Source organism: Borrelia turcica IST7, assembly GCF_003606285.1.
GTDB lineage: Bacteria > Spirochaetota > Spirochaetia > Borreliales > Borreliaceae > Borrelia > Borrelia turcica.
In genome coordinates this window covers 230,686-346,028 of record NZ_CP028884.1, presented here as the reverse complement: position 1 = coordinate 346,028, position 115,343 = coordinate 230,686, and the positions used below count along the sequence as shown (strand labels likewise).

At 29.9% G+C, this 115,343-nt stretch carries 109 protein-coding genes, 1 tRNA gene and 1 pseudogene (2 of these 111 only partly in view); 83 read left to right on the top strand and 28 right to left on the bottom strand.

Features of this window, described 5'->3' with window-relative positions; genetic code table 11:
• Window positions 1–93: the 5' end (the start) of a peptide ABC transporter substrate-binding protein gene (locus DB313_RS01680; protein ID WP_120104130.1), read on the bottom strand. It extends 1,488 nt beyond the left edge of the window; the window shows 93 of its 1,581 coding nt (coding positions 1–93); the start codon lies at window positions 91–93; the stop codon falls past the left edge of the window.
• Between the two features lie 173 nt (window positions 94–266).
• On the opposite strand from DB313_RS01680, the gene DB313_RS01675 reads away from it, so the two are divergent.
• From DB313_RS01675 to DB313_RS01665, 3 genes are all read left to right on the top strand, one after another.
• On the top strand, window positions 267–1,160 hold the full coding sequence (locus DB313_RS01675; RefSeq protein WP_120104129.1) for a 1-acyl-sn-glycerol-3-phosphate acyltransferase: 894 nt from the start codon (window positions 267–269) through the stop codon (window positions 1,158–1,160).
• 15 nt (window positions 1,161–1,175) lie between these two features.
• Window positions 1,176–4,001: a periplasmic flagellar collar protein FlcA gene (flcA, locus tag DB313_RS01670; RefSeq protein WP_120104128.1), complete on the top strand. Its 2,826-nt coding sequence runs from the start codon at window positions 1,176–1,178 to the stop codon at window positions 3,999–4,001.
• A 61-nt stretch (window positions 4,002–4,062) separates the two neighbouring features.
• Entirely contained in the window at window positions 4,063–5,181 is a 1,119-nt protein-coding gene (locus tag DB313_RS01665; RefSeq protein ID WP_120104127.1) for a vWA domain-containing protein, read from the top strand.
• 22 nt (window positions 5,182–5,203) lie between these two features.
• Here DB313_RS01665 and DB313_RS01660 read toward each other — a convergent pair whose 3' ends face one another.
• On the bottom strand, window positions 5,204–5,554 hold the full coding sequence (locus DB313_RS01660) for an outer membrane protein assembly factor BamD (protein WP_120104126.1): 351 nt from the start codon (window positions 5,552–5,554) through the stop codon (window positions 5,204–5,206).
• Between the two features lie 90 nt (window positions 5,555–5,644).
• Window positions 5,645–6,772: a LysM peptidoglycan-binding domain-containing protein gene (locus DB313_RS01655; RefSeq protein WP_120104125.1), complete on the bottom strand. Its 1,128-nt coding sequence runs from the start codon at window positions 6,770–6,772 to the stop codon at window positions 5,645–5,647.
• Between the two features lie 502 nt (window positions 6,773–7,274).
• On the opposite strand from DB313_RS01655, the gene DB313_RS01645 reads away from it, so the two are divergent.
• Genes DB313_RS01645 through DB313_RS01620 form a run of 6 tightly spaced genes read left to right on the top strand, consistent with a single transcriptional unit; the run spans window position 7,275 to window position 13,138 of the window.
• Window positions 7,275–8,330, top strand: a complete 1,056-nt coding sequence (locus tag DB313_RS01645) for a hypothetical protein (protein ID WP_120104650.1) — start codon at window positions 7,275–7,277, stop codon at window positions 8,328–8,330.
• Between the two features lie 4 nt (window positions 8,331–8,334).
• The gene (locus DB313_RS01640) at window positions 8,335–8,907 is read left to right on the top strand and encodes a 5-formyltetrahydrofolate cyclo-ligase (protein ID WP_120104124.1); all 573 of its coding nucleotides are present in this window, start codon (window positions 8,335–8,337) and stop codon (window positions 8,905–8,907) included.
• Window positions 8,900–9,940, top strand: a complete 1,041-nt coding sequence (locus DB313_RS01635; protein WP_120104123.1) for a BMP family ABC transporter substrate-binding protein — start codon at window positions 8,900–8,902, stop codon at window positions 9,938–9,940. Before DB313_RS01640 ends, DB313_RS01635 begins: the two co-directional genes overlap by 8 nt.
• 4 nt (window positions 9,941–9,944) lie before the next feature.
• Entirely contained in the window at window positions 9,945–11,402 is a 1,458-nt protein-coding gene (locus DB313_RS01630) for an ATP-binding cassette domain-containing protein (RefSeq protein ID WP_120104122.1), read from the top strand.
• The gene (locus DB313_RS01625; RefSeq protein WP_120104121.1) at window positions 11,399–12,331 is read left to right on the top strand and encodes an ABC transporter permease; all 933 of its coding nucleotides are present in this window, start codon (window positions 11,399–11,401) and stop codon (window positions 12,329–12,331) included. Before DB313_RS01630 ends, DB313_RS01625 begins: the two co-directional genes overlap by 4 nt.
• Entirely contained in the window at window positions 12,332–13,138 is an 807-nt protein-coding gene (locus tag DB313_RS01620; protein ID WP_120104120.1) for an ABC transporter permease, read from the top strand. It begins immediately after the preceding gene.
• Here the strand turns inward: DB313_RS01620 and DB313_RS01615 are convergent.
• Window positions 13,116–13,805, bottom strand: coding sequence for a tetratricopeptide repeat protein (locus DB313_RS01615; protein WP_120104119.1), 690 nt, complete (start codon window positions 13,803–13,805; stop codon window positions 13,116–13,118). The two genes, DB313_RS01620 and DB313_RS01615, sit on opposite strands and share 23 nt — an antisense overlap.
• An 8-nt stretch (window positions 13,806–13,813) precedes the next feature.
• The gene (locus DB313_RS01610; protein WP_120104118.1) at window positions 13,814–14,848 is read right to left on the bottom strand and encodes a polyprenyl synthetase family protein; all 1,035 of its coding nucleotides are present in this window, start codon (window positions 14,846–14,848) and stop codon (window positions 13,814–13,816) included.
• A gap of 51 nt (window positions 14,849–14,899) precedes the next feature.
• Between DB313_RS01610 and DB313_RS01605 the strand changes: the two genes are divergently transcribed.
• The 50 genes and pseudogenes from DB313_RS01605 to DB313_RS01360 all read left to right on the top strand — a co-directional run bounded on the left by DB313_RS01605 (window position 14,900) and on the right by DB313_RS01360 (window position 59,439).
• Entirely contained in the window at window positions 14,900–15,484 is a 585-nt protein-coding gene (locus tag DB313_RS01605) for an SAM-dependent methyltransferase (protein WP_120104117.1), read from the top strand.
• Between the two features lie 30 nt (window positions 15,485–15,514).
• The gene (locus tag DB313_RS01600; RefSeq protein ID WP_120104116.1) at window positions 15,515–16,045 is read left to right on the top strand and encodes a chemotaxis protein CheW; all 531 of its coding nucleotides are present in this window, start codon (window positions 15,515–15,517) and stop codon (window positions 16,043–16,045) included.
• Complete coding sequence (locus tag DB313_RS01595) at window positions 16,035–16,871, top strand: NAD(+)/NADH kinase (RefSeq protein ID WP_174220837.1); 837 nt, start codon at window positions 16,035–16,037, stop codon at window positions 16,869–16,871. The genes DB313_RS01600 and DB313_RS01595 overlap by 11 nt, the downstream gene beginning before the upstream one ends.
• Window positions 16,872–16,906: 35 nt before the next feature.
• Window positions 16,907–18,571, top strand: coding sequence for a DNA repair protein RecN (locus DB313_RS01590; protein ID WP_120104114.1), 1,665 nt, complete (start codon window positions 16,907–16,909; stop codon window positions 18,569–18,571).
• A gap of 15 nt (window positions 18,572–18,586) precedes the next feature.
• Entirely contained in the window at window positions 18,587–19,345 is a 759-nt protein-coding gene (locus DB313_RS01585; protein ID WP_120104113.1) for a hypothetical protein, read from the top strand.
• Window positions 19,346–19,517: 172 nt separating this feature from the next.
• Window positions 19,518–20,438: a hypothetical protein gene (locus tag DB313_RS01580; RefSeq protein ID WP_238614511.1), complete on the top strand. Its 921-nt coding sequence runs from the start codon at window positions 19,518–19,520 to the stop codon at window positions 20,436–20,438.
• 5 nt (window positions 20,439–20,443) lie between these two features.
• Window positions 20,444–21,274, top strand: a complete 831-nt coding sequence (locus tag DB313_RS01575; RefSeq protein ID WP_120104649.1) for a hypothetical protein — start codon at window positions 20,444–20,446, stop codon at window positions 21,272–21,274.
• Window positions 21,267–22,163, top strand: coding sequence for a 16S rRNA (cytosine(1402)-N(4))-methyltransferase RsmH (gene rsmH / locus DB313_RS01570; protein WP_120104111.1), 897 nt, complete (start codon window positions 21,267–21,269; stop codon window positions 22,161–22,163). The genes DB313_RS01575 and rsmH overlap by 8 nt, the downstream gene beginning before the upstream one ends.
• Window positions 22,156–22,434 (top strand): hypothetical protein, encoded by a 279-nt coding sequence (locus tag DB313_RS01565; RefSeq protein ID WP_120104110.1) that lies wholly within the window; start codon window positions 22,156–22,158, stop codon window positions 22,432–22,434. The genes rsmH and DB313_RS01565 overlap by 8 nt, the downstream gene beginning before the upstream one ends.
• Window positions 22,435–22,459: 25 nt before the next feature.
• Window positions 22,460–23,851, top strand: coding sequence for a UDP-N-acetylmuramoyl-tripeptide--D-alanyl-D-alanine ligase (gene murF, locus DB313_RS01560; RefSeq protein ID WP_174220836.1), 1,392 nt, complete (start codon window positions 22,460–22,462; stop codon window positions 23,849–23,851).
• Between the two features lie 16 nt (window positions 23,852–23,867).
• The gene (gene mraY / locus DB313_RS01555; protein ID WP_120104109.1) at window positions 23,868–24,923 is read left to right on the top strand and encodes a phospho-N-acetylmuramoyl-pentapeptide-transferase; all 1,056 of its coding nucleotides are present in this window, start codon (window positions 23,868–23,870) and stop codon (window positions 24,921–24,923) included.
• Between the two features lie 17 nt (window positions 24,924–24,940).
• Window positions 24,941–26,035 (top strand): putative lipid II flippase FtsW, encoded by a 1,095-nt coding sequence (gene ftsW / locus DB313_RS01550; RefSeq protein WP_120104647.1) that lies wholly within the window; start codon window positions 24,941–24,943, stop codon window positions 26,033–26,035.
• Between the two features lie 38 nt (window positions 26,036–26,073).
• Window positions 26,074–26,817, top strand: coding sequence for a cell division protein FtsQ/DivIB (locus DB313_RS01545; protein ID WP_120104108.1), 744 nt, complete (start codon window positions 26,074–26,076; stop codon window positions 26,815–26,817).
• Window positions 26,817–28,058 carry a cell division protein FtsA gene (gene ftsA / locus DB313_RS01540; protein WP_120104107.1) on the top strand — a complete coding sequence of 414 codons (1,242 nt, stop codon included), beginning with the start codon at window positions 26,817–26,819 and terminating at the stop codon, window positions 28,056–28,058. Before DB313_RS01545 ends, ftsA begins: the two co-directional genes overlap by 1 nt.
• 20 nt (window positions 28,059–28,078) lie before the next feature.
• Window positions 28,079–29,275 carry a cell division protein FtsZ gene (ftsZ, locus tag DB313_RS01535; RefSeq protein WP_120104106.1) on the top strand — a complete coding sequence of 399 codons (1,197 nt, stop codon included), beginning with the start codon at window positions 28,079–28,081 and terminating at the stop codon, window positions 29,273–29,275.
• Window positions 29,276–29,965: a hypothetical protein gene (locus DB313_RS01530; protein WP_120104105.1), complete on the top strand. Its 690-nt coding sequence runs from the start codon at window positions 29,276–29,278 to the stop codon at window positions 29,963–29,965. It begins immediately after the preceding gene.
• A gap of 7 nt (window positions 29,966–29,972) precedes the next feature.
• A complete protein-coding gene (gene dprA, locus DB313_RS01525) occupies window positions 29,973–30,917 on the top strand; it encodes a DNA-processing protein DprA (protein ID WP_174220860.1) in 945 nt (314 codons plus the stop codon).
• 9 nt (window positions 30,918–30,926) lie between these two features.
• Window positions 30,927–31,469 carry an ATP-dependent protease subunit HslV gene (gene hslV, locus DB313_RS01520; RefSeq protein ID WP_120104103.1) on the top strand — a complete coding sequence of 181 codons (543 nt, stop codon included), beginning with the start codon at window positions 30,927–30,929 and terminating at the stop codon, window positions 31,467–31,469.
• Window positions 31,469–32,809, top strand: a complete 1,341-nt coding sequence (gene hslU / locus DB313_RS01515; protein ID WP_120104102.1) for an HslU--HslV peptidase ATPase subunit — start codon at window positions 31,469–31,471, stop codon at window positions 32,807–32,809. The genes hslV and hslU overlap by 1 nt, the downstream gene beginning before the upstream one ends.
• A 31-nt stretch (window positions 32,810–32,840) precedes the next feature.
• Window positions 32,841–33,248: a flagellar basal body rod protein FlgB gene (gene flgB, locus DB313_RS01510; protein WP_120104101.1), complete on the top strand. Its 408-nt coding sequence runs from the start codon at window positions 32,841–32,843 to the stop codon at window positions 33,246–33,248.
• A gap of 25 nt (window positions 33,249–33,273) precedes the next feature.
• Window positions 33,274–33,732 (top strand): flagellar basal body rod protein FlgC, encoded by a 459-nt coding sequence (gene flgC / locus DB313_RS01505; RefSeq protein ID WP_120104100.1) that lies wholly within the window; start codon window positions 33,274–33,276, stop codon window positions 33,730–33,732.
• Between the two features lie 27 nt (window positions 33,733–33,759).
• Window positions 33,760–34,086 (top strand): flagellar hook-basal body complex protein FliE, encoded by a 327-nt coding sequence (gene fliE, locus DB313_RS01500; RefSeq protein WP_120104099.1) that lies wholly within the window; start codon window positions 33,760–33,762, stop codon window positions 34,084–34,086.
• A gap of 13 nt (window positions 34,087–34,099) precedes the next feature.
• Window positions 34,100–35,806: a flagellar basal-body MS-ring/collar protein FliF gene (fliF, locus tag DB313_RS01495; protein ID WP_120104098.1), complete on the top strand. Its 1,707-nt coding sequence runs from the start codon at window positions 34,100–34,102 to the stop codon at window positions 35,804–35,806.
• Between the two features lie 15 nt (window positions 35,807–35,821).
• Window positions 35,822–36,856, top strand: a complete 1,035-nt coding sequence (gene fliG / locus DB313_RS01490; protein ID WP_120104097.1) for a flagellar motor switch protein FliG — start codon at window positions 35,822–35,824, stop codon at window positions 36,854–36,856.
• 14 nt (window positions 36,857–36,870) lie between these two features.
• Complete coding sequence (fliH, locus tag DB313_RS01485; RefSeq protein ID WP_120104096.1) at window positions 36,871–37,782, top strand: flagellar assembly protein FliH; 912 nt, start codon at window positions 36,871–36,873, stop codon at window positions 37,780–37,782.
• A gap of 22 nt (window positions 37,783–37,804) precedes the next feature.
• Window positions 37,805–39,112, top strand: coding sequence for a FliI/YscN family ATPase (locus DB313_RS01480; RefSeq protein WP_120104095.1), 1,308 nt, complete (start codon window positions 37,805–37,807; stop codon window positions 39,110–39,112).
• Window positions 39,109–39,540 carry a flagellar protein FlbA gene (locus DB313_RS01475; protein WP_120104094.1) on the top strand — a complete coding sequence of 144 codons (432 nt, stop codon included), beginning with the start codon at window positions 39,109–39,111 and terminating at the stop codon, window positions 39,538–39,540. Before DB313_RS01480 ends, DB313_RS01475 begins: the two co-directional genes overlap by 4 nt.
• Window positions 39,533–40,147, top strand: a complete 615-nt coding sequence (locus tag DB313_RS01470) for a periplasmic-type flagellar collar protein FlbB (protein ID WP_120104093.1) — start codon at window positions 39,533–39,535, stop codon at window positions 40,145–40,147. The genes DB313_RS01475 and DB313_RS01470 overlap by 8 nt, the downstream gene beginning before the upstream one ends.
• Before the next feature lie 3 nt (window positions 40,148–40,150).
• Window positions 40,151–41,323, top strand: a complete 1,173-nt coding sequence (locus tag DB313_RS01465) for a flagellar hook-length control protein FliK (protein WP_120104092.1) — start codon at window positions 40,151–40,153, stop codon at window positions 41,321–41,323.
• A gap of 40 nt (window positions 41,324–41,363) precedes the next feature.
• Window positions 41,364–41,768 (top strand): flagellar hook assembly protein FlgD, encoded by a 405-nt coding sequence (gene flgD, locus DB313_RS01460; RefSeq protein ID WP_420808987.1) that lies wholly within the window; start codon window positions 41,364–41,366, stop codon window positions 41,766–41,768.
• Between the two features lie 4 nt (window positions 41,769–41,772).
• Window positions 41,773–43,101 carry a flagellar hook protein FlgE gene (gene flgE / locus DB313_RS01455; protein WP_120104090.1) on the top strand — a complete coding sequence of 443 codons (1,329 nt, stop codon included), beginning with the start codon at window positions 41,773–41,775 and terminating at the stop codon, window positions 43,099–43,101.
• An 11-nt stretch (window positions 43,102–43,112) separates the two neighbouring features.
• Window positions 43,113–43,334: a flagellar FlbD family protein gene (locus DB313_RS01450; protein WP_120104089.1), complete on the top strand. Its 222-nt coding sequence runs from the start codon at window positions 43,113–43,115 to the stop codon at window positions 43,332–43,334.
• Window positions 43,331–44,113 (top strand): motility protein A, encoded by a 783-nt coding sequence (locus DB313_RS01445; protein WP_120104088.1) that lies wholly within the window; start codon window positions 43,331–43,333, stop codon window positions 44,111–44,113. Before DB313_RS01450 ends, DB313_RS01445 begins: the two co-directional genes overlap by 4 nt.
• Window positions 44,113–44,895 carry a flagellar motor protein MotB gene (gene motB, locus DB313_RS01440; RefSeq protein WP_120104087.1) on the top strand — a complete coding sequence of 261 codons (783 nt, stop codon included), beginning with the start codon at window positions 44,113–44,115 and terminating at the stop codon, window positions 44,893–44,895. Before DB313_RS01445 ends, motB begins: the two co-directional genes overlap by 1 nt.
• A gap of 37 nt (window positions 44,896–44,932) precedes the next feature.
• Window positions 44,933–45,463, top strand: a complete 531-nt coding sequence (gene fliL, locus DB313_RS01435) for a flagellar basal body-associated protein FliL (protein WP_120104086.1) — start codon at window positions 44,933–44,935, stop codon at window positions 45,461–45,463.
• 17 nt (window positions 45,464–45,480) lie between these two features.
• Window positions 45,481–46,539, top strand: coding sequence for a flagellar motor switch protein FliM (gene fliM, locus DB313_RS01430; protein WP_120104085.1), 1,059 nt, complete (start codon window positions 45,481–45,483; stop codon window positions 46,537–46,539).
• Window positions 46,540–46,583: 44 nt separating this feature from the next.
• Complete coding sequence (gene fliN / locus DB313_RS01425) at window positions 46,584–46,925, top strand: flagellar motor switch protein FliN (RefSeq protein WP_120104084.1); 342 nt, start codon at window positions 46,584–46,586, stop codon at window positions 46,923–46,925.
• A gap of 76 nt (window positions 46,926–47,001) precedes the next feature.
• Window positions 47,002–47,559: a flagellar biosynthesis protein FliZ gene (locus DB313_RS01420; RefSeq protein WP_238614509.1), complete on the top strand. Its 558-nt coding sequence runs from the start codon at window positions 47,002–47,004 to the stop codon at window positions 47,557–47,559.
• A gap of 9 nt (window positions 47,560–47,568) precedes the next feature.
• Window positions 47,569–48,333, top strand: a complete 765-nt coding sequence (gene fliP, locus DB313_RS01415) for a flagellar type III secretion system pore protein FliP (RefSeq protein ID WP_120104082.1) — start codon at window positions 47,569–47,571, stop codon at window positions 48,331–48,333.
• A gap of 7 nt (window positions 48,334–48,340) precedes the next feature.
• A complete protein-coding gene (gene fliQ, locus DB313_RS01410; RefSeq protein ID WP_120104081.1) occupies window positions 48,341–48,604 on the top strand; it encodes a flagellar biosynthesis protein FliQ in 264 nt (87 codons plus the stop codon).
• Window positions 48,605–48,620: 16 nt separating this feature from the next.
• On the top strand, window positions 48,621–49,409 hold the full coding sequence (gene fliR, locus DB313_RS01405; protein WP_120104080.1) for a flagellar biosynthetic protein FliR: 789 nt from the start codon (window positions 48,621–48,623) through the stop codon (window positions 49,407–49,409).
• A complete protein-coding gene (flhB, locus tag DB313_RS01400) occupies window positions 49,406–50,533 on the top strand; it encodes a flagellar biosynthesis protein FlhB (RefSeq protein ID WP_120104079.1) in 1,128 nt (375 codons plus the stop codon). Before fliR ends, flhB begins: the two co-directional genes overlap by 4 nt.
• A gap of 4 nt (window positions 50,534–50,537) precedes the next feature.
• Window positions 50,538–52,628, top strand: a complete 2,091-nt coding sequence (flhA, locus tag DB313_RS01395; protein WP_420808986.1) for a flagellar biosynthesis protein FlhA — start codon at window positions 50,538–50,540, stop codon at window positions 52,626–52,628.
• Window positions 52,628–53,794, top strand: coding sequence for a flagellar biosynthesis GTPase FlhF (flhF, locus tag DB313_RS01390; protein ID WP_120104077.1), 1,167 nt, complete (start codon window positions 52,628–52,630; stop codon window positions 53,792–53,794). The genes flhA and flhF overlap by 1 nt, the downstream gene beginning before the upstream one ends.
• A 12-nt stretch (window positions 53,795–53,806) precedes the next feature.
• Window positions 53,807–54,697: a MinD/ParA family protein gene (locus tag DB313_RS01385; protein WP_120104076.1), complete on the top strand. Its 891-nt coding sequence runs from the start codon at window positions 53,807–53,809 to the stop codon at window positions 54,695–54,697.
• Window positions 54,681–55,199, top strand: coding sequence for a hypothetical protein (locus DB313_RS01380; RefSeq protein WP_161555011.1), 519 nt, complete (start codon window positions 54,681–54,683; stop codon window positions 55,197–55,199). Before DB313_RS01385 ends, DB313_RS01380 begins: the two co-directional genes overlap by 17 nt.
• A 2-nt stretch (window positions 55,200–55,201) precedes the next feature.
• Complete coding sequence (locus DB313_RS01375; protein WP_120104074.1) at window positions 55,202–57,097, top strand: FapA family protein; 1,896 nt, start codon at window positions 55,202–55,204, stop codon at window positions 57,095–57,097.
• Window positions 57,098–57,124: 27 nt separating this feature from the next.
• Window positions 57,125–57,436: a hypothetical protein gene (locus tag DB313_RS01370; RefSeq protein WP_120104073.1), complete on the top strand. Its 312-nt coding sequence runs from the start codon at window positions 57,125–57,127 to the stop codon at window positions 57,434–57,436.
• Between the two features lie 15 nt (window positions 57,437–57,451).
• Window positions 57,452–58,007, top strand: a pseudogene (locus DB313_RS01365) (DUF6115 domain-containing protein).
• Window positions 57,949–59,439, top strand: coding sequence for an Hsp70 family protein (locus DB313_RS01360; protein WP_174220835.1), 1,491 nt, complete (start codon window positions 57,949–57,951; stop codon window positions 59,437–59,439). The pseudogene DB313_RS01365 and the gene DB313_RS01360 overlap by 59 nt, the downstream one beginning before the upstream one ends.
• Before the next feature lie 19 nt (window positions 59,440–59,458).
• On the opposite strand, the gene lepB is transcribed toward DB313_RS01360, so the two are convergent.
• A complete protein-coding gene (gene lepB / locus DB313_RS01355; protein WP_174220834.1) occupies window positions 59,459–59,980 on the bottom strand; it encodes a signal peptidase I in 522 nt (173 codons plus the stop codon).
• 49 nt (window positions 59,981–60,029) lie between these two features.
• On the opposite strand from lepB, the gene DB313_RS01350 reads away from it, so the two are divergent.
• A complete protein-coding gene (locus DB313_RS01350; RefSeq protein WP_120104070.1) occupies window positions 60,030–61,280 on the top strand; it encodes a peptidoglycan DD-metalloendopeptidase family protein in 1,251 nt (416 codons plus the stop codon).
• 1 nt (window position 61,281) lies between these two features.
• Here the strand turns inward: DB313_RS01350 and DB313_RS01345 are convergent, their stop codons facing one another.
• A complete protein-coding gene (locus DB313_RS01345) occupies window positions 61,282–62,664 on the bottom strand; it encodes a tetratricopeptide repeat protein (RefSeq protein WP_120104069.1) in 1,383 nt (460 codons plus the stop codon).
• 175 nt (window positions 62,665–62,839) lie between these two features.
• Between DB313_RS01345 and DB313_RS01340 the strand changes: the two genes are divergently transcribed.
• The 4 genes from DB313_RS01340 to DB313_RS01325 are packed head-to-tail and all read left to right on the top strand — an operon-like array spanning window position 62,840 to window position 69,358.
• Window positions 62,840–64,027: a hypothetical protein gene (locus DB313_RS01340; RefSeq protein ID WP_238614508.1), complete on the top strand. Its 1,188-nt coding sequence runs from the start codon at window positions 62,840–62,842 to the stop codon at window positions 64,025–64,027.
• Entirely contained in the window at window positions 64,020–66,173 is a 2,154-nt protein-coding gene (locus DB313_RS01335) for a flagellar assembly lytic transglycosylase (RefSeq protein WP_238614507.1), read from the top strand. The genes DB313_RS01340 and DB313_RS01335 overlap by 8 nt, the downstream gene beginning before the upstream one ends.
• A gap of 14 nt (window positions 66,174–66,187) precedes the next feature.
• Window positions 66,188–66,982, top strand: coding sequence for an undecaprenyl-diphosphate phosphatase (locus DB313_RS01330; RefSeq protein WP_120104066.1), 795 nt, complete (start codon window positions 66,188–66,190; stop codon window positions 66,980–66,982).
• Between the two features lie 21 nt (window positions 66,983–67,003).
• The gene (locus tag DB313_RS01325) at window positions 67,004–69,358 is read left to right on the top strand and encodes a DNA translocase FtsK (RefSeq protein ID WP_120104065.1); all 2,355 of its coding nucleotides are present in this window, start codon (window positions 67,004–67,006) and stop codon (window positions 69,356–69,358) included.
• 42 nt (window positions 69,359–69,400) lie between these two features.
• On the opposite strand, the gene rpsU is transcribed toward DB313_RS01325, so the two are convergent.
• Genes rpsU through DB313_RS01305 form a run of 4 tightly spaced genes read right to left on the bottom strand, consistent with a single transcriptional unit; the run spans window position 69,401 to window position 73,392 of the window.
• Window positions 69,401–69,613: a 30S ribosomal protein S21 gene (gene rpsU, locus DB313_RS01320; protein WP_120104064.1), complete on the bottom strand. Its 213-nt coding sequence runs from the start codon at window positions 69,611–69,613 to the stop codon at window positions 69,401–69,403.
• Between the two features lie 16 nt (window positions 69,614–69,629).
• Window positions 69,630–70,541, bottom strand: coding sequence for a M23 family metallopeptidase (locus DB313_RS01315; protein WP_420808985.1), 912 nt, complete (start codon window positions 70,539–70,541; stop codon window positions 69,630–69,632).
• A 26-nt stretch (window positions 70,542–70,567) separates the two neighbouring features.
• Window positions 70,568–72,682, bottom strand: a complete 2,115-nt coding sequence (gene recJ, locus DB313_RS01310; protein ID WP_120104062.1) for a single-stranded-DNA-specific exonuclease RecJ — start codon at window positions 72,680–72,682, stop codon at window positions 70,568–70,570.
• Window positions 72,683–72,705: 23 nt separating this feature from the next.
• The gene (locus tag DB313_RS01305; protein ID WP_120104061.1) at window positions 72,706–73,392 is read right to left on the bottom strand and encodes a hypothetical protein; all 687 of its coding nucleotides are present in this window, start codon (window positions 73,390–73,392) and stop codon (window positions 72,706–72,708) included.
• Window positions 73,393–73,487: 95 nt separating this feature from the next.
• Here DB313_RS01305 and lon point away from each other — a divergent pair, with 95 nt between their 5' ends.
• Window positions 73,488–75,908 (top strand): endopeptidase La, encoded by a 2,421-nt coding sequence (gene lon / locus DB313_RS01300; protein WP_120104060.1) that lies wholly within the window; start codon window positions 73,488–73,490, stop codon window positions 75,906–75,908.
• Window positions 75,909–75,931: 23 nt separating this feature from the next.
• On the opposite strand, the gene DB313_RS01295 is transcribed toward lon, so the two are convergent.
• From DB313_RS01295 to rdgB, 7 genes are all read right to left on the bottom strand, one after another.
• Entirely contained in the window at window positions 75,932–78,220 is a 2,289-nt protein-coding gene (locus DB313_RS01295; RefSeq protein WP_120104059.1) for an efflux RND transporter permease subunit, read from the bottom strand.
• Window positions 78,221–78,230: 10 nt separating this feature from the next.
• Entirely contained in the window at window positions 78,231–80,759 is a 2,529-nt protein-coding gene (gene leuS / locus DB313_RS01290; protein ID WP_120104058.1) for a leucine--tRNA ligase, read from the bottom strand.
• Between the two features lie 140 nt (window positions 80,760–80,899).
• A tRNA-Leu gene (locus DB313_RS01285) sits at window positions 80,900–80,983 on the bottom strand.
• Between the two features lie 19 nt (window positions 80,984–81,002).
• Window positions 81,003–81,611 carry a DedA family protein gene (locus tag DB313_RS01280; RefSeq protein WP_120104057.1) on the bottom strand — a complete coding sequence of 203 codons (609 nt, stop codon included), beginning with the start codon at window positions 81,609–81,611 and terminating at the stop codon, window positions 81,003–81,005.
• Window positions 81,612–81,621: 10 nt separating this feature from the next.
• Window positions 81,622–82,326, bottom strand: a complete 705-nt coding sequence (gene pcsA, locus DB313_RS01275; RefSeq protein WP_120104056.1) for a phosphatidylcholine synthase — start codon at window positions 82,324–82,326, stop codon at window positions 81,622–81,624.
• Window positions 82,327–82,341: 15 nt separating this feature from the next.
• On the bottom strand, window positions 82,342–84,111 hold the full coding sequence (pepF, locus tag DB313_RS01270; RefSeq protein ID WP_120104055.1) for an oligoendopeptidase F: 1,770 nt from the start codon (window positions 84,109–84,111) through the stop codon (window positions 82,342–82,344).
• 125 nt (window positions 84,112–84,236) lie between these two features.
• Window positions 84,237–84,836 (bottom strand): RdgB/HAM1 family non-canonical purine NTP pyrophosphatase, encoded by a 600-nt coding sequence (rdgB, locus tag DB313_RS01265; RefSeq protein ID WP_120104054.1) that lies wholly within the window; start codon window positions 84,834–84,836, stop codon window positions 84,237–84,239.
• A gap of 231 nt (window positions 84,837–85,067) precedes the next feature.
• Here rdgB and DB313_RS01260 point away from each other — a divergent pair, with 231 nt between their 5' ends.
• Genes DB313_RS01260 through DB313_RS01250 form a run of 3 tightly spaced genes read left to right on the top strand, consistent with a single transcriptional unit; the run spans window position 85,068 to window position 87,129 of the window.
• Window positions 85,068–86,093, top strand: coding sequence for a M23 family metallopeptidase (locus DB313_RS01260; protein WP_120104053.1), 1,026 nt, complete (start codon window positions 85,068–85,070; stop codon window positions 86,091–86,093).
• Window positions 86,094–86,645, top strand: coding sequence for a bactofilin family protein (locus DB313_RS01255; RefSeq protein WP_120104052.1), 552 nt, complete (start codon window positions 86,094–86,096; stop codon window positions 86,643–86,645).
• Complete coding sequence (locus DB313_RS01250; protein WP_120104051.1) at window positions 86,635–87,129, top strand: YaaR family protein; 495 nt, start codon at window positions 86,635–86,637, stop codon at window positions 87,127–87,129. The genes DB313_RS01255 and DB313_RS01250 overlap by 11 nt, the downstream gene beginning before the upstream one ends.
• 339 nt (window positions 87,130–87,468) lie before the next feature.
• Here DB313_RS01250 and DB313_RS01245 read toward each other — a convergent pair whose 3' ends face one another.
• The 6 genes from DB313_RS01245 to DB313_RS01220 all read right to left on the bottom strand — a co-directional run bounded on the left by DB313_RS01245 (window position 87,469) and on the right by DB313_RS01220 (window position 94,822).
• Complete coding sequence (locus tag DB313_RS01245) at window positions 87,469–89,031, bottom strand: glycerol-3-phosphate dehydrogenase/oxidase (RefSeq protein WP_120104050.1); 1,563 nt, start codon at window positions 89,029–89,031, stop codon at window positions 87,469–87,471.
• Window positions 89,032–89,067: 36 nt separating this feature from the next.
• Window positions 89,068–90,081 carry a glycerophosphodiester phosphodiesterase gene (gene glpQ, locus DB313_RS01240; protein WP_174220833.1) on the bottom strand — a complete coding sequence of 338 codons (1,014 nt, stop codon included), beginning with the start codon at window positions 90,079–90,081 and terminating at the stop codon, window positions 89,068–89,070.
• Window positions 90,082–90,147: 66 nt separating this feature from the next.
• Window positions 90,148–91,515, bottom strand: coding sequence for a glycerol-3-phosphate transporter (gene glpT, locus DB313_RS01235; RefSeq protein ID WP_120104049.1), 1,368 nt, complete (start codon window positions 91,513–91,515; stop codon window positions 90,148–90,150).
• Window positions 91,516–91,619: 104 nt separating this feature from the next.
• A complete protein-coding gene (gene glpK / locus DB313_RS01230) occupies window positions 91,620–93,110 on the bottom strand; it encodes a glycerol kinase GlpK (protein WP_120104048.1) in 1,491 nt (496 codons plus the stop codon).
• Window positions 93,111–93,161: 51 nt separating this feature from the next.
• Window positions 93,162–93,929 (bottom strand): MIP/aquaporin family protein, encoded by a 768-nt coding sequence (locus DB313_RS01225; RefSeq protein ID WP_120104047.1) that lies wholly within the window; start codon window positions 93,927–93,929, stop codon window positions 93,162–93,164.
• A 41-nt stretch (window positions 93,930–93,970) separates the two neighbouring features.
• Window positions 93,971–94,822: an HAD family hydrolase gene (locus DB313_RS01220; protein WP_120104046.1), complete on the bottom strand. Its 852-nt coding sequence runs from the start codon at window positions 94,820–94,822 to the stop codon at window positions 93,971–93,973.
• Window positions 94,823–95,063: 241 nt separating this feature from the next.
• Between DB313_RS01220 and DB313_RS01215 the strand changes: the two genes are divergently transcribed.
• Both DB313_RS01215 and DB313_RS01210 read left to right on the top strand, forming a co-directional pair.
• Window positions 95,064–95,666, top strand: coding sequence for a deoxynucleoside kinase (locus DB313_RS01215; protein WP_174220859.1), 603 nt, complete (start codon window positions 95,064–95,066; stop codon window positions 95,664–95,666).
• Between the two features lie 59 nt (window positions 95,667–95,725).
• Window positions 95,726–96,496 (top strand): hypothetical protein, encoded by a 771-nt coding sequence (locus DB313_RS01210; protein ID WP_120104044.1) that lies wholly within the window; start codon window positions 95,726–95,728, stop codon window positions 96,494–96,496.
• On the opposite strand, the gene lnt is transcribed toward DB313_RS01210, so the two are convergent.
• Window positions 96,454–98,013 (bottom strand): apolipoprotein N-acyltransferase, encoded by a 1,560-nt coding sequence (gene lnt / locus DB313_RS01205; RefSeq protein ID WP_120104043.1) that lies wholly within the window; start codon window positions 98,011–98,013, stop codon window positions 96,454–96,456. The two genes, DB313_RS01210 and lnt, sit on opposite strands and share 43 nt — an antisense overlap.
• A 141-nt stretch (window positions 98,014–98,154) precedes the next feature.
• Here lnt and DB313_RS01200 point away from each other — a divergent pair, with 141 nt between their 5' ends.
• From DB313_RS01200 to DB313_RS01165, 8 genes are all read left to right on the top strand, one after another.
• On the top strand, window positions 98,155–100,161 hold the full coding sequence (locus DB313_RS01200; RefSeq protein WP_120104644.1) for a tetratricopeptide repeat protein: 2,007 nt from the start codon (window positions 98,155–98,157) through the stop codon (window positions 100,159–100,161).
• A gap of 18 nt (window positions 100,162–100,179) precedes the next feature.
• Window positions 100,180–101,286 carry a redox-regulated ATPase YchF gene (gene ychF / locus DB313_RS01195; RefSeq protein ID WP_120104042.1) on the top strand — a complete coding sequence of 369 codons (1,107 nt, stop codon included), beginning with the start codon at window positions 100,180–100,182 and terminating at the stop codon, window positions 101,284–101,286.
• Window positions 101,287–101,300: 14 nt separating this feature from the next.
• Entirely contained in the window at window positions 101,301–102,131 is an 831-nt protein-coding gene (locus tag DB313_RS01190; RefSeq protein ID WP_120104041.1) for a hypothetical protein, read from the top strand.
• A 70-nt stretch (window positions 102,132–102,201) separates the two neighbouring features.
• Window positions 102,202–102,459 carry a 30S ribosomal protein S20 gene (gene rpsT, locus DB313_RS01185; RefSeq protein WP_120104040.1) on the top strand — a complete coding sequence of 86 codons (258 nt, stop codon included), beginning with the start codon at window positions 102,202–102,204 and terminating at the stop codon, window positions 102,457–102,459.
• A gap of 11 nt (window positions 102,460–102,470) precedes the next feature.
• Entirely contained in the window at window positions 102,471–102,797 is a 327-nt protein-coding gene (locus DB313_RS01180) for an HU family DNA-binding protein (RefSeq protein ID WP_120104039.1), read from the top strand.
• A gap of 3 nt (window positions 102,798–102,800) precedes the next feature.
• Window positions 102,801–103,208: a bactofilin family protein gene (locus DB313_RS01175; RefSeq protein WP_120104038.1), complete on the top strand. Its 408-nt coding sequence runs from the start codon at window positions 102,801–102,803 to the stop codon at window positions 103,206–103,208.
• 89 nt (window positions 103,209–103,297) lie between these two features.
• Window positions 103,298–104,839, top strand: coding sequence for a transcription termination factor Rho (rho, locus tag DB313_RS01170; RefSeq protein WP_120104037.1), 1,542 nt, complete (start codon window positions 103,298–103,300; stop codon window positions 104,837–104,839).
• A 59-nt stretch (window positions 104,840–104,898) separates the two neighbouring features.
• The gene (locus DB313_RS01165; protein WP_120104036.1) at window positions 104,899–105,144 is read left to right on the top strand and encodes a type B 50S ribosomal protein L31; all 246 of its coding nucleotides are present in this window, start codon (window positions 104,899–104,901) and stop codon (window positions 105,142–105,144) included.
• A gap of 23 nt (window positions 105,145–105,167) precedes the next feature.
• Here DB313_RS01165 and DB313_RS01160 read toward each other — a convergent pair whose 3' ends face one another.
• Both DB313_RS01160 and DB313_RS01155 read right to left on the bottom strand, forming a co-directional pair.
• Window positions 105,168–108,089: an insulinase family protein gene (locus DB313_RS01160; RefSeq protein ID WP_120104035.1), complete on the bottom strand. Its 2,922-nt coding sequence runs from the start codon at window positions 108,087–108,089 to the stop codon at window positions 105,168–105,170.
• On the bottom strand, window positions 108,086–108,805 hold the full coding sequence (locus tag DB313_RS01155; RefSeq protein WP_120104034.1) for a hypothetical protein: 720 nt from the start codon (window positions 108,803–108,805) through the stop codon (window positions 108,086–108,088). Before DB313_RS01155 ends, DB313_RS01160 begins: the two co-directional genes overlap by 4 nt.
• A 149-nt stretch (window positions 108,806–108,954) precedes the next feature.
• Here DB313_RS01155 and serS point away from each other — a divergent pair, with 149 nt between their 5' ends.
• Window positions 108,955–110,229, top strand: a complete 1,275-nt coding sequence (serS, locus tag DB313_RS01150; RefSeq protein ID WP_120104033.1) for a serine--tRNA ligase — start codon at window positions 108,955–108,957, stop codon at window positions 110,227–110,229.
• Here the strand turns inward: serS and dusA are convergent.
• Window positions 110,219–111,226 (bottom strand): tRNA dihydrouridine(20/20a) synthase DusA, encoded by a 1,008-nt coding sequence (dusA, locus tag DB313_RS01145; protein ID WP_120104032.1) that lies wholly within the window; start codon window positions 111,224–111,226, stop codon window positions 110,219–110,221. The genes serS and dusA overlap by 11 nt on opposite strands.
• A gap of 75 nt (window positions 111,227–111,301) precedes the next feature.
• Between dusA and DB313_RS01140 the strand changes: the two genes are divergently transcribed.
• The 4 genes in view from DB313_RS01140 to DB313_RS01125 are tightly spaced (at most 20 nt apart) and all read left to right on the top strand, a layout consistent with a single transcriptional unit that may run on beyond the window.
• Window positions 111,302–111,988 carry an SIMPL domain-containing protein gene (locus DB313_RS01140; RefSeq protein ID WP_120104031.1) on the top strand — a complete coding sequence of 229 codons (687 nt, stop codon included), beginning with the start codon at window positions 111,302–111,304 and terminating at the stop codon, window positions 111,986–111,988.
• Between the two features lie 20 nt (window positions 111,989–112,008).
• Window positions 112,009–112,710, top strand: coding sequence for a 6-phosphogluconolactonase (locus DB313_RS01135; protein ID WP_174220832.1), 702 nt, complete (start codon window positions 112,009–112,011; stop codon window positions 112,708–112,710).
• Window positions 112,697–113,914, top strand: a complete 1,218-nt coding sequence (locus DB313_RS01130) for a flagellar motor switch protein FliG (protein ID WP_120104029.1) — start codon at window positions 112,697–112,699, stop codon at window positions 113,912–113,914. The genes DB313_RS01135 and DB313_RS01130 overlap by 14 nt, the downstream gene beginning before the upstream one ends.
• A protein-coding gene (locus DB313_RS01125) for an alanine--tRNA ligase (RefSeq protein ID WP_120104028.1) crosses the window boundary here: on the top strand, window positions 113,914–115,343 show its 5' portion. It continues 349 nt past the right edge of the window; only the first 1,430 of its 1,779 coding nucleotides appear in the window; its start codon is at window positions 113,914–113,916; its stop codon lies off the right edge, out of view. The genes DB313_RS01130 and DB313_RS01125 overlap by 1 nt, the downstream gene beginning before the upstream one ends.

The window sequence follows — 115,343 nt, the reverse complement described above, 5'->3', positions numbered from 1 at the left end:
TCTAAATGTTATTTTATCTTTGTGTTCATCACTAGTACATGAGGATAAGAATAAAACAAAAAAAGATAAAAGAATTATTACTTTGTGTTTCATAAAGTATTCTCCTTGAATTCTTTGTTATTTGTATTTTTTATTATAAATGATTTTTGCTAAAAGACTTAAATGGATTTCACTTTAATTTGATAAATAAATAAAGTATAATGATATAGATTATTGTTTAATTAGTTAGTGTATTGTTTTTCTGTAAATTTAAAGGATGATGTTTTATGTTTATAAAGAATGAGAGTTTTAATAAGTACTTTAAAGATATTGAAGATGAATTTCTTAGTCAATTTAAAGCTATTGAAAATGTAGATTGCTTAAGTAGTTCTTATCATGAAGCAAATTCTGTTAGCAGGAGTTTGGCTGATAAAATGATAGAAAGACTTTTGAGGGGTAGTTCTACTATTGTTGGTATGCAACATATTTTGGAACTTTATGAGAAGACTAAATCTGGCAAGTCATCAATTATATTGATGGAGCATTATAGCAATTTTGACTTTCCTTGTTTTCAGTTTTTGTTAAATAAGATGAATTATGGAGAAGTTGCGGACCATATTATTCCTGTGGCTGGTGTTAAGCTTTTTAAGGATGATTTATTTGTTAAAAGTTTATCTTTAGGTTATAGTGTTATATTTATTTATCCCCCGCATTCATTTATTGGGGTTGATACTGAGAGGATTAGAGAGAGAAGGATTTTTAATGCCAATTCTATGAAATTTATTTCTGATAAAAAGAGTAGTGGATATATTATCCTTATTTTTCCCACAGCTACAAGATATAGAAAAGGGAAGCCTGAGACTAAAAAAATAATTTCAGAAATTGGGAATTATTTTAAGATTTTTGATTATTTTGTGATGGTTGGTATTAATGGCAATATTCTTGAGGTTTCATCGGATGAGAATATGTCACATGACATTTTTAGAGAAGATACTCTTGTCTATAATTCAACAGAAGTGATAGATATGTTTGAGTATAAGAATTTAATCTTAAGGGAGTTAGATCAGGAAGGCTTAGAGCCTACAAAAGAAATTCTAAGTTCTAGGATTGCTGATGACTTAGAAAAACGTTTTGTGGTTCTTCATGAAGAAGGAACTAAAATGTATAATGATTTGATTTAGGATTTTTATTGTAATATGCCTGATATAGAGAAAGTAAAAGAGTTTAAGAGAGAAATATTAGATAATATTTCTGATGAGAGAGCTAAAAAAGAGCCTTTTGGGATAAACATGGATATTGAGCCTCCCAAGGATGAGAGAGAGAATATTTTACCTTGGGAGGAAAAGGAGTCTCTTCTTGATGCAGAAAAAGAACCGGAGGATAATCTTGATTTAGATTTTATTCTTGATGCTCTTGATAGTGAAGAGCAGGGTAAGTCGGACGAAGAAAATGGGTCAATCTTAGAAGATTCTAAAGAATTAGAGATTGACCCTGAGTTTAATGATTTAAATGATGATTTTGATGTTTTGGGTTCTGAGCTTGAAGAGAATCTTGAAAAAGTTCTTGATGATAATTCTATTAGTGTAGACGATGCAATTAATTTTGCTGCAGATGGTGAAGTGAATTCCGATTTATTAGATACCAATGAGTCTCTTGATGATGAAATGGATTCCAAGAATTTAAGTGAAGAGTCTTTAGATGATGGCAGTGATATTTTTGATGATGATTTTAATCTTGATGATATGGTTGATGATTTAAGTGGATCTAATAAGATAAGTGATAATGGAGACGGTACTAATAATGAGGATTTTGGTGTTGTTAGTGAAAATTCTGAAATTTATGAAGAGGGTGACTTTTCTAAGCTTTCAGATGACTTTAGCTTTTTAGAGGATGATAAAGAAGGAAATACCGAACGTAAATTTACAATTGATTATCCTTTATTTCTTGAGCATTTAAATTCTTATCCTAGAAATTTAAGAATTGCTGTGGCTGAGGCTTTAACGAAAGATAATATTTCTAGATATAAGCTTGAAGCATTGATTGATCTTGTTGAACAAAATAAGAAAGGACTTAAATTTATTGCCAAGTTTGTTGGGGATATTGTTGGTCGTTCTGTTAAGTTACCTGTTATTTATTATAAGGCAGAAGAGTTTAGTAGGCTTGAGCAGAAGCTTAGTTATAGAATTTCTAAAGCTTTAATGCCACTACTTAAGATATCATTATTTTTTGTTTTTTTAACTTTTGTGGCTTTTTATTTTTTAGTGGATGTTATGTTTTTTTATGTTGCATCTGATAAAAAATATAGAGAAGGCGTGGCTTATATCTATGAGAATAAAAGAGATCTTGCTAAGTCTACTTTTAGGGATGCATATTATATGCGACCTAATGATAAGTGGTTTTTGGTTTATGCGCAGGCTTTTGAAGACATAAGAGATTTTGATAGTGCGGAGGAGAAGTACGAGGAATTATTTACTATTGATCCTTTTTCTAGAGATGCTTCCAAGAGAAGACGAAAGAAGTTTGATAAAAATGGGTATATCTCTTATGCTACTATGAAAATGAGGCTTGGTGAATATTCTGAAGCCAATTCAATTCTTGATGAGGTCATATCTTATGATCTTTATGACCATGAAGCATTAATGACTAAGGGTGATAATTATTTTCAGTGGGCTCAAACAAATCCTAAGTATTACAAGGATAGTATAAATAGTTATACTATCTTGCTTACAAAATATGGCCATAGGAAGGAAATTTTATTTAAGCTTTTTAATACTTATATTGAGGCCGGTGCTGATAGAGAAATGGAGAATGTAAATTCTTTTATTAAGGCAAATGAAGGGTTAGATATTGATGAGGTAGTTTATACTAGGTATGCTAAGAAATTGATAGATAAATATATTGATTTTACTGTTTACAATAAGAGAATAAATAGTTTGTCTAGAAATTTGAAGTATTTCAGTGCTCAAATGAATTTATTGAATAAAGAGTTTGCTAATTTTAAATCCGGTGATGGAAAGTCTGTTTCCGATTCTTTAAATGATGTCAATTTGAATTCAGAGATTGAATATATTCTTAGAAGGATTTTAACTAAAAATCCTAATTATAATAAGGCTCTCTTTGAAAATGGTAGATATTCTTATTATATAGGTGATTTTAAAAAGGCAGAAGCATATTTGTTAACAGCATTAAATGGTTTTAGGAAAGAAAGTTTGATTGAAAATTCTGCTGACAAAATAATAGCTTATAGAATATTGGCAGATATTTATGAAAAACAAAACGATTCTCTTAAAGCAAGTAATATTATTGGACTAGCCTTAAATGATTATGATTTTTATAAAAGAAATAGTCTTATTAGAGGATCTAGGGAACTTTCCTTGATTTATGAAAAGCAAGGGGATATTCTTAGATCTTTAAAAGGGTATAAGGAAGCAATTTCTTCTTATAAGATGGCAATAAATGAAGGAGTGAACTCTCCGGATGTTTATTATAAGGTAGCATTGCTTAATTATAGGGAGAATAATTATAAGGAAGCATTAAGCTATTTGTTTAAAGTTGAAAATATGTCTGGATTTTCAAATAATAATGAAGTTTTAAGTTCAATAGCGTCTGTTCTTTATAAAATGGGTGATTTTGTAGCTTCTAGGAGTTACTATGTAAGAATATTAGAGAATTTAGAAGTAGAAAAGTCTAGTATTTTAGGGTTTAGACCTAAGGAGAACAATTATCACAAGGCTTTATTGATAAAAGAAATTGAGCATTATAATAACCTTGGAGTTGTTGAGATAAGAGCATCTCTTGGTAATAGAATTGGTGTTGGTATTGTTAAAGATAGTAAGCTTTTTGATTCAGGAATTGCTAATTTGACTAAATCTTCTAGGATATTTGATCTATTAAATCGAGATGTTGATATGGTGAGAAGTGTTAGGAAAGATCTTGCTAGTTTAAACATTAGAAGTGTTTTTAAAAATGAATTCGTTGGGTCTAATATTTTATTTTATGATAGTTTAGCTGATAATCTTTAAGTTTTGTTGAATTTTTGTGATTTTGGACATAAATTTGTCTAGTTTATTTGTAGGAATTTATATGAAAAAAACTTACCTTGTTATTTTCTTACTTATTGTGTTTAATTTATTTTCTTTAATGGATGATTATTTGGATGTTACTATTGATGATGTATATGTTGAAGCTCATGAAGATGGATTTCATCTTTTTATTAGAAAAAAGCCAAGAGTTAAATCTGTTATTTTAACGGAATCTTTTGAAATTCCAGACAAGAGTAAAGATGTGTCTACTTATTCGTTTAGAACATTGAGTTATAACAAGATTAATGGAGATGAAATTAGAATTTTAAATGGTAGAGTTATTAAGAATAGAGAACTTTTGTCACTAACATCTTCTACGCCGGTTCCAAATAAGAAATTTGGAGAGGCTTTTCATATATTAATACCTAAGCGATTAAAATATGGATTTCCAAATTTTTCAACAAGAAGTGGTGATATTGATTTAGAAACTCTTAAGAGAAAAAAAGAACCTTTTTGGTTTTCAATTAGGACTTTTGAAAAGAAATACAATGATTATTTAGGCCAATATAAAGACAATGCTTATGAGTTGTTCTTTAAAGATACTCAAACAGAAGGTAGGGTAGAAATTGATGGTTTAAAAGAGGCATTTTTGAGATTTTCAGATAATGTTATTGTTGCAAATAAGGGAATAGATACTATTGAAAAGATAAAGGATATTTTAGAAAGGACAGAAGATTCACTTGCTGAGTTAGATCTTGTTTTTGTTATTGATGCTACTGAGAGCATGAAGAGTCATATTGAAATTTTAAAGGAGCATCTTTTTGAAATAGTGGAGCCTCAACTTAAGAAATTTAAGTCTTATAGGGTAGGTATTGTTTTTTATAAGGATTATCTTGAAGATTTTCTAACAAGATCTTTTGATTTTAATACTAAGGAATATTTAAATAATATTCTTAAATATGTTAATGTAGGCGGTGGGGGAGATTATCCTGAGGCGGTATTTGAAGGAATTAATGCTGCTGTTACTCAGTTTGATTGGAAGGCAGAGAATAGGCTTATTATTGTATTAGGAGATGCTCCACCTCATGAGTATCCTAGAGGACCTATAGTTTATGAGGATGTAATTGACTCAGCCAAAAGAAAAGACATCACAATTTATGGAATACTACTTCAGCAGTAGGGTAGTTGAAAAGCGTTAAGCTTTAGTTTTTTATTTTTTCTAACATCTTTTTAGATAAAGGTAGAATCCATTTGGGATTTTTTATCCCAGATTTTATTAATTCTTCAAATAACTTTTTTGCTGTTTCTTTTTTATCTAATACATAATGTATGAATGCGATTTCATATTTTCCAGTGGCAACTATGCTTGTATTTTTTTTGTGATTTTCAATCATTTTTTCATATACTTTTAAAGCGGACTGATAGTCATTTACATTCATTGCTTTTTGGGCTTCTCTTAAATAAATACTATAGGGAGTTTCTTTTGTAAGTTCCTCTAAATTGGCCGTATAACAAGAAAAGAAAAAAACACCTAGTAACACTAATTTTTTCATCTTTATTCTCTTTTGTAGAAATTTATTAAACTAATTTTATTAGATCTGAAAAAAGAAAACAAGCATGAAACTTGTTTTCTTTTTTTTGTTTTACTTAGAAGGAATTATTATCTTCCAATCTTTATGTATTAAATCTGGATTTTGTATTTTTTGTCTGTTTGCAAACCAAATTTTTGGCCATAAATATGGGTCTTTGTATAATTTCTTAGAAATTCCCCACAAAGTATTTCCAATCTTAATTATGTAGAGTTCTTTACTTGCATGGCTTTGATAAGCTTCTAAGTATCTTGCAGAATCTAAGAATAGTTCATTTGCAAGTCTAAGATTATTTAGTCTTTTAGCTTCAAGACCTTGTTCCCATAGTTGTCTGGATTTTTCAATAAGTTGCAGTGTTTTAAATTTGGTTGAATCTGATTTCTTTATTTCCTGAGCTTCTTCTTCATAAGCAAGTACTAATGGGAAATCAACCTTACCAAGTAAATAAGCGCCACCTTCCAAGTGTAAAAGATTTGTATATTCTCCTTTATCTTTAATGAGTGATCTTCCATTCCATGGAGATGGTTTAATAAGCTTACTATTGCTATAAACAGGAAGATTAGAAGCAGCTTCAAGTGCTTTTAATTGTTTGTACATCCTCTCTTCTGTTTCCTTAAGGGCCCTTGATTCTTTTGCTCTTTTAGCTGTTTGTTGAGCCTTATTAAAGGCTTTACTATACATACCAAGAGAATTTTCAATATCATACACTTTATACTTTCTAGTTGCTTCGAAATATAAGTTATTTACTTCATCAATTTCTAATGGTATCCATATGTATGCTTCATTTGCCTCTGCATCATTTAAGTATTTTTCAATATTTTCTTTAAGGTAGTTTATTTTTTCTTTTTTTTCTATTGTATCTCTTGCAATATTTCTGTATCTTTCGAGTGTTTTTATAGCAATTTCATTGCCTTCCTGAATATTCCCTTTTTTAAATTTTTCTTTCATTTCTTTTTCAATCTTTTCAGCTTCGTTAAATTCTTTAGAATAAAAAAGATTTCCTCTCTCTTTTATAACCTCATTTTTAATATCTTCAATATCTCTTTGAACATCGCCAGTTTCTTTTCTTTTTGATATTTTAGCATTTTCACTATTAGCATCTTCTGGAGGGGTTTCACATGAAATGAGAGAAAGAGTAAATGTAGATAATATTAAAAATAATAATTTCCTTTTTTTCATCATAAATACATCCTTGTTATTATGTAATACTTATTACTTAAAAAGTTACCTTTAAGCAATAATATTTTTATCTCTTCATAATACCTTTATTACTTGAATATACACCATAAAACTATTCATTTTCACAGTATGAATACTTTACCCTTTCCCCACAGAGGTTTTTAAAATCTTGGAATTCCCGCATGTTCTTTCTTCTGGAGGGGTTTCACATGAAATGAGAGAAAGAGTAAATGTAGACAATATTAAAAATAATAATTTGCTTTTTTGCATCATAAACATATCCTTATTACATAATATTTACTACATTAACTGTAGTTTTTATTCCTTTTTGTGCTTTTTTATTTAAAAAATTTTAATGCAAAACATTATTTTTGCAATCTGCTAGAATTATAATGTATTTCTCATGTTTATTAAAGTTAAAAATCTTTTGAAAAAGGATATAATTAACTATAAGTGTAAAAAGGGGGAGAATTTTATTTTAAAATTATATGCTATCATCTTTTTATTGTTATCTAGAATAGCATTATTCTCTCAAGTGGCGTCTATTAAGGAAATGGAAGGTAGAGTTAATGTTTTAAGGAATGCTGTGCCTGTTAAATTAGATTTGGGAGATGAAATTTTTGAATATGATTTTATTGAAGTTGGAGATAATTCAAAAATTAAGATAGGCTTGTATGGAATAAATGGTGTCTCATCTGATTTAACTTTTTATTCTAATACACATAGTCTTATTTTTTATTCTTCTCTTAAAGATGTGCAGGATGCAAAAATATATTTATTTAAGGGAAGTTTAGAAGTTGTTATTTATGAAATTGTTAAAGGATCTTCGCTTTCTATTGATATTAATAATCATTTTTTTATGACAGATACACCAGCAAAATTTTATGCTAATTGTGAATATTATAATAGTTATTTTGTGAGTGTTTTTGAAGGCGTTCTTAAACATTATAATAAGAATGAATATTTCGTTTCAGAAGGTACTAGTGTTTTGCTTTGGGATGATAATTCTTTTTTGAGTAAAACTAGTGATCCTGTATTTAAAAATACAATACAAAATCTTAGAGAAAAATCTCGTAAGAATTTTATTTCTTTATGCAATAGGAGTTCAAACTACATATTTTCAAGATATATTGAAGATAGTTTTAGATTTGATTTTGTATATGAGAATCTAGTAAAAGATTCTAGATTTAATATCATATATTCAAAGTGGAGTTTAGAAGATGAAAATCGTACTTTAGGAAATAGGATTGATATGATTAATGATGTTAACTATCTGAGAGGAAGGATAGGTATTCTTTTTAATAATTTTGTTTATTTGGCAAATATGTTTTTTTTCATAGAAGATATTGTAAAGAATTCATCTAATATTTTTGAAAAATTAATTATTCATGGGTCTATTTCAAACTTTTTTGAAGATTATAAAAAAAATAGATTGTCTTTGTTAAAGAAATTTTTTAAAACAATTCATTCTTTTAAAATGTATTTAACCCGTACTAATGGTGATGTACCTAGTAATTTAAGAGTTGATGAATTTTACTTATTAAAACCTATAGAATTTTAATTTTATGAGCATGTCCTTATTAAAGCAAGAAATTAGAGATAAAATAACTGCGTTTTTTAAAACTTATGAAATAGACAAAATAGATAAGTCTAGTGTAGCTATTTCTCTAAATTTGCTAAAATTTATTGAAAATATAAATGTTTGTCAGATTTTATCGTATTATCCTATGCGCTTTGAGGTTCAAATCCAAGAATTGTTAAATTCTTTATTAAAGCTAAACTTTGAAGTTTTTTTACCAAAAATTTTAGATAGATATAACATGAATTTTTTTAAATATTTTGGAACCTCTTCTCTTAAGATTGGCAAGTTTAATTTGTTAGAACCTATTTCTTGTGTTGAGTTTAATAGTGATAAGTATTCTGTTGTATTAGTACCAGGTCTTGCATTTTCAAGTAAAACAGGACATAGAGTTGGACGTGGTGGAGGATTTTATGATATCTTTCTACAAAGAGGGCTCTTTTTAAAAGTTGGTGTTTGCTTTGATTTTCAAATTTTTAATTTTGTACCTTTTTGTTCTAATGATATTAAACTAGATGTTATGATTTCTGAGGAAAAGGTGTTTTATTTTTGTGAATAAATTTCTATTAATTAGAATTTTTTGGATTTTTATTTCATTAATTTGCTTATTTTTATTTGTGTATATTAATTTTTTTAAAATTAGAGAGCTTAAAACTTCACCAGGGGAAAAGATTGCATTATTTATTCCAGGGATCATTAGTGGTTCTCCTTCTTATAAGGGAATGTATGATTTTTTGATTGAATTCCAAAAGAAGAGAAAAGATATTGAAATTAAGTTATTTGAAGCTGGGTTTAACCAAAGTGAATGGATAGAATTGCTTGAAAAATTATTAAGTCATCACAAATATGATTTCTTAATAACAGCAAATAATGCAATGCAAGGAATTATTGATAAGATTTCAAAAAACTATCCTTATACTAAATTTTTAATTTTTGACTCTTTGGTTAAAAATACTAATCCTCAGGTGTATTCCTTGTCTTATAATGTTGCAGAAGAAGCTTATATTTTGGGTTATTATGTGGGCCTATTTTTAAAAAATTTTGATTTGTCAAATAAAAATGTAGCCTTGATTTCTGGACAAGAATATCCCGTTATGAATGATTATATTTTTCCTTATTTTAAAAATGGAGTTAGTGAAGTTTTAGATTCAGAAGTTTTCTTTAGAACTTTGGGGAACTGGTACGACAGTAATAAGGTAAAGGCTTTAACGGATTCTTTAATTTTAAATTCAAAAGTTTCTGTAGTCCTTCCTATTGTGGGATCGGCTGTTGAGGGAGTGCTTTCATCGGTGCGTGAACACAATGTTTTTGCAGTTCTATTTGATAGTGAAGATTATTTGAATAATAAAGACAATATAATTGGCTCAGGTATTACAAATCAAAGATTTTATTTAGAAAAGGTATTGAGTAAAGCTTTAAGGGCAGAGATTAAGTATGGTACTTATGAGGTGCTTGGTCTTGGAGAAATGGGAGTTTCATTTAATTTTTTAAATAAATTTTATGTAGAAAACATTAGTGATGAGATTAAGAAGGATCTTGAAGATAAGATAAAAGAGATAAGTGATATTGGGATAAAGATAAATTTAGAATGATTTTATGATAGAGTTTAAAAACATAGTCAAATCTTTTCCAGATATTGAGAGACCCATTCTAGATAGTGTTAATTTAAAGATTGAAGAAGCCAAAATTTTGACTGTAATTGGTAGAAATGGAGAAGGAAAGAGTACTTTATCTAAAATAATAGCTGGGGTTGTTCATTTTGATAGTGGAGATGTATTTGTAGATAATAAAATACAGAAAAATTGGAATGTGGACGAGGCAAAGCGTAATGGTATTTATCTTGTATCTCAGATACCAAAACTTAATATGAATTTGAGAGTATGGGAATATCTTAATATTTATTGGTTTGATTCTAAATTTTTTGCTCCAATGAATAAATCTAAGACCTATAGATATTATAGGTGGATAAGGCAATTTTATAATATTGATTTTAATTTAGACAAGAGAATACAAGATTTAAATATTAAAGAGATATATCTTTTGCTTATCATTTCTTCTCTTAAGAACAATGCAAAGATTATTATTTTTGATGAAAGCGTAGCTTACTTTTCTCAAAAAGAAGCTAAAGAATTTATTAAATTGCTTGAAAATCTTAAGAATGCAGGTGTTACTTCTCTTTTTATTACACATAGAGAAATTGGGAGTGCTATAAACTTTAGCGATGAGTTTATTATCTTAAAAGAAGGTAAATGCTTTAGAACAACAAACAAAGAGACAATACTTAGCAAGCTTGAAATACCAGATGATAAATTTATTTCTACAAATATTAATTATGATAAGTTAAATGAAGATTTTATAAAATTTAGTTTATTTTTTGAAGATTTTTGGAAGTATGATATTAGTTTTTCTTTAAAAGAAAGAGGGGTTTTTGGAATTATTGCAGAAGAGGCGGTAATAAAGACATGGGAAAAATTATTTTTGGGAGAAATTCCATTTGTGGGATGTATAAAAGTGAATGGAAAAAGATATGAATATATTAATATTTATGACCTAAAGGCAGGATTTTTACCCTTAGGTATTGGAAATTTGTTCTCTGATGATAGTACTATATTGGATAGCTTCTTAGCAAAAATAATGAGTTTTGAGGATGAGATTTTTATTAAGGAATCTATTATTAATAAGCTTAAAGAATTTTTTAAGAAAGATATGGAATATTGTGATGATAAGATAATGAAAACTTTTTATTCTAAGTCTTTTTCGTTTTCTGGGGGAACTTTAAAAAAACTTGCTCTTTTTAGAGAGCAGTATATTACAAAGAGTTTTTTGATTTGTTTTTCACCTCTTAGTAATCTAGACTATAGGGCGTATAATGAAGTAGCTATTTTTATTCGTAATTTTGCTAAGCAGAAGCCCGTATTATTAATCACTCCTAATTTAGATGAGCTACTGCTTCTATCTGATGATGTTTTAGCTATCAAGACAGGTGAAGTTGTACTTAGAATGAAGAGGGAACATATTAATAAAGCAAGCTTAAAGGAACTGTTATTTATATGAAATCATTTAAGAAAGAATATGTGTTCTTAGTTTTTTCATTTAGTGCATTGGTTATTAGTTATTTTTTTGATGGTTTTTTTAGTTTGTCTTATATTAAGGCAATGTTTTGGAATTTTATATTGCTTTTGTTGATCGCAACTGGAATTTCTACTTGTGCTAGAAGTAATAACTTGAATCTTGGACATGAGGGTCAAGTTTATTTTGGAGCGTATTTAGCTTATGTACTTTGTGAATTATTTGGACTTACATATTTTAATTTTGTATTAATAATGATTTTAAGTTCATTTTTAGTTAGTCTCATAGGAATTATTCCCTTTTTTTTAACATTCTTTTTTGGAGTAAATGAGATGCTTACGGGTCTTTTGATGTCTTATGGAAATCAAAGATTGGTAGATGGATTTATATCAAAGCTTATAGTTTCAAATGGATTTTTGAGTCAAACAAAAAGTATTGATAAAATATTTACTTTTGATACTTCTTTGCCATATTTACTTTTATTTGGTGTTTTGATTTGGGGATTTTGTGTATTTATACATAAGAGAACTATTTTAGGATTAAAGCTTGAAATATTGAGCGACAGAAAGATGCTGAGTAAATTTTTTTGCGTTAATGAGTTTAAGTATAAATTTTACACGGTATTTACTAGTGCTTTTCTTAATGGACTTGTAGGTTCAATATTTGTCATATTTTTTAAAAATTATTTATTTTTAGGATTAACCTCAGGACTTGGTTGGAGTGGATTTATTGTGGCTGTGATTTCAGGGTTTAATTACATGTATGTCTTGTGCTTTAGTTTATTTTTTGCAATGCTGAATGAATTTAATAATTATCTTAAGATAAATTATTCTTTTAATTATGAATTTATTAGTTTATATCAAGCTGTTTCTATTTTTTTCTCGTTATTTTTAATTAATTCAGGTAAAAAATAAATGTTTATTATTTTTATACATTCTCTAATATTTGCATATTTAGCACTTGGAGTACTTTATACGGAAAAAGTAGGCCTTTTAAATATATCTATTGAAGGGATTTCTTTTTTGGCTGTATTTTTAACATCTCTTTTTGTTTATTTGGGGTATGGAATTTTTATGTCAATTATTATGACACTTCTTGTTAGTTTGACTTTTGGTGTTTTTTTGTCTTTTCTTGTAATTAAAGGTTATGATATTTTCATAGCAGGCATAGGTATTAATATGTTGTGTTATTTTTTAGTCAGTTTTTTAATGAGAGCTAATTTTGGTTTTATGCCAGGGTTTAGTTTGGATGTAGCAAATAATTTAGCTATTTCTCTTTTTGTTATATGTTTTTTTGTCTTCTTAGGTCTTAGTATCTATATAATAAATTATACGAGAGTTAGAGTGGTTTTTGAGTTTATACGCTCGAATGATTATGAGAATGTATTAGGTGAGCGGACTAGTAATTACTTTAAGTCTTTTGCTATTTTTATATCTTTAGTCTCAGCAAGTATAGCAGGTTCATTTCTTGCTATAAATCTTAATATTTATTCTTACAATTTGGGGTTAACTAATGGTTGGCTTGCCATTTGTATATTATATATTTCATTTTCAAGTCCGTGGCTTATTTTGCCAATTTCATTCTTGATGGTGTTCGTTGAATACAACTTTTTCAATTTTCAAGACTATGTGAATTCTTATTTTGCTCTTTCTTTTCCCTTTTATATGGCTATATTAATTAATATATTGGTTTCACTTTTTAGGAAAAATAAGAAATTTTAGCCATATCATTTATTGAATTTTTAATTCTCTTTAAGGCTTGCATTTGTAATTCAAGCTCTTTTATTTTGATTTTATTAAATAGATAAAAAGGGAGCTGTTTTATAATGTCTAAGTTTTGTAAGAAAAGTGTGTATAACATATCATCATGTGTTTCTATTTGGAAAATAGCATTAATTATTAGATTAAATATTGAATCTTCGTCTTCAATGAAATGATAAAATCCTTTTTTTAAAATGGTGTCAATGAGTATGTATATATTGGTATTTAGTAAATTTTGATTCTCTTGAATAAATTTTATTATGTAATCCATTGAGTTGCTAGACTCTCCGATGAGAAAATATGCCCATGAAATATCAAGATAGTTTGTTGTGTCGTTAAAATCAACTATTCCTAGATAAATATTTGTTTGCTTGATTGCTTCTAACCAGTTTCCCATCAAATATTCTATTTCCGAGAGCAATAGGTATGCATCAACTTGGTTTGGATCCTTGGTTATAATTTTCATTAATAATGATTTAGATTTATCATATTTTTTTAGATTTTTTAATAACATTGATTCTTTGTAAAGTTCATCAATTTTATGTTTGCTTATATCTTTTTCAGGTACTGTTGCGTAAAGGGGAATAATGATATTCGTCAATGCTAGAATTATTATATATTTTTTCATAAGTTATCCTATTTTATTTTGTTTAAAATATCTAGTATCATATCTTGATACTCTCTGATAAGTTTATATGAGTTTAACTCTTCTATAAATTTATTAAAATACCACATGGCAAGATTTAAAGCCTGCTTCATGGCGTTTGATGAGTTAATCATATTACTAAATTTTAATATTTCTTCTCTTACTTCATTTATGGGAGTTTTTTTAATTTTATCTAGTGTTTTAATTATGTTTTTATCAAATTTTTTTTCTTTTAAAAAGTATATGAGAGGAAGACTTTTTTTCCCTTCAATTAAATCATCTCCAAAATCTTTACCTACAGTTCCATTCTTAATATTTTTAATGTCATCCATTATTTGAAAATAGGTTCCAAATTTTAAGAAGGTATTGTAAAGATTTTTAGATTTATTTTCGTTGTTTGTAAGTATTCCAGCTAAAAATCCGGCCATTCCAAAAAGAGATCCTGTCTTAAGTTCGACTAAAGATATGTATTCCTTAATATTTGGAATGCGTGTTCCATTGTGAAATTCAATGTCAATTCCTTGTCCTAAATGAAGATTTGTAAGAGTTGTGAAAAAATTTTCATAAATTAATAGTTTCTGACTTTCTTTTAAATTAGAATTTTTTATTAATCTCATAGGCAGAAAATAAATTAAATTTGCGGTATTAATGCTAGAATCTATTCCATAAATTAAGTGAATAGCAGGAGCTCCTCGTCTTTTTAGGGCACCGTCTTCAATGTCATCGATAATTAAACTTCCAGAATGAGGCAATTCAAGTAACATGCTTAATTTGTATAAATTTTCAGTGTTACTAATGCTATGCCCTAACGCATGTGCCAGGACAACCATGAGTGTTGGTCTTATTCTTTTTCCTCCTCTTTTGATTATTTCAAGGGCTGGAGCTTGAATTTTCTTTACTATGTCTTCTTTTATATTAAGTTTTAGCTCTAAATCTTTATCTTTAAAGAGATTTAGAAAATGTTCCTTTGAAAATACGATATTAATATTTTTTTCAATATTATCTAAAAATAATTTATTTTTCATAATAAGAATTATAATAAAAAGTATAATGATGAGTGTGTTGAAGAGCTTTGTATGTATGATGTTAATGATGAATATTCTCAAAAAGCTAGGAGAGAAGGATATCTTGCCAGATCTGTTTATAAGTTAATAGAAATAGATAAAAAATTTTCTTTATTTTCTTCTGGTAATATATTAGATATTGGCGCATCTCCTGGCAGTTTTTCTCAATATGCTTATGGTAAACTTAAAAATGGTATACTTGTTGCGGTTGACCTTAATGAAATGAATCTTAATTTTAATAGTAATTTTTATTTTATAAAGGGTGATATATATCTTGATAGTATTTTACAGAAAATCAAAGCTTATGCCCCTTATAGTTTGGTTTTAAGTGATGTAGCTCCTAGAACTACTGGCAATAGGTTGGTGGATACAAGTAATTCTTTTAATTTAAATATTAAAATAGTAGAACTGGCAACTGAGGTCTTAATGAGAGGTGGAAATTTATTAATTAAGGTTTTTCAGGGAGGAGAGGAAGAGCAAATTTTTGCTATGCTTAAGAATTATTTCAAACTTGTTAAAAAAATTAGACCTAAAGCTGTTAGGAAAAATTCATTTGAAATTTATTTTTTATCTAAAGATTTTATGCATTATAAGTAAGTATTTAGATAACTTTAAGGGTATTAGGGTATGTTTGGAAGAGAAAAAGTTAGAGAAAGAAAATCTCAGTTGCAGGTTGCATGTTTTAAAATAGGAAGGGAAAGCTATGGGGTTACAATAGATCATATTAGGGAAGTGATTAAAGTACCTCTAGAGAGCATATATGCAATACCTAATGTTCCTGAGTATATTACAGGTATTTATAATCTTAGAGGAAATATTATTCCTTTAATAAATTTAAATATTAGATTCAATATTCCTTCGGTTTGTGAGACAGAAGAAGATAAGATTTTAACAGGTTATTTAATCGTGAATATTAAGGGTAAGCTTTTAGGAATATTTGTGGATAAGGTTTTAAAAGTTATTAGTTTTGATGCTACTAGAGTGCAGGAACCTCCTGCGACTTTGCAAACTTTGGACAGAAAATACATATCTGGTGTTGTGAGGATTGATAGAGAGGAAAATTTTGAGAGTGAATACTTAATATTAATTGATATTGAACGAATATTTGACAAGGCTGAATTTGAAGAGATTCCATACAAGGAGAGTGATGAAAGGTAGGGTTTTGATTTATGTGAATTATTCAAATTTGGATGCGGAAGTACTTGGTAATGAAATACAAAAGTATTTAGAAGATGAGTATGGTGTTTCAAGTTTAATGACAGGGGTTGGTAAATCTTTAGATTTGGCAGCAGAAACGAATTTGATTTTTGCAGTAACCTTGGGGGGAGATGGCACAGTTTTACTGGCCAGTAGCTTACTGTTAAAAAATGATATTGATATTCCAATTATTTCAATAAATCTGGGCAAGGTAGGATTTTTGGCAGATATAAAGCCTAGGGATTTTAAAGAAGTAATAGATAAATTTTTTGATAATTCTTTAGCTATTCATAAAAAATATTTGCTTAATGTGAGTGCTTATGAGAATGGATGTAATATTTTCACGGAATATGCTTTAAATGATGTAATTGTTCGTTCAAGTATTCTAAATAAGTTAATTGGAGTAAGTCTTCGGGTTAATTCAGAAGATTTTCTTTCGTATAGAAGTGACGGAATAATATTTGCAACCCCTACCGGTTCGACTGGATATTCTTTCTCAGCAGGGGGTTCTATTTTAGAATCAGATCTTAAGGCTTTTATCTTAACTCCTATTTCTCCACATTCGGTTTATAATCGCTCTTTTGTTTTCTCAATTGAGAGCAAAGTTACACTTTCATTTCAAAAGCAATATACTCTAAAGCCAGCATCAGTTTTTGTTGATGGGGTTAATCTTGGTAAATTTGCAGTTGATATTGTTTTTGAAGTGAGTCTTGCAAATAAGAACTTGCGTTTTGCATCGTTTTGTACAGATACCTTTGTGAAAAGGCTTAAAAATAAGTTATTATAGTATAAAGAGTTTTATTATTTATTTTTGAGTTTAATATGTTAATTGAGCTTTTTATAAAAAATTTTGTTTTAATTAAAGAAGTTTCCATTAATCTCAATAAGGGTTTGGTAGCATTTACAGGTGAGTCTGGGAGTGGGAAGAGCTTATTGTTGTCATCAATTTATTATTTGTTTGGTGGAAAGCTTAAAGATAATATTATGATGGAGAGAGAGAGAGAATGTGTTTTACTTGCTAAGTTTAGGGCAAATAAAGAGGCTAAAGATTATTTACTTACTAAGGGAATATTGGTAGACGATTTTATTATTATAAAAAGAGTAATTACATCTAAATCTTCAGACACTTTTTTAAGTAATTATTATATTAATAATGAGCCTATTTCTAGTATAATCTTAAAGCCAGTTTTTGATATGTTGATTGAGATTCATTCTCAAAATCAGCAATATTTAATTTTGAAAAATCCATCAAATAATTTAAAGATTTTAGATAATTATGCTAATTTAAATGTTTTGTTAGAAGAGTATAGATTAGTTTATGAGAAGTACATTAAACTTTTAAATGAATATGATAATTTTATTTCGGAAGAAAAGTTACAGCAAGAAAGTAAAGAAGAGTGTGAGAGAATCATTAAGGATATAGATTCTTTAAATCCTAAGATAGGAGAAGAGGAAATTTTAAAGAGCAGGTTAGATGAACTTAGGAATCATGAAGCTTTATGTAATTCGCTTTTAAATTTAAAGAATGTCTTAACTTTAAGTGAAAATGTATCTGCCTTAAGTGAGATAAGAAAGATAATTGGTGACTCTGAATATCTGTCTAGGATGAATAGTAATTATCTTGAGCTTGAAAATCGTCTTAAGAGTGCTTACTATGAACTTGAGGACATTGGTCAAGCTTATAGCCGAAGTCTTCTTGATAAGACTTATGATGAGATGGAGGTTGAGGAAGTAGAGAGCAGGCTATATGATATTTCTCGTCTTAAGAAGAAGTATGGACCAAATGTTGAAGATATCATAGAATTGAGAAAAAGATGTAGTACTATTATTCATTCATCTCTTAATTTTGAAACTGAAAGGTTAGAAAGGGAACAAGAATTAAATAATTTGTTAAAGCGAGTAGAAAAATTAGCGACTGATATTTCAGGTGTTAGGAAGAGAGCTGCCTTAGACTTTTCTTCTGGAGTGACAGAAATATTACATAAACTTAATATGAGTAATGCAGAATTTTTTGCCTCGATAACAGAAAAGAAAATGAGCTTGACAGGTATTGATGAGGTAGATTTTTTAATTTCTAGTAATCTTGGCATAAAAGCACAGCCAATTTATAGAATTGCTTCTGGTGGTGAGCTTTCAAGAATAATGTTGGCTATTAAGAGTGTGCAAAATGTTAGTGAGGATAAGCTTGTAATATTTGATGAGATTGATTCTGGAATAGGGGGTGAGGCTGGTGTGAGTTTGGGTAGGTATTTAAAAAATTTAGCAGATAATGTGCAAATATTTGTTGTAACTCATCTTGCCAATATTGCAAGTCTTGCAGATTGCCATATTTTAATAAAAAAGGAATGCAGTAAGGATGAGACTTATGTTAATGCTTCTCTTTTGATGGAGAATGATCGAGTTTTAGAAGTTGCTAGGATGCTTAGTGGGAATATTAATGACAGTAGTATTAAACATGCAGAGCACCTTTTAAAAAACAATAATTAATATGAGTGGGTATTTATGGATTTAATTGATAACGAAGATTATCAAAAAATTTTATTTATTGATAATCTTATTTTGCAAACTTTCAATAATATAAGAGATATAAAGGATTCCGGAAAATTATCATTTGATTCTGAAGCGACAGTTAATTTTATTAATTTAAATTTAAATGTTTTAAGTTATATTGCCTCTTTGAATTATTTTTATACGAGGCCTAGGTTGAAGGTTAACTATAATTTTAAGCAAAATCTTTTTAATTTTATTACTGACTTTTCTTTGTTTGTAAGTCCTATTTTGCTAGCCTCTCCCAGTGAACTTATTGAGAGAGAGTCTGTGATTAATTTAGATCCTAGAGAGAGATTTCTAATTATTAAGAAGTTAGGATACCTTATTGATTTGGGGATGTATTTTAATAAAGGTGACTCTAAGTCAATTCTTTTCTTAGAAGATATATATCTTAGATTTATTGTTTTTGTAAAGAATTTTATTGATTTTAAGAATTTGGCAAAAAATCTAACTATTGATAGTCCTTTTTATAAGGTTCAAATGGAACATCTTATTAAATCTTTAGAGCTATTAGAAGAAGGGGCATTTCTTCTTAAAGTACGGTATGAATCAAACAAGGCTTACATATTTTCAAAACAAGCGCTGAATTATATTCAAGCCGGAAAAATTTTAGCTACTGTTACTTCTCAAAAGGAATTAGCAGAAAAGTTTTCAAAATTTTATGATGTTTGGTCTGCCAAATTTCAGTCGGATTTGAGTCATACAGAGTAAAAAAGGAAGGATATTAATAATTTTGAATTTTAATGAAGAAAATTTAATTAAGTATAGAAAAATAAAAATTTTTTTATTATTAATTTTTTTATTAATCTTGATATTAATAATTAATTTTTTACTAAAAACAATTATTAATATTTCTCCCTCTTATAAGTTTAAGCATTTTGAGATGAAATCTTATGGTTTGGTTGACATTTCTTCAAGTAAGAGTATCTTTATTGGAGGAAAAATTTTAAAGCTAGATTCTAATAAAGGACACTATAGTATTTTAAATAATCATTTAGTAAGCTCTTCAGATTATTGTTATGTGATTTCTAAGGTTAAAGATAATTATTCTGTGTTTCTTAAAGAAACTGATAAATTTTTATTTTCGTTTAAATTTAAAGGATATGTTTTTACAAAAGGCAATGCCATTTTTGCTTTAAATGATTTATATAAATCTTTAGTAGTTTATGGGTCTGATGGAAATAAAATTTTGTCTTTAAAGTTTATAGCATCAATATTAAGTATTGATTATAATAATGACATTTTGTCTCTAGGTCTGTCTGACGGTAAAGTTTATGTGTATAAACAAAGGAGCTTGGTTTATAGTGGAGATGCACCGGATATTGGAGTTCCAGTTTTATGTGTTAAGTTAAGTCTGGATAATAAATATTTGTGCATAATAAGAGAGAATGAGAAGCATTCTTTAGAAGTGATTAATTTAGCTGATAAATATAAACAGGTATTACGTTTAAGTAATTTGAAAATTAAAAATTTTAATCCTTTTCTAGAAGTTGATGATTTTTCTAATTTATTGATTGAAACTAAGAATTCATTTTTAATACTTAATATTGAAGACGGTAAAATTTTGAAAGTTGATAATAAAAATTCTGTTTTAAAGGCTTCATATGATTCTTTTTATGGGGTTTATAGAATATATTTTTATGATTTAGATGCTAAGATAATAAATGTAAGAACTTATTCTGCTGATTCTTTTAAGTTGTTTGATAATATATTTTTCAATGATACGATAACTTCATATATTGAACTTGACGATGGAATTTTATACCTTAATGATGATGGTAGTTTAAGATATTTGGGATTGTGATTGCCATGAGAATTATATTTCTTTTTCTTTTTAGTTTTTCTAATTTATATTCGTTTTTGGAATTTGTGGGAGATGAAAAATTTGATTTAGTTAGTGATTTTGGGGAATCCAGGGACAATGATTTGGGTATTGGTATAAGACTTAGGTCTCTAAATACAAGTGTTTCTATTTTTTCAAATAATTATAAAATTTTGTATTCTAAAAATAAGGAGAAAGAATACGAGAGAAGTATTTTAATTATTTTTGATAAGGATTTGGGGTTTAATTTGGAATTTTTTGGTAATTTTGTCTATAAAAATGAAAAAATCTGTTTTATAGATGATAGTAGAATCTTTGATGTTGTAGTTATTGATCAACACAAAGGAAATATAATTAATCCATTATTTGTAATAAAAAATAGAGGTAATTTAAATATAGATACTTCCTTTTCATTGGGTAATATCCTTTTAAAGGGTAAGGATGGCGCAATGTTTGAATTACAGAAGAATATAAATTTAGATGTAGAGTTTGGGAACTATGGTCTTGTTTTAAACTTCTCTAAGGAGAATGTTAATGGTTCAAATACTCTTAAGGGTATTTATTACTTTGAGGTATTTTTAAATAACACGAGCGTTTTTCGTGCGAAGTTTCAAAGCATACTTTTGAATAATAATTTATATGTTGTATCTGGAAACGAGAAATATAATTCATCTTTTTCTAGCATAAAAAGGGATAATGGTATTATTGAAATAAATAATCTTGAGTTTGCTAAGGAGAAGAATGAACTTACGATTAAGTATGGAGATGTTTATGATACGGAGAAAAAGTTAACTTATAGGTTTGTTATTAATGGGTGATGATATTCTTCATAGCCCTGTACTTCTGGATGAGGTGATTAATCTTTTAGAATCTTCATATGTAAGTGGTGATTATATTTTTGTAGATTGTACTCTAGGAGAAGGAGGTCATTCAGGTGCAGTTTTAAGGAAGTATGAAAATATAAATGTAGTTGGTATAGAAAGAGATGACATTATTTTAAATAGAGCGAAAAAATTTCTTGAAGAATTTAAAAATAGGATTACATGTTTTAATATTTGGTTTGATGATTTTTTTGCTGAATATCCTTTAACCGATAAGGTCAATTTTATTTTAGTTGATCTTGGAGTGTCTATGTTTCATTACAAGAAGAGTGGAAGGGGATTTTCTTTTCTTAATGAAGAGACATTGGATATGAGGCTGAATCCTAGTGATGAAGGCCTTAGTGCTTGTGATATTGTAAATACTTTTAGTAAAGAAAAACTTGAAAATTTAATTTATGAACTAGGCGGAGAGCATTATTCTAGAAGAATTGTAAAATCTATTTTAGAATATAGGAAAGTGAAAAAAATAAAAACTGCTTTAGAGCTACAGAATATAATTGAGAGAAATTATCCTAGGATAAATGTTAAAATAAACCCAGCAACTAAGACCTTCCAAGCATTAAGAATTTATGTCAATGATGAGCTTTTCAGATTGAAGAGAAGTTTGCCATTGTGGTTAGAGAAATTAGCAAAGGATGGAATTTTGGCTATTATTACATTTCATTCATTGGAAGATAAAATTGTAAAGGAATTTTTTAAGGGGTTAGATAAAAATTTATATTCTGTGTTAACTAAAAAACCTATAATTCCAAGCCTTAAAGAGAAGAAATGTAATAATGCATCAAGAAGCGCTAAGCTTAGAGCTGTAAAAAGAATAGATGGGTAGAATAGGAAAAATTGAAGCTGTATTATATTATTTATTGGTTTTGATATTAACAATAGTGGCATGTTTAAATATTTATCTTAATTTTAGATATGTTGTGAGATTGCGTGAGTTTGAAGATTTAAATAAAGAACAAAGTAGTATTGTTGATGAGAATCTTAGATTGTTAACTGTGATATATGAGCTGGAGAATATTGAAAGAATAGAAGAGCTTAGTCGAGATTATTTAAATTTAGAGAGACAGGAAAATAAAAATATCAATGTTATTGAATAATAGATTCCTTAAATGAGGGTATTTAGTGCATATAAAAATTAAAGACATTCTAGATTCTTTAAGGGATATTAAATTTATTGGTCATTTAAGCAGCATGCAAAGAGTTGTGTCATTTTATTCGATTGATAGTCGTGAAATAAATAGGGAGAATAGTGGCGCTAGTCTTTATTTTGCATATAAGGGAGATAGAGTAGATGGATTTTCTTTTGTTGAGTATTTGATTGATATTGGTGTTAAATGTTTTGTGTGTTCTAAGGAATATGAGCTTGCATGTATTAAATATTTAGAAAATAGAGATGATTTGGTTTTTTTGCTTACTAGTGATGTAATCATTTTTCTTCAGAAATTGGCATCTCATTTTATTAAAAAAACAAATTTTAAAAGGATAGCTGTTACTGGTAGTAATGGAAAAACTACAACAAAAGAAATGCTTTATAGTATATTGTCTGAAAAGTATAAAACTTGTAAGACTTGGGGCAATTTAAATTCGGATATTGGACTTCCCCTTAGCATCTTAAGAACTGTAGGTGATGAAGAATATGCTGTATTTGAGGTTGGAATTAGCTATATTGGGGAAATGAATCTTCTTTCTGAAATATTAAACCCTGAAATTGTTGTTATTACAAATATAAGTTATGCACATATGCAGGCTTTTGAGAACCTAGATATTGTTGCTTCTGAGAAGGGTAGAATAATTACTAAGAGTACTCAGATAGTCATCTTAAATGAGAGTTGTCCTTATCATCCTAATTTGAGAGAAATAGCTAATTCTAGAAGTCCAGAGAGTAAGATTTTTTATTTTGAATTTAATAAGCTACAGATAAAAACATTTTCAATGTTAAATGAGAAATTTTCTTACGATTTTACTTATAAAGGTTTTAATTATTCTATTTTGTTGCCAGGTAGACATAATATTTTTAATGCAATATCTTGTATTAACTTAGCTTTATTGCTTGGTCTTAAAGAAGATGAAATTAAAAAGGGCCTTATGAATACTGATTTTCAAAAGGGTAGAGTAGAGCTTATGAGAGTGAAGGACTATTTAGTATTAAATGATTCTTATAACGGTAATTTAGGTTCTTTTATGGCTTTAAAGAAGATGATTTTGGATCTTGATATTGAGGGTAAAAAATTCATTGTTCTTGGCGCTTTTAAAGAACTTGGAAAATTTTCGTATAAAGCGCATAAAAGAGTAGTTCAAGAGATTATTTTAATGGATTTTGAAAAAGTTTTTTTAATTGGAAAAGAATATCAAGAGGTGAAGAAGAGTGAAAATTTAAATTTAAGTAACTTATATTACTTTAATGATTTTGAAAATTTTATTGAATTTTTTGTTCAAAATTTAGAGTCTAATTGTTTTATTGTTATTAAAGGGTCAAGGTTAAATAGACTTGAAAGGATTTTTGACTATATTTAAGGATTAATGAGGTTTTATGTTTTATCTTTTAGGATTGAGATTGCTTAAGTATATTACTTTTAGGACAGCTTATGCCACTATTTTTGCGTTTTTGCTTGCTTTACTTGTTGGACCCTTTATTATCTTAAAACTTAAGAAATTGAAGGTAGATCAAATTTTAAGAGAAGAAGGCCCTAAACGCCATTTGAATGAAAAGATGGGAATTCCTACTATGGGAGGTATTCTTATTTTTTTTTGTGTTTTAGTCTCTTTGTTGTTTTGGTCTAATCCTTTAAATATTTACTTTTTAATTATGATTTTTGTAATGCTTAGTTTTGCATGTTTGGGATTTATGGATGATTTTTTGAAGATAAAGAGAAAAAATACAGATGGGCTTAATGCTAGGTTTAAAATTTATGGGCAAATATTGTTCTCTTTTATTTCGGTTAGTATTCTTTACTATTTTGGAAGTGAACATGTTAGTGTAATTTATTTCCCATTTATTAAGTCTTTCAAATTAGATTTAGGACTTTTGTATATTCCTTTTGGGATGTTTGTTTTGATATCTGCATCTAATTCATTTAATTTAACAGACGGACTTGATGGGCTTGCTATTGGGCTTAGTATAGTTATAACAGGAGCTTTAATAATAATTGCATATCTTACAAGTAGAGCAGATTTTGCATCTTATTTAAATATTCCAAATATTAAAGGTTCTGAAGAACTTGTAATATTTCTTGGGGCTTTGCTTGGTGGTAGTTTTGGGTTTTTATGGTTTAATGCTTATCCTGCTAAAATAATGATGGGAGATACTGGTAGTTTATCAATTGGGGCAATCCTTGGAATGACAGCTTTAATTTTAAAGAGTGAGATTCTTTTTGCAATTCTTGCGGGAGTTTTTGTGGTTGAGACTTTGTCTGTAATTATTCAGGTCGCTGTATATAAGAAAACAAAGAGAAGAATATTTAAGATGGCACCACTTCATCATCATTTTGAAGAACTTGGTTGGTCTGAGATGCAAGTTGTTATTAGATTTTGGATCATAGGTTTAATATTCGCTATACTTGCTTTAAGTACTCTAAAGATTAGATGAATTTACAATTTATTGCTATGTTTATAGATAGAAGTTCACTTAGAAAATATTATTTACTTGTTTTGTGGTCACTTGTTTCCTATGGACTTATTGTATTTTATACATCTTCATTCTTTTTAAGTTTGGAGCTTACAGGGGATCCTAATTTTTTATTTTTAATGCGACTTAAATATCTTTTTTTAAGTTTTATTATATTTTTTGTTTTTGAGAGAATTTCTCTAGATTTTTTAAGAAAAATAGTGTCTATTATATTACTTATAACCTTTACATTGGTTTTGGTGACCTTTTTATCTCCTAGTATTTCTGGGGCAAAAAGATGGATATTTTTCAAAGGTATTAGCATACAACCCTCAGAAATTTTTAAATTGTCCTTTACAATTTATCTTGCAAGCTATTTGAGTAAATTTAAATTAAAATCAGACAATCATATCTCTTATTGGATCAAGCCTATGTTAATTTTTTCTAGTTTTTGGTTGCTTATAATTTTGCAAAATGATTATTCAACGGCTATTTATTTTGCTATTCTTTTTTTTATTATATTATTTGTTTCTGAAATGTCATTTGGTTATATGTTTTCTATTTTATTTACATTTTTGCCAATCTCTGTTCTTTTTTTGATGTTTGAACCTTATAGAGTTGCTAGGGTTTTTGCGTTCTTGAATCCTTATGAGGATCCTTCGGGGAAGGGATATCAGATAATTGCATCACTTAATGCTTTAAAGAGTGGAGGTATTTGGGGGAAGGGTCTTGGAATGGGAGAGATAAAACTTGGAAAGCTTCCAGAGGCTAATTCTGATTTCATTTTTTCAGTTCTTGGAGAAGAATTGGGGTTTTTAGGGGTTTGCCTTGCAATTGTATTATTTTTTTTATTTTTCTATCTTGGATATTTTGTTGCTATTTATGCTAAGACTAGATTTAAATTTTTTATTGCCTTTATTTCAAGTCTTGCAATTTTTCTTCAAAGTATTATGAATATTTTAATTGCAGTTGGACTTTTGCCTCCTACAGGAATAAATTTGCCATTTTTTTCTTCAGGTGGTTCTTCTATTGTGGTTACAATGGCACTTGCTGGATTGATTGCAAATGTTGCTAAAGATATTGAGGGTGAATAAATTTTGGGATTTATAGAAGAGCCAATTTAATTTTAAATATGGTAGTTTATAAAAGATTTTTATTGAGATACATATATGTAATGGTTTCTCTTATATTGCTTGAGATTGTTTTTATTATTTTTGTATCACCTTATTTTTTAATTAGATATATTAGCTTTAATGATGGTATTCATATTTCTAAGGAAGATATAATAAAGATTTCAGGCATTAAGCCTAATACTTATTATTATGAAGCTGATATTAATGCTTATGAGACAAATATTAAGAAAGATTTAAGAGTGAAAAATGTAGACGTGAAACTTATATTCCCTAATAAAATTAGTATTCATATTGAAAAGAGAGTTCCAGTTGTTGCTACTTATGAGAATATTGATGGTAGTTTTATTTATTATTTTATTGATTCAGATGGTGTGATTCTAGAAAAATGTAAAGATTTAATTTATGATTTGCCCATAATTAGTGGGTTGCATTTAAATGATAATGAAGTGGGTGATTTTTTAGAAGACAGGATGGTTACTGTTATAAAGAAACTTAATTATATTAAAATAAATCAAAATACCTTGTATAATTTAATATCAGAGATCAATTTTTTAAAATTGAATTTCTATGATTACAAGATAACTTTGTATATGAAAAGTATATATAATAAGATATTAATAACAGCTGATATGAGCTTAATAGGTGCAGTGCATAAGGTATTAATGATAGCTGATTTACTTAAAGAAAGCTCCGATACTATTGATTTAAGAAGTGGTGATATCATTTTGTTGGGAGAAAATTAGTGTCTAGGAATTTGATAGTAGGGTTGGATGTTGGAACTTCAAAGATTTGCACTGTTGTTGCTGAGATAAATTTGAACAACCAATTGGAAATAGTTGGAATAGGCACTAGTGTATCAAGGGGTGTTAGGAAGGGAGTTCTTATAAATATTGAGGCAGCTCTTGATTCAATTTCTAATTCTATTGAAGCTGCTGAACTTATTTCTGGTTGTGATATTTCTACTCTTTCTGTTTCTATGTCAGGTAGTAGTATTGAAGGCACTAATTCTCGTGGAGTTGTTGCAATAAATTCAAAAACTAGGGAGATTGACGAGGAGGATGTTGAGCGTGTTATTGAGGCGGCTAAGGCAATTGTAATTCCTATGGATAGAGAGATTTTACATGTAGTTCCTCAGGAATTTATTGTGGATGGAATTCCTCATATAAAGAACCCAATAGATATGATGGGAATTCGTCTTGAGGGCGAGGTGCATATTATTACGGGGTCTAGCTCTTCAAGTCAGAATTTAGTTAGATGTGTAAATCGTGCTGGATTTTCTGTTGATGAGATTGTTCTTGGGAGTTTGGCATCGTCATATGCTACTTTATCTAAGGAAGAAAGAGAAATGGGAGTTTTATTTATTGATATGGGAAAGGGGACAACAGACATAATTCTTTATATTGATGGCTCTCCTTATTATACGGGTGTAGTTCCTATTGGTGCAAATAGAGTAACTCTTGATATTGCACAGGTTTGGAAAGTTCCTGAGGATGTTGCTGAGAATATTAAAATAACAGCAGGAGTTGCTCATATTTCTGTACTTGAGAGCCAGATGGAGAGTGTTATTATTCCTAATCTTGGAACTAGACCTCCTCAAGAGAAAAGTAGAAAAGAATTAGCTGTTATCATTAATTCAAGGTTAAGTGAAATTTTTGAAATGATTAAAGTTGAAATAATGAAAAGAGGACTTTATAACAAAATCAATGGAGGAATTGTTTTAACTGGTGGAGGAGCATTATTTCCTGGTATTTCTAATTTAATGGAAGAAGTATTTAAATATCCATCAAGAATAGGGTTTCCAATGAATATTAATGGAGTAGGTGAGGAGTATATTGATCCTAAATTTGCCTCAGCGCTTGGTCTTGTCCTTTATAAACATGAACAGCAAAAATTCAATAAATTAAAGAAAGGAAATAATAAATCTAAGAAGCAAAACAAAATATCTTCAAAGTTGAAAGGTTGGTTTTTGAAAGAGTGGTTTTGACCAGCCATGGAGGAAATTTAATGAAAGATTATAACATTATTGACAGTCATTCAAGGAGGTTTGATTCTGCTGCAAATCCTACGGTTCTTAAGGTAATTGGTGCAGGTGGGGGAGGTAGTAATGCTGTTAATCGTATGATTGAATATGGAGTAAGAGATGTTGAATTTATTGTGGCAAATACTGATCTTCAGGCTCTTCAAACTTCTATTGCTCCAATAAAAATTGCTCTTGGTGCCAAGGTTACTGCGGGTCTTGGAGCTGGTGGTAAACCTGAGATAGGGCAAGCAGCAGCAGAAGAAGATATTGATATTATTAAAAATCATTTAGCAGGTGCTGATATGGTTTTTATTACTGCTGGAATGGGTGGAGGTACTGGGACGGGTGCTGCCCCTGTTATTGCACAGGTAGCAAAAGAACTTGGAATTTTAACTGTTGGGGTTGTTACTAAACCTTTTAAATTTGAGGGACCTAAAAAAATGCGACTTGCTGAGCAGGGAATAAATAATTTGCGAAAATCTGTTGATACCTTAATAATTATTCCAAACCAAAAACTTTTAACTGTTGTTGATAAGAGAACTACTATAAAGGACGCCTTTAAAAGGGCAGATGATGTTTTAAGGATGGGTGTACAAGGTATTGCTGGCCTTATTATTGAACATGGGGAAGTTAATATTGACTTTGCTGATGTTAAGAGCATTATGCAAGGACAGGGTGATGCTTTAATGGGAATTGGTTATGGTAAGGGTGAGAATAGGGCAGTTGATGCAGCTACTTCTGCTATTAGTAATCCTTTACTTGAAGAGGTTAGAATTGAAGGGTCTAAGGGTCTTCTTGTTAATGTAACTGGAGGTGAAGACTTCTCATTACTTGAACTTGAAGAGATTATGGGAATAATCACTGCTAGCGTTGATGATGAGGCTACTGTTATTTATGGACATGCAATTAATTCAAATCTTGATGATGAAATTTATGTTACTGTTGTTGCTACTGGTTTTTCTTCTAAAAAACAAAAAGATTTATCTGGTGTGGCTGAGAACAATACTTTAAGTTCAAAAGAATTTGATAGTTTGATGTCAGGAAGTCAGGGTACTGTGGGGAATTCTTACGGCGTAAATGAAAACTTTATAGCAAAATCTAAAAATGTTAATTATTTTGAGGATGATATTGATGTGCCAACATTCTTGAGAAATTTAAATAAAAAAAGTAGCGATGATTGAATGAGAAGATTGATATCAGTCTTGTTATTTTTGATTATCTCTTGTGGAGATGGGGCTAAGGAGAAGGCAAATCTTGGTCTTAGAATAAGGGAGATAGAGGTAGCAGGAGGAGGCCCTTTAGAGAAGATTGAAGTTTATAAGGAGTTTATTGATAGAGAGGAAAAAAATGTTTTAAATATATTAAATTCTATTGATAAAAAGTCTAGATTTTTGAGTTTAATTGGGCTTGAGCTTATTAAACTTGGCCAATACGGACCTGCTATTGAGTATTTTAATAAAAATTTGGAATATGGTCCAAATAATTATTTATCTCATTTTTATGTAGGGGTATCTTCTTATAATTTGACTAAAGAAATAAAGAGTAAAGAAAAGATTGAGGAATATTTAAATCTTGCTGAAAATTCTTTTTTGAAATCGATTTCTATTAAACATGATTTTAAGGAAGCTCTTTTCGCTCTCTCTACTATGTATGTTTATGATTTTGATAAACAAGCAGAGGCCAAGGGGTATTTAAGTAAACTTGAGGCTATGGGCGAGAGTTACTTTGAATTTTTTATGTTAAGAGGGTCAAATTACTATTCTCTTGGTGATTTTAGTAATGCTTTGTTATATTATGAAAAGGCAAAAAATAAGGCTTTAACTGAAGAACAAAAAGAGGGTGTTAATAGAGTGATAAGTAATTTTAAGTAGTCTCATGATTAAATTACTTTATGTTGATAATTTAAAATTTTTAAAAGGTAAAGAAAAGTTTAAGATTTTTAATCATTTTGATTTAGATGATATTTTAAAATTAAGTTTAGGTGATATTTCTAATTATTTATGTAGAAGTTTTAAGAAAATACATAAACTTCCAGATTTGAAGTTAATAGAGTTACAGCAGAGGGTTATTAGTAGAACGGGTGCAAAAGTTACACTTCTTGGAGATGGAGATTATCCTGTAAAGCTTAAAAGGATTTATGACCCACCATTTGCTATTTATTATAAAGGAAATCTTCCAGACTCTACTTCTGTGTCTTGGGCTGTTGTTGGCTCAAGACGAATTAGTAAATTTTTGGCGAATCACATTAGAGAGCTAGCATCTCATCTTGCTAAAAATAATGTTGAGGTAATATCTGGATTTGCAATAGGTGCTGATATTGAAGCTCATCTTGGTGCAATATGCGAAAAGAAAAGAACATATGCTGTTATAGCAACAGATATTGATAATATTTACCCAAAACAAAATAGAAAATATGTCTCTAGGCTTTTAGAAAATGGAGGGGGTATTATTACTGAAACTTTACCCTATGAGAAAATACAAAATTATTTTTTTGCGAAAAGGAATAGAATAGTATCGGGTCTTGCAGATTCTATTTTTGTAACTTATGCACCGATGAAATCTGGAGCTTTAATTACTGCCGATATTGGACTTGATTTGGGTCTTGATATTTATGTATACAATGTTGATTATTCTGGAGATGGTTCTAAGGTTTTGTATGAAAGTGGAGCTCAGGAGATTAAAGGAGTGCCGGAACTTTATAAGATACTTAATGTTCAGTATAATGAGCCTGAAATTAATAACGATGATCCGAATAATTATTTTGAGTGTAGGGATGTATCTAATATGCTTATTAAGAAGTTATTGAATGAAATATCTAAATAGGGGGATTATATGAGCTTTAAAGGAACTACAGTAATTGCAATAAGGAGAGGAGGAAAGACTGTTGTAGCAGCAGATGGGCAGGTAACATTTGGACATACTGTTTTAAAATCCAATGCTATAAAAATAAGGAAGCTACTTAGTGGTAAAATTTTAGCAGGGTTTGCAGGTTCAACTTCTGATGCTATTACTCTTTTTGAAAAATTTGAAGAGAAGATTAAAGCTAGAGAAGATGGAGTTATTGATATTAAAAGAGCAGCTGTAGATCTTGCAAAGGATTGGAGATCTGACAGAATACTACATAAGCTTGAAGCAATGATGCTTGTTGCTACTGCTGATAGTATTTTATTAATTTCGGGTACAGGTGATGTTGTTGAACCTGAGGAAGATGTTATCTCAATAGGTAGTGGGGGGAATTATGCGTATTCGGCAGCCCTTGCTTATATGGAAAATAAAAAATTAAGTGCTGCTGATATTGCTTTTAAGTCTTTGAAAGTGGCAGCAAGAGTGTGTATATATACGAATTCAAATATTATTCTTGAGGAGATTGGTTAATGGATAAGCTTGAAAATCAAAATATAATTCCCAAAGAGATTGTTGCAGAATTAGATAAATATATAATAGGACAATCTGAAGCTAAGAAAGTGGTTTCAATTGCTCTTGTTAATAGGTATATAAGATCTAAACTTCCTAAAGAAATAAGAGATGATGTTATGCCTAAAAATATTATTATGATTGGCTCAACTGGAATTGGTAAAACTGAGATTGCAAGGAGGCTTTCAAAGCTCATTAAGGCTCCTTTTATTAAAGTTGAGGCTACAAAGTATACTGAGGTGGGTTATGTGGGGCGTGATGTTGAATCTATGATTCGTGACTTAATGAGTATTGCGGTTAGTATGGTAAAGGAAGAGATGTATGATTCTGTACGTGAAGAGGCAGGTAAGCGCACAGAGGAGAGGATAATTGATAAACTTTTTAAAACTCCTGAGAATTCTGAAAATGACGAGGAAAGGAAAGCTAGCGAAAAAGTAAGGGAAAAGCTTAGAAAGCAGTTAAGAAGTGGAGAACTTGATGAGAATCTTATTGATATTTATGTTTCAGGCAAAATGCCAGTTTCTACAATAGAAATATTTTCTGGTGGTAATTTTGAAGAAATTGATATGAGTCTTGGGGGATTGATTAATAATATATTTGATAGAAAGAAAAGGAGAGAAGTTAAGGTAAAAAAAGCTAGAGAGATCATTTTATCTGAAGAACTTGAAAAATTGGTTGATAATGAGAATATTGTAGAGACTGCAAAATTAAGAGTTGAGAATATGGGAATTATTTTTATAGATGAGATTGACAAGATAGCTACTAAGAATAGAAGTGGAAATGATGTTTCTAGGGAAGGGGTCCAAAGAGATATATTGCCAATTGTTGAGGGGTCTAAAGTTAATACAAGATATGGAATAATAGATACTTCTCATATTTTGTTCATTGCAGCAGGAGCTTTTAATTTATCAAAACCGTCTGATTTAATACCCGAATTGCAGGGTAGATTTCCGATCAAAGTTGAGCTTAAGAGTTTAAGTATAAATGATTTTAAAAATATTTTAAGAGAAACTAAGAATTCTTTAATAAGACAGTACGTTGAGATGTTTAAGATCTATAATTTAACCTTGAAGTTTAGCGAAGAGGCAATTGATAGAATAGCTGAGCTTACTTTTAATATGAATCTTGAGGGAGAAAATCTTGGTGCAAGAAGACTACATGGGGTTATGGAAAAAGTTCTTGCTGATCTTTTTTTTGAAGCACCTGGTAGCAAGTTGAAAAAAATTGAAATAGACTTGAACTATGTTAATGAAAAAATAGAAATTAAAGAACAAAAAGACTTAAATTATTATATAATATAGGTAAAGGTTGTTTTAAGTAGAGGGTATTAGTTTGATTAGTTTTGAAAGGTCAATTGATTTGACACATAGATACTTGGATGTTCTTGGTTTAAGGCAGAGTGTAATATCTGATAATGTTGCAAATGTAGATACTCCAAATTTTAAAAGAAGTAAAGTCACTTTTGAGGCCGAGCTTAAACGAGCTATTTTGAATAAAAATGTAAGTAGCTTGTCTTTGGAAAAGGGTAATGAAAAACATTTAGATAGTGTTAAAGAGTTGGGTTATTTGGATGTTAAGCCACATAGAATGCTTGATTATCTCTCTTCTTTTAATAATAATGGCAATAATGTGAATATTGATTCTGAGATTAAAGATCTTATTCAAAATCAAATGATGTATAACTTGTTTACAAATATTCAGACCCATTATTTTAAAAGTGTGAATATTGTAATAAAATAAATTATTATCTTAAGGAATATAATTTATGGGATTATTTTCAAGTATTAATACTGCTTCAACGGGTTTGACAGCGCAAAGATTAAGAATAGATGTTATTTCAAATAATATTGCAAATGTGGAGACTACTAGAACTTCTGATGGGGGGGCTTATAGGAGACAGAGAGTAATTTTTTCTCCAAGAGTTAGAAATCCATATTGGAAGGGCCCTTTTGTACCTGAGTATCTTGATAATGGGATTGGACAGGGGGTGAGAGTTGCTGGTATTGAGAAGGATAAGGCTCCTTTAAAGTTAAAATATGATCCAACACATCCTGATGCAATCAATTCTGGTGATCGGAAAGGTTATGTTGAACTTCCTAATGTTAATGTAGTCGAGGAGATGGTGGATATGATTTCTGCTTCTCGTGCTTATGAGGCAAATTCTACTGTTATTAATAGTAGCAAGGCAATGTTTAGGAATGCATTATCAATATTGCAAAATTAATATTACAAAATTAGGGAGGTTTAGGTAATGAGAGTTGATTCTTTTTTTATGGATAATAATGTTTATTTGTTGCGTAAGGATCCTTTACATTTTGAGTTAAATGCAAAGGGTTTTAAAGCTGACGATGGATTGCCTAAAACTTTTAAGGATGTATTTTTGGATTCAATCTCTAGGGTAAATGATAGCCAATTAAATGTGTCTAGGATGGTAGAGAGGGCTATTGTAGAGCCAGGTAAAGTTGATGTACATGATGTTGTTGTGGCTATGGCTAAGGCTAGTATGAATTTAAATATCACGAAAGCTGTTGTTGAAAGAAGTATTAGAGCTTATCAAGATATAATTAATATTCGTTAAGGAGCTATACAATTTGAGCAATTTTGTTACTAATTTTTTTGCATCAGTAAAAACAGTTTTTAAAAAGGCTAGTATGATTCAAAGGATTGCCTTTGGAGTTATTGCTTTATTTGTAATTTTTGCACTTATTTTTTTAGTAGGATTTTCTACTAAGGCTCAGAGTATTGCTCTTTTTGGTGTTGGGATTAAAGATCAATATTTATTAGATAGGATAGTTCAAAGACTTGACAGGGAAAATGTCACATATACTATTACTGCAGATGGGAAAATTTACTTAACAGATGAAAACATATCTAAGAGAATGAGAGCAATTCTTGTGAGAGAGGAACTTGTTCCTGTTCATATGGATCCTTGGTCTCTTTTTGATATTGATAGATGGACTATTACAGATTTTGAAAGGAATATTAATCTTAGAAGATCAATTACAAGAGCCGTTGAGCAGCATATTGTTGCTCTTGATGACGTTGATGCTGTTAGTATTAGTCTTGTAATGCCAGAGAAGGCTCTTTTTAAGGAGTCTCAAGAAGCTGTTAAGGCTTCTGTTAGAATTACGCCTAAGCCTGGTTCTGATATTGTTACTAATCGTAAGAAGGTAGAAGGACTTGTTAAGTTGATTCAGTACGCTGTTGAGGGTCTTGAATCGGATAATATTGCAATTGTTGATAATAAGGGAAATATATTAAATGATTTTTCTAATTTAGATGGAATTGATAGAATTGATTTGGCGGAAAAGGAAAGGAAGCTTAAATTAAAATATGAGTCTATGTTGAGAGATGAGATTGATTTTGCTTTAAGTAGGGTTTTGTCTGTTGATAGGTTTATGATTGCAAGAATTAATGTGAAACTAGACACTTCTCGGCAAACTACGGAGTCTAAGGAATATGCTCCTATTGAACTTCAACCTCAAGATCCAAAGGCTTCTTATAATACAAGGAAGATTAGTGATTCTACTGTTATTTCTTCTCAGGTGCATAAGAGGGAGTATCAGGGGCAGGGTTATAGCCCATGGGGACCACCGGGGCAGGAGGGGAATACTCCACCTGAGTATCAGGATTTAAGTGATATTATTGGTAAATCAAATGAATTTAAAGAGACTAAGAATGTTGCTCTTAACGAGAAGAAATCTTTAAGTGAGAAGGAACCTGCTAGGATTGCGGGCGTTTCTCTTGGTATTTTTGTGGATGGTGTTTGGGATTTTGTTTATGATGAATCTGGAAATTTTATAATAGAGAATGGTATTCGTAAAAGAGAATATAAGCCTATTTCTGATGAATCTTTGAAAAATATTACAGATGTTTTACAGAGTTCTTTTGAATATAAACCAGAGAGGGGCGATTCTATTACTGTTAGGAATATTGCTTTTGATAGATTAAATGAATTTAGGAAGATAGATGAAGATTATTTTGCTAGTGAGAAATTTAGATATTTTTTGTTTATAGCAAGCATAGTATTCGCATTGTTGATACTAGCTTTTACAATATTTTTTATTGCCTCCAGAGAACTTGAAAGAAGAAGACGCCTTCGGGAAGAAGAACTTGCAAAACAGGCTCATTTAAGACGTCAACAGGCATTAATGGATGGAGATGACATTGGAGTTGATGATGTTGTTGGTGGACTTAGGGAGGGGGATGAACTTCAAAGTAATGCTGAAATTTTAGCTCGAGAGAAGCCAGAGGATGTTGCCAAGCTAATTAGGACATGGATTTTTAAGAATGTATAAAGGATAATAGAGTTTATGGAAGATAGAAATGAAAAAGACACGCTTGATATATCTACTTTAACGGGGAAACAGAAAGCAGCTATTTTATTGGTTTCAGTAGGTTCAGAGATTTCATCTAAGGTTTTTAAGTATCTCTCTCAGGAGGAGATAGAGTCTTTAACCTTTGAGATAGCAAAACTTGATACTATTACTTCTGAACTTAAAGATAGTGTTCTTTTGGAATTTAAAGAATTGATGATGGCTCAAGAATTTATTCAAAAGGGTGGAATAGATTATGCTAGGGAGCTTCTTGAAAAATCTCTTGGTACTCAAAAGGCTGTCGATATTATTAATAATTTGGGGTCTGCTTTACAGTCAAGACCTTTTGAATTTATTAGAAGAGCAGATCCTGCTAATATTTTAAATTTTATACAACAGGAACATCCACAAACAATTGCTCTAATACTTTCATATCTTGATCCTCAAAAAGCTTCATTTATTTTATCAAGTCTTCCTACTGAAATACAGACTAATGTTGCAAGAAGGATTGCATTGATGGATAGAACTTCTCCGGAAGTGGTAAGGGAAGTTGAGAGGGTACTTGAGAAAAAGTTGGCCTCTTTATCTTCAGAAGATTATACTTCAGCTGGTGGTGTTGATAATGTTGTTGAGATAATTAATATGGCGGATAGAAAGACAGAGAAATTTATTATTGAGTCTCTTGAAGAGGAAGATCCTGAACTTGCCGAAGAAATAAAGAAAAAGATGTTTGTGTTTGAAGATATTGTTCTTCTTGATGATAGGTCAATACAAAGAGTTTTAAGAGAAATAGATGGGCAAGAATTGGCAAAGGCTTTAAAATCCGTTGATGTTCCTGTTCAGGAAAAGATTTTTAAAAATATGTCCAAAAGAGCTGCTGGAATGCTTAAAGAAGATATGGAATTTTTGGGGCCTACTAGACGTAAGGATGTTGAAGAATCTCAGCAAAAGATTGTTTCTTTGATTAGGAAATTGGAGGAGCAGGGTGAAATAGTGATTTCTAGAGGCGGTGAAGAAGATGTGCTTGTTTAGTAAAGGAGTTTTACTTGCCTAAGATTTTATATAAATCAAAAGAAATTACAAATGTAGTAAAGTTGGAATTTGTTGAGATTGCGAATCCTATTTTTGAATCTTTGGAAATTAGAAAAAAAGAAAATGAAGTTTTTGATATAGATAATCAGGTTGTTAGTCTTAGGAATGAACTTGAAATTTTAATGGACAAGAGAGTAAAACTTCAAGAAGAGCTTGATAATGGACGTGAGCTTGCTAGGAAGGAAATAGAAGAAGAATCTGCTAGGATTCTTAGAGAAGCTAGGGAGCAGGCTAGTAAAATAGTGGATTTAGCTAATGAGAGATCCGAAGTTTTGCAAAGAGAAGCTGAGGGTAAAAAAGAGGCAATAGAGAGAGAGTCTAATCTTGAAATTGAAAAAATAGTAAAAGAGTATGAAGATAGGTTGAAGAATGAACTTGAGGTTGCAACTACTATGGGAAGAAAAGAAGGATATGAAGCAGGCTTTAGTAAGGGTTGTGAAGATTTTGATAGGTTATTAGGCAAATTAAATAGTATGATAGCGTCTTTAGTTGCAAAGAGGAGAGAAATTCTTGAATCTTCAGGGGATCAGATAATGAAGCTTGTCATGCAGATTGCAGTTAAAGTGGTTAAAAAAATTGTAGACACTCAAAAGAATGTTGTCATAGAAAATGTGAATGAAGCTTTAAGAAAAATAAAAAATAAAACAAATATTATTATTCGAGTTAATCTTGATGATGTAGATATTGTTAGACATGAGAAGAATGAGTTCATTTCTAAGTTTAATTTTATAGAACATTTAGAAGTTATTGAGGATGTAAATATAGGAAAGGGTGGTTGTGTTATTGAAACGGATTTTGGAGAAATTGATGCACGTATTTCATCTCAGCTTGATAGGATAGAAGAAAGACTTAAGAATTTTTCTTAAGTCTTTCTTCTTGGGAATATTAATGGACGATTTCTTTGAGAGTTATTCAAAAGTATTAGATAATGTGGAGCCTATATCTCTTGTTGGGAAGATAAAGAAGATTAAGGGTCTTTTAGTTGAGAGTTTGGGTCCAAAATGTGGGATAGGGGATTTATGCCTGATTGAGCAGAGAAATGGGAAAAAAATATATGCTGAAGTATTGGGTTTTAATGGATCTTTGGTTAGTCTTATGGCTTATGAAGGTTTTGATGGTATTGAGGTTGGAGATAAGGTTTATTCTTTAAATAAAAGACCTCAGATTAATCTTAGTGATGAACTGCTTGGAAGGGTGATTGATTCGCTTGGTAGACCTATTGATAATAAGGGGCAGTTTTTTTGTAAGCATTATAAAGAAATAGGCTTTAGGAGAATTAATCCCCTAAGCAGAGGCGTTTTTTCTGAACAAATAAGTACTGGAGTAAGGGTTCTTGATGGATTTTTACCAATTGCAAAGGGGCAGCGTGTAGGTATTTTCTCTGGTGCTGGGGTGGGTAAATCTACTTTGCTTGGTATGATTGCTAAGCATTCAAAGGCGGATGTTAATGTTATTGCATTTATTGGAGAGAGGGGGCGTGAGCTTAATGAATTTATTAAGTATGAGCTAGGAGAAGAGCGTTTAAAAAAAAGTGTTTTGGTTGTATCAACTTCTGATGAATCTCCTATTTCAAGATATAAGGGTGCTTATACTGCGACATTAATAGCTGAGCATTTTAGAGATAAAGGTTTAGATGTTATTTTACTATTTGATTCAATTACAAGATTTGCAAGTGCAAAAAGAGAAATAGGTCTTTCTATGGGGGAACCACCTACAGCTAAGGGCTATCCTCCTTCTGTTTTTGTAGAAATCCCTATTTTGCTTGAGCGTTCAGGTCTTAATGGTAAGGGTAGTATCACAGGGTTTTATACTGTTCTTGTTGAGGGTGATGACTTTACAGAACCCATAGCTGATAGTATGAAGGCTATTTTGGACGGACATATCATTTTGGATAGGGATTTGTCTGATAGAGGAGTTTATCCTTCTATTAACATTTTAAGTTCTACTTCAAGGTCTCTTCATAGGATAGTAAATTTTGAAAAACAGAAATTAATATCTAAAATTAGAAATTTATTGTCAGTTTATAAAAATTATGAAGATTTGATTAAGACAGGAATTTATCTTAAGGGGTCTAATAAAGAGGTTGATTTAGCAATTTCAAAATACCCAAAGATTATTGATTTTGTGTCTCAGGGAATGCAAGAAGAATTTGATTTTGAAAATTTAGATAATGAGATAAGAGAAATATTAGCTTGAGTGATTTAATATTTAAAAAGAAGAAATTTGAAAAAATATTAGTTGTTAAAACTTATGATAAGAAATTTAGTGAAATTAATTTAATGAATATAAATGATAATATTTCAAAAATAGAAAAGTTTATTGATGAAGTTCCTAATTGTGTAAAGGAATTAAACAATGTAGATATTCTTTGTAAGGGGAATTATTTGGATTATTTAAATTTTAAAAAGAAAGAAGAATTAAAAAAGCTTGTAAAATTGAAGAATGAATATAATAAGCATTATGATACTTATTTAGAAAAGTATAAAGAAGAAAAGAAGGTCAAAATATTAATAAAAATTTTAAATGATACTATAATTAAGGGAAAAGAAAAAAAAGAAAGTTCATTTTTAGATGAATATGTTAACTATGAAATTTGTAGAAAATTAGGGAATAGTAATGAGTAGTGTTTTGTCATTCTTATCTAGACTATGTTTATGGCTTTTTTTGATTGTTTTTTTCATGGGACTTTCATTTTTTTTGATTGATTTATTTGGAATATATAGAACTAGAGATTATTTTCCACTGTATGTAAAGAATTTATTTTTTAGTGAAAATATGCAACCTTTTGAGGATACACATATTAGTCTTGATGAAATTAGAATGATAAAGGAAAGAGAAGCTATTGATATTAAGAGCCAACAAGTTGAAAAGTTAAGAGAGGAATTAAAGGAAAGAGAAGATAGTTTGAATAAGCTTGAAGCCGAACTGAATCAAAAGCAAAGAGATTTAGATTTAAAACAGAAGGTGATTGATGATATTGTTAACAAGTATAAAGATGAGGACGCAAATTTTGTACAGTCTGCTCTATATTTAATGAATATGCCACCAGAAGATGCGGTTAGAAGGCTTGAGGAACTTAATGATGAGATTGCAATATCTTATATACGTAAGGTAGAAGATGTTTCTAAAAAGGAGGGACGTGCATCTATTGTTCCTTATTGGTTATCTCTTATGGATGCTAAGAAAGCTGCTGTATTGATGAGAAAGATGTCTGTTGGTTCGTTGGAGTGATTTATGGATAATTTAAGTAAGGTTGTTTCAAATAATTTTAACTTATTGAGTAAAGACTTAGGTTTGGTAAATTTAGATGGTCTTTTGGATAAAGGACGTAAAGGTGGATTTTTGGATCTTATTTTTTCAGAAATGAAAGGTGTATCTAAAATTAGAGGTTCTGTTTTAGATTTTTTGAGATTTTTAAAAGGCAATGGCCTTATAGATAAGAAATTTAAAAAGATGTCTTTAGATAAGACTTTTGCTTTTGAAAAACTTAGTGATGCTGGTTTTATGTCTGATTTGAAATCTTTAGTAAAAAAGATGGGTAATTTATCGGGTTTTGAAAATTTTAGAGCTTTGGGTGAAAATTTGTCTGGTGATAGACTTATTAATCAGAAGGAAATAATAAAGGGTATTGAAAATTTTCTGTCTGAGATTAATGTTTTGTTTGGAAACATGAATTCTCTTTTGGGTTTTGATATCGTACGCGTAGATCTTGATTCTAGTTATAATGAATTGGATCTTGAAAAAAGAGATAAGGAAAAGAATATTATTAATATTGATGTTAAGAATTTTAAGAGAAATGATGGTGTACGGGAATTGTTTAATGTAGAGGCTAGGTTTAGAGTAGTTGATAATGAAAATTCTGTTAATAAATATAATATTAAAGAAGCATTTGATGGAATGGGAGAATTTGTTGGTGATCTTTATAGTTCTGACACAGTAAAATACAATAAAGAATCTTTTATTGGTAATATTAATGATAACTTAATGTCAGAGTGGAATTTAAAGGTTAATCACAATATTGTGGATAAGGCTAAGATTGTGTTAAAATCGAATGATACAGGAGAGATTAGATTGATTTTAAAGCCTAGAGAGCTTGGTAGCATACGAATTAATTTAAATCTTGATTCTAATAATAATTTATTTGGTAGGATAATAGTTGATAATCAAAATGTTAGAGCTCTTTTTGAGCAAAATATGTATTCAATCAGCAAAATGTTAGATGATAATGGGTTTAATACTAGTTTGAGTCTTTCTCTTGCGGGTAGTGATTCTGGATTTTTTTCTGGTTATTTTAAAGATCAAGGTGAGGGACGAGGGTTTTCTTTTGATGAGAGCAAAATATTTAAACTTGAAGATGATGTTGAAATTTCTGGTGATTTAGAAAAAAGTATTAATTTTATTGTTTGATGGAGGGTAAGTGAATACAATTGAAAATATTTCTAGCTTAATTAATGTAGGTAGGGTCAAAGAGGCTTCTAATGCTAGTGTAGAGAGAGGGTCTAAAGGCGCTAATCTTGGTAGGGATGATTTTTTAAAACTTCTTATTACTCAACTTAGATATCAGGATCCTACAGATCCGATGAAAGATAAAGAGTTTATTGCTCAGATGGCACAATTTTCTGCTCTTGAGCAAATGACAAATATGAGTAAATCTTTTGAAAAGCTATCCTCTTCGCTTTCTATAAATAGAGATTTAGATTTATTAGGTAAGATAGTTGAATTTGAACATGTTGATGGAGAGATTATTAAGGGCAAGGTAACAAATATTAAGGCAGGAGTAAATCCGAAAATTATGGTAGATGGAAAATATTATGCTTATGAAAATATTTTGTCAATAGGTTTGGAGGAGTAATTGTATGATGAGATCTTTATATTCTGGTGTTTCTGGTCTTCAGAATCATCAAACTAGGATGGATGTTGTTGGTAATAATATTGCAAATGTGAATACAATTGGCTTTAAAAAGGGAAGAGTTAATTTTCAAGATATGATATCTCAGAGTATTTCTGGGGCATCTCGTCCTACTGAGGGGCGGGGTGGTACTAATCCTAAGCAGGTTGGGCTTGGTATGAGTGTTGCTACAGTGGATACGATTCATACTCAAGGATCTTTTCAAAGTACTCAGAAGGCTTCTGACCTTGGAGTTAGTGGTAATGGATTCTTTATTTTAAGAGAAGGCAATAATTCTTTTTATACAAGAGCTGGTGCGTTTGATATTGATTCTGAACGCAATCTTGTAAATCCTGCAAATGGAATGAGGATTCAAGGATGGATGGCAAGGACTATTGGAGGACAACAGGTTATTAATACATCTTCTGATGTTGAAGATTTAGTTATTCCTATTGGAGACAAAGAAGGGGCTAAGGCTACTGAGTATATTACTTTTGCCTGCAATCTTGACAAGAGGTTACCTATAATTGAAGAAGGTTCTAGTGAATTGGATGTTGCTCGTGGAACTTGGGTTGTTAATAAGACGGTTTATGATGGATTTGGGAATACTAGTATTGTGGAGCTTAGAGTTGTAAAGGATCCAGCTACTCCTAATGCATGGAATGCTACAGTTTTAGTGAATGGAGAGGAGAATTCTAACTTTTCAATAGGCTTTAATAATGAGGGTGCATTACTTTCTTTAAATGGTCAAGTGGGGCAGGTAGGAGATTTGCTTGAATTTCCTATAACATTTGGTGTTCCTGGTGCTAATGTTGGCGAGGCTGGGGAAGTGCAAACTGTTAATTTTAGACTTGGAAATGTTGGTAGTTATACTAATTCAATTACTCAATTTGCTGATGCAAGCACAACAAAGGCTATTGTTCAGGATGGATATGGAATGGGCTATATGGAAAATTATGAAATAGATCAAAATGGAGTCATAACAGGAGTTTATTCAAATGGTATTAGAAGAGATATTGGAAAGATTGCTCTTGCGTCATTTATTAATCCTGGAGGACTTGCTAAAGCGGGTGATACTAATTTTATTGAGACAAGTAATTCAGGTCAGGTTAGAATAGGTGAAACTGGGTTTGCAGGTCTTGGTACTATTAGGGCGGGAGTCTTAGAGATGGCTAATGTTGATCTTGCGGAACAATTTACAGATATGATCGTTACACAGAGAGGGTTTCAAGCTAATGCTAAGACTATTACTACTTCAGATCAGTTATTACAGGAACTTGTAAGACTTAAGGCATAGTGTTTTGATGTATGATTTATGTAACTAAATTAAATGGAGATGGTTATTACTTAAATCCTTATCATATTGAGAGTATTGAGGCTAATCCCGATACTACGATTCTTCTGATGAATGGTAAGAAATTAGTTGTAAAAGAAAATATAGAAGAGGTGGTAGATAGAATTAAAATGTATAGAAGAGAGGTTGCTTTTTTAGGTAAAGTTACACAAGAGGATGAGGGAGTTGGGTTATGAATTTGGCTAGTATACTTGGGTGGGGAGTTGGATTTGGAGCTATTTTAATTTCTATGGCATTTACTCCAACAGGATTAGGGGTTTTTTGGGATTTAAGTTCTGTATTTATTACGGTTGTTGGTTCTTTTTCTGCACTTATGGCTTCTTCAGAAATTATTGCTGTTAAGAAAATACCTACTTATTTAGGCTTTTTCTTTAAAAAGAGTTCTTTTGCTAAGGCGTCTAACATAAAGACTTTAGTAGAGCTTTCAGAAAAAGCTAGGAAAGAGGGGCTTTTATCTCTTGATGATGAACTTGAACAAATTAATGATCCATTTTTTAAGTCTGGAATGAGACTTGTTGTTGATGGTGCTGACCCTGAAATAATTAGAACTATGCTTTATCTTGAACTAGATCAAATGCAGGAGAGACACAAGATGGGTGCTAATCTTTTTGGAACTTGGGCAAAGCTTGCTCCTGCTTTTGGAATGACAGGTACGCTTATTGGACTTATAGCTCTTCTTGGAAATTTAGAAGATAAGTCAGCTCTGGGTTCTTCTATGGCTGTTGCTCTTATTACAACTCTTTATGGTACAATAATGGCAAATTTGATGTTTATTCCTGTTCAAATTAAGTTAGAATCTATAGATAATGAAGAGACGGCAGTGAAAACGATGATAGTTGAAGGTATTTTATCAATTCAGGCAGGGGATAATCCTAGAATTTTGGAGCAAAAGTTAGTGACATTCTTGACGCCTAAGGATAGAAATCAGGTTGGAAGTGTTCTTGGAGGTGAATGATGGCATTGAGGACTAAGAAGCGTTCAAAATGTGAAGAGGGTGCTCCTGATTATATGTTAACATATGGGGATATGGTTACCTTGTTGCTTGTTTTTTTTGTTACTATGTTTTCATTAAATGATGTTATTTTTAAAGAAAACATATTAAAGATAATGTCAGCTTCATTTACAGGTTCCGGATTTTTTAAAGGTGGAAAGACTTTAGATATAGATAAACTTTCTTATTTGAGTAATAGTTTTATGTCTTTACCTTCTACTGCTAAAAATAAACAAGCTTCTCAGACAGCTAGAAATAAGTCTATGATTGAATTTATTGAAAAAATTCAGTCTAAGAGTGTTATTGTTAGGCGTCTTGAACGAGGGGTTATTGTATCTCTTTTAGCAGATACTTTTTTTGATACAGCTAGTGCTGAAGTTAAGCTTGATGGAAATAGAGAGACTATACAAAAAATAGCATCTTTTATTGGTTTCCTAGATGAGCAAGGATATAATTTTAAGATTGAAGGACATACGGATAATATTGATACTGGTATAAATGAAATTTGGAAGAGTAATTGGGAGCTTTCAGCGGCAAGGGCAGTAAATATGCTAGAGCAGATTTTGAACTACACTGATCAGTCTAGGATAGCAAATATTGAGAATAAATTTGAGGTATCTGGGTTGGCAGGTAGCAGACCAATTGCTACAGATGATACACCTGAGGGTAGAGCTTATAACAGAAGAATAGATATTTTAATTACTAGTGATTCTTCTTTAAGTACTACTAAGGGTATTAATCAATAATAAGTTAGAATGAAGGAAGAAATTTATAGGAGGGAATATGCCTGAGAATAATGATGAGAATATGGATGTTGGGAGTGATGGGAAAAAAAGTGCTTTATTACCAGATATTATAATAAAAATTTTGCAAATAATAGCAATAGGATTATTTACTGTTGTTATTATGATTATAGTTTCTTATTTTGTATCTAAGATGGTAGTAAGTCAAAGTGGAGCACCTAATGAATTTCCAATTTTTTCTAATGAATATTTAGGAAAACCTCCTATGCTTATATGGTATGAGAGCATAGATGAGATTAGGGGAACTACTCTTGATACTCCTCCTAAAACTTTTGTAATAAAACTTGCTTTGGGATATGCTGAGAATAATGTAAATATTTTAAATGAACTTGGAAGACAAAAAGTAAGGTTAAAAGATATTATTAGAGAATATTTTAGTCAAAGGACAGCACAAGAGATAAAAAATGAGAGTCAGATTAAAGCAGAAATTAAGGCTAGGATTAATAGTGTTCTTAGAAATGGTGAAATAAAAGAGATTGCATTAACACAAATTGATATATTTGATATGTAATTTTAAGAGGAATTTTAATGGCGAGTAATCCAGGAGCATTGTCTCAAGATGATATAGATAGTCTTTTAGAGTCTATTAATTCATCTGATAGTTTATCATCGGATGATACACTTTCTAATGTTATATCTAGCCCTATGGGCAAGAAACAGAAGGTTAAAATTTATGATTTTAAGAGACCGGATAAGTTTTCAAAAGAACAAGTTAGAACAGTATCAAGTTTTCATGAGGCATTTGCAAGGTATACTACAACTTCTTTGTCTGCTCTTTTAAGGAAAATGGTACATGTACATGTGGCTTCAGTTGATCAGTTGACTTATGAAGAATTTATTAGGTCTATTCCAAATCCTACTACTTTAGCGATAATCAATATGGATCCTTTAAAGGGTTCTGCTATATTTGAAGTTGATCCTACTATTGCATTTGCAATAGTTGACAGACTTTTTGGTGGTGATGGGGATACTATTAAGGATAAGAGTAGAGACTTGACGGAAATAGAGCAATCTGTAATGGAGAGTGTTATTATTCGTATACTTGCTAATATGAGAGAAGCTTGGTCTCAGGTCGTTGACCTTAGGCCTCGGTTTGGTCATATAGAGGTCAATCCTCAGTTTGCCCAAATAGTGCCTCCAACAGAGATGATTATTTTGGTAACTCTTGAGGTTAAGATAGGTAAAGTTGAGGGACTTATGAACTTTTGCTTGCCTTATATTACAATAGAGCCTATTGTTTCTAAGCTTTCAACAAGATATTGGCATTCTTTAATTGGAGTGGGTACTACTAGTGAGAATCTTGATGCATTAAGAGAAAGACTTGAAAATACAAATATGCCTTTAATAGCGGAAATGGGAGAGGTTAAACTAAAGGTAAGAGAAATATTGTCTTTGGAAAAGGGAGATGTTATTAATCTTGAAAATTCTCCAATAAATAAAGATTTGAGTTTAAAGGTAGGGACTAAACAGAAGTTTAAATGTAGAATGGGTCTGGTAGGAAATAAGATTTCTGTTCAGGTTACGGAGAAGGTTGGTGATATAAAAGATTTTGATTTATTAAAAGAACTTACAGAAGAGATTGAATAGTTTATAATAAATAGTATTATTAAGTTCGTGGAAAGAGGTAATTTATGGGTGTAGATGAGAATGATTTTAGAGAAGAAAAGCCTGAAATAAAGGGTGTTAAGCTTCCTGATTTGATTGATACCTTGCCAGAAGGTGTTGACCCTAGTAATTTTGGACTTTTAATGGATGTGTCTATGCAAGTTACTGTTGAACTTGGTAGAACGGAGAGAAAGATTAAGGACATACTTGGTATGTCTGAGGGTACGATTATTACGCTTGATAAGCTTGCGGGTGAACCTGTAGATATTTTGGTAAATGGAAAGGCGGTAGCTAAAGGAGAAGTTGTTGTAATTGATGAGAATTTTGGAGTTAGAATTACTGAAATAATTAAAATTAAAAATGACTAAGTGCTTATTTAAGTTTTTGTTTTTGATTTTTCTTTTGTTTTCTAAAAATTTATTTGCTCAGGGAGAGGAAGTTAATTTGGATATTGTTTCTTCTGGGCTGGAAAATGAGGCTGATTTACCTATATTTGGAGATGATGAGTCTAAGCTGAATAGTGACGATATACAAAATATATCTCTTTTCAATATGACGGATTTAGTTAAGATATTATTGTTTCTGTCTTTTTTTATCTTTTTTATCTTTTTATTTAAGAAAATGATTTTTAATCATAAGAGAGTAAAGAATGATAGAAAATTAGATTTTATAAGAGAGCTTGCTTTTTATGAAATAGATAATAAAAATTCCATAAGAATTATTAATATACTAGGCAATGTTTATGTATTTTTGGTGTCTGCTAATTCTTCTGTTTTATTAAGAGAAATAAGACAAGGTGAAGAATTAAACAATTTGGAATTTGAACTTGTTAAGGATAAAGATCTGAGTAGTGAAAATTCTTTTAAAACGATAATTAATAAGGTGTTGCATAAGAGTAGGGAAGAAGATGAAGAATCACTTGATAAGGATGATTATACTGACCTAGAAAAAGATATTGAGACTTCTTTAAAGAGTAAGCAAGATAGACTTAAAAAGTTTTAGAGGTTGTTTTTGAAAAATAAATTAATTCTTTTTTTGTTTTTTGGAGTTGCAAATTTTTTATTTGCACAGACTAAATCTTTGCAGACTACTACTGGCCTAAATTTTCCGTTTGTTGATTTTGGAAATTCTGCAGGTGGGGGTTTAGTATTTCCTTTACAGCTTTTATTGATATTGACTATAATAACTCTATCTCCAGCTTTCTTGGTCTTAATGACTTCATTTTTAAGAATAGCAATAGTATTGGATTTTATAAGAAGAGCGTTATCTCTTCAGCAATCTCCTCCAAATCAGGTAATAATGGGATTAGCTTTGTTCTTAACTCTTTTTACAATGTGGCCAACTTTTAACATAATATACAAGAATGCGTATGTACCCCTTAAGGATTCCAAAATAACTTTTCATGAATTTTATGATAAAGGAATTGCTCCACTTAGGAATTTTATGTATAAACAGATGTCTAATGGTAGACATGAAGAGATTAGATTATTTATGAGTATGAGTAATTATGCAAAGCCTAAAAATTTTAGTGAGGTTCCAACTCATGTTTTGATTGCGTCTTTTGTTTTGCACGAATTGAAAGTTGCTTTTAAAATGGGAATTTTAATATTTTTGCCATTCATAGTGATAGATATTATTGTAGCTTCGGTCTTAATGGCAATGGGGATGATAATGTTGCCTCCTGTAATGATCTCTTTGCCATTTAAACTTATTCTTTTTGTCATGGTAGACGGTTGGACTTTAATTACGGGGGGGCTTATTAAAAGCTTCATGTGAGGGTTAAATGACAACTGGTCAAATTATTTATCTAATTAGAATTTCTATTGAGAATATCATTATTCTCTCGGCTCCAATGTTGATTACAGCACTTGTGGTTGGTCTTTTAATTTCGATTTTTCAAGCAGTCACATCCATTCAAGATCAAACTCTTAGTTTTATTCCTAAAATTATTATAATACTTTTAACTCTTGTTATTTTTGGTCCTTGGATTTTAAAAAAGCTGATGCAGTTTACTTTTGCGGTATTTAATCAAATACAAAATATATAATTTGTGAATTTAGAATATGGATATAAATTTTTTAGTTTTAAAATCTTTTGTTGTTTTACCTGTGTTTGTTAGGATTTTTCTTTTTTTAAGATTTTCTCCTCTCTTTTCAACCATAAGAGTAGGTTATTTAAATTTTTTCTTTTCTCTAATTCTTTCTATTATCCTTGTAGATAAAATAAATGTTGTTTATCCTTTAGATAATTTGTTTTCATTTGTGTTGATATTGTTAGGAGAAGCCATTTTGGGGCTTATTCAAGCTTTTTTTGTGAGTATAATTTTTAATGTTTTTCATTTGTTAGGATTTTTTTTCTCAAATCAAATGGGACTTGCTTACGCAAATATTTTTGATGTATTTGCAGAGGAAGATAGTTTGGTAATATCTCAGATATTTACATATCTTTTTTTACTTGTATTTTTATCAAATGATATTTTGATGCGTTTCTTTTTTGTAGGAGTTCATGATTCTGTTTTAAATGTTAGAATTGAAAATTTGGTTAATGTAGGAAATTATGAATTTGTTACATTAATGCTTTATTCTTTTGCCGTTCTTTTTGAAAAAGCTTTAGTAATTTCTTTGCCTATATTAGGAGTACTGTTATTACTTTATTTGATTTTAGGCATACTTTCAAAAACTTCTCCTCAGATGAATTTATTAATGCTTAGTTTTTCGGTTTCTTTATGCTTAGGTCTGCTTATTTTGTATGTTAGTTTTCCAAGTTTGACAATATCTGTTAAGAGAGTAATTGAGCTTGCTTTAGAATCTCTGCAGAATGTTTTAAATTTATTTTCTGGGATTTTAAAATGAGTGCTAAGGAAGAATTCTTAGGTAAAAATTGGTATATTCCCCTTAATTTTTTTGCTTCAGAAGATGAAGGGAGAACCGAACTTCCTACTGAGCAGAAGAAACAAAAAGCAAGAGAAGAAGGGCAAGTATTAAAATCAAATGAAATTAATTCAGCCATTAGTCTTTGCATATTATTAACAGTATTTTTCTTTATGTTATCTTATTTTGCACAAGATTTAGTGAGTGTTTTTAGATGGCAAGCCAGTAAACTTCCAGAAATAATGTCTATTAGTATTTATTCATTAAATTTTGCATATTTTAAAGCAATGTTTGGATATATAATTGTATTTCTTTTAATATCATTTGTGGTCAATTTTTTTATTAATGTTGTTCAAGTTGGCTTTCTGGTTACTTTTAAACCTATAGCTCCTAAGTGGGATAGAATAAACCCGAATTTTTCAAAGTGGATAAAGAATTCATTTGGTTCATTTGATGCTTTTTTTAATTTGTTTAAAAGTTTATCAAAAGTTGTTATAATATTTTTGATATATTACATTATTCTAAAAAGCAATATAGGTAAAATCTCAAGAATATCTGAGTATAGTCTTGAAGAAGGCATTTCTATTATATTGGGACTTGCTTATAGAATGTGCTTTTTTTCGGTAATAGTGTTAATGGTTATTAGTATATTGGATTATGCTTTTCAAAGAACTCGTTATATCGAAAATTTGAAAATGACGAAAGAAGAGGTAAAACAAGAGAGAAAGGAAATGGAAGGTGATCCCCTACTTCGTTCTAGGATGAGAGAGAGGATGAGGGATATTTTAAATTCTAATTTAAAGATAACGGTTCCTCAGGCAGATGTAGTAATTGCTAATCCGGAGCATTTTGCTATTGCTATTAAGTGGGATAGTAAGACTATGTTAGCACCTAAGGTGCTTGCAAAGGGACAGGATGAGATTGCATTTATAATTAAGCAAATTGCTAGAGATAATAATATTCCTGTGGTAGAGAATAAAACACTTGCTAGAGCTCTTTATGCTAATGTTAAAGTTAATGAGGAGATTCCAAGAGAATATTGGGAGATTGTTTCAAAAATTCTTGTAAAAGTATATTCTATTACTAAAAATTTAAGTAGAGGTTGAGTTGTTGGATGCTAGAAGGAATACTGTATTAGGATATTTGGGGTTGGCTAATAAGTCGGACTTAATAGTTTCAATTGGTTTAATACTTATTGTTGCTGGTTTTATTTTACCACTTCCTGCATTTATTTTAGATGCTTTGATTGCGGTTAATTTGGTAGTGAGTCTTTTAATTATCCTTATTGTTCTTTATTCTAAGCGTTCACTTGATTTTTCTGTTTTTCCAACACTTTTGCTTGTTATGACTATTTTTGGCCTTGTTTTAAATATTTCTTCTACTAGATTAATTTTGACAAAGGGAGTGAGTTTCGATGGTCAGATGATAAGAGCTTTTGGAACATTTGTTGTTGGAAGTACTGGGACTCAGGGTCTTGTTGTTGGATTTATCATATTCCTTATTATAATTGCAGTTCAATTTATTGTTATCACTAAGGGTGCTACAAGGGTTGCTGAGGTAGCTGCTCGTTTTGCGCTTGATGCTCTTCCTGGAAAACAGATGGCTATTGATTCTGCATATAGTTCTGGAAATTTAACGGAAGAGGAAGCTACAAGACAGAAAAATGATTTACAGGCAGAAGTAAATTTTTATGGGGCTATGGACGGTGCTTCTAAGTTTGTTTCAGGGAATGTAAAGGTTGGGCTTTTAATAACTCTTATAAACATTATTGGAGGACTCTTAATAGGTGTTACTCTACAAGGTCTTAATTTTAACGATGCCATTAATAATTATGTGTCATTAACTGTTGGAGATGGACTTGTGTCACAGCTTCCGGCACTATTAATTTCAACAGCAACAGGACTTATTGTTACAAGGTCCATAGCTAAGAATAGTTTTGGAGGGGAAATTATTGAACAATTTACCTCTTATTCGGGAATTTATTGGATTGTATCTGGATTTTTATTGTTTTTGGCGTTTCTTCCAGGATTTCCTACATTAATACTAATTTTGTTAAGTTTAGTAATAGCATTTTTAGCTTATTCACTTTCTAATTTAATTAAGAATAAAGAATTTTATGAGAGACAAAAGGCAGAGGAAGATAAAATATCAAGTTATGCTGAAAGAGAAGTTGCTCCTGTTGTTCCACTAGATCCATTATCTTTAGAGATTGGATACAATCTTGTTCCAATTGTAGATGATACAAAAACTTCAGAATTACTTGACCGTATCGTAAAAATACGCCGTGAGATTGCACTTGAATTTGGAATAGTTGTACCTAAGATTAGAATAGTAGATAATATGCGCCTTAAGTCTAATGAATATTCATTTAAACTTAGAGGGGTTGAGATTGGACACGGGGAGATTAAGCTTGGTAAGTTTTTGGTTATCAATGTAGGTGCTGATTCTGGTATACAGGGAGATCTTACAAAAGATCCTTCATTTGGACTTCCATCTCTTTGGGTGAATGATGAGGGAAGAGAAATGGCTGAAAAGTTAGGTTATACTGTAGTTGATCCACCTTCTATTATTGCTACTCATATGACAGAACTTATTAAGAGGCATGCTTCTGAAATCTTAACTCGTCAAGATGTCCAAAATATTCTTGATGTATTTAAGAAAGACTATGGGGCAATTGTTGAAGAAGTTTTAAAGGATTTTTCAGTTGGAGAGATTCAAAGAGTACTTCAAGGACTTTTAAGGGAACAAGTTTCAATTCGTAATTTAGTTACAATTTTTGAAACAATAGCAGACTTTACAAGTATTACTAAAGATATATTCTTTTTAATTGAAAAATGCAGACAAGCAATTGGAAGACAAATAGTTAGTGGATATTTAGACTCTAACTTGGAACTTAATGTAATAACAATAAATCCAGAATTTGAGCAAAAAATAATTGAATCAAGGTTTGAGTCTAATAATGATCTTATAAGTTCTCTTGAGCCCAATTTGAAGGCAAAATTTGTTTATGAGCTTTTTAAACTTATAAATGAGGTACAAACTCAAGGTTATTATCCTGTTGTGTTGTCAAGTGAGTCTGCACGACCTGTAATAAGGGTGCTAATGAGTAGAGATCTTTCAGATATTGTTGTTATTTCTGTGCTAGAAGTGCCCAAAAATGTTAAAGTTAATGTGCTTAAGACAGTAGAGGTTGAAGAATAATGGTTCAATATTTTACAGAAAGAGGACCAACCTATAATGAGGTCATAGAAATAATTAAGAAGAAATATGGAAAAAATGCTAGAGTCATGACTTATAAGACCATATCTCATGGGGGTATCTTTGGCTTATTTAGTAAGGATTGGATTGAGGTTTCAGGTTATGTTAGATATGACATTGGACAACAGCAAATAAATGTTGAAGAGGAAAAACGTAAAATTCTTCAAAGTATAAAAAAACAAGAGAGTTCTTCAATTGAAGATGTACTTAAGGAGGTTAAATCTCTTAAGAATGAGCTTGCACATAAGAAAGAAGAAATTAATCATCCAACAATCTTGAAAATAGAAGACATTTTGCGTGATAATGATTTTTCTGAAAATTACATAAGAGATGTTAATGATTTTATTAAGAAAGAGTTTAGTTTGTCAGGTCTTGATGATTATGATAAAGTTAGGGATAGTGTTGTGGTATATATTGCTGAGACTATTAAATGCTCAGGTTCTATTATTGATAATCTTAAAAAGAGGATTTTTATTCTAGTAGGTCCAACGGGAGTAGGGAAGACAACCACAATTGCAAAGCTTGCGGCAATTTATGGAATCAATGGTGACAATAAGAACTTAAATATTAAGATTATTACTATTGATAATTATCGTATAGGGGCTAAGAAGCAAATTCAAACTTATGGTGATATTATGGGAATTCCCGTTAAGGCAATTGAGTCTTTTAAGGATTTAAAGGAAGAGATTACACAGTCAAAAGATTTTGATCTTGTTCTTATTGATACTATTGGCAAAAGTCCTAAGGATTTTATGAAACTTGCTGAGATGAAAGAACTTCTGAATGCTTGTGGTCGTGATGCTGAATTTCATTTGGCCGTAAGTTCTACTACAAAAACATCGGACATTAAGGAAATATTTCATCAGTTTTCTCCTTTTAATTATAAGACTGTGATTTTTACGAAACTAGATGAGACAACATGTGTTGGAAATTTAATAAGTTTGATTCATGAAATGAGAAAGGAAGTTTCTTATATCACTGATGGGCAAGTTGTACCTCATAACATTAGTGTGGCAGAACCACTTACTTTTATAAAGAAGATAAATGGATACAGAATAAGTGACGATGTTGAATTCATTCGAAGGATCAAGAGTAAATCTTATTATTGAGGATAATATAAAATGGAAGATCAGGCTCAAAGTTTACGAGATATTATGAGATTGAATAATAAGGCTAATTTTGTTATTGATGATAAAATTCAAAATAGTAGAACTAGATTTATTGCTATTACTAGTGGTAAGGGTGGGGTTGGTAAGAGTAATATTGCTGTGGGGCTTGCCCTTAAATATTCAAGTCTTGGGAAGAAGGTTTTAATATTTGATGCCGATATTGGGATGGCTAACATAAATATTTTGCTTGGTGTTATTCCAAAGTACAGTATTTATCATATGATTATGCAGGGTAGAGATATTAAAGAAGTTATAACAAAAACAGAATATAATATAGATCTTTTGGCAGGTGCTTCTGGAACAACAGAACTTTTAGATCTTTCAGACGCGGAGATGAACCAATTTATAAAGGAGCTATTAAAGGTTTATGAGTATGATATAGTGATCATAGATACTAGCGCAGGAATTTCAAGACAAGTTATTTCATTTTTATTTTCTAGTGATGATGTAGTTATTGTTACAACTCCAGAGCCTACTTCTATAACAGATGCTTATGGTATAATTAAGGTTTTAGCCCACAGAATGGAAAATTTAAAGAATTTGAGACTTATTGTTAATAGGGTTGCTAATGTAAGTGAAGGGAAGGTAGTTGCTAAGAAGGTTATTGATATATCAAGTCAGTTTTTAAATTTAAATATTGATTATTTAGGGTATGTTTATGAAGATCAGAATATTAGAAATTCTGTTTTTAAACAAAGGCCTTTTATTTTATTAAGTCCTAATAGTAAGGCTAGTTATTGCCTTGATTCTATTGTAGCTACCCTTGAAGAAGTTTCTTTGGATAATAAGAAAAGAAGGGGCGTAATAGGGTTTATATCTAAATTTTTTGGCATGGAAAGATAATATGTTGTTTGGTAAAGAAATTAGATATGTCTTATTGTTTAGTGCACTTGCATTTATTATTTCAGTTATTCTTGGGCTGGTCTCACATGTATATTTTTTTACAATATTGTTTAGAGCATTCGTTCAATTTATATTTTTTTTCTTTATTGGTCTTTTGATAGAATTTATATATAAAAAATATTTGTATGATCTTTTTAAAGAGATAAGATTTAGTAGTAAAAAAGAAAATAATAAATATAATAAGGGTGAAAAGTATGAAACTAGAGAGGTTGATATGAACTCTTTGGCTGACAACGCTACTATTGCTAAGAAGGGTGAGAGTAATAATGATTTTCAGTTTATGGAAGAATTTAAGAAACACAATATAGAGCATAAGGATAGTAAGCCTAGTAGTAATATTCAGTTTAGTGATAAACGATCGAGTCAACTTTCATATGTTGAAGCAAATGATCCAAAAATTGTTGCTGAAGCTATTAAAACCTTAATTAATAAGAAGGAGTAAATATGCCTAATAGTGTCAATTTTTCTGATTTTTGTAATAAGATGAAAGATTATTTAGAAAAAGAGAATAATATCAATCTAATAGAGATAGAAGCAGATACCCTTGAGGAGGCTTTAAATGATGCTTCTTTAGAGCTTTCAATTCCTTATAAAGATTTAGATTATGAGATTTTGACACGAGGATCTAATGGAATATTTGGATATGGTAAGAAAAAATGGAGAATAATTGCTTATAAAAATTCTTATACAAAGCTTGGTGTTTCTGATGTTTTGGGTACAGGGGAAAGAGAAGAAGAAATTTTATCAGTGGATGGCGCATTTTTTATCAGGAAAGCTGCAAAGGGCATATTTTTAAAAGTTGTGGCACCTAAGGGACAAGGTAATGCTGTTAATTTTGAAGATGTAATTAATAGTTTACATTTGGAGAGTAACATTGAAGATATGAATAAGGATTTTATTCGGTCTTTAGTTGAGAATGCTAATGGTAAGTATGAGCGAATAGGTGATTTTGAGGCTGATCCTTCTGAGAGTGTAACTATGATGGTTCAAATATCAGAGGATTCAATGTCAGTGACTATTGAATTTACTAGTCCTGGGGTTAATGGTTATGAGATATTAGACAAAGATATTTTTAATATTCTTAAAAAGTATGGGATATCAGAGAGAGCATTCCTTAAAGATAGAATAGAAGAGTTTGTAGATTTTCCTATTTACGGTGAACCAGTCGAGATGGCAAGAGGAGCAAATCCTATTAGGGGAAGAGATTCTTATGTTGAATTTATTGTTGATAATAAACATTCTGGTGAGTCTGGTACTTTAAGTGTTGGATTTAAGAATGTTAATGAAGGGGATGAATTGGCGGAAATTATTCCCTTTTCAAAGGGTATTGATGGATATACTGTTTTTGGAAAAATATTAGAAGCAGAAGATGGTAGTGAATTGGAATTTACTCTGGGAGAAAATACTAGACGAGAAGGAAACAAAATTATTGCAAAATGTGGTGGATATATGTCTGTTGTGGGTGGAGTGATTACTGTTCATGATGTTTATGTTGTTGAGGGTGATGTTGGTCCTGGTACTGGGAATATAATAAATAATGGTATGGTTCTTGTTAAGGGAAGTGTTTTGGATGGATATAACATTATGGCTAAGGGTGGAATAGAAATAAGTGGGCTTGTTGGTAGATGTAATTTAAGAACAGATGGACTTCTTATTTTAAGTAGTGGTGCTAATGGAAAAGGTGGTTCAGAGATTTATTCGAAGAGAGGAATTAAGGCTAAATTTTTAGAAAATGTTAATATAAGAAGTGAAGGTGATATTGAGGTTGTAAGAGGAATTGTTAATTCTTTTATATCTTGTAAAAAGAAAGTTTTATGTATTGGAAAGAAATCTAAGATAGTGGGCTCTGTTATTCATGCTAGAGAAGAGATTAGAGCTTATTCTATTGGGTCTGAGGGTAATGCGGAAACTTCTGTTGCTGTTGGGTATGATCCTGAGGTAAAAGATTTGCTATCTAAATTTACTAAATATCTTGTAAAAATTGAGAAGAGATTAGATGTTGTGATAAAGGATATTTCTGTTTTAAAGAAGAGTATTTTAGTTACTACTGATAAGGCGGAAAAATCTTTAAAAGTTGACAGTTGTAATGAGCTTATTAATGAGAAAAAGGTTTTGATTTTGGAAATAAAGATGGTAAAAAGCAAGCAAGAAAGCTTGCAAGAGGAGCTTGAAGAAAGTAAGGTAGATGGTAAAATTTTTGTTGAGCACATAGCTTATGCAGGAGTTAAAATTTATATTAAAGATGTTTATTATGAGCTATCAAGAGATTATAATAATGTAACTTTTGAAGAGGATGATAATGTTATTAAGATGGTAGCTTATGTTCCTTTTAAACCTTAGATAGGTTTAAAATTAAGGAGGTGCTTTATGGATATTAATGGTGCATCTGAAGTTGCAAAGGTAATTACACAGAGTGCTTTTAAGGTTAGTGAAATTTCAAATGAAGATTTAAGGAAAAAAAAGATAAGAGAAGATAAAGATTTAAGTTTAAATCCAAATAAGAGTTATCATGTTGATTCTGAAGTAAATAGTATATATCCTACTAATGAGATAAAGGATGACAATATAAATTTTACTGTATTATCAAAGAGCAAGAGTCATGAGAAAGATACAGATGGTGTATATGATGTTAAGTTTAACGACCCAAAAATAGGAAGAAAAGTTGATATTGAAAGATAGTTTAGAGTATTTTACATGTTGATGGTTTTTTGTTTTATATTGATTATATTTATTTTTATATATTTTCATGTTTATATTAGTTTAAAGATAAAGTCTAATAGCATACTTAGGAAATTTAGAAGTGAGGTAGATAAAACTATTATTGAGATTAATCAAGCCACGGATCGTAATATAAATATTATTGAGATAAAAATTGAGAGTTTAAATAGGATTATTAAAGAAGTTGATGAGAGGATCGAAATACTAGATCAGAGATTATTAGGATTTAATTCTAATTCGATGTCAATGGGAAATAATAATTTTGGCACTAAAGGTGACTCTAGTGTTTATAAAAATAATTTAGATTATTCAATACCTACTATTGAGAAAAATATAATAAAGGAAGGATATGATATTCGCCAACAAGTTATTTCACTTTATGAACAGGGGATGTCTTTGGAAATTATTTCTAAGAAGTTGAAATTAGATTTGGGAGAAATTGAGTTGATTATTTCAATTCATAGGGGTAGTTGATGAAAAAGTGGATAGGGATAGATTTTGGGACTACAAATACGGTAGTGTCTTATTTTGACACTACTTCTAGAGTGATATTAAATGATAGAGGGGAAAGAATGACGCCTTCTGTTGTATCTTTTACAGATTCTGGTATTATTGTTGGCAGTCCTGCTAAATATCAGATATTGGTGAATCCGGATAAAACTTTTTATAATTTTAAAGTTAATATAGGTACTGGAATTTCTTATAAGGTAGGCAGTGGTTTATATAGAGCTGAGGATATTGCTTCTTATTTGCTTTTACATATTAAAAAAAATGCTGAGAAATTTTTAGAAGAAGAAGTAAGTGATGCTGTAATAACGGTACCTGCTTATTTTTCTGAAGTGCAAAGAAGAGGCATAGTAGAAGCTGCAAGTCTTGCAGGTTTGCATTGTAGAGCAATACTTAATGAGCCAACAGCAGCTGCTATATCTTATGCTTTTGAAAAGCAAGTAGAAGGGTCGTTTCTTGTTTATGATCTTGGTGGTGGTACTTTTGATGTTACTCTTTTAGAAAAACAGGATGATACTTATACTGTTCTATCAATTAAGGGTGAAAATAGGCTTGGCGGAAATAATTTTAACGAAAAAATAGAAAGAGATGTTTTAAATAGTTTTAGAACAAAATATCCTGATATTAATTTGGATGATGTTGTTCTTCTCGAGCAAATAAGAGACAGAATTGAAGAAGCTAAAAAGAATTTATCTATTATGAATGAAGTTAGTATTGTATTGCCTTTTCTTAATGGTGAACATTTAGAATATAAACTTAAAAGAGATGATTTTGAGTCTATGATTAATGAATTCATAGACAAAACCATTAATCTTACTAATGATTGCATTTCTGATTCAGGGGTTAACCCTGAGAGTATTTCAAAAATAGTACTTTCAGGAGGTTCAACTAGGATTCCTTTGGTTAAGCAGAGATTAAGGGAAGCTTTTCCTAAAATTGAGGTTTTAGATTCTTTAAATCAAGATGAGGTTGTCTCAAGTGGGGCAAGTATTCAAGCTTTTAGTTTGTTAAATAATAATGCTCTTATTAATTTTAAAGATGTAACACCTTATTCTCTTGGAATTGAGACTTGCAACGATGGATTTTTTACTTTAATTAAGAGAAATACTCCGTTGCCAGCTTGTGAGAGAAGAATTTTTACAACAACTAATGATTGTCAAGAAGAGATTGAAATACATGTACTGCAGGGAGAACATAGAAAGTCTTCTTTAAATTATTCTATAGGTAGATTTTTCTTTAGCAATATACAAAAAGCTTCAAGGGGTATTCCAAAGATAGAGATACTTTTTAGTTTAAATGAGAGTGGTATCTTAAATGTTGCTGCAATGGATTTAGATACTAATATTTCTAAATCCATTGAAATAAGGATAACTAGTTCTTATAATAGTAGCGTACAGGGAAAGGAAGGTATTATTGCTTTTGAAGAGATTGATTCTGATACAATGCTAGATGATTAGTTTTATGGGTTACTACTTATTATAGTCTATATATTATTTTACCAATTATGCTATTTATATTTATAAATCCATACTCTCTGGAGTCAAGGGAAACTTGTTTATTTTCTCCTATAACTAGGTAATAATTTTTTGGAATTGATGTATTCTTTAACATGTCCAAATGTTTTTCTTTTATATTGAAATTTAAATTATCAATACTTATTATATTTTTTTGTACTCTTGTGAAGGGTTCTCCTGGTATAGCGAAAATTTTTTTAACTGACGCTTTCCTTGTTATGGGATCTTTAATAATTACCATATCGTTTTTTTTAGGTGTATTCCATAGAACCATGTATTTTCCTCTGTTGCCTAGTTTTATTCCATATGCTAAGTTGTTACTTATTATCCAATTTTTTTCTATAAGTATAGGCAACATTGAAGAACCTTTGACTAGGTAAAAGGATAGAGGCAATTTAATAATTATTAACAATAATAATAGAGCTAGCATAATAGAGGCTATCTGGTGTTTATATATTTTTATTATAGTTTTAAGAATTTCCATTAAATGCTTTTTAAGAAATAGATATTTCTAGTGTATAATAAGGCATATTATGATTATACCAAAAAAGGGACAGAATCTAGGGAAAAGAAATAAAAATTTTTTGTTTAGTAAAACCACTAAAGGTGATTTTGAATTAAAAGATTTTAGTAATATTGCCAATCTGAGTAGAAAGAAAAGTAATAAATCTTTTCGATTTATGAATTTTTTTAAAAAACCTTTTTATATAATTAAATTATTTTTCAATTTAGTTAAGTATAGAACAATAAATATTAAGCGTTATAAATATCAATATTCTTATAAACATGTTGGACTTAAGCTGGAAAATCCTTTTAGTGTTAGTCTTGGGTTTAATTTTATTTTTAGATTGAATGCCTTAATCTTTGTTTTAATTTTAGTCTTTTATTTAGATATTTTTTCGTATTACGGTTCCTATATTTTTCTAAATAGACTTAGTTTTCCCAAGGATTATTTTATTGATACTTTTTTATACTATAGCGATCAAGATTTCAATCAGATCAATAATGACATATTTGCAGCAAATGGAGATAACTATGAAGGATTAAAAAAGCCTTTGATTTTAAAAGTTGTTGAGCACAAAATTAAACCAGGAGAAACACTTTCTCATGTTGCCTCTAGGTATAACATAACAAGTGAAACTTTAATCTCTTACAATAATATTAAAGATGTAAGGAATATTAGGCCTAATTTAGTAATTAATGTGCCTAATATGAAAGGAATTCTTTATACTGTTGAGAGGAATGATTCTTTATCATCAATTGCAAAGAAATATAACACTAGCAAAGTAGATATTCTTGATGCTAACAATCTTGATAATGAGGTACTCTCTTTAGGTCAAAAGCTCTTTATTCCGGGAGGGAGAATGCCTAAGGAGACACTTAGAGATGCTTTGGGAGAAACTTTTCTTTTTCCAACTCAAGGAGTTATTACCTCTGGTTATGGATATCGTCCGGATCCCTTTACTAGGGTTATTAGTTTTCATAATGGGATTGATATTGCAAATGCGGCTAATACACCCATTGTGGCAGCAAAGGAGGGCATTGTAGTAACAACTGGGTTTAATGCGGGAGGGTATGGAAAATATATTGTTATCTCGCATAATCATGGCTTTCAGACTCTTTATGCTCATTTAGGTTCTTTTGCGGTTAAAGTTGGTCAAAGAGTTTCAAGGGGACAAGTGATAGGACATATGGGGAGCACAGGGTATAGCACGGGAAATCATTTACATTTCACTATTTTTAAAAATGGAAAAACAGAAAATCCTATGAAGTATCTTAGATAGATTAGTGATACTTTGATATATTCACTTTTTTTAATATTTGTATTAGTTTTTTCCCTTCTACTAGGTCAATTAATCTACCTTCAATTATTTGTTTAGCTTTAGCAGAAAATATGGCTGGTGCTATGCAGAGTCCTTTTAATTTATTTTCTTTAGTTTTTGAAATAAGATCTTTTAAAAATAATTCTCCTAGAATCTCTTGTTCTGTCCTAACAAATCGGACTATTAAATTTTCTTCCCATTGATTATTTGCAAGTTGAAAATTTATGTCTATAAATTGAGAAGTTACTTCATTTGTCTTTGCGTCTCTTATTTGGAACTTATTTTTATAAAGTTTAAGGATAATTTCACTAGCTAATTTTTCAAATTTTTCTTTTGAACTTTTAAGATATGTTCTAAGTGATAGATTTTCGCTTAGCCTTCTACTAAATTCTAGTTTTTCGTTGATTTTTTTATAGTTTGAGTCTACTCTTTCAACTTGAATAAAAACATCGGTTGCTTTTTGATAGTTTTCAGATTCTATGTAAAGCTCACCTAGTTTATAAAAGAGTTCAAGGAATATTTTTTTAGGCAAATCAGGTTTTACTTTAATTAGTTCTTTAACATTTTCTTCTAAGTTTTCCAGGTTATTATTTTTTGCATGAATTTCACACTCAATTAAAAGAGATTCGTATGTCATTCCGTCTCTGTGTTTTAGTTTATCTGCAATTTCAAGAGCAAGGCGATCTTGATTGAGTTGAGATAGGCATTTAGCATAAATTAAAAGAGCATTGACATCATTTTGTATGTAATTTTTTATGTTATTAAATATCCCAACGGCTTTATGATAATTTTCCATATGAAAAAGAACTATTCCTATGTATTTTAAAGCTTGATGATTATTTTTATCAAATTTGTATATTTTTGTGAGATAATGGAGAGCTTCTTTGTAATAGTCGTTTCTGAGGAAAGCTATTCCAAGATAATAGTTAACATCTGTATCATTCTTTTTTATTGCATAGGCCTTTTTAAGGAACTCTAATGCTTCTCTATTAAAATTTCTCTCAAGATTATAAAAACCGTAGCTTAAAAAAGCTTTAAGAGAGTCTATATCTTGGCTTATAGGATTTTTTTCTATAAGTTGACATAATTTTTTAGCATATTTAATTCCATTCTCAGAATCTTTATTGTCATAATAATAATTGTTTAAAGTTTGAAGAGCTCTTATTTCATTTGGATTTGTTTTGAGCATATTCATAGCTTTTTCTATTAATTTTTTTGTTCTATCTGACTTGTTATCATGTATACCTTTTTCTCTTATTTGTGTAGTTTTTATTGCAAGCTTGAAAAATAAAAATACCAAAAAAGATACTGTAAATGAGGAAACTATTATGAATAATGGTAACACCTAAATTTCTCCTAAACTTATATTTAGTAATATCATATGAAAAATATAAAACATAATCAAAGTGTTTTTATTTTGAATAAAAACTAGATATAAGTTGAATATAATTCAACTTATATTATATTATAATTATTATTCATAAATTTGTTTTTGTAAAAAAACAAAAAGGTTGGAATTCTTGAAAGGGTTTTTAGCAATAAGGCTTTCTAATAAAGAGTATTTTTCAGTTTTGGACTTGGAAGATAGTTCTGTAAAAAAAGTGGTATTGGGTAAGCTTGTAGATGAAACTAATGTGAAGTTGGATTTTTACATTAGTAAGGCTGAAGATTTTTCTAATCCTGTTCTTGTCGGGTCTTTTTTCTTAGATAATCTTAAAGAAGAAAGTTCGGATATAAATGTTTATTTTAGAATGGATTCTACGATGCTTTATGTTTATGGTGAGTGTGATGGGATTGAGAGTAAATCTAAGTTTGATTTGAGCTTGGTTAATCTTGATGTAGATTCGGTTGAGCTTAGTGATTCTGTTGAGGATAGTCAAGTTGAAGATGTACTTGTTTCTGGTTCTGGTGATTTAGAGTTTGAGGATATCTCTGCTGAAAATTTAAACAGTGATTTTGAGCAAGATAAAGATAATTCTTCCTTGGATATCTTAGATGATGTTGATGATTTGCCTAATACAGAGGACTTAAATTCTTTAAGTGAAGAGAGTTTTGTTAATGAGGGTAATTTAGATATATCTAATTCATTAGACAAAGGTGAGGACACATTTAGTGCTTTAGATTTTGATTCTAACCTTAATTTAGAAGAGGTGGATGATAATCTTAATAGAGACACCTTTGAGAATGGGAATGATGAGGTGGGTAGGGAGCTTCTTAATTTTGTTAATGATGGGGATAATGTAGAAAGAGATGGGTCTGGTTTAGATGATTTTCCCTCTGAAGCTAGTGATGTTAGTTTTGATTCTGATAATAATGTTATGAAATTCATTGAGGATGAAGATATTGATTTTAGTAGTGTTAATGTAGCCAGTTTTAAAGATTCTTATTCTGATGATTTGAGTGTTGATGATATTATTGCAGATATTGATAAAGGGTTGGGAGATAGACCGGCTGATGATGTTGTTTTAGATACTAGCAAAGGCTTGGGTATGGGTATTGAGGATGATCAGTTAGATTCAGATTCAAAGGAAGGTTTTATGCAAACCTTTATGCTTTATTTAAGTCTTATTTCTTTATTTCTGTTGATATTTTTTTCATTATTTTTGATTTTTTCTAAAGTTTTAAATCCTAGAAATTTGAAAATTTCTTATCATTATGTATGTGAGGAAGAAAAAGTTAAAAAGCATGAAAGAAGTGATTATGTTTAAGAAAGTATTTTTTTTATTCAGTAAATCTGTTTTTATTTTTTTGTTATTAAGTTTATTATCTTGTTCTTTTGAAAGAAAATCTTTGAATGGAAGTGTGGTACAGAGGAATTTGGATCATTTTGATTTAAATCATTTAAACTGGTTATGGAATTTTGATTATGAGAAACAAAATTTTGATGAATATTTTGGTATAGATTCAAGTTCGTATGTGTATGTTGCCTATCTTTTTAGGAAAATAGGATATGAAGAAAAATTTAGGGAATATATGCTTAAAGCAATAGAGACTGGTAATGATATTGTATCACAATTTGCTGGTGTTAGGCTTCTGGAATACCATAATGCAAGAAGAGAATATTATGAGGCTGAACTTATTGGACGGAAGCTTTACAAAAAATATGAAGACAATAAGTATGTTGTATTGGGATATTTTAAAAGTCTTTATTGGCAAAAAAAGAATGATGAGGCTCTTTTAGTTTTAAATAAACTGGATAAAATGAATTTTTTAGAATCTCAGCTGAATGAGAATATTTTATTTAAAGCTGTTCTTTATTTTAATATTGCGGATATTAATGAATCATTGGTTTATTTTAGAAAGTTATTTGAGGATTTGCCGGCAGGTTATTTACATGTAAGGGCTCATGATTATCTTATTTTGGATGAGAGATTTGGACGCCTGAGTAAGAGTTTTTTAAATCTTGTTAGGTTTAAAGCCCTAGTTGCTAATGGGAAACTAGAGAGTGCAATAAATACATTAAGTAATGATTTTAAGGAATATTATAATAATTTTGTATTTTTAAATGATGTTTATAAGGTTTTTTTGGCTTCAGGGCGCATAGGCAAGGCGTTATCTTTTTTTAGTAATTTGAATAGTGTTTATAAGGAATACTATTTGGGACTTATAAACTTAAGATTAAAAACGGCAAATGGGTTGCATAGTATAGTTGGGTATATAGAAAATAGTTCTTTAGAAAATAAATCTTATAGGCTTGAAATGCTTAATGAGATTTTTAGCAATTTGATATTTACGCAGAATGCGAGGAATTATTTTTCACAAAACATAGCTAGATTTTATACGAATAGAGATAGCAGTAATCCTGTATTTATTAGGATATTGGATGAATATATTTTAGAGGCTATTCAACTTGAGGATTATGATAATTTATATGCGCTCTATCGTAATGGTAAAGGTGTACTTGATGGTGTTGTTTTATCTAGGCTTGCCTTTATTAATGCAAGACTTATATATCATAAATTGATTAAGGCTAAATCAGAGAGTGAGTATGGCGAGCTCTTACGATCTTCGATTCAATATAACAAGGCGTCTTATTCTTCTTTTATGAGCAAATATTTATTGGATCAAAACATTGATGATTTTTTTGAAAATAATTTAGATATTGATTATGAGCAGTCTGATTATGAAAGTTTCCTAGAGGGCTTTTTGAGATTTAATCTGCATGCTTATGTTGGCGCTTTTGTTGCGGATGATTTTAAGAATGGGTATAGATTTTCACCTAATTTTTACCGTGAGCTTTATGATGAGCTTATAAGGCATGAATATTATTATGAAGCTACACTTGTTATTAATTATCTTGTAAAGCAAGATAATTCAGCTTTAAATAGAGATGATTATAAGCGTCTTTATCCTTATTTATATAGTTCTTTGGTGAAATATTGGTCAAAGAGACGAATGCTTGAGTCTAGTCTTGTTTTCTCTTTAATAAAGGCCGAGAGTAGTTTTAAAAGAGATGCTGTATCTAGGCCTGGTGCTGTTGGACTTATGCAAGTTATGCCTTCAACGGCAGTTGATATATCTAGAGAGATTAAATACTATGATTATGATTTGAAGCAACCAAAAGATAATGTGATTATAGGAACTTATTATTTAAAAAAAAGAATAGGAACAATAGGAGATGTTTATAAGGCTCTTGCATCTTATAATGCTGGTATTGGCAATGTGCGTAAGTGGGACCAAGCTTATGGACATATGCCTAAGGAACTTTTCATTGAGGCAATCCCATTTGGTCAAACTAGGAATTATGTTAAGAAAATATTAGTTTATTCTGTATTGTATGATGCTTTATATGAGGGTAAAGGCATAGATTCTGTGGTAGAGTATATTGTGGGTAAATTTCCTAAGGGAGCCTAGATTGTTGAGAACTAATGGTTAATCTTTTTAAGATTATTATTTTAGGAATTATACAAGGAATTACTGAGTTTTTGCCTATATCTAGTTCAGGCCATTTATTACTTTTAAAAAAGTTCATGGGTCTTGAAATTCCAATAGTATTTGATATTTATTTGCACTTTGCAACTGCTTTGGTTGTAATGATTTATTATCGAGGGCGAATATTAGAGCTTTGTCTAAGTTTAGTAAGATTTTTTTTAAGAAAAAATACTGTATTGGATTTAGAGAATTTGAAGGTAATATTACTTATATTAACGATTACTTTTATCACAGCGTTTATTGGTATTTTTATAGGAACATTTGAAGGAATATTTACTCTTAATATAGTTTTACTGAACTTTGTTTTAACGGGTATTTTATTGTTATTACTTGAATCTAGGCTTTTGATTTTTGACTTTAAAAATAATGTTCTCTTTTCAGGGATTTTTATTGGGGTGATGCAGGGAATTGGTGCAATGCCAGGTATTTCTCGTTCAGGAATTACAATTTTTGCCTCAATTTTTCTTGGATTTAGCAGGCCAAAAGCATGCGAGATTTCATTTTTATCTTTGATTCCTATTGTATTTGGGGGTTTATTTTTGAAGCGAAAGGAGTTATTTGCTTTGAATATGGTTTTTAATATTTTTGAAATAAACTTAGGAGCAGTTATTGCTTTTGTTATTGGACTATTTTCAATAAGTTTATTTGTCAGGATACTCAAAGGAAGCAAAACTTATTATTTTTCAGCTTATTTATTTGCTCTCTCAAGTGTGGTTTATTTCTTTTTTTAATTTTAATAGAGTGAATAGTGTATGAAGAATTTTTATCAGTATTTTCAATTTTTGTTTTTTTTTATGTTGGCTATTATATCATTTTCTCTTTGTGTAGCATTAACTCCCATAGGGAATATATTTGTATTTTTTATTTTTAACTTAATAGGGCAAATGTTGCTAAATACTTTCTCATTTCTGTCATTTTATTTAATACTTTATCCTCTTGTAAATTGGTATGTTTATAAAAACAATATGCTTAGTAAGAGATTTATATTTAACTGGAACTATACAGTTATTTTATTTTTTACGCTAACATTTTGGTTAAAAATTAATTCTAAGCTTGAAGGTTCTAATGTTATTAATTGGTTTTTGAGTAATTTTGGAATAGTTCTTGGTAATTTTTTTATTTTTCTTGTTTTAATTTTAGAATTTATTATTTGGATTTATTTGAATTATGTCTTTTTCAAGAATACTAATTTTATACTAGATACGGTTCAGTTTTTAGGATTTAAGTTTAAAATCTTGTTTGAAAGTTTGTTTGCTTATTTTCCTTTTTTAAGCTCTTTAAGGGTTAAAAAAGACATTAAAGTATATGAAGATTTTGATAATGATTTGGATAAAAATGAACCTTCTAGTGAAAGGGATAATATTATTAATGGGGAAGAGTATCAAGCATTGTGGTCTTTTAATACATTTTTAAGACAGTCTAATAAACCTTCTAGTGTGAATTTAGATAAAACTGTTTTTGACCAGTCAAAGGGATTGGATAAGACATTATTAGATGAAAGACTAATGGAAAATCAAGATTTGCAAGATGCTCAATATGATTTAGATAGTGATGAATCTCGGTATAAACCGTTGTCAAAGTTTGATAGTAATAAGCTTGTAGCTAGTGGAAAAATTAAGGCTAGTGATATAAGGCATAAGGGAATAATAGATAGTATTGCTAAAGTTTCAGGTGAAAATTTATTAGCAAATAGAAACAATAGTGACTATTTTATAGATATTTCTGTTTTTGATAAAAGAGAGCCCAAGAGTGAGACAGAAGACATTGAGTATGAGAGAGAGATTCAAAAACAATCAATGATTTTACAGGAAACTTTTAAAGAATTTAATATTAATGCTAAGCTTATTGATGTTATTAAAGGCCCTGTTGTTACTATGTATGCTGTTCGTCCCGACAAGGGTATTAAGCTTTCAAGGATAACTTCTATATCGGATAACATTGCCCTAAGGCTTGCAGCAGTTAGAGTTCGGATTATCGCACCAATACCTGGCAAAGAAGCTGTAGGGATTGAAATTCCTAATAAAAGACGTGAGTTTATTTTAATCTCAGAGATAATAGATAGTAAAGAATTTAGAGATAATTTCAAAATTCCTTTTGCACTTGGTAAAGAAATTAGTGGAGGTAATGTTGTTTTTGATCTTGTTAATGCTCCTCACCTTTTAATAGCAGGTGCTACTGGGGCTGGTAAGTCAGTTTGTGTTAACTCGCTTATTGCTTCTATTCTTTTTTCTAAGTCACCAGATGAAATTAAACTTATAATGATAGATCCTAAAATAGTTGAACTTAAGCTTTTTAATGATATTCCACATTTGCTAACTCCTGTTATTACTGATGTAAATAGAGCTTTAGAGGCTCTTCGTTGGTGTCTTGATGAGATGGAGAGAAGATATGTACTTCTTGATAATTTTCTTGTCAGAGATATTAATGCTTATAATAGAAAAATAATAGAAGAGGGATTAAATGAAGTCCCTTTGCCTTATCTTGTAATTATTATTGATGAATTTGCAGATCTTATCCTTTCTGCAAGAAAAGATTTGGAGAATTTAATTTCTAGACTTGCAGCTATGGCTAGGGCTGTTGGAATACATTTGGTTCTTGCTACTCAAAGACCGTCTGTTGATGTTATTACGGGAGTAATAAAGGCTAATTTTCCTTCAAGAATTTCTTTTATGGTAGCTAGTGCTATGGATTCAAGGATAATTCTTGGAACTTCAGGTGCTGAGAAGCTTTTAGGAAGAGGGGATATGCTTTATGTTAGTCCTACTACTCCTTTCCCTCAAAGAATTCAAGGTGGATTTTTGAATGAAAAGGAAGTTTACAGATTAGTTGAAGAGGTGAAGAAATTTGGCGCTCCAAATTATATTGATGATGAGATATTTATTGATAGTGTAGGTGAGGCAGATAAGGTAGCTCTTGACCCTTCAGATGAACCTATGTTTGAAGAAGCTCTTGAGATTGTTCGTTCTACTAAGAAGGCCTCTGCTTCCTATCTGCAAAGACGACTCAAAATAGGGTACAATAGAGCTGCAAGGATTATTGAACTTATGGAAGAGATGGGATATGTAGGTCCTATAAAGGGCTCAAAACCACGAGATGTCTTTATTTAGTTTAAAATAAAAGAGAGATATTCAATGTAGAATATCTCTCTTTTATTGTCTTCCAATTTTTTGTTTTAATTTTCTGACTTTTTTAGCTTGTTTTCTTTTGAATGCTTTTTCTTTCTTCACTCGAATGGTGGACGGCTTCTCATAGTATTCTCTTCTTTTCCATTCTCGAATTATTGCTTCTTTCTCAATCATTCTTTTAAAACGTTTCAATGCTTTTTCTAGACCTTCATTTTTGTCCACATTGACAGTTACCAAAAAATCACCCCCTTTATTACTCTATTCTTTTAATATGATTGATTATTCTATTTTTGTCAATAAGCATGTGTTCTAAGAAGAAATCTGGATTTATAGCAACTCCATTAATTCTAACTTCAAAGTGTAGATGAGGTCCTGTTGAAATTCCTGTGTTTCCAACATGTCCAATATATTCTCCTGTGTGAACTATTTTGTTTTCTGTAACTCCAAATTTTGATAGATGTAAATAAATTGTAAATACACCCGGTAAGTGTTGAATAATTACAGTTTTTCCAGTAATTTCCCTATCTCTTGCAAATACTACTTTCCCTCTGCCAGCTGCGAAAATAGGTGTTTTTTCTCTTTTAAAAGTCGCATAATCTTTACCGTTATGCATTGTGAGTTTTGATATTTTTTTATTGTCTTGCATATAAATTCTTTGGTCTCCATAAGGACTGCTTATTCTATATTGGTCTTTGATAGGGTGAACTAAGGTATCGTAGTGGTATATTGTTGTGTCTCCTATGTTTCCAATTATATTCCATAATATGAGAGCTTGTTCTTTGGCTTTTGCTGACTTTTGACGCTTAAAAAGTGTTGCTTTTTTTTTATCTAACTTGACAGTTGTTTTTTTAAATTCGAATTTTTTTATTTCTATTTCCTTGATGTATTTTTTATTCTCAAATTCTATTTCAATTTCCCTTATTCCTTCTTTAATCATTGGTGTAATTCCTAGTAGAGCTATATGATATGTTTTGTTATCTACTTTAAATTTAAAGGGATAAGAGCTTAAAATAGGCTTTTTATTATTACTTAATAGGGATAGTTTTTTAAAATTTTTGTTGCTTGCAAAGTAAGTGCATTCTCCTTGAAAAACTTCTCTTTTATAACAACCCATTAATGCAGTATCATTTGCTACATTAATATTGAATAAAATAATGAAGCTCATAAGAATAAAGCTTTTTATGCTAAGCATTAATTTACTCTCTTTTTAATGTCCATAATTTTTAGAATTTTATCACTTTGATTGTAGAAATCTTCGCTAACTGTGAATATTATATCTATATTTTGTCCATCTTTAATCCCGAGCTCTTGAATATTTTTAGTACCGTTAAAGTAAATAGCTCTGTAGTAGTCTTGATTATTTTTAATTTTCATGCTTATATGTTTTGAAGTCCCATTTTTATCAATTGTTCTGAGATCTTGAACGGATACATCTTCCATGGTTAAGATAAATTCTCTAAATCCATGTCCGTAAGGTTCAAATAAGTCAATTATTTTTAAAAGCTCTTCTTTTTTAAAGTCTTTGGGTATAATGGCATCAATGAGTATGGAGTCTTCACGTAAATCATTGTATTCTATTTCTTCAAGAGCATGTTCAAGTTTTTTAATGAACTCATTTAGCACATCCTCATAAAGCGTAAAACCAGCGGCCGCTTTATGACCTCCAGAATTTATTAATAAAGAGCATGGTATCATTGAGATTAAATCTTTTGAATTGATTTTATTGTTTGATCTTATAGAACCTTTAATTATATTGCCTTGTTTTGTCAAAAAAACAGCAACTTTTTGATAGTAAGAGGACAGTCTTGTTGCCATTCTAGAACTAATACCCTTTGGAGTATGTTTGTCATAACATACAATGAATTTATCATTTTTGAAAATGGTATTCTCGTTATGTGTATTCCAAGAGATATCTTCCTTTTGTTTTCTTAAAGTGTTTATATTTTTAATTTCTTTAAACTTGTTTTCTATGTTATTAATGTCTTCGTTTAATAAAAATTTAATTGTAATATCTGCTTTTTCAAGCCTTCCTGTTGAATTCAATATAGGAGCAATCTTAAAAGCTATATCTGATGAGTTTATTATTGGCTTTGTTAATAAGTTAGCATCTTTTAGTAAACAGTTAATGGGAATTCTCTCTTTTAGTGCAATTTCTTTAAGTCCCTCTTTTACAACTATTCGATTTTCATTAATAATTGGCATATTATCAGCAATGGTTCCTATTGCAACAAATTTAAGATTTTTAAGGCATTTTTTTAGTAAATCTTTATTTATTTCAAATAAGATGTTATAAAAAACATAATATAGCTTGTCTTTGATATGAGTTTCTTTATATTTAAAGTACTTTATAATTTGAATGAGTTCTTTTAGTGTTTTTTTAGCAAATTTTGGATATTTTCTTATAAAATCTTCACTAATATCAATTGTTTCAATATCTATTTTTTGATTAAAGAATTCATTTAAAAGTTGATTTTGTTCATTTTTGTTAAATACGATTATGTATTTGTCTTTTGAAAATGCTTCTAGCTTATTGATATTAATTTGTAGGTCATTATTGCTTTCTAGTGAGAGATGTTTTTTTAAAATGTAGTTATTTATCTCTATTGCATCAAGAACAATTTTATTACTCATTTTTTCTAAAAATAAAAACACAATGTTTTTGTTATAAAGATTGGTGGTGGATAGATAGAAGGCAAGACATGCTTTAAAGCTAACATAGCATCCAGCTATTTCTTTAAATGGAGATAAATCGCCTTTTAAATGGGGATTAATAATAATAATTTCTGTGTCAAGCTCTTTGTTGGGAAGATGGTGATCTGTAATAATTACTTCTATATTTTTTGATCTTGCATAATTTGCTTCTTCAATATTAGAAATACCACAATCAACGGTAATTATTATTGATATTTTATCTTCATGAGCTTTGTCAATTAGTTCTTTTGTAATGCCATAAAATTCTCCATTAGAGGGTATCTTGTATGTTACATTAAGACCAAAATCTTTAAGTGTTTCATACATTATGATTGTAGCCGTGATTCCGTCAGCGTCTTTGTCTCCAAAGATTAATACATTTTCATTCTCTTCAATAGCCTCATTTATTCTATAAATGAATTTATCTATGTTTTTGAGTAGGAAAGGATTATGCATTAAATTTACACTATCTTCAATAAAGAACAAAAAGTCTTCTTCCTTGATTTCTCTTCTCATGAGCAGTGTTGCTTCAAGGAGGCTAATATTATATTTCTTTGTAATATTTATTATGTCTTCTTTTTTTATATCAATTTCTTTTTTTTTCCAAATTTTCATTTCTTGTTTCCAGTTTGTTTTATTTAGAGTAATGTTTTTTCAAATTCTGCATTTATTTTATTTTTTATCATAAATTCAATAAGTGCTTTTGATTTACTGGGTAAATCTATGAGTAAGGAAGAACTTATATTCTTTTGAATTGTATCTTTTAAATATTTAAAACTTTCTGTATTAATATAGTGATTTTTGTTACTAGTACAATTTATGCAATTAAAACCATTAATATGCGTGTCATAATGATAATTATTTTCTATTTGTTTATTACATGTGAAACATGAATTTGATAAATAGAGAAAGCCTTTTATTATTAAAAATCTTATCTTGTATTGTAAGTCAACTAAATATGCTTTTTCCATAGTTGAAGTGTTAAGAACATCTGTAGCTTTTGTGAATAACTCAAAACATTCTCCGTCGTCAAAACTTAAATTAATTAATTTTAACCAAAGATTAATGATTATTAGTTTTTCATAAGTTAGATCTTTTAAAATAAATTCTTCGTCATTGACTTCTATTATTTTACATAAATTATTTTCTTTTACGATCTCAAAATTGGCCTTCACTAACGTATTAATGTTTGATTTAAATTTTTTTATGGTGGAACTGTAAACAATTGTATTAATGATTCCTTTTGGATGAAATAAACTTAAAAAATAATAATTCTTTTTATGATATGAAGTTATTATGATAGCATTAATTTTATTAAACTGCATTATACATTATTGTATAATAAAAGAATTCAATATTAAATGAATTTTCATAAAAATTTTCTTTTGTTATAATTGAGCTTAAGGAGATTTAATCTTTTATGGAAGAATTAAAAAACACTGACTCTAAGGGGAAAAAGCATTCAAATGATTCTGCTGCCATTTTACCTCATTTTGATAAGCCTGTAAGAGTGCCTTTAATTGCAGTTCCATCACACCCTATATTCCCGGGTATGTTTATTCCGATTATTATAGTTTCTGATACTGATATGAAAGCTGTTGATTATGTTAATAAGGGCAATGGTATTGTCTCCTTATTTGTTTTGCGTGATAAGTTTTTAGAAAAAACTGGAAATAAGAGCGATAAAATAGCTATCAATTATAAACGGGATGTTTATTCTGTTGGTATTACTGCTAAGATAGTGAAAAAAATTAATCTTCCTGATGGTGGATATAATATTTTTGTTTCAACTATTGACAGGGTTAAGTTTGTTAAGGTTGTTCTTAATGAAGATTTTCCAATAATTGAGGTTGAGTATTTAAAGCAGATTCCAGTTAAGAAAGATGATTTACAGTCAAAGGCAATCTATAGTAGCATTTTGCTTAGGACAAAAGAAATATTTTCACATAGGAAGATGCCGGAAGTTCAGTTAAATATGGTAAACATTGAGGATAAGGGTCGATTATGTGATGTTGTAGCAGGAATGATTTCATCTTCAAAAGAATCTCATCAAGAAGTGCTTGAGACTTTAAGTATAAAGGATAGACTTAAAAAGGTTTTAGAATTAATTTATGAAGAATTAAATTTAATTGAAATTCAAAATAAAATTACTAGGGGTATTCAGGAAAAGTTAGAAAAACAACAAAAAGAATTCTTTTTAAAAGAACAACTTAAAGCTATTAAGGCTGAACTTGGTTTAGGAGATGATAAGAATAGTTATTTTGTGAAACTTAAAGCTAAAATAAACTCTTTGGCATTAAAGGGTGAAGCTTTAGAAGCAGTGGAGAGGGAACTTGAAAAATTTTCATTTCTTGAGACAAATTCGTCAGAGTATATTGTGGTTAGAAATTATCTTGAACTTATTACTAATCTTCCTTGGGGAGAGTCTAGGATTGATTTTGATAAATTTGATTTACAGAAAGCAAAAAAGATTTTAGATAAGACACATTATGGAATGGGGGAAGTTAAAGATAGGATTATTGAATATATTTCTGTTCTTAAATTAAGGAAATCTCAACGAGGAGCTATTATGCTTTTAGTTGGACCTCCTGGAGTTGGTAAAACTTCAATAGGGACAGCTATTGCTAAGGTTCTTAAGACAAAATTTTTCAGGTTTTCTGTAGGTGGTATGAGGGATGAATCAGAGATTAAGGGACATAGAAGGACTTATGTTGGTGCTTTGCCAGGAAAGATTATTCAGGGATTAAGGATTACAAAGACAAATTCTCCTGTTTTTTTAATAGATGAGATTGATAAAGTTTCATCATCTAATTATGGTGATCCATTTTCAGTTCTTCTTGAAGTTTTAGACCCTGAACAAAATATTAATTTTAGAGATCATTACCTAGACTTGCCTTTTGATATTTCTAATGTGTTTTTTATTTTGACAGCTAATTCTGTTGAGACAATACCTAATCCTTTATTAAATAGAATGGAAGTAATTCAGCTTTCAGGATATGTTGATGATGAGAAAATAGAAATAGCAAGAAAATATTTAATTTCTAAGGTTTTAAAGGAGAATGGAGTTAGTAAAGATTCTTTAAAATTTCAAGGTTCAGCTCTTGTTCAGATTGCTAGAGAATATGCAAGAGATAATGGGCTTAGAAATTTTGAAAAGTATATAAAGAAGATTGTAAGAAAAGTTGCAAGAAAGCTTGTTGAGGATGAATCTATTAAATCTTACCAAATATCTAAGGAAAATTTGGAAGAATATATTGGTGTGCCTGTGTTTAGAAAAGAAGAATTTTTAAACAAGGCTATGTCTCCAGGTATGGTAATGGGTCTTGCTTGGACAAATTATGGAGGTTCAACCTTGATAATTGAGACTGTCAAAACGGAAGCCAAGTCTTCTGGGATTAAATTGACAGGTAGACTTGGCGATGTTATGAAGGAATCTGCAAATATTGCATTTACTTATGTAAACAGTATTAGAAATAAAATTAAGATAGACAAGTCTTTTTTTGAGAAGTATATGATTCACTTACATATACCAGAAGGTGCTATTCCAAAAGATGGGCCTTCTGCTGGTATTACTATTGCCAGTGCTTTTATATCACTGGCTCTTAATAAAGCTGTTAGACCTCATTTGGCTATGACTGGAGAATTATCATTAACGGGAAATGTAATGGCCATTGGAGGATTGAGAGAGAAAATAATCGCGGCTAAGCGAAGTGGAGTTGAGCATGTTATTATTCCTATAGCAAATAAAGTGGATCTTGACGAAATACCTATTAACATTAAGAATGGAATAAATTTTCATCTAGTCAATAATATGAATGAGGTTATTAAATTATTATTTTAAGTATTATGTTGAGTTCTATTACTTTATAATGTTGTTTTTTCACTTACTATCTTTAATGCTTTAATTTTAGGCTTGAAGAGATAAATAAGTAATGGGAGTAGTGTGAGTGAAGCAAGAGAAGTTGTTAGCATTGTAAAAGCTATGATGGCGCCAAGTGTTGCGATTATTTTATAAGTAGAAAATATTAATGTTAAGAATCCTATACCTACTGATATTGAATTTGCAAAAATTCCATTAAATACATTGGGAATTGATTCAAGTAAAGCCTTTTTATAATCGTTAATTTTTTGATAATTTAATTTGAATGCATTAAAAAAGTGAATTGAATAATCTACTCCTACACCCATACTAACGGATGCAATTGTTGCTGTTGCAGGATTTAGTGTTATACCAAAAAGTCTCATTACAGCAAAATTCAGGAATACGGACCATGCTACTGGAATTGCAATGATTATTCCAGTTTTAATTGATTTAAAGAATATCATTAGCAATATTGTTATTGCACTAAGTGTTGTAATAATATTAGTAATTTGTTCTGCTACCATAGTTTTAGATATCAATATTTTGTCATAAGCACCTGAGAAGTGATATTCATATCCTGGCATATGCTTGTTAAGTAAATTCCTTGCATAATCTGCGAAGATTTTTATTTCCTCAGTTGAATTTTTATCAATTCTTACAATAATTGATATTTGAGACCAATCGTCATTGACATACATTTTGGTCATGTTTTTAATGGAATTACTTCTGCTAATTAAAAGAATTAGCTTATTTAATATGGGTTGATTCTCAGGGAGCCTGTATTCATTCGGATTTTCTTTCTTAAATTTAAAGTTCATAAATCTTATGATACCGTTTATTGAGCTAGATTGTGTTTTATCACTAAATGCGTCAATCTTATCTGTAATTAAATCCAAATTTTTCATATTTTTTGCATTTTTAAATGCTCCAGGAGTGCCTTTGATTTCAATTTTAATGATTGAAATTCCTCCTATCTCTTTTTGCATCAAATTTAATGTTTGCTTTACGCTTGTATATTCTTGAAAATAATCTTTTTCATCAAAGTTAATTTCTATTCTTAGAAGGCCTACAATAGATATGAATAAAATAAATAGAGTTATGATAGACGATAGATATTTATTGCTTAGTATCCAATTTGTGATTTTCTGGTTTATTATTGAAAGTTTTTCAAGAAAGCTGTTTTTGGTGATTTTGCTTTTATTTATTATTTTATGTTTAAATGGAATGTAAACTAGTATTCCAGGTAATACTAATAAGGACATAATCATTCCAATAATTACTCCTGTTGCCATAAAAATTCCCATTGTTCTATATGCATGAATTGATGAAGTCATTAATGACAAAAAGCCAAGAGCTGTTGTAAGAGAGGTTAAAAGTATTGGTACTCTTAAAGTTTTTATTGTAGTAATTATTGTTTCCTTAGAAAAAGATTCTTTTTTTATTCTCTTAAGTATTCCATTTATTATGTGTACGGCATTAGCACATCCAATCGAAATAAGTAATACAATCATTGTGGTTTCTGGAACAGTAATAGGAGACCTCACAAGTCCTTTAATTCCAAAAGTCCAAGCTAATGCAAATGTTGCAATGAGTACGGGTATGAAGGCTCCTGCTATGTTTTTTACAACAAGATAAAGTGATAAAATGACTACAAGAGTAGCTAAGGGACCTAAAAATTTAAAGTCGTCAGCCATATAATTGAGTATTTTTTCTCTTACTACAAGATCTCCTGTCAAATAAAGCTTAAGTTCATCAGTTTCATATCTTTTAATTGTGGCTTCCATTTCTTCAAGTTCGCTTTTTAAGCTTCTACTAAAATTTGTTTTTTCGCTTTCTGTGGGAACAACTATAAAATAGGTTAAAGTTTCATCGTTGTTTAAGAATGTATTTTTTATAAATGATGTTGAATTTACTTTTTCTCTTATTTCATTTATTTCTTCATCTGTATAAATATCTTTTTTAAATTGTGGAAAGTAGGTAAATATGCTTGTAACAGAGTTAGGGGGTACTTTTAATATATTAGTTATATCATTTGCTACTTTATTAATTTTTTCAAAGGTTTCTTTATTAAAAATACTCTTTTTATCTTTAAATATTACAATTGTTGATAAGAGTGAATTACTTTTGTCTATGTCTATTATTCTCTCAGTTTCTTCGGTTTTTGGGATAAGCTTTAGAATATTAGAATCAAATTCTATGTTTTTCAAAAAAAAAGCTAAAAAAATAGTTATTAATGTGAAAATAAGGAATATAAGGAGTCTGTATTTAATGGTTAGTTTCTCAAAATTCATTTCTGCCTCTTTATTTTATTACTATGTTTATAAGCTTATCTTTAACCGTAATTATTTTGAGTATTTGTTTGTTTTCTATATTTTGTATAATTTTGTTATTTTTTAGTGCAATTTCCTTAAGAATATCCTCATCTGTTCCTTTACTTAGTACAATTTTGTCTCTTATTTTGCCATTGACTTGCAATACAATTTCTCTTGTTTCATCAATAATAAGACTTTGATTATATTTTGGCCATTTTGCATTCTTAAATATGCTAGAGGATTCTCCTATATACTCCCACAATTCTTCTCCTAAGTGGGGTGCAAATGGTGATAGTATGATAGTAAGGGGGTTAAATATTTCTTTATAGTTTTTATCATATTTTAAAAGTTCATTTACAAATATCATTAATGATGATATTGCGGTGTTGAAATTTAGATTTTCTATATCTTCTGTTACTTTTTTTATTGTTTTGTGAAGTTCGGATATGATTCCCCTAGGGGCTGTCTCTGTTACTAGTTCTTTATTCTTAATAGCCCAGATTTTATTTAAAAATCTAAAAATTCCAATTAGTCCTTGTGTATTCCAAGGTTTTGAATCAGTTAAAGGTCCCATGAACATTTCATAAATTCTCATTGAGTCAGCTCCATATTCATTAATAATGTCATCTGGGTTTATTACGTTTTTTAATGATTTTGACATTTTAGCAACTATTTGTTTTAATTCTTTGTTATTACTTTTGGAAAAAAATTTATTGTCTTTCTGTATGACCTCATCATTAGGAATGAGAATTCCGTTTTCATCTTGATATGCAAATGATGTTATCATTCCTTGATTTATAAGTTTCGTAAATGGTTCTTTTGTGTTAACATATCCTAAATCATATAGTACTTTGTGCCAAAATCTTGCGTATAAGAGATGTAATACGGAGTGCTCAGCACCTCCAATATAAAGATCAACTGGCATCCAGTAGTTAATTTTTTCTTTACTAGCAAATTCTTTTTCATTATTTGGGTCAAGATAGCGAAGATAGTACCAACAGGAGCCCGCCCATTGAGGCATTGTATTTGTTTCTCTCTTGTATATTTTTCCATTATATTTTACATTTACCCAGTCGTGAACTCTTGCTAAAGGAGATTCACCTGTACCTGATGGTTTATAATTTTCTATTTCTGGGAGTCTTAGAGGTAATTCATCTTCTTCTAGTGGTGTTTCATCTAGTTTCTCATCAAGTAAAATAGGAATAGGTTCGCCCCAGTATCTCTGCCTTGAAAAAACCCAATCTCTAAGTTTGTAATTAACCTTTTTCTTTCCCTTGTTATTCCTAATGAGCCATTCTATTACTCTTTCTTTTACTTCGCTAGTTTGTAGATTATTAAATTCTTTAGGTGTGTTAACAGAAACCCCATCTTCAATAAATGCTTTTTCTAGTATTTCGTTATTTCCTGTCTTTGAAACTACTTGTCTTATTTCTAAATTGTACTTTTTAGCAAATTCAAAATCTCTCTCATCATGTGCTGGAACACTCATTACAGCCCCAGTTCCGTAAGATCCAAGTACATAACTACCTATCCATATTGGGATTTCTTCTTGAGTAATTGGATTAATAGCATAGGCTCCTGTGAATAGTCCTGTTTTATCTTTTTCAAGAGAAGTTCTTTCAAGGTCGCTTTTAAGATATTCTTTATTTCTGTAATCTGATATAAGGGGTTTAAGTTCATCTTTCGTTATTTTATCTACTATTTTATTCTCTGGTGCTAGAACTAAATAGGTTACACCAAAGATTGTATCTGGTCTTGTAGTAAATACTTTAATTCTTTCTTTGCTGTCCTTTACTTCAAATTCGATTTCAGCTCCTATTGATTTTCCAATCCAGTTTTTCTGCATTTCTTTAACCGATTCAGGCCAGTCTACCTCCTTAAGGTCTTCAATTAATCTTTCTGCATATTCTGTGATTTTAAGTATCCATTGTCTTAAGGGTTTCCGTTCTACCTTGTGTAGCCCTCGTTCAGACTTTGGACCGCTAGATGTTTGTATAACTTCTTCATTTGATAATACTGTTCCAAGAGTAGGACAATACCAAACAGGCATTTCTTTTGTGTAAGCTAAACCCTTTTTATATAATTTTAGAAATATCCATTGTGTCCACCTGTAGTAGTTCTCATCATGAGTTCTAATTTCTCTATCCCAGTCATATGCAAATCCTAATGCTTTAATTTGTTCTTTAAATTTCTTAATGTTATCTTCTGTTATTTTTTTTGGATGAGTTCCTGTTTGTATTGCATAATTCTCTGCAGGAAGTCCAAAACTATCAAATCCCATTGGATGAAGTACATTAAATCCATTTAAAAGTTTATATCTTGCTAATATATCAGTTGCGGTGTAACCTTCGGGGTGTCCGACATGAAGTCCATTAGCTGAAGGGTAAGGAAACATGTCAAGAATGTAAATTCTTTTCTCTTTAGGAATACTCGGATCTTCATCAACTTTGTATGTTTTATGTTTATCCCAATAATCTTGCCATTTTTTTTCTATTTGTTTGAAACTGTATTCAGACATTTAGCCTCTCAGTGAATGAAATCGTTATTTTAAAAAATTTTACACTATTTCTACATTTTATAGCTATTTTATTGAAAAGTAAATTGATGTTTTAATTCTTTACTAACTTGAATTAATGAGGGTAAGGTTCTTTTGAATAATGCTGTGGACTGGACTTGAACCAGCACGAGCTTTCACCCACTAGCCCCTCAAGCTAGCGTGTCTACCACTTCCACCACCACAGCGTACAAACAATTATATTTTTTATTTAAAATGTTTGTCAACTTTTTGTGTTTTTTTATTCTTTATAAAAAACACAATTAAAATTATTATGGATAATGCGATAAATGCTATTAATAGTATTATTTTTATTTTAGGAAATATCATTTTAAATGATTCTCCTATTTTAAAGCTTAAAGTAAAGTAAATTGTAATTGATATAATAGCTGCAAAGAAATCAGCTAAAAGGAAATGACGAGGCCTCATGTTTCCCATTCCTGCGGATATAAATATTGCATTTCTGACACCAAATGGAATAAATCTGCCCAAAAAGAGAGTTAAACTTCCATATTTTCCATAGTAGTAATTCATTGTATCTATGAGTTTGTTAACTTTTGTTTCTTTCCTAAATAGTTTATATGCTAAAAATCTTCCTATGTAAAATGAAATTATATCGCCAATATATGCTCCCCAGAAAATTCCTAAAAATATTAAGATTGTGTATTCACTTTTTCGACTAGAAAGTATGCCACCCATTATTACTATTGCATCCTCGGAAATTGGAATGTTAAATCCCGCAAGGATAAGTAGTGTAAAGAATACCATGGGAGCATAGCCTATATTGAGATCTATAAATTCTAGTATTATATGCATAAATTTCTCGTTATTTTCTTCTTGTCTTGTATGTTAAATACAAGCTAATTAAGGTGAGATATAAAAGGTAAAAAATTATTAGCATTTTTGATATTTTTAAATAAGATTCTGGTAGCTTTATAAATATTGCCAATATTAATATTAAAGAAGTTAATATTGTTAAGGGAATTGTTAAAAGTTTAAATTCTTTGGTTTTTGACGGATAAATGAATTTAATTGGTGCGAAGCTTAAGGCAAGACATATTAGTATTATAATGAGATTTGTAGTTTGCCCTATATTGAAAATGAGATTGAAAATTATTAAGAAATTCCATAGAGAAGGAAAACCTCTAAAGAAATCATCGCTTGTTTTTGCATCTATTCTTGAAAATTGATATGCTGATGCGAATAAAATGCCAATGCAGATTATTATTTTGTATTCATCTTTTATGAAGTAGCCATAATAAAAAAATATTGTAGGAATAAATGTATAGTTTATATAATCTACAATATTGTCAAGAAGAGCACCATCAACTGTTGGGATTAATTCTTTTATCTTAAATTTTCTTGCCAATGTCCCATCAATCCCGTCAATTATAAGCCCTATAATTGTGAGTTTTAATAAAAGAGAATAATCGCCATTTACTATGGCGATTATTGAATAAAAACCAACTATTAAACCAGAAGCTGTTAAAATATGTACTGACCAAGCTACAATGAGATTTAAGTTTTTCAAAAGCCTGCCCCTTTATTAGAATAATTTTTTTACATCCTCAAGACGTTCTTTGAAAATATTAATTGTATTTTCTATTGTTGATTTTAATGTTAAATCAACTCCGGTAACTTTTAAAGAATCTAAGGGATATTTTGAACCTCCTGTCTTTAAAAATTCTATGTAATTCTTAATTGCATCTTTTTTGTTCTCTTTTATGTTTTTGTATATTAAAAGAGCAGCTGTAATTCCTGTTGCATATTGATACACATAGAAGGGTGAATAGAAATGAGGAATTCTAAGACATTCAAGAGAGCTATTTTCATCAAGCTTAAGACTTGAACCGAAATATTTTTTTAGTAAATTGGCATAAGTTGTCTTTAGTGTGTCTTTTACCACAGGTTCATCTTTATTAATCATACTATGAATAATATATTCAAATTCAGCAAACATTGTTTGTCTGAAAAATGTTGCAAGTAGATCATCTATTTGGGTTAATTTTATGTATTTTATTTTTTCAATATCTTTTTCATTTTGTAGTAAGTAATCTGCAAGTATTTGTTCATTCACTGTGGATGCTATTTCTGCCTCAAAAATAGAATATTGATATTGGGGGAATGGATTATTTTTAATGCTGAAATAAGAATGCATAGAATGACCTGCCTCGTGAGCTAAAGTAAACATGTCTCTTATTGATTCGTCTTTATAATTCATGAGTATGTAAGGTTTGCCATTGTAAGACCCTGCACTAAAAGCTCCTGACCTTTTCCCTTTATTTTCATAAATATCAACCCAACGCTCTTTAAAAAATCCTTTTCTTAGCACTTCAGTATATTCACTTCCTAGTATTGCTAAAGAATGTAAGATTTTTTCACAAGCTTCATTAAAAGAATTTTTAAATTTTATGTCTTTTGTTAGAGGAACATAAACATCATAGTGATTAAGATATTCTTGATTGAGTATGTTTTTTCTAAAGTCATAATATTCATGAAGAGTGGATAAATTTTCATTAACTGTTTCAATTAAATTTGTATAAACTTTTTTGTCAATATTATTTTTAAAAAGCTTCATTGAAATAGTGTCTTCAAATTTTCTTGTTTTGGCCAAAAATTTATTTTTATTTATATCAGCAATTAAAAGATTGGACAATGTATTTTCATGTTTTTGATATTCTTTGTAAAATTTTAAGAAAGCATTTTTTCTTATCTCTTGATTTTCATTATGAAGAAATAAGCTGTAGGTGGAATTAGTTAAAGGTTTCCCGTCAATCTCTCCAAATTCCATATCAGCATTTGTTAGTGAAGAGAATATGTCATTATAAGATGAATAAAGAGAAGTATAATTAGCTAATATTTTCTCTTCATCTTCACTTAAAATGTGTTCTTTTTCTCTTAGTATGTGTTCAACAGCTATTTTTTTATCTTTTAGTTCGCTATCCTCAAGCCACTCCTTTACTTGTTTTATGTCTGCCTTTAATATTTTTGGAATAAAAAATGAAGTAGTATTTGATACTTCTGTTTCTAAGTTGACATTTATTGTTCTAAGTTCATTTGAATCTTTATTACTTACATCTGTTTCTAGTTGAAGATAAGTGTAATAAGTTGTTCTTTCTAATTTTTCTGCAATTTCGTAATAAGCGTTTAGAGACTGTTTGAATGCGTTTAAATCAAATTCTAGGTTTTCATATTTCTTAAACTCTTCAAGTTTTAATTTGATTTCTTTTACCTCTTGTTTATATTCTTCATTACTTTTAAATAAAGAAGATAAATCCCATTTGTCATCTTCATTGACTTTACTTCTATCTATCATTAAATTTTCTCCTTTACTTTAATAGGACATTAATTGTAAATATGAATAGTAATTATTTTAAATCTTTGCTTCCAATTTTACAAGAAATCAAATATTTATATGTGGTCGATTCTTGAATTTTGGTATTAAGCTAAATTTTTTATTATAAATTTTTTAAATTTAGTAAATGCAATTCCTCTATGGGATATTTTATTTTTTTCTGAAAGATTCAATTCACTGAGTCTTTTATTGTTATTAGTTAGGAAAATTGGATCATATCCAAATCCATTTTTTTGACAATAATCAATATTAGAAGCAATGCTACCATTAAAGACACCTTCAAAGTTACTTATTTGTCCATCTGTTGAAATATGGCTAATTATACATACAAAATACGCTGCTCTATTTTCTTTATTTTTCATTAAATCGATAATGAGCTGATTTTTTTCGTGAGTACTGAGTTTTTTTCCAAGTTTATATTTGTCATATCTTTTAGAATAAATGCCAGGCTCTAGATTTAAAGCTTCAATACATAGTCCAGAATCTTCACTAAAAACATGTTGTTTCCTATCTAAAAGTTCAAATAAAGCTTTTGCTTTGAGTAAGGAATTTTCTTTAAAAGTTGTACCTGTTTCTTGTACATCAAAATTTTTAGGAATTTCAAGTTTTATATTAGGGATATTTAAAATTTGCTTTACTTCGTTTATTTTGTTTATATTAGTAGTTGCAAAAAATAATGTTTTCATTGTATAAATAATAAATCATTTATTTTGGTTTGTATATTTTTACGTCACTTGTAACATTGTTACTGTAAGCATTTGTGGTGATTAATTTGTGAATTATTATGAGATAATGATTACAAGGTAAGCAAATTTTAAAATGAAGTAACATTTGTTCAATATTTAGAGTTTAATTAACATTTAAAATGGGGTTAAGTGTTTTAGCTTTATAAATTAGTGAGTGAGGTAGAGTCTGTGATGAAAAAGAAAATGAGGTATAAAATTATCTTATTTTTAAAGGGACTAGGTAAGCTTTGCTTTGTAATCTTTAGTTCTTTTCTTAAAGTTTTAAATAATATTTACTCTTTTTTTAGTCAAAATGTTAGCTTCATGATTGTTCCTCATGTTAAAGGGAATGTTAAGAATATCAAGATTTCTTTATTGACTCTTTTTTTATTTTTTTTATTTTTTCTTGTTATTTTTATAGGGTTTGTTTTACTAGCTGTTAATTATGTTACTCTTACATCTATTGTTAAGTCTACTGAGAAAAATTATGAACTTGCGGAAACGGAGATTGAAGATTTTAGAAACACAGTTGTTGAGATTAATTCTGTTGCTAGTAATTTTTCTAGGGTGTTAGATGAACTTAGAACTTCCTTGAAAATAAAGGAAAGTAATATTGATTTGAACCGTAACAAATTAGATGGTGATCTTGCAGATTTTCTTGATTTGCAAGTATTAGAGGCTAATGCAATCAAAGAATTGAGTGATCTTAAAAATGTTAAAAGTACAATAGAGGGCTCTATTCCTCCTCTTAAGAGTATAGTTAAATTACTTCATTCTCAAAATAAATTGTTAAATGATATTCCTTCGCTTTGGCCGATTATTAAAGGAGACGGTATTATTTCTTTGCATTTTGGGCCAGCTATTGAGCCTTTTACTAGACAATGGTATATTCATAAGGGAATAGATCTTGCGGGAGTGAGAATTGGAACAGCTATTGTTGCAGCTGCTGATGGAGAGGTTATTAGAGCTAGTCATCAATCAACGGGTTATGGTAATTTTGTTCAAATTAAGCATAAGTATGGACTTTCAACTCTTTATGCACATCTGTCTCGCTTAAACACTTCAAAGGGTTCTTATGTTAAAAAAGGTCAAGTGATTGGATTTCTTGGACAAACAGGGTATTCTACAGGACCTCATCTTCACTATGAAGTTCGAATAGGGTCTCAAGTTATAAATCCGGATATGTATTTAAATTTATCAACGGGAGCTTCAAAATAGATGTTGAATTTTTTGAGTATAAATAAGAATAAGAAAATTGCGTCAACTTTTATTTTTGATGAAATCAAAACGATAGTAGGGAAAAATGATTTTTTTAAAGGGGAGTTAATTTCAAATAATTTTATTCGCATTGATGGTGATTTTCTTGGAACTATTAGTTCTACTAAGAGGGTTATAATTGGAGAAACGGGGAGAATTAAATCAAATATTAATGCAAATGAGATTGTTATTTCTGGAATAGTTCTTGGAAACATTTATGCTGACAATAAAATTAAGGTTTTTCAGTCAGGATGTGTGATTGGCAATATTTCGTGCAGGTCAATTGAAGTTGAAGAAGGTGCAATTATTGATGGATATATGAATATTGGTACTGGAAATCTTGGACTATCTGAGAAAGATGTATTTATTTATACAGGTTCTTATAAGGTAGATGAAGATATTTTAATTGAAGTGAATAAGGAAATGAAAGGAGAAAGGATCGTTAGGGATTTTCAAATAGAAGAGAGTAATAAATACTTATTCAATGATATGAGTAAAATAGATGAAGATTAATAATTTAGTAGCAGGTGCTTTAAATCTTGAACCGAGAGATTATAAAAAGAATAAAAAGAAGGTTGATGTTGGTAAGTCAAATGTTTTTTCTTCAGTATTTAAATCAGAATTTGTAAAAGAAGATAAACATTTTATTTTGCTTGAAAATGGTGAATTTAATCTTGATTTTATTAAAAATATGTTAGATGAGATTAATGATATTGGAGAAAAGCTTTTAAGCGAGCCTTCTCGTCAAAATGTAATTTTTTACAAGAAAACTATAGCGGAATTTTTATCTATTGTCTTATCGTCTTCTATTTCTCTTAAGGAACAAAAGGGAGGGAGTAGTGGAGAGGTAAAGAGACCCAAGTATCGCATTATTAGAATTATTAATGAAAAGCTTGATAAGCTTGCTTATTCGGTTTTGCAAAATCAAGTTTCTCAGATTAAACTTTTAAGTAGTCTTGAAGAAATTCAAGGATTACTTGTAAATCTACTTAGATGAAGCTTAATTTTAAGTTAGTATAAATGCCATAATTTATTTTATATATTAGCCGTAGTTTGTGACATATAATCTAATAATTTTGGTTTTATGACATATTATATTGGGTAGTTGCCATACATGAATAATTGAAATAGGAGGTAGTTTAAGTATGCAATGGTTATTTGTTCTCTATTCTTTAGTTGTTATGTTACTATTTCAAAGTTGTTATGTTGCTTTTATTTAGATTCATGATAAAAAGAGATGTTATTGAAAATTGCATATCATTTTTGTGAAGTGATAGTTATAAATAATTATTTGTTTGAATTTTAAAAAAGGAGGATTTTAGCATCCCCCTTTTAATTAAACTAAATATTTTTGCGCTGTCTCTGTAAAGGTTTTTATTTGATCATTCTTCCATTCTTCAGATTTGCCAAGTTTTTGCATCATAATCTCAGCAACCTTTGGTGTAGCTTCAATTGTGGCTTTTGCATTTAATAGAAGTGATCTTGTTCTTCTTGATAAAATATCTTCTACAGTTTTTGCTTGTTCAAATTCAATAGCAAAGGTGATTTGAGCTTCATTTAATGATAAATCAGCATGAATCTTATTATTAAATCCTTCCATTTCACTTAAAATTTTAAAATCACTTCCATAGACTCTAAAGGGTTCAGGAATATTGAGTACTTTTTCCTTTTCTAAGTAACCGTGCAACTTTAAGTTTTCTGTAGTAGAGATTGAGTCAGATATTAATTTTTCTTCTATTGCTCTTTTTAGAGTCTTTTCGGCCATTTTTCTGAAAGTGGTGTATTTACCCCCGGCAATTGTAATAAGATTTGATTCTGAGATAAATATTTTCTCATCTCTTGATATTTTTGAGGTGTTTTGCTCTCCTTTAGGATCTACTATTAGTGGTCTAATACCTGCATAAGCGCTCTTAACATCACTCTTACTTATTTTAGTATTTAAATAATCGTTCATATTGTCTATTATGAATTCAATTTCACTTTCTAGGCTCTTAGGCTCTTCTTCAATTTTATCTATTGAAACATCTGTGCTTCCACAAACAACTCCATCGTGCCAAGGTAGTGCGAATAAGACTCTATTATCACTTGTCTTAGGCATAAGCATTGCATAGTCTGTATGAAATTTATCTTTCTTAAGTATTAGATGTGTTCCTTGAGAAGGTCTAATAATGTTAGGGGCACTAGGGTCATCTATTTTTCTAATCTCGTCTGCAAAAATCCCTGTTGCATTTATTATGCATTTACTCTTTATAGTAACTTGTGTATCAGTTGTTTTATCTTTAATAACAGCCCCTGATATTTTACCATTCTCTTTAGTAAAACTTATAAGTTCTGTATAATTGAATGCAATCCCACCTTTTTCGGTAAAAGTTCTAAGCATACTTATTGCCATTCTGGCATCATCAAAAGAATCATCATAATAGAGCACGGAACATTTAAGACCCTCTGTTTTAATATTTGGAATTCTCTCTATTGTCTCGGATTTTGATAATAATCTTGTTTTGTACTTAGCTTTTTTATGCTTTCCAAGAAGGTTATGATACCAACTTAGTCCAAAATAGTAGTAGGGTAGGCTAAAAATGTTATATATAGGCGTAACAAAAGCGCATTCATTCACTAAATGAGGGGCATTTTGTTCGAGTAATGCTTTCTCATAAAGTGCTTCTTTTACTAAGGGTATATTAAATTGAGCTAAATATCTTACACCACCATGTATTAGCTTGGTTGATCTAGAGGATGTACCTTTTGCATAGTCAAATTTTTCAATAAGCAAAGTCTTATTCCCTCTTGTAATGGAATCTATTGCGATGCCCAGGCCTGTTGCTCCCCCACCAACTATTATTAGGTCAAAATCTTGATTATCAAGATCTTTTAGTTCTTTTTCTTCATTTTTACTCATAAAAATTAAATATTCTCCTTATTATTAATAATAAATTTATTTTCTTATAAAGCCTAATACTACATCAGGAAAATCTGTAAATACTCCATCTACCTTTGCTTTATTAAATAGTAAATTTAGTAGTTCATTTGCGTCTTTTACATAAGAAGGTAATGCGTCAATTCTCATAGTGTAAGGATGAACCTCCATTTTGTGCTTATGCGCTAAGGAAGTAAGTCCTGTTACTTTTCCATCAATTATGACTTGAGGTATCCAAGGGCCAATCCCATCAGAGTATTTTGCAACTTCTGCTATGCCTTCTTCTGATTTAATGTATTCATAGTCTGTTGGTGCCTCATTCCAATCGTTTTCGCCAATAAGCATTACAAGCTTTCCTTTATAACCAAGTTCTTCTCTTATTCTCTTAAGTTCATCAAAGTCAAATATTTGAAGATAAATTTTGTCTTCCTTTGATTTATAACCATATTTATTTAGCATTTCTATTACGATCTTAGATATATCTTTACCTTGTTGCTTATGCCAAAAGGGTTTTTTAATTTCAGGATAGATTCCAACATTTCTCCCTGTACTTTTGTTTAATCCTTGTATGAATTGTATTTCTTCTTCTAGAGTTGGAATTTTGAAATTGTATTCATTTAAGGGGAAACGGTTAGGATATATTGGTTTTCCAGTTTTAGGATCAAATCTTTCACTAAGTTTTAGCGATTTAAGCTCTCTTAATGTAAAGTCAACCGAGTAATATCTCCCATCTTTTCTGGCTCTTTCAGGAAATATTTCTGCAACATTTGTTGTTGTGTCAATTTCTGGGTCATGCATTATAATAGGAATATCATCTTTTGTCAGAACAATGTCTTGCTCTAGGTAATGAGCTCCTAAAGCGTAAGCAAATGCTTTAGCCTCTAATGTATGTTCTGGTAAATAACCACTAGCACCTCTATGAGCTATGACTAGAGGTAACGCTTTATTCATACTTACTTTTTCCTTCTCACAAGAAATAATGAAAAGAGAACTTATTAAGAACAGCAATAATTTAAGTTTTATTTGTTTCATTTTACAACCTCTTATATTATGATCACTACATTATATAGTTGTTAATCTTCTATTTCCATATAATTATTATGTTCTTTTATTGTTCCCATTTATTTTGTTTTCTTGTCTAAATGTTAGACTTATAAATATTATTGCAAGTAAGCAAGAAGTTATTAATAGATAAAAATATACATCCCAGTTAAAGTATTGCAATACAAATCCTGTAATAGCACTAGCAGCTACAGAACCTCCTATATATCCAAATAATCCTGTAAATCCTGCGGCAGTGCCGGCTGCCTTTTTGGGCGCAAGATCAAGAGCATGAAGTCCAATGAGCATAACAGGTCCGTAAATTAAGAATCCTATTATTGCCAAAAGAGTAGTTGTAAGGGTCGGAGTATTTTCTGGTAATTGCCAATAGATAATTACTGTAACAAGAGTAGCAGCCATGAAAATTATTCCAGTCTCAGTTCGTCTCCCTTTAAAAACTTTGTCGGATATCCACCCGCAAATGATTGTTCCAGGAATAGCTGAAAACTCATAAAGGGAATATGCCCATCCTGAATCTTTTATAGAAAAATGTTTTACTTGCGATAGGTATGTAGGAGCCCAATCCAGAACACCGTATCTGACAAAGTACACAAATGCGTTAGCAATAGCTATATACCAAAGCAGCTTATTATTAAAAACATATTTTATAAAGATGTCTTTTGCGTTAAGCTCTTCTTCTAATTTTTTTGTATAGTTTTCAGGATAATCGTTTTTGTACTCTTCAACTGGCGGTAGTCCTACAGATTGAGGAGTATCTCTTAGTGTAAGGAGAACAAATATAGCAATTCCTACTACTATTCCTGCTGGTACATAAAGTACAGCTTGCCATTCGTTGAAGTGAAGCAGAGCCCAAGATGATATAATACCCGAGAAGGCTGCTCCTGTATTGTGAGCTACATTCCAAGTAGCAACAGTTATTCCCCTTTCTTTTGTTGACCACCAATGGACCATAGTACGCCCACAAGCAGGCCATCCCATTCCCTGAACCCATCCGTTTGAAAACATTAAAATGAACATGAGTGCTACTGCTGTTGTTGTTTCAATTGAATTCCAAGGAAATAATCCAAATATAACAGTAATCACAGCGGTCAAGAGTAATCCTAGAGATAAAAAATATCTAGGATTACTTCGATCTGAGACATTCCCCATTATAAATTTAGAGAATCCATATGCAATTGAAACGCCAGATAAAATTATACCCAATTGGCCTTTCCCAAAACCTTCTTTTTCGAGTTCTGGCATAGCAAATGAAAAAATTTTTCTTGTTAAATAAAAACCAGCATATCCAATGAATATTGACACGAATACTTGAAGCCTCAATCTTTTGTATAGTGAATCTTCTATTTTTTTGTCTACTCTTTCTATGTGAGGTGCTGGACTGAGAAAATTAAATAATTTTGCCATATTTATCTCCGCTATATTTATTATCGTACCTTTATTAAAATATTAGACGCAAAATTTTAATCTTACTAACCTACCAATATTTTAATCAAGACTAGTTTGTTTGGTTATTTAATCCAAGCTTTTGCTCTATCAATAGCCTTATTCCAATTATAAATCAAATTTTCTCTTTTGCTTTTTTCCATTGAAGGCTCAAAGATTTTATCTGATTGCCAGAGGTTTGTAATCTCTTCAGCACTTTCCCAGTAGCCCACAGCAAGACCTGCAAGATAAGCAGCTCCAAGAGCAGTTGTTTCTGTAATTTTTGGTCTAACAACATTACATTGTAAAATATCAGCTTGAAATTGCATGAGTAAATCATTTTGACTAGCTCCTCCGTCAACTCTTACTTCATGTATTTCAAAGTTCTGAATAGAATTTTTCATTGCTGTTAATACATCAAAACTTTGTAGTGCGATGCTTTCAAGTGCAGCTCTTGTAATATGTGCTTTAGTTGTTCCTCTTGTGATTCCAATAATTGTGCCCCTAGCGTAGGAATCCCAGTGAGGTGCACCAAGACCTACAAATGCTGGCACGAAATAAATTCCTCCATTGTCATTTACGGAAGTTGCTAACGCTTCTGCGTCAGAGCTTTTTCTAAATAGTTCTAAATTATCTCTTAACCATTGAACTACAGCTCCTCCAATAAAAACGCTTCCTTCAAGGACATAGGTTGTTGAATTATTTATTCTCCATGCAATTGAGGTTAAAAGATTTTTGTCATTAATAACGGGTTCATGACCTATGTTAACAGTAGCAAAACATCCAGTTCCATAGGTATTCTTAGCCATTCCCTTCTTAAGACATGCTTGTCCAAATGTTGCTGCAAATTGGTCACCAGCAATTCCTGCAATAGGGATTTCTGATCCAAATAGAGAAGAATCAGTTTTACCATATATTTCAGAGCTTTGTTTAAGTTCGGGTAAAATTGCTTTTGGTATGTCTAATATTTGTAAAAGCTCGTCATCCCATTCAAGTGTTTTGATATTTAAAAGTAAAGTTCTTGATGCATTAGAATAGTCTGTAGTATGTACCTTACCCTTAGTAAGATTCCATAGTAGCCAAGTGTCTACTGTTCCAAAACATAATTCTCCCTTTTCCGCTCTTTCTCTTGCTCCCTCAACATTATCTAGTATCCATTTTATTTTTGTACCGCTAAAGTAAGAATCTAATATAAGACCTGTTTTTTGTAAAATAATTTTATCTTTTCCTTCTGCTTTAAGTTTATCGCAAATTGGTGCTGTTCTTCTGTCTTGCCAGACTATTGCATTGTAAATTGGATATCCTGTGCTTCTGTCCCAAATAATTGTGGTTTCTCGTTGATTTGTGATTCCAATTGCTTCAATTTCACTGGGAAAAGTTCTTGCATTTGCTAATGCTTCTGCTATAACTCCTAATTGAGATCCCCATATTTCATTAGGGTCATGTTCAACCCAACCGGTTTGTGGGTAAATTTGTGTAAATTCTTTTTGTGCGAGTCCTTTTATGTTCGCATTTTTGTCAAATACTATTGCTCTTGAACTAGTTGTACCTTGGTCAATAGATAGGATGTACTTCATAATAATTTCTCCTTCTTTAACATATTTGAATAACTTGTAATTGGATTATACTTAAGATTTTTCTTTCTCTTCTAAAGTAAACCCATAAACTATAGCACCCAAAACAGCACCAATTATTGGACCTAATACAGGAATGAGAGTTATACAAATGTCATCAAGACCGTGGTTTTTAAAACCAGCCACTAATAGTAGTAATCTTGGTCCTAAATCTCTTGCTGGGTTAATAGCGTAACCATTCATACCCCCAAAGCTTATTCCAATAGACAACACTATTGCTCCAATAATAAACGGAAAGAATGGATTTTTAGCTCCTTCTTTTACAAACTGCCCGACAACTAAAACTAAAAACATCAATAAGAATGTTCCAAATATTTGATCAATAAATCCAGGCAAAAAACCAGGAACAGCAGGGAAAGTAGACATAATACCTTGAGTAGTTTCAAAAGTAGGGTCTATTTCTATCCATTTAGGATAAAATACCATTAATGTCATTAGAGCTCCAAAGAAAGCTCCAAGCATTTGAGCTATGATGTAGTGAAAGAGTTTTGACATCGGGAATCTTCCAGTGACAGCTAGTCCAATGCTAACAGCAGGATTTAAATGGGCTCCGCTAATTCTTGCAGCTGTGTAAACACCAAATGTTACACCCAAACCCCATCCAAATACGATATTGGTATAGCCCCCCTTTATTACTTCTCCTACCACAGTAGGACTTGATGGAAATAATACTGTCATAGCTACTGAACCTGTTCCAAGTGCTAATAGAATAAATGTGCCTAAGAATTCTGAAGCAAATTCTTTAGAGCGTGTATAAACCATATTTAACCTCCTTATGTTTAATATTTAAGTTTACTTTAAAATTAACTTTCTGTAATCTTTATTGGATTTATTAAAATATTGTTATTTATATAATGAGCAACAGATTCATTCCAACTTGGGGCAATCACTTCAATATTAGGTAATGCTTTTTTTAATTTTTCATTTGCATTTTCTGTCATTATACCTTTACCAGAGGTACTTAGCATATCTAAATCATTAAATCCGTTTCCAAATGCAACAACTTCACTTAGGTCTATTTTGTATCTATTTGTTATGACTTTTATTGCTTTCCCCTTTGATGCTCCAATATTCACTATTTCAAGGGTTGTGGGATTTGAGAGAAAAGTATTAATATTACCTTTATATTTTTGTAATAAGATATTTTCATATTCTAATAATTTCTCTTCTTGATGGCTTATTATCAATGCAACAATATTTTTAAAATCTTCAAATTTTTCTATATTTTCGAATTTCCTATTTGATTTGTCAATGAGGTTATCTTCTGTATTTATCTTTTGTAAATCGTTTATGTTTATATATAACTTATCTTCTTGGTCTTTTATCTTGTATATGCAGTGAATAAAATCTTTATATTTAAAATTTTTATCTCTTAATATATCTTCTACTACTAAAGGCTCAAGGTCATAGCTTATAAGTTCTTTCCAATTGAAATCATAAACTCTTCCTCCATTTAGAGTAATATAGTTTGTTTCATGTAAATTAAAACTTTGTACTAATCCTTTTATTTCGTTTTTACTTCTTCCTGTTGCAATGAAAAATTTTTTTCCTTCCTCAATGAGTTGATTAATGACATTTTTTGTAAAATTCCCCATTGTTCCATTAGGAAGCAGCAGTGTTCCATTCAAATCGGTTACTACGGCCTTGACATTCATTTAAATATTCTCCTAAATGAGAGCCACAATAATTGAGTAGTTCTTATGTTAAAAATTTTATTTTTTATCATTATTAATGTCAATGGTTTAAAAAAGTTAAAGTCAATGATTTAGTTCTTTTAAAAAGTTTTAATGATTTTTGAAATTTTTGTTACTAGACATTCTATGTTTTTGAGTGTTTAAATAATTTTATTTTTTCACTATTATGTGGATATTGATTTAAATTGCGGAGGCAAATTTGGTGATTGTAATTGAGGGCTTAATTGGAGCAGGAAAGACTACGCTTGGAAATATCTTGTCTAGGGAGCTTAATATTCCTTTTTATAGTGAGTTGAATAATGAATTTACACTATCTATTTTAGATAAGTTTTATAAGGATAAGTCTAGATGGGCTTTTCCCGTTCAGATTAATTTTTTAAATGAGAGATTTAAGCTCATAAAGGCTATTTTTAGAACTAAAGGAGGCATACTTGATAGATCTATTTATGGTGATCGTGTATTTGCTACTCTTTTAAATGAAGGTGGATATATGTCTGATGACGAATATAGAATATATCTTGATTTACTTGATAATATGTTGGAACATTCTCAGATACCTGCATTGATGATTTATCTTGATTGTAGCGTTGATGAAGCTGAACGACGAATTAAGAATAGAAATAGAAGTTTTGAGACAGGAATTCCTAGAGAGTACCTTGATAATCTTAACACTAAGTATTTGAGTTGGTATGATAATTATAATTTGTCCCCTAAATTGAGACTTGAATATGACGATATAAATATTTTTGATGATGAGCACAAAAACAAACTTATTTCTTTAATTAAAGATAAACTTGTAATATAATTTGTTTATAATTTATTGTTTATTGTTTTGGGAAGGTCTACATTTTGTTGGAGGTTGGCATGAGAAAATTGGTATTATTTTTTTTATTTTTTTCTTTGGTTTTTTCGAGTTTGTTTGCAAAGAGTAATTCTGTAATTGATGATAAACAAAAAGAACTTGCTATTTTTTATTATGAAGTAGGACAGAGATACATTGATGTTGGTAAGGTTAAGAAGGGAAAAAAATTTCAGAAGAAGGCTTTAGAGATTTATCCTAGACTTAAAGAAGAGGTTGACTTTAAAAGTGCTATAGAAGAAATTGACTCTAAAATGAGCATGGAGGGAGAAACTAAATCCCTTGCGTTTGAAGATGTTAGACTTGATGAGATTCCAGGGATAACTCATGATAAGATTGAGATTAATGAGCTTACAAATGCCCCTAAAATAGAATACATTGCTGAGAAGGCAAGAGAGAATCATAAAGAACAGGCGGTTAAATTTCAGTTTAACAAATTTGCAAGAGCTCTTCTTTTACAAAATGTTGGCTTGCTAAATTCTGTTATGGCAGATGAGGTTAAAGTTTTGGATAAGGTTGAGGCTAAGGATACTTTTATTTCAAAATTAGAGGGCGTATCAAGTGGTATTGATAAGGATGAACTAAGTTATCTTTCAGTTGATGATTTTTATGACTTAAAATCTTTAAAAATTATTAAAGATACCGATGTTTCTTACAATGTTCGAGTTAAGACTAAGAAAAATAATGTTACTAAAAACATTCCATTTTGGAGTGGAAATCAGACCTTAAGCTTTCAAAGAAAGGGTGATAAATGGGTTCTTTCTTCAATAAAATAAAATCTTAGTGTCATTATTACAAGCATTATTGCTAGCATGTATATAAATAAGTCTCCAATATGTTCGTAAATTGTTATGACCTTTGGAGACAGTTTGATTTTGGAAGTTAAGTATCCTTCTTTAAATGTTTCTAAACTTTTTATGTTTTCTCCATATTCATTGATTATTGTAGTTATTCCAGAATTTGTGGCTCTAATTGTTTTAATGCCATTTTCTATGCTTCTAAATTTCGCTACTACAAAATGTTGCCATTCCGATGAATTTGTATTTGACCAAGAATCGTTTGAGAAGTTTAGTAATAAATTTGCACCTTGTTTTTTATAAGCTCTTGCAAGGTCAGTAAATGCATCATCATAACATATTAAAAGAGCTAAACGGAATTTCTTTAATTTAAATATTTCAAGCTTATTTCCACTAGTTTGCCCTGAGATTCCAAAATTTTTAATAAAAAATTCTCTTACAAGTTCATAATTGTAAAATGGTACTTTTTCTGCAAATGGAACTAAAAATATCTTAGAATATATATTTTCTATAGTAAGGTTAGGTTTTATTGCATAGACCGAATTTTGATGTGTTCTTAATCTTTGGTTTATGTTTGAAGGTGAACCAATAACAAAGTGAGATTTGCTTTCTAATATCAATTCATTTATTGAATCGTATAGTGCAAGTAAGTCTAAATTATGATGAATATATTCTTTATAAGAATTAAAGGGAAAGGTTAGTACCCCTTCACTCCATAGTACAAGTTCCGTATCTGGATTTTCTTTTAAAGCTTCTTTTGTAAGCTTAATAGATCTTTGAACACTTTCTTTATAATTTCCAGGCAACCAGGGGTCAATATTAAGTTGAACTGCTGCAATACTCAGAGTATCTATTTCTTTGTTTAATATTGGATTTATTTCTATTTTTTTAATCATTCCATAAGTAAAAGATGCAACTATTAACATCGTAGAGAAAAGGGCACTTGATATGTTCATTTTACTTTGTTTTATTAAAAGATTTGCAAGTCCTGCGTTAAAAAAATAAACAATAAATGATACAAAAAAGACTCCAAAAATATCAGCTACTTGTATTAAATCATTGAAGTTACTAACCATAAAAGCTGAGAATCCCCAAGGATATGCTGAGAATCCAACGGACTTTGAGTAATCGTAAAGAGTAAAAAGCATAGCTAAAATTAATGTTTTATTCTTAAAAGTTTTAAGAGAATAATATAACAAATATCCTAACACAAAAGAGTAAGGCATGTACCCTACTATTGCTCCCAAGAATGTTAATAACCCAAAGTAATGAAAAAAAGCAAGCCAAAAATTTTGTAGGCTATTTGCTACCAAAAAATAAAAGACAGTTATGCTAATTAAAGTTTTTTTGTCTTTTATTTGAATTAATGCAATGAAAAGTGGTATGTATGCAAAAAGACCAATAGTTGAAAATCCTGTTTCTTTTATTTCGTTTGGAATTGCTAAAGTTGTAAGAATGCCGGAGAATAAGGCTAGATAGAGATATTTTGTTTTCATTTTTCCTCTTTTTTATTATTTATAAAAATATATTGCATAGTAAGTGTAGGTGTTAATATGCAATATTGCATAGTATAATATATAGTATGCAAAATATAATAACACCAATTGTAAACAGTATTGCTTAGGGATAAAAAAATGATGTTGTTTTTTAATATAATTGTTTTTCTTTTTGGAAGTACATTCATTTTAAATTCTCAGGGAATAGTTACAAATAAAGATGCTCAGGAAGAATTTAAATGGGCTCTTAATTCTTATAATAATGGACTTTATGATGATGCTTTGTTGTCTCTTAAAAAGGTTTTAAGTTTTGATCCTAATAACCTCGATTACCATTTTTGGACGGGTAATGTTTATTATAGATTGGGATATATTGAAGAAGCTTTGATGGAATGGAGAAATTTACAATCTCAAGGGTATAAGGTTGCATACCTTAGGCAATTAATCTCTACTATTGAACAAAGAAGAGGTATATTTTTAGATCACGAACTTGGTGTTGAAAGACTTATTAGAGTGGCATCCCTTGATAATTTTATATACAGGCGACCACATGGATATCAGTTTACGTCTTTGAAAGCAGATCAATATGGTGGATATTACGCTGTTAATTTTGTAGGAAATGAGATTCTACATTTTGATGTTAACAATAATGTTGATGTTTTAGTTAAGGATGGTGTTAGTTATTTAAAGTCACCTTATGATGTAATTGAGCTTGGTGGATTACTTTATGTTACTCTTTATTCAAGAGATGAGATTGGTATTTATGATAAAACGATTGGTGTTAAAAAAGGTTCTATTGGGAAGAAGGGAACAAAAGTTGGCGAGCTACTTGCTCCTCAATATATGACTATTGATGATAGAAATTATATTTATGTAAGTGAATGGGGGAATAAACGAATAAGTAAATTTGATACTGAGGGTAATTTTATTTTGCATTTTGGCGTTAAAACAGTAGGTTTTATGGGGCTTTTAGGACCTACTGGTGTTACATATTTAAATGGGAATATTTATGTTGCTGATGCACTTAAGGGTTCTATTGAAGTTTTCGATACTAGTGGTAATCATTTATATTCTGCTCAAACTTCTATTGAGGGTATAGAAGGGCTTAGTAGCGATGTTGATGGAAATAATATTATTATATCTTCAAGATATGGTGTTTATAAGTATAATGTTTTGGGAAAGACGTTTGCTAAACTTTTAAAAGCAGATAACATTGATTCAAAAATTTCGTCTTCAATTATTGATGTCAATAATCAGATTATTGTTTCAGACTTTAATAAGGCAAAAATTTCGATTTATAAAAGTGATGTTAGTATTTATGATAGTTTAAATGTTGATATTAGACGAGTAATTAGAGATGGAGATTCTAAAATCTATGTTGAACTTAATGTTAGTAGTAGAAATGGATTGCCAGTTATAGGGCTTAAGAGTGAAAATTTTGCAATTGCTAATGAAGCATACTATATTGTTAAACCCAAAGTTGCTTATGATGTTAATCTTTCTAATGAGATGAATATTGCAATTGTATTTGATAAATCTTTAGGTATGAAAAAGTATGAAGCAGAGCAGATTATGGGTATAAATACCCTTATAAAGAAGGGGAAGAATAAGAAATTTAGCTTTGTAAATGCAACGAGCGTGCCTTTAATAGATAATATTGAGAGTTTATTAAGCACTATTAATAAGACAAATTCTCTTGGGTCTTATGATTCAACTTATGTGAAGACAGATGTGAGTTTAAAGCTTGCAGGTTCTGAACTTATGTCAAGGAGTTCAAAGAGAGCTGTTCTTTATTTTAATAATGGAGCTTTAAGTCGTTCTGCTTTTGATACATATTCTATAGGCACTATTTTAAATTATTATAAAAATAATGATATTAGGTTTTATTTGATATTGTTTGGAAATAGCCCTATTGACCCTAAATTACAATATTTGGTAGATGAAACTGGAGGAGCTGTGATTCCTTTTTCATCTTATGAGGGAGTATCTAGGGTTTGTGATTTGATGTTAGAGCAGAAGACGGGTACTTATTTACTTGAATACAACTATCCAGGTACACAGGAACCTAATGGATATTTTAATCTATCGGTTGAAATCAATTTTAATCAGCAGACAGGTAGGGGAGAATTTGCATATTTTGTTAATTAGGTTTTGGGGGTTTTATTTATGGCGCTTAATGCAGGAATAGTGGGATTGCCTAATGTAGGTAAATCTACTTTATTCTCATCTTTAACATCAACAAAGGCGGAGATTGCCAATTATCCTTTTTGTACTATTGAGCCAAACATGGGCATGGTAGCAATACCTGATGAGAGACTTGAAAAAATTGTAAGTTTGATTGTACCTAAAAAAACTATTTCGGCTGTAATGGAGTTTGTTGATATAGCAGGCCTTGTTAAAGGAGCTTCTAGAGGTGAGGGACTGGGTAATAAGTTTTTGGCTAATATTCGTGAAGTTTCTGTTGTTGTACATGTTGTTAGGTGTTTTGAAGATAGAGAAGTTATTCATGTTGATGGAGATATAAATCCAGAAAGAGATATAAGCACAATTAACACAGAGCTTTGTCTTGCAGATCTTGATACTGTACAAAAAAGTATTTTAAAGAATGAAAAAAATACAAAAAGTGCTGATAAAAAGGTTAGTGAGAACTCAAAGAGAATTATTTTGATGCTTAAGAAACTTGAAAAGCATTTAATGGATGTTAGACCGGCAGTTGAATTTGTCTTTGATGAATTTGCAAATGAGTTTATTAAATCTTTAAATCTTTTGACCATTAAAAAAGTTATATATGTTTGCAATGTTGATGAAAATTCTCTTTGTGGTAATAAATATACAGATATTGTAAAAGATATTGCTTTAAGGGAAGGTAATGATTATTTGATTCTTTGTGCCAAAATTGAGGCAGAACTTACTGAAGTTGATGATTTGGATGAGAGGAAAGAGATGCTTACTTCTCTTGGAATAGAGGATAGCGGACTTAATAATTTAATAAAGAAAGCTTATTACACTTTAGGTCTTAGAACCTATTTTACTGCTGGTGTTCAGGAAGTTAGAGCTTGGACTTTTATTGATGGAATGAAAGCTCCAGAAGCTGCGGGGATAATACATAGTGATTTTCAGAGAGGTTTCATTAAAGCAGAAGTGTATTCATATGATGATTTGCTTGAATTTCAGAGTGTGCAGAATTTAAAGGAAAAGGGGAAACTTAGGCTTGAGGGGAAAGATTATTTAGTAAAAGACGGCGACATAATTTTCTTTAAATTTAATGTTTAAATAATAATATCAATATGAATGAAATATCTTTTTATACAATCAGATTAATTTTAATTTTTGTTTTTAATGCTGGTTTTGCTATATTTTATATTTCTTTGTATAAAGATATATTTGGCATTTTTGTATTTTGCTTGATATTAATAAATATTTTTGTAGTAATTTCTTACTTAAGATATTACTATGACATTGAATTTAGGAATAATAGTATTTTATATAAAAATTTGTATTCCCAAATTAATTTTGATTTTAATGATATTTTATGGGTTAAGAAGAGATTATTAGATAATATGTTAATTTTGGGCTTAAGTAATGGTCGAAAAATAAAAGTTTGCTTTTTAAGAAAGGATTATTTGATTGAGTTTTTCAGAAAACTTAAAAGCATGAGATCTGACTTGTTTATTGCAAAAATTCAAGAATTTCCGAAAAGGTATTATGTATCGAGTATTTATTTGGTTACTCTTTTATTTCGAATTTTGATTAGTCTTTTTATTTACTATGTTTCATTTAATAATATAATCATATTTCTGTTTATTTTTTTTATTGACATTAAGGTTTTAATAGGAGATATTTTAGTCATAAAGAATTTGGTTATTTTTTATGAGTTTAGAGAAACTTCTATTTATGAGAGAAAAATATTTTCTAGAAAAGAATATTTTTATAAATTTTTTAAAAATGTATTTCTTAATAGTACTGAGCTAGAGAAGAATGATTATTTATCTTTTATTTATGATGATAATAGGTGTAGGAATCAACTTAATAGAGTATTTATTGGAGATAATAAAATGTCTTATTCTATGCAGAGGGATTTTGCATATATTTATAAGTATTGCAATAAGGTAACTTAATTTGTAGATTGACTATATTTTGATTAGTTGATATATTTATTATCATACTAGCTGTATTAAGGAGTTTGATTTGGGAAATAATCCATCAGCATTAAAGAGGGTGCGGCAGAACTTAAAGAGAAATCTGAGAAATTCAAGTGTTAAGAGCGAATTAAAGACTATAGAAAAGCGTTGTATTGGGATGGTAAGAGACGGAAAACGTGAGGAAGCTTTGGAATTTTTTAAGTTTGTTACAAAAAAATTAGATACTGCTGCGAGGAAAAGAATTATTCATAGGAATAAAGCTGCTCGTAAGAAATCAAATTTGAGTACTTTGCTATTAAAATAAGGAAATAGTTTATGTCTTTTTCAAGAAGACCCAAGATTACTAAGTCGGATATTATTGATCTTATAGATTTAAATATTAAAAATAATAATGAAAAAATAGAAAAAAAATATATAAAACTTGTAGTTGATGCTTTTTTTGAAGAGCTTAAGAATAGCCTTTGTCTTAATAATGTCATAGAATTTAGGTCTTTTGGTACATTTGAGGTTAGAAAGAGGAAGGGACGTCAGAATGCTCGTAATCCTCAGACTGGTGAGTATGTTAGAGTTGATGATCACTATGTGGCTTATTTTCGTCCAGGCAAAGACTTAAAAGAGCGAGTATGGGGATATAAGGGATAGTTAATGTCTCCTGATATTAGAGATGATTATAAGTGGGATTGCAGGCTGGATGCAAGCTTAATTTTTAGAGGAAAGTTAAAGTTTGAAGGTGCTTTATATCTTGATTCGTCTTTTGAGGGTGAGATATCTTCTAGGAGAGGAATACTTTTTATAGGGAAAAACAGTAAAGTTATTACAGATGTTATAACTTGCGATACATTGATAATTGAAGGAATTTTAAAGGGAAATGTAAATGCCAGTAATAAGGTTTATTTAAATAGTGGTTGTAAGATATATGGCGATATTAAGACAAAAAAAATATTTATTAATGATAATATAGTCTTTGATGGTAAATGTGAGATGATTAAATCTAATGAGAGCATAGATTTGTTTGCTTTTACAGTTTCACAAATAAAAGATACTTTTCAATGAAATAACTTATATGTTTTCTATTTAGTATTAATGGTTTAAATATTGCTTTTTATAAACCCTTCTTAAAAATTTGTCTCATAGAGGAGATTATGGATAAAAAATTTGAGGAATTTGATTTAGAGGATGAAATGAAACGTTTAAATTCTTCTAAAGAGCTAAAAATTGAAGATAATTCAAAGAAAAAGATAGTTAAAGTTGTGGCTAAGAAAGAAGCTTCTAGTTTATCTAAAAAATCTGATGATGAGCGATTGAGGGTAGTTAATGGAGTTTCTTCAGATTTTGATTATGATATATCTAATCCGGACTTAGAAAACAGTATTAAAACTCTTGAACAGAGTAACATTGTTAATTTTTTAGGCGGCAAGGATAGCATAACTATAAACACTCTTTATGATAAGCCCATTACTGAGGTTAGGAAAGTTGTTGAAGGCCTTGGAACTAACCATACTATTGCAGTAACGATGAAAAAGACAGAGTTAATATTTTTACTTGTTAAGATATTAACAGAACATAATATTAGTGTTTTATTTACTGGGGTTCTTGATGTTTTAAGTGATGGATATGGATTTTTGCGTACAGCATCTAATTCTTATCTTTCAGGAGGTAATGATGTTTATGTTTCACCGTCTCAGATTAGGCTTTTTAATTTAAGGACAGGTGATATTTTATATGGGCAGATTAGGTCTCCAAGGGATGGCGAGAGATTTTTTGCCATGATTAAGATTAAGAGTATTAATGACCAAGATCCTACGTTTGCACAAAATAGAATACCTTTTGATAATTTAACACCTTTATATCCTAGTTCAAAGTTAGATCTTGAATATGAAAATTGTAATATTTCTACAAGGCTTATTAATCTTTTTGCACCTATTGGAAAGGGACAGAGAGCTTTAATAGTGTCGCCCCCAAAGGCTGGAAAAACTACTTTGCTTCAAAAAATTGCTAATGCAATAACTACTAATTATCCAGACATTATTTTGATGATTTTACTTATTGACGAGAGACCAGAAGAGGTCACTGACATGATTCGTGGTGTTAGAGGTGAAGTGGTTGCATCTAATTTTGATGAGCAAGCTAGCAGGCATGTACAGGTTGCGGAGATGGTAATTGAGAAGGCAAAAAGGCTTGTTGAGAATAAAAAGGATGTTGTTATTCTTTTGGATTCTATTACAAGGCTTGCAAGAGCTTACAATCAGACTATGCCAACTTCCGGTAAAATACTTTCTGGCGGTGTTGATTCTAATGCTTTGCATAAGCCAAAAAGATTTTTTGGTTCTGCTAGAAATATTGAAGAAGGGGGCAGTCTTACCATTATTGCTACCGCTTTAGTTGATACTGGAAGTAGAATGGATGAGGTTATTTTTGAAGAGTTTAAGAGCACTGGGAATATGGAACTAATCCTTGATAGGAGTTTGGCAGACAGAAGACTTTTCCCTGCTATTAATATTAAGAAATCAGGCACAAGAAAAGAAGAATTGCTTTTGAATGAGGAGGAGCGTTCTAAAATTTTACTTATTAGAAAGATTTTAGGTGGTGTTGATGATTATGAAGGTGTTGAGGCTTTGGTTGAAAAGATGAAAAAAAGTAAAAATAATGAAATTTTCCTAAAGACTATGAGTAATGGGGATTAATAAAATTGACTTTGTTTTTAATTTAAATTAAACTTTAATTAAGTTAATAGAGAGGCTTTATGAAAAAGAATATACATCCTAAAAGTAATTTGGTAGTGTTTAAGGATGGGTCTAATGATACAATGTTTTTAACTAGATCTACTTTAACTTCAAAGGAAACAATTAAATACAGTGATAATAAAGAGTATCCATTGATTACTGTCGAGATTACAAGTAAGTCACATCCTTTTTATACAGGTCAGCAAAAATTTGTTGATGCAGCAGGTAGGATTGATAAGTTTAACAAGAAGTATAAAAAAGCTTAAAATTATTCATTTTTCTTATTTAATTAATATATTTTTTTTACCTTGTATTGTTTTCCAATAAGCTCTTCTAGCTTTTCTTTTTCATTCTCGTACGTTTCATTATTGGTAAGAGAAGTCATGCTATTTTTTTGTTTTAGCTGATTTAATACTTGTTCAGATACATTTTTAATGTCTTTTATTGTTATTTTAAAGTAAGAATTTCTAATATTTTGTCTTAATTCGTCACTAATGTTTAATAGTTTTCTCTTATAGCTTTCAAGTATTTCTCTTGATTTTGTTTTGACATTAGTACTAAGGCCGATTACTCCTACTAAATATGTGTAGAGGTCTTCGTTTTTGATTTTATTGTTATTAGCCAATTCTTCTAACGATTTTTCAAACGCTTGGTATGTCTTTACAAAGTTAGGATCTCGATATGATGCAAAAGAAAATATTCCGTTTGTAATTGATGCGAATGCTCCATAAGCTCCACCCATAACTCTTATTTTTTCCCAGAAAATTCCGCTTTTTAATATATGTGCTAAGAAGTTTATTTTTGGATAATTTTCATCCGTTATTTTATAGCTTAAAAAGCTCATGCAATTGAAAGATATTTTTGATGGAATAATAATTATTTCTTTTAGTGGCTCATTTACTGCCCGTATTGTACTTAAGGTATTTGCATAAATTTTTTCAATTAAACTTTCTTTTAATATAAATAATTCGCCTTCCAATTTTTTAATCACATCATTGGTGTTCCCTATTATGAGAGATGAAAAATTATTTTTTAAAATTATTTTGTTTTTTATTTTTTCTAAACTGTAAGCAAGTTCTTTGAGGGATTCTATGTCTGTTTTGATTTTCTGCCAAAATTCTCTTCCTGTAACTCCTAATTGGAGTTCTCTTAAGTATTTGTTTAAACTTAGCTTTGATTCTGATCTTGTTATTGCGAAGGTATGTCCTTTAGGGATTAAGATTGATTTAAAATCATTTTTAAGACTTAAGACTACCTCTTTTAATCTATCGTAATCATGAAAATTTACATTAATTAAAATTTCTTTAATTAATGTAAATGATTCTTTTATTTTGTTGTTAAATGATTTAAAACTTATGTTAAATAAATTGATAATAGTACCATTAATATCTTCTTCATAACTTTCATATATGTTTAATTGTCCTAAAGTATTTTGAATTTTATTATTTAATTCTACATAGGAATAATTTTTAGTAGATAAATCTTGAATAGCTCTTTTAAACAAAGAGAGAAGTATAAAATCTTCTTTTTCTAAAAAGTCTAATTTAAAAAATAAATATACATTAAAAATGTTGTTATTATTTTTTAATTCGAACGTATGTGTCTTAAGTTCGGAGATTTCGTTAAGAATTAAACTTTTTTCAACTTCTTTCGGTAAATCCTCTATTTTAAGCATTGGAAGTTTACTAATATCGGACTTAAGATCCCTCTTTTTTTGATAATTTTTGAATTGATTGTAGTCTTTTGTGAATTCTGCAAGTTTTTCGGGATTTTTCTTAATTTTAATCTCTCTATCCAGCAATTTCTTTTCAATCTTCTCTTCCATTTCCTTAAGAGTTTCATCTGATGGGGTGAAATTAATTAATGTGTAATGATTGTTATTGAGTAGATAGTTTTCTATTAAATGCTCAAAGTAAGGTTCACCTTTTTCTAGTTTATTTTTAATCTCATCCAAATAACAATTAAGTTTTAAAGTATCAGAGGGATGCATTCCATGTAACCATCCTTTAAGACTTTTAATCATTAATGAGATAGCCAGTCCTTGTCCTTTTTCTTCTTTTAGTTCAAATTCATAACCAAAAAGAATACCCTGTATTAGTTCTTTTGGAATTTTTACTTTAACAAGATTTTTAAGTTCACTAAAAACCCTATTTTTGAATTCTTCCACTTTTCCTGGAATTACATTTTGTAATCCAAAAGAGAATACACATTCCCTTATATCTGTGTTGATTCCACTAATGTCATCTATTCCGTCCCCAATTTTGCTCTTTAGCATGTTTATAGTGAATTGGCAAGAATCGTCTAGGAGAATTTCTGATAAAATTTCAAGTCCAATATTGTCTTTTATATCTTGAATATCAGCACATAGCCAATTTATTGCGTATACTCCGAGTGTATTTTCATTTTCTTTTGGAATGCAATAATTTAGTAGTTTACCTTGTTTCCATCTTTTTGTTTTATCTACATTATAAGTAATATTTAATTTTTCTTTTTTATAAGGTCTTATTATATATTTTTCAATAAAATTGAGGTTTTTATCGGTTTCAATGTTTCCAAATAAAAATATTTTGCAATTTTCAAGCGTATAGTGTTTGTTATAAAATTCAATAAATTCTTCATAAGTAAGGTCAATAATATTAACAGGATTGCCTCCTGAGTCGTATTTATAAGTTCCTTCACAAAATAAAGAATTAGTTGAAATTTCGTTAATTAAAGAATTTCTACTAGAATAAATACCTTTCATTTCATTTAAAACAATTCCAGATAATTTAAAGTTATTGGGATTAATATTATAACCTTCTTGCATAAAAGCTTCTTTTTTAAGCAATGGATTAAAAACAGAATCAGCGTATACTTTAAATAAGTTAAAATAGTCTTTCTGTAGGGTGGATGCTGCTGGGTATAAAGTTTTATCTGGAAATGTCATTGCATTTAAGAAAGTATTTAAGCTTCCTTTCATCAAATAAAGAAAAGGATCTTTTATTCTATATTTGTTTGAACCACAGAAAATTGTGTGTTCTAAAATATGAGCAACTCCAGTATTATTTAAAGGAAGTGTCTTAAATGCTATGCCAAAAGCATTTTCTTTAAATGTATTGCTTTTAAGTTCAAATATTTCTAAACCACTTTCATGTTTAAAATAACATCCTTCAGCATCATATTCTTCCAAGTAGGTTTTTGAGATTAAGCTGAAAATTTTTTTTCTCTTCATTTTTGATTGATTTTATCCTTAATATATCTTGCTATTTCCTCTTCACTAAATTCGAATATATTATCTGTATCTTCTGTGTCATCTAAATTGAATACATAAGGAGGTAATTTTATTACTATGTTTTTATTCTCAAAATAAATCACTGCTTGCTGTAAATCGAAGAGCAAGTCGTTTGACTGTGCTTTTTCTTTAATTTTCTGAGTAAAGTAAGGAAAGGCCTCCTTTACTTCAATGATGTCGTCTATGTTGTATATATAATCTCCAGTGTCACTAATATAATAACTTCTATAATTTGTGATGGATATGTCGTTTATATCTTGAGTTGCAGATAATATTATTGTATATATGTTGTATCCATGGTAAATTTCATAATCTAGCTTTAAGCTTGGTTTGTTAGAATCTTTTTTAGGAGTTAAAGATATGCTTTCTAGGTTTTTGACAGTTTCATTTGCATAATTTTGAATCTCGTCATTGAATTCTTGAAGGCTATTATTTTCTGTTAAATTATGTACTACTTTAGGTATTCTAATTTGGTATTTAAACAAGTCCGATTCTTCTTCTGCGGAAATTGATGAAATAACTAATTCATCAGTCTCATTGTAACTTGCGCTAATATCATTAAAATTGATATTTTTAGGTTTTTTTGTACAACTTGTAAAAATCATTAATAAAGATATTAACATGAAAATTTTTTTTACTGTTGGTGATTTAACCATAAAGCAATTTTTCTCCCTGTAAAGTTAATCTATTATTATTCTCAAATTATTATATAATAATTCTTATGCTAATTAATATAGATTATTTTAAATTTAAATTGTCTTTTAGTTTAGTTAGTTTTAGTTAAATCTATTTTGGGAGTTCCTTAATGCTTGATTTGAAGTTTATAAGAGATAATTTAGATCTTGTTCGTAAAAATCTTAAAGATAGAGGTCTTGAATTAGATATTGACATCTTAATTGTTCTTGATGATGAACGCAGGAAGCTTGTTACTAAGATAAGTGAACTGAGTGCTGTTAGAAATGAAAATGCTAATGCTATGAAGGGGGAAGTTGATGATTCTATTAGGCAATCTTTAATAGAAAGTGGCAAGGCATTAAAATTGGAAATTACAGCCTTAGAGGAAAAGTTAGAGCATATAACGTCTAAACTTTTAGTTGAACACAAGAAAATTCCAAACATTTCTGCTCCCGATGTGCCTGTTAGTGATAGTGAGGAAGGAAATGTTGTAATAAGAGACTCAGGAGTCATTCCAGAATTTAGTTTTAAGCCAAAAGATCATATAGAAATTGGAGTTAATTTGGGTCTTTTTGATTTTGAGAAGGCTCGGGAAGTAAGTGGTAATAAGTTTTATTATCTTAAGAATGAGGGTGTTTTTTTAGAGCTTGCATTGATTAATTTCGCATTAAATAAACTTAAGCTTAAAGGGTTTGATTTATTTATCACACCTGATGTTGCAAGGGAATTTGTAGTTGATGGAATTGGATTTAATCCTCGTGGTAATGAGAGTAATTTTTATAAAATTGAGAATACAGATAAATATCTTATTGGTACAGCTGAGATTACTCTAGGCGGATATTATTATAATACGATACTTGACCTTAAGTCTCCAATAAAAATGGCAGGACTTTCACATTGTTTTAGGAAAGAAGCTGGGGCGGCTGGGCAATTTTCTAAGGGTCTTTATAGAGTCCATCAATTTAGTAAGGTTGAAATGTTTTGTTTTTGTAGGAGTGAGGAGTCTGAACATATTCATAATGAATTTTTAGCATTAGAAGAGGAGATTTTTAGTGAGCTTGAAATCCCTTATAGAGTTTTAAATGTTTGTACTTTTGACCTTGGTGCGCCAGCTTACAAAAAGTATGATATTGAGGCTTGGATGCCGGGTAGAGGAGAGAGGGGAGAATATGGAGAGGTCACTTCCACTTCAAACTGTACAGATTATCAGTCAAGACGCCTTAAGATTAGATATAAAGAAGAAGGTCATAATAAATTTGTGCACATGGTGAATGGAACAGCAATAGCTTCAACAAGAGCTATTATTGCTATACTTGAAAATTTTCAAGATGAAAAGGGAGGTGTTAGAATTCCTAAGAATTTGGTTAAATATACGGGATTTGATTATATATCACCTAAGAATTAGATTGTAAGATGTTATCTTTTAAGTTTTCAATTGCTTTTAGAAGTATTTCATGATTTTTAAGATTTTTAGGAAAGGGTGCTGTTAGGGCTTGTCGGAATTTACAAGCACCCTCTTTGCCAAACATTATTCCCATTATATGTTTTAGTACTGTATTGATTGAAAAATATTCATTGTATTCTTTAATATATTCTGCCATTTTTAATAATATTTCCCCTCTTGTTGGGATTTGTTCTTTTTCTTCCAAGAATTCTCTTGAAGCTGTTGCAATGAAATAAGGATTTTCTGCTGCTGCTCTTCCAATCATGACGGAATCTACATGTAATAAATGTTCTTTTATATGTTTGTTATTATTAATCCCTCCATTTGTTTCAATAAATAAATTTTTATATTCTTGTTTTAATTTATATACAAATTCGTGTCTAAGACTTGGAATATTTCTGTTGTGTTTAGGAGAATATCCATTTAGTATTGCTATCCGTGCGTGGACAATAAAATTTTTTATTTCAAATGATGCAATTTCCTCTACAAATTGTTTAAGCTCTGTGTAAGTTTCCTCACTATATTCTCTCTCATTATCCCTTATTCCTATTCTGTTTTTGATTGAAACTGGCTTATTTGTATTTTTTTTCATAGCTTCTAGGATTTTTGCTACTTGGGTTGGTGTTTTCATTAAGCAGGCTCCGTAATTAGCATGCTGTACTCGAGATGATGGACAGCCAATGTTGAGATTATATTCATCAAAATTGAATTTGTGTTCAAGAATTTCTATTGCTTTAGCAGCATCATTTTCACAGTTTGTTGCTATTTGGATTGCAATTGGAGAATCGGTAGGTGTTTGCTTTACGACCTTGTTTAAATTTCCCATTATGATTGACTTTGCGGAAATCATGGGAGTATATAGAGTAACTTTTTTTGAAAATAATCTTATTAAATATCGAAAATGTTCATCAGTAATATCTACCATTGGTGCTATTGATATTTTTCGTTTTATTAACATTACATAATATGTTAAAATAAGTTTCTTAATTTAACAATTTGTTTTTTAAAACAGGCAGGAGGAAAAGTTGTAGTGATGGTTAGGGTATTAGTTTTATTATCATCATTAGTATTTTTATTATCATCATTCATCATATCTAATGGTATAAAAAATATTGGGACTAAGAATGAAAATTATATTACTGTTAAAGGTTTAAGTGAAAGAGAGGTTATGTCAAATTCTTCAAGTTGGAATTTACAATATGAGTTAGTTGGAAATACTGTGGATGAAATTAATAGGTTAAATAATGCAAATTTGATGGCAGTAAAAGAGTTTTTTGTTAGTTATGGATTTAATGAAAATGATATAAAGATTGGATCTATGAATTTTAATATTGGGAATTATCAAGGAACTGTTTATAAATATAGTGCTTATGCATCTTTAAATGTTCATACTAAAGATATTGATAAGATGGAACAGGCAAGTAATAATATTATTAAGCTTTACAATAAGGGAGTACTTTTAACTAGTAATGTTGGCCCAAGTTATTATTTTGATAGGATTAATGATGTTAAGCCCGAGATGTTGGCAGATTCCATTAAAAAGGCTAAATTAGCAGCTTTAGAGTTTGCAAATAATTCAGGTGCTACTTTGGGAAAAATTAAAAATGCAAATCAAGGATACTTTGAATTTCTTCCAGTTGATAGAAGCTTAGGAAGTCATGAGCTTTATTCAAAGAAGATATTAAGAGTTGTTACTACAGTTTCTTATTATTTAGATTAAGATTTATTAAAGGAAGGATAATGGAATTTTTATATTCTAATAAAGAGAGTGATTTAAAGAAGAGATTTTTTGATTTTTTTTTAAATAATGTTAATCAAGATGATTTTACTAGTATTGGGATTTGTGGCGGACGCAATATTATTTCTTTTCTAAATGTTTTTGATGAGAATAATTATTCTCTTAAAAAATCTCATTTTTTTTTAGTAGATGAGAGATGTGTTGATTTAAATAGTGATGATAGTAATTTTAAGCTATTAAGTGAGGGTTTTTTTTCTAAAATGATAGAAAAAAATTTAATCTATAGTTCTAATTTGCATCCATTTATTTATAATGAGTTTGATGAAGTGTCTTCTATTCATAGTTATAATATTGAATTCAATTCTAGGTTTACAAGATTAGATATTAGTATTTTGTCTGTTGGTGAGGATGGACATATTGCCTCCCTTTTTCCTTCAAGAAAACTTTTGTTTTCTGAGATGGAAGGATACCAGTATGAATATGAGGCCCCAAAACTTCCGTCTAAAAGAATAAGTTTAACTCCTAAATCTTTGAAATTATCTAAGTCTTGTGTTTTGCTTTTTATGGGAGATGAAAAGAAGGCAGCTTTGGAAAATTTTTTAAATGCAAAAATTTCTTTGCGGGAATGTCCAGCTAAGATTTTTGATGTATGTTCTCGTTTGTTAGTTCTTACAAATATTGAGGGGGTCTATGCAGGACCCTAGACTTTCTAAATATCAAAATGCGAAAAACTTAGGAGCTAAAACTTTTAATAAGATTGATAAAGAAAATTTAAGTAATAAAGTTTCTGATACTGAAATACAGGGTTCAATGCTTAAATCTTGGATCAATCTTATTAAGAGAGATAAGAGTATGCCTTTAAATGAACAGGACTCTCTTAGAGGGAAAGCTCAAAAGCTAGGATTTATTCGTAAAGAAAGTAAGGTTGCAAAAATCGCAAAGTATTTTTTAGCTATTGGTCTTGAAAAATCGGCAGAGATTATGGCTGAGCTTGATGATGCTCATATAATCTCAATTACCAAGGAAATAGCAAAAATTAAGTATATTACTCCTGAAGACAAAAAGAGAATTATTGAAGAGTTTGAAGAGTTAGTCAGGAATGAGACCAAATTTTTAAAGATTGACGATAAATTTACTTATGAGTTGTTAAATAAGTCTTTGAGTAAATCAAAGGCAAAAGAGATTTACAAAAGGGTTACAGGAGTTGATCCTTTCCTACCTTTTGATTATTTATCTAGTGTTGAGCATGAGCAACTTTGGTCTTTAATTAGGGCTGAAAATGTAAAAACTCTCCTTATAATATATAATTACTTAGCTAAGGAGCAGAAAAAGTATGTTTTTTCTATGCTAGAGGAAGATATTAAGAAACAATTTATTAAAGAACTTGCCAAGCCAAGACAATTCAATATGGATATGGTTGAGACTATTTCTAATAGACTTAAGAGTAGGTTTGAAATGCAGGGTAGACTTAAGACTGAAAAACTAGATGGTTCTAAGATATTGGTTGATATTTTAAGCTATATGGACTCTGAGGATGAGAAGAATCTTTTAAATAATATTGACATGAAGGCTTTTGATCCTATTAAAGATAGTGAGATTAAGGAAAAGATATTTGATATTGATGTAATATTGCGCATTGCGGATAATGATATGCATAACATTTTAAGGGAATTTACAGATAACAATATTGCGATGATTATTAAGGATAAAAGAGATGAGATTAGGAATAAGATGCTTTTAAATGTCTCAAGGAGGCGTAAAGAAATTATTTTAGAAGAAGAATCTTTTTTAAAGAAAGTAAAGAAAAAGGATGTCAAGCAAATGACGACATCCTTTGTCAGTTATATTAAGGAATTGACTTTAAAGGGCGAATTAATAATATATAGAAAAAATGAGGAGTTTATTTAGTGAAACTTGATGAGCTACGTAGAAAGTATATAGAATTTTTTAAGAGTAAGGGACATTGTGAAATATCGGGTAAGTCTTTAATACCTGATAATGATTCTACTGTACTTTTTAATACAGCGGGTATGCAACCTCTTGTTCCTTATCTTCTTGGAGAAATGCATCCATCTGGAGATATGTTAGTTGATGTTCAGAAGTGTTTAAGGACAGGAGATATTGATGAAGTTGGAGATTTTAGTCATTTAACTTTTTTTGAGATGCTAGGGAATTGGTCTCTTGGTAGTTATTTTAAAGAGCTCTCTGTAAAATATAGTTTTGAGTTTTTAACTTCGCCTAATTATTTAAATATTCCAAAAGATAAACTTTATGTTAGTGTTTTTGAAGGTGATGAGAACATTCCACGAGATACGGAGACAGCTGGTGTGTGGGAGAGCCTTGGCATACCTAAGGATAGGATATTTTATCTGTCAAGGGAGCATAATTTTTGGGGCCCTGTTGGGAATGTGGGACCTTGTGGTCCAGATACTGAAATATTTGTTGATACGGGAATAGATAAATGTTCCAGTGAATGCGATATTACATGTTCTTGTGGTAAATATTTTGAAATATGGAACAATGTTTTTATGCAATATAGGAAGGATGAGGAAGGACATTATGAAGAATTGGCTCGAAAGTGTGTGGATACAGGTATGGGAGTTGAAAGAACAGTTACATTTTTGCAAGGAAAATCTTCGGTTTATGATACAGAGGCTTTTACACCCATAATAGAAAGGATTGAGCAAGTTTCTGGAAGAGTTTATGGACAAAATTTAGAGGATGATAGGGCTATTCGAATAATTGCAGATCATATTAAAGCGAGTTGTTTTATTTTAGCTGATAATTTTGCAGTTCTTCCTTCTAATGTGGGACAGGGTTATGTTTTAAGAAGAATCATTAGGAGAGCTATTAGATATGCAAAAAAACTTGGAATAGAGTCTCATTTTTTAGCAGACCTTGTTGATTCTGTTGAGGAAATTTATAAATCTTTTTATAAAGAATTGACAGATAAGAAGGATTTTATTAAGAATGAGCTTGGTAAAGAAGAAAAAAAATTTTTTAAAACCTTGCGTCAGGGTGAGCAAGAATTTGTTAAACTGGTTCAAAAATTATCATCAAAGGAAATACCTGGTGAGTTTTCTTTTAGACTTTATGATACTTATGGATTTCCTTATGAGATAACAGAAGAACTTGCGTCTGAGCATGGGTTTAATGTAGATAAAATAGGATTTGAAAAACATTTTAGAAAGCATCAAGAGGTTTCTAAGAAGGGAGGTGATAAGGTTTTTAAGGGAGGACTTGCTGATTGTACATATGAAACCACTAAGTTACATACAGCCACTCATTTACTACATAAGGCACTTCAATTAGTATTGGGTGAGCATGTAAGACAAAG

What these genes read in the sequence shown, in the direction of transcription:
- fliE (WP_120104099.1), top strand. Translation starts at nt 33,760, where the DNA reads ATGAGAGTTGATTCTTTTTTTATGGATAATAATGTTTATTTGTTGCGT.
- DB313_RS01665 (WP_120104127.1), top strand. Translation starts at nt 4,063, where the DNA reads ATGAAAAAAACTTACCTTGTTATTTTCTTACTTATTGTGTTTAATTTA.
- lon (WP_120104060.1), top strand. Translation starts at nt 73,488, where the DNA reads ATGGAAGAATTAAAAAACACTGACTCTAAGGGGAAAAAGCATTCAAAT.
- recJ (WP_120104062.1), bottom strand. Translation starts at nt 72,682, where the DNA reads ATGAAAATTTGGAAAAAAAAAGAAATTGATATAAAAAAAGAAGACATA.
- flgE (WP_120104090.1), top strand. Translation starts at nt 41,773, where the DNA reads ATGATGAGATCTTTATATTCTGGTGTTTCTGGTCTTCAGAATCATCAA.
- flcA (WP_120104128.1), top strand. Translation starts at nt 1,176, where the DNA reads ATGCCTGATATAGAGAAAGTAAAAGAGTTTAAGAGAGAAATATTAGAT.
- DB313_RS01450 (WP_120104089.1), top strand. Translation starts at nt 43,113, where the DNA reads ATGATTTATGTAACTAAATTAAATGGAGATGGTTATTACTTAAATCCT.
- motB (WP_120104087.1), top strand. Translation starts at nt 44,113, where the DNA reads ATGGCATTGAGGACTAAGAAGCGTTCAAAATGTGAAGAGGGTGCTCCT.
- DB313_RS01225 (WP_120104047.1), bottom strand. Translation starts at nt 93,929, where the DNA reads ATGGTTTATACACGCTCTAAAGAATTTGCTTCAGAATTCTTAGGCACA.
- fliL (WP_120104086.1), top strand. Translation starts at nt 44,933, where the DNA reads ATGCCTGAGAATAATGATGAGAATATGGATGTTGGGAGTGATGGGAAA.
- rdgB (WP_120104054.1), bottom strand. Translation starts at nt 84,836, where the DNA reads ATGAAAACATTATTTTTTGCAACTACTAATATAAACAAAATAAACGAA.
- DB313_RS01135 (WP_174220832.1), top strand. Translation starts at nt 112,009, where the DNA reads ATGGAATTTTTATATTCTAATAAAGAGAGTGATTTAAAGAAGAGATTT.
- rho (WP_120104037.1), top strand. Translation starts at nt 103,298, where the DNA reads ATGGATAAAAAATTTGAGGAATTTGATTTAGAGGATGAAATGAAACGT.
- DB313_RS01295 (WP_120104059.1), bottom strand. Translation starts at nt 78,220, where the DNA reads ATGAATTTTGAGAAACTAACCATTAAATACAGACTCCTTATATTCCTT.
- glpQ (WP_174220833.1), bottom strand. Translation starts at nt 90,081, where the DNA reads ATGAAACAAATAAAACTTAAATTATTGCTGTTCTTAATAAGTTCTCTT.
- DB313_RS01385 (WP_120104076.1), top strand. Translation starts at nt 53,807, where the DNA reads ATGGAAGATCAGGCTCAAAGTTTACGAGATATTATGAGATTGAATAAT.
- DB313_RS01675 (WP_120104129.1), top strand. Translation starts at nt 267, where the DNA reads ATGTTTATAAAGAATGAGAGTTTTAATAAGTACTTTAAAGATATTGAA.
- DB313_RS01575 (WP_120104649.1), top strand. Translation starts at nt 20,444, where the DNA reads ATGAGAATTATATTTCTTTTTCTTTTTAGTTTTTCTAATTTATATTCG.
- DB313_RS01175 (WP_120104038.1), top strand. Translation starts at nt 102,801, where the DNA reads ATGTCTCCTGATATTAGAGATGATTATAAGTGGGATTGCAGGCTGGAT.
- DB313_RS01595 (WP_174220837.1), top strand. Translation starts at nt 16,035, where the DNA reads ATGAAAGGTAGGGTTTTGATTTATGTGAATTATTCAAATTTGGATGCG.
- DB313_RS01565 (WP_120104110.1), top strand. Translation starts at nt 22,156, where the DNA reads ATGGGTAGAATAGGAAAAATTGAAGCTGTATTATATTATTTATTGGTT.
- DB313_RS01250 (WP_120104051.1), top strand. Translation starts at nt 86,635, where the DNA reads ATGAAGATTAATAATTTAGTAGCAGGTGCTTTAAATCTTGAACCGAGA.
- DB313_RS01640 (WP_120104124.1), top strand. Translation starts at nt 8,335, where the DNA reads ATGAGCATGTCCTTATTAAAGCAAGAAATTAGAGATAAAATAACTGCG.
- DB313_RS01660 (WP_120104126.1), bottom strand. Translation starts at nt 5,554, where the DNA reads ATGAAAAAATTAGTGTTACTAGGTGTTTTTTTCTTTTCTTGTTATACG.
- glpK (WP_120104048.1), bottom strand. Translation starts at nt 93,110, where the DNA reads ATGAAGTACATCCTATCTATTGACCAAGGTACAACTAGTTCAAGAGCA.
- DB313_RS01140 (WP_120104031.1), top strand. Translation starts at nt 111,302, where the DNA reads ATGGTTAGGGTATTAGTTTTATTATCATCATTAGTATTTTTATTATCA.
- DB313_RS01600 (WP_120104116.1), top strand. Translation starts at nt 15,515, where the DNA reads ATGTTTGGAAGAGAAAAAGTTAGAGAAAGAAAATCTCAGTTGCAGGTT.
- ftsW (WP_120104647.1), top strand. Translation starts at nt 24,941, where the DNA reads ATGTTTATAGATAGAAGTTCACTTAGAAAATATTATTTACTTGTTTTG.
- DB313_RS01480 (WP_120104095.1), top strand. Translation starts at nt 37,805, where the DNA reads ATGGACGATTTCTTTGAGAGTTATTCAAAAGTATTAGATAATGTGGAG.
- hslU (WP_120104102.1), top strand. Translation starts at nt 31,469, where the DNA reads ATGGATAAGCTTGAAAATCAAAATATAATTCCCAAAGAGATTGTTGCA.
- lepB (WP_174220834.1), bottom strand. Translation starts at nt 59,980, where the DNA reads ATGGAAATTCTTAAAACTATAATAAAAATATATAAACACCAGATAGCC.
- DB313_RS01465 (WP_120104092.1), top strand. Translation starts at nt 40,151, where the DNA reads ATGGATAATTTAAGTAAGGTTGTTTCAAATAATTTTAACTTATTGAGT.
- DB313_RS01470 (WP_120104093.1), top strand. Translation starts at nt 39,533, where the DNA reads ATGAGTAGTGTTTTGTCATTCTTATCTAGACTATGTTTATGGCTTTTT.
- DB313_RS01605 (WP_120104117.1), top strand. Translation starts at nt 14,900, where the DNA reads ATGTATGATGTTAATGATGAATATTCTCAAAAAGCTAGGAGAGAAGGA.
- DB313_RS01160 (WP_120104035.1), bottom strand. Translation starts at nt 108,089, where the DNA reads ATGAAGAGAAAAAAAATTTTCAGCTTAATCTCAAAAACCTACTTGGAA.
- DB313_RS01530 (WP_120104105.1), top strand. Translation starts at nt 29,276, where the DNA reads ATGAGAAGATTGATATCAGTCTTGTTATTTTTGATTATCTCTTGTGGA.
- DB313_RS01255 (WP_120104052.1), top strand. Translation starts at nt 86,094, where the DNA reads ATGTTGAATTTTTTGAGTATAAATAAGAATAAGAAAATTGCGTCAACT.
- DB313_RS01165 (WP_120104036.1), top strand. Translation starts at nt 104,899, where the DNA reads ATGAAAAAGAATATACATCCTAAAAGTAATTTGGTAGTGTTTAAGGAT.
- DB313_RS01545 (WP_120104108.1), top strand. Translation starts at nt 26,074, where the DNA reads ATGGTAGTTTATAAAAGATTTTTATTGAGATACATATATGTAATGGTT.
- hslV (WP_120104103.1), top strand. Translation starts at nt 30,927, where the DNA reads ATGAGCTTTAAAGGAACTACAGTAATTGCAATAAGGAGAGGAGGAAAG.
- fliM (WP_120104085.1), top strand. Translation starts at nt 45,481, where the DNA reads ATGGCGAGTAATCCAGGAGCATTGTCTCAAGATGATATAGATAGTCTT.
- DB313_RS01245 (WP_120104050.1), bottom strand. Translation starts at nt 89,031, where the DNA reads ATGAGTAAAAATGAAGAAAAAGAACTAAAAGATCTTGATAATCAAGAT.
- serS (WP_120104033.1), top strand. Translation starts at nt 108,955, where the DNA reads ATGCTTGATTTGAAGTTTATAAGAGATAATTTAGATCTTGTTCGTAAA.
- flhF (WP_120104077.1), top strand. Translation starts at nt 52,628, where the DNA reads ATGGTTCAATATTTTACAGAAAGAGGACCAACCTATAATGAGGTCATA.
- glpT (WP_120104049.1), bottom strand. Translation starts at nt 91,515, where the DNA reads ATGGCAAAATTATTTAATTTTCTCAGTCCAGCACCTCACATAGAAAGA.
- fliG (WP_120104097.1), top strand. Translation starts at nt 35,822, where the DNA reads ATGGAAGATAGAAATGAAAAAGACACGCTTGATATATCTACTTTAACG.
- dusA (WP_120104032.1), bottom strand. Translation starts at nt 111,226, where the DNA reads ATGTTAATAAAACGAAAAATATCAATAGCACCAATGGTAGATATTACT.
- DB313_RS01625 (WP_120104121.1), top strand. Translation starts at nt 11,399, where the DNA reads ATGAAATCATTTAAGAAAGAATATGTGTTCTTAGTTTTTTCATTTAGT.
- flhB (WP_120104079.1), top strand. Translation starts at nt 49,406, where the DNA reads ATGAGTGCTAAGGAAGAATTCTTAGGTAAAAATTGGTATATTCCCCTT.
- DB313_RS01580 (WP_238614511.1), top strand. Translation starts at nt 19,518, where the DNA reads ATGAAATCTTATGGTTTGGTTGACATTTCTTCAAGTAAGAGTATCTTT.
- DB313_RS01620 (WP_120104120.1), top strand. Translation starts at nt 12,332, where the DNA reads ATGTTTATTATTTTTATACATTCTCTAATATTTGCATATTTAGCACTT.
- DB313_RS01190 (WP_120104041.1), top strand. Translation starts at nt 101,301, where the DNA reads ATGAATGAAATATCTTTTTATACAATCAGATTAATTTTAATTTTTGTT.
- fliR (WP_120104080.1), top strand. Translation starts at nt 48,621, where the DNA reads ATGGATATAAATTTTTTAGTTTTAAAATCTTTTGTTGTTTTACCTGTG.
- DB313_RS01610 (WP_120104118.1), bottom strand. Translation starts at nt 14,848, where the DNA reads ATGAAAAATAAATTATTTTTAGATAATATTGAAAAAAATATTAATATC.
- DB313_RS01315 (WP_420808985.1), bottom strand. Translation starts at nt 70,541, where the DNA reads ATGAGCTTCATTATTTTATTCAATATTAATGTAGCAAATGATACTGCA.
- leuS (WP_120104058.1), bottom strand. Translation starts at nt 80,759, where the DNA reads ATGTCTGAATACAGTTTCAAACAAATAGAAAAAAAATGGCAAGATTAT.
- DB313_RS01130 (WP_120104029.1), top strand. Translation starts at nt 112,697, where the DNA reads ATGCAGGACCCTAGACTTTCTAAATATCAAAATGCGAAAAACTTAGGA.
- fliQ (WP_120104081.1), top strand. Translation starts at nt 48,341, where the DNA reads ATGACAACTGGTCAAATTATTTATCTAATTAGAATTTCTATTGAGAAT.
- ychF (WP_120104042.1), top strand. Translation starts at nt 100,180, where the DNA reads ATGGCGCTTAATGCAGGAATAGTGGGATTGCCTAATGTAGGTAAATCT.
- flgC (WP_120104100.1), top strand. Translation starts at nt 33,274, where the DNA reads ATGGGATTATTTTCAAGTATTAATACTGCTTCAACGGGTTTGACAGCG.
- DB313_RS01155 (WP_120104034.1), bottom strand. Translation starts at nt 108,805, where the DNA reads ATGGTTAAATCACCAACAGTAAAAAAAATTTTCATGTTAATATCTTTA.
- DB313_RS01630 (WP_120104122.1), top strand. Translation starts at nt 9,945, where the DNA reads ATGATAGAGTTTAAAAACATAGTCAAATCTTTTCCAGATATTGAGAGA.
- DB313_RS01325 (WP_120104065.1), top strand. Translation starts at nt 67,004, where the DNA reads ATGAAGAATTTTTATCAGTATTTTCAATTTTTGTTTTTTTTTATGTTG.
- DB313_RS01375 (WP_120104074.1), top strand. Translation starts at nt 55,202, where the DNA reads ATGCCTAATAGTGTCAATTTTTCTGATTTTTGTAATAAGATGAAAGAT.
- pepF (WP_120104055.1), bottom strand. Translation starts at nt 84,111, where the DNA reads ATGATAGATAGAAGTAAAGTCAATGAAGATGACAAATGGGATTTATCT.
- DB313_RS01360 (WP_174220835.1), top strand. Translation starts at nt 57,949, where the DNA reads ATGAAAAAGTGGATAGGGATAGATTTTGGGACTACAAATACGGTAGTG.
- DB313_RS01585 (WP_120104113.1), top strand. Translation starts at nt 18,587, where the DNA reads ATGGATTTAATTGATAACGAAGATTATCAAAAAATTTTATTTATTGAT.
- DB313_RS01615 (WP_120104119.1), bottom strand. Translation starts at nt 13,805, where the DNA reads ATGAAAAAATATATAATAATTCTAGCATTGACGAATATCATTATTCCC.
- DB313_RS01655 (WP_120104125.1), bottom strand. Translation starts at nt 6,772, where the DNA reads ATGATGAAAAAAAGGAAATTATTATTTTTAATATTATCTACATTTACT.
- lnt (WP_120104043.1), bottom strand. Translation starts at nt 98,013, where the DNA reads ATGAAAACAAAATATCTCTATCTAGCCTTATTCTCCGGCATTCTTACA.
- fliN (WP_120104084.1), top strand. Translation starts at nt 46,584, where the DNA reads ATGGGTGTAGATGAGAATGATTTTAGAGAAGAAAAGCCTGAAATAAAG.
- DB313_RS01200 (WP_120104644.1), top strand. Translation starts at nt 98,155, where the DNA reads ATGTTGTTTTTTAATATAATTGTTTTTCTTTTTGGAAGTACATTCATT.
- DB313_RS01370 (WP_120104073.1), top strand. Translation starts at nt 57,125, where the DNA reads ATGGATATTAATGGTGCATCTGAAGTTGCAAAGGTAATTACACAGAGT.
- DB313_RS01180 (WP_120104039.1), top strand. Translation starts at nt 102,471, where the DNA reads ATGTCTTTTTCAAGAAGACCCAAGATTACTAAGTCGGATATTATTGAT.
- ftsZ (WP_120104106.1), top strand. Translation starts at nt 28,079, where the DNA reads ATGAAAGATTATAACATTATTGACAGTCATTCAAGGAGGTTTGATTCT.
- DB313_RS01590 (WP_120104114.1), top strand. Translation starts at nt 16,907, where the DNA reads ATGTTAATTGAGCTTTTTATAAAAAATTTTGTTTTAATTAAAGAAGTT.
- DB313_RS01335 (WP_238614507.1), top strand. Translation starts at nt 64,020, where the DNA reads ATGTTTAAGAAAGTATTTTTTTTATTCAGTAAATCTGTTTTTATTTTT.
- DB313_RS01260 (WP_120104053.1), top strand. Translation starts at nt 85,068, where the DNA reads ATGAAAAAGAAAATGAGGTATAAAATTATCTTATTTTTAAAGGGACTA.
- DB313_RS01280 (WP_120104057.1), bottom strand. Translation starts at nt 81,611, where the DNA reads ATGCATATAATACTAGAATTTATAGATCTCAATATAGGCTATGCTCCC.
- DB313_RS01350 (WP_120104070.1), top strand. Translation starts at nt 60,030, where the DNA reads ATGATTATACCAAAAAAGGGACAGAATCTAGGGAAAAGAAATAAAAAT.
- DB313_RS01210 (WP_120104044.1), top strand. Translation starts at nt 95,726, where the DNA reads ATGAGAAAATTGGTATTATTTTTTTTATTTTTTTCTTTGGTTTTTTCG.
- DB313_RS01305 (WP_120104061.1), bottom strand. Translation starts at nt 73,392, where the DNA reads ATGCAGTTTAATAAAATTAATGCTATCATAATAACTTCATATCATAAA.
- mraY (WP_120104109.1), top strand. Translation starts at nt 23,868, where the DNA reads ATGTTTTATCTTTTAGGATTGAGATTGCTTAAGTATATTACTTTTAGG.
- DB313_RS01220 (WP_120104046.1), bottom strand. Translation starts at nt 94,822, where the DNA reads ATGAATGTCAAGGCCGTAGTAACCGATTTGAATGGAACACTGCTGCTT.
- DB313_RS01445 (WP_120104088.1), top strand. Translation starts at nt 43,331, where the DNA reads ATGAATTTGGCTAGTATACTTGGGTGGGGAGTTGGATTTGGAGCTATT.
- rsmH (WP_120104111.1), top strand. Translation starts at nt 21,267, where the DNA reads ATGGGTGATGATATTCTTCATAGCCCTGTACTTCTGGATGAGGTGATT.
- DB313_RS01330 (WP_120104066.1), top strand. Translation starts at nt 66,188, where the DNA reads ATGGTTAATCTTTTTAAGATTATTATTTTAGGAATTATACAAGGAATT.